The organism is Clostridium sp. cel8 (genome assembly GCF_014050525.1).
Lineage (GTDB): Bacteria > Bacillota > Clostridia > Clostridiales > Clostridiaceae > Clostridium_B.
In genome coordinates this window covers 57,672-139,215 of the sequence record NZ_JACGAG010000007.1, presented here as the reverse complement: position 1 = coordinate 139,215, position 81,544 = coordinate 57,672, and the positions used below count along the sequence as shown (strand labels likewise).

Below are 81,544 nucleotides of genomic sequence, written 5' to 3'. Positions count from 1 at the left end.
TTTTTAACTTTTATTTTTCAATCTATAATATTTCCTTTTTCTTGTATTTAATTTTTTAATTATGCTCATATCTATTTAAAATATCTTCAAATAATATAATATTTCTACTTTTATGTTTGTTTTAATCGCTAATTTAATGCTTATTATATTAACAATCATAGGATTTGTCAATATAATCATAGGATTTGTCAATATATTATTATCAATTAGATAATTTAAATCTATATATAATAAATGATTATCAATATAATTTAATTTTATTTTTATCCATTATTGTGTAAAAATATATGTATGATACTATATTCATAAAATTATATAAATTGTTACAAATAGTTAATTAATATGACACTAAAGCGTAACAAAAACCATATATACTTATAAGTGTCCTAAGGAAATAGACTTAGAGAAATTAAAAATAATGTGTTTACATATACATGAAAAGAGTAATGGTAATTACCAAACTGGTGTCTGTGGTTGCAGGGCACAATAAATTTAAGTGCAACCGCCATAAGACAGTATAAAAATTGATCCCCCTATAAACTACAAAAAAGCAGGCATTTGTCATTTAGAATGCCTGTTTTTTTATAATTATTATAGAAAGATAGTTTAATTGACTACATTTATTATTCATTAACTATTGCAAAAGCACGTACTGGAAAACCTGGAGCATCTTTAGCTTTGGGAACCACACAGAAAATTATTGCACCTACTGGTGGGACCTTATCTAAATTTGCCATTACTTCTATTTGATATTTATCTTGATGTAATATATAGTTTTCGCCTTTAAATCCATATTTAGTTTGGCTTATTGGAGCATCTGTATCAAATGGTTCATGACCGCTTGCTGCTATTTTACGCGTTTCATATAAAAATTCTAATGTTTCATATGCCCATCCTGGATAATGCAAATTTCCTTCGCTATCAGCATTTGAACATTTTTTTTGATCAGGCCAGTTTTTACTCCAATCAGTTCTCATTGCAACAAAAGAACCTTCAGGAATGGTACCATATTTAGATTCAAACTTAAACAAATCCTCAAGTGTAAGTTCATAATCAGGATTTTTTTTAAAATTATCTGAACAATCGATAACTACAAGAGGTAAAACCATTTCTTTAAGTTCTATATCTTCAATAAGTCTTTTTCCCTTTGCAAAATGCCCTGGGGCATCCATATGTGTTCCGTATTGACCTGGGAAAGTATACTGATTAACAAATATACCGTCATTTTCAATTGTAAAAAGAGTTTCAATTTTTTCGGGTTTAAATCCAGACCATTTTGGAGTATCTGAACCAAAAGCATGTGTTAAGTCAACCCATGTACATTTCTTTAAATCAGCCAATGTTTTCCATAAATCTAAATTTGGTATCATTTTTATCTTCTCCTTTAAATTTTATTAGCATTTTGAGAATTATGCAAATGCTAAATCTTTATTTTAATATATATTAATTTATTAAAAAAATCAAGAATATTTTAATAAATATTTAGTATATTCTTGATAAAATTTTATTTTTGTTAGAATATGTACATGTATCATAAAATACAATTGTTATTTTGAAAATTTTTGTATCCATTTAGTAAGTGTAAAAACTTATAATTAGAGTGAAATAAATTGTAAAAATTAATTAAAACATATGAAACATTGTCTATATATAATTACTGTGTTAAAATTAATTTAAAATCAAATAATATAAGTACAGGGGAGCTACTATAGGATAGCTGAGATAAAGACCCGTTTAAGTCTTTGACCCTTATACCTGATCTGGATAATGCCAGCGTAGGGAAGTTAAGTACATTAACGCATTTATGCATGTATTTTTGCACGAATCCTTGCCTGGGTTCGTGTTTTTTAATTTTTTGTAATATAAATAAATTTATAATCTTAAGGGGTGAATATAATATGCAAACTAAGAAGTTAACCATGTCAGCATTACTTATTGCAATAGGTGTTGTAGCAGGAAATATTATTTATATTCCTGTAGGAGTGTCTAAGTGTTTTCCCATTCAACATCTAATCAATGTACTTTCAGCTGTTATTTTAGGACCAACATATGCAGTTTTAAATGCATTTGTTATTTCTTTAATTAGAAATATATTGGGAACAGGTTCTCTTTTAGCATTTCCAGGAAGCATGATAGGAGCGTTTCTTGCCGGTATTATGTTTAAGAAAACTAGAAGTAAACTCTATGCAGTTGTTGGAGAAATATTTGGAACAGGAATTTTAGGAGGAATAGTTGCGTATCCAATAGCAAAATTTATAATGGGAAAAGAAGTAGCAGTATTTTTCTTTGTGATTCCTTTTTTAATAAGTACTGTTGGAGGAAGTATCATCGCTTATGCTGTACTTACTGTGTTTGAAAAGACAAAAATACTAAGTAAATATACTCAAATTTAAGGAGGAGATATTATGAAAAATGTTTTAACAATAGCAGGATCAGATACTTGTGGAGGTGCAGGAATTCAAGCGGATTTAAAGACATTTTCTGCTCATGGAGTCTATGGAATGTCAGTTATTACAGCAGTTACAGTGCAAAATACTCAAGCTGTTTATGATGTTCAAGATATTAATAAAGATATTGTTTCGGGACAAATTAAAGCTATTTATGAAGATATAGATGTAGAAGCAGTAAAAATAGGTATGGTGTCACAAATAGATACAATAAAGGCTATAAGAGAAGGATTGGAAAAGTATAATGCTAAAAATATTGTACTTGACCCTGTTATGATATCTAAAAGTGGATATAATCTTTTAAATCCAAAATCAAAAGAAACTTTAATTAGAGAATTAATTCCAATTGCTGATGTAGTTACTCCAAATATTCATGAGGCAAGAGCAATATCTGGAATAGATATTCATGGAATAGAGGATATGGAAAAGGCTGCAAGAGAAATATTTAACATGGGACCTAAAAATGTTTTAGTTAAAGGTGGACATCTTCAAGAGGAAGCAATTGATGTTTTATTTGATGGAAAAGAAATAAAATTATTTAAAGGGTCTAGAATACATACGAAAAATACCCATGGTACAGGTTGTACACTATCTTCAGCTATTGCTTCTAATATTGCACTTGGATATTCCATAGAGGAATCTGTAAAAAGGGCAAAAGAATATATAAATATTGCAATTGAACATTCATTAGATATAGGAAAAGGTGTAGGACCTACAAATCACTTTTATAAGCTTTATAAAAAGGCGGGTATGATAAATGAGTGATAACAAAAACAACTTAACTGGATTTAATTTTATGCTTCTTTGGTTTGGGGCAGCTATGTCTATAGCAGAGATAATGACAGGAGGACTTTTAGCTCCTATGGGATTTAAAAATGGAGTTATAGTTATATTAATAGGACATGCTGTAGGCGTTACTATACTGATTTTAGGAGGAATAATTGGAACTTGCGAAAAAATTCCTGCTATAATGTCTACAAGAATATCATTTGGACTATACGGTTCTTATATTTTTTCTGTTTTAAATATACTTCAGCTTGTAGGATGGACAGCTATAATGATTATATCTGGTGGACGGTCATTAAATTTAATAAGCAAAACAATATGGGGTTTTGACAATATAGCACTATGGAGTCTTGTTATAGGAGCACTAATATGTATATGGATTGCACTTGGAGTTAATGGACTAAAAAAGCTTAATATTGTAGCAGTTTTACTATTATTTGCATTAACTATTGTTTTAAGTGTTGTTGTATTTAAAAATGGAAGTTTATTTACTAAACAGGTTGTAGGAGATATGAGTTTTGGTGGAGCATTTGAACTGAACATCATAATGCCACTGTCTTGGTTGCCACTTATTGCTGATTACACAAGATTTGCAAAAAGCAAAAGAGGAGCAGTTACAGGAAGCTTGCTTGGATATTTTATAGGAAGTTCATGGATGTATATTATTGGATTGGGAGCAGCTATTTTATTTAACAATACTGATGTTGGATCTATAATGATTGCGGCTAATCTAGGGATTACAGCATTACTAATAGTTGCTCTATCTACAGTTACAACTACTTTTTTAGATGCCTATTCTGCAGGTATAACATTTTTAAATGTATTTCCTAGAATTAAAGAAAAGTGGGCAGCAATGGCTATGGCAGTTGTAGGAATTGTATTAGCACTTATAATGCCAATAGAGCAGTATGAAAATTTTTTATATGCAATAGGTTCTGTGTTTGCTCCACTATTTGCAATTTTATTTACTGATTATTTTATTGTAAAAAAACAAAAAAATATACAAGAAGATGTGCTTTTAAATTTTGGTGCAGTTATTGTATGGATTTTTGGAATTGTACTTTACTATAAAATTATTAACATTGATTTTATACTAGGAAGTACAGTTCCAGTTATGGTTATAACTAGTTTTGTATATTGTGTATTGTGGAAATGGATTTCGAAATGGAAGTATATGAAAAGATAATAAAAGTTTTTTAAGAATATTTTAATGCATAACCTACTTTTACGCCTAAATATGACATAAAAGTAGGTTAATAATTTTTATTATTTTATTTTTGAGTTTTCGTCATAAAATATTCAATCTATTATTTTGACTTGTCATTGATACGGAGTAGCTGTTTGATGAAGTAGCAAAATCATACTTACCTTTTCTAAATTTTCAATTGGATATTTAGAATTAGATGATTTAATTTCTTATGTAACAATCATTAAAATTACGAAAGCTGTTGAAAGAGCCATACTTGCTGGAAATCTTTTTATGCTAAAGAATATAAAAGCTAATTTCTACCATGTCTATGTCTATGACAAATACATGTATTACATTTGTCTGTATTTTGGACGTCACTGCAAAGTTTATAGTTTCCACCTTGTATTTTTAAAGTTTTACCATTTATTAAGCTATCGGCTAATTTCTTTCGTGCAGTATCATATAGTCTTTGTATTGTTGAACGTGCAACTCCCATTAATTTAGAACTCTGCTGTTGATTTAGACCCTCAAAATCCATAAGCCGTATAGTTTCATATTCCTCTACACTCATTATTATACATTCTGTTTCATGTGAATTATATATAGGACCATATTCTTTAATTTGAGGTAATGTACAAACTTTTTTGAATTTTCTTGGCCTTGGCATTTAAATTATCCTCCTAGAATTAATTATATATATAATATTACAAGTGAATGGTAAAAATCAAATATCATTGAAAAAATAGCTGGGACTGTTGTATTTAGTACAGTAGTCCCAGTTATGATTTAGATGAAGTAAAGTTTCAAATTAAAATTTCCAGGTTTAATGAAATTATATGAGTTGTATTGAATTTATTTATTATATTATAAATTTTTTAATTTGTTGTTGATAATATTAAGTTTGTTTTCAAGAATTTCTTTTTCTTTAGAAAGTAAATCTTTTTCATTAGTAGTTTTAAATGTGTTACAAAATCCTAGTCCTCGTCCTCTTCCTCTTCTAGGTCCCATTCCAATTGGACCTGTACCATCTCTTCTTGGCATAAAATCATCTCCTTTTTTATTTTGGGTATATGATATATACTCTTTAAATATTATTATACTTAATTTTAGGCATATGTCAATAACTTTTCATACATGTATTTGAATTTAAAAGTATGTATAAATTAAGTTTTAGTATTTTAAATCTATGTGTTATAATTAAAAATAATTTTTAAAGTAAAAAATAGGTGTATTATATATTAAAAAGGAGGTATATGATGAAAAACAATAAGAAAAAATATAGTTTTAGAAATGATTATAGTGAAGGTGCCCATCCTAATATTATAAAAGCCTTAACTGAAACTAACTTAATTCAGCAAGAAGGTTATGGAGAAGATGAATACTGCATTCAGGCAGCAGATATTATTCGAAAAAAAATACATAATGAAAATGCTGACGTACATTTTGTAGTAGGTGGGACACAAGCTAATCTAATTGTAATATCATCAATACTAAGACCTTATGAATCAGTTATAGGAGCGGAAACAAGCCATATAAACACACATGAAACTGGAGCAATTGAAGCTACAGGACATAAGGTATGCATTGCTAATTCTAAGGACGGTAAACTAACACCTGAAGATATAAAATTGGTATTAGACCAGCATGAAGATGAACATATGGTTAAACCGAAAATGGTTTATATTTCAAATTCCACTGAAATAGGTACAATCTACAAAAAGAATGAACTAAAAGCTCTACATGATTTCTGCAAGCAAAATGGATTGATACTGTATTTAGATGGTGCTAGAATTGGATCTGCTTTGTGTTCATGTGAAAATGATTTAACATTAGAGGATTTAGGAAAACTTGTAGATGTATTTTATATTGGCGGTACAAAGAATGGAGCACTTATAGGTGAAGCAATAGTTATAAATAATGATGAATTGAAAGAAAATTTTAGATTTTGCTTAAAACAAAGAGGGGCGCTCCTTGCTAAAGGTAGGATATTAGGTATACAATTTAAGGAATTGTTTAAAGATGATTTACTATTTAAACTAGCAAAGCATGCTAATTTAATGGCAGATAAATTAAGTAAATCAATAGAAAATTTAGGATATGATTTTTTGGTAAAATCTTCTACAAATCAAATATTTCCAATAATGCCTAATGAACTTATTGATAAGTTAAGTGAGAAATATTTGTTTTATAAATGGTGTAGTATTGATGAGAATTCATCAGCAATAAGATTGGTAACTTCTTGGGCAACAAAGGAAGATGTAATAGATGAATTTATAGAAGAACTTTCTCGCAATAAATAGACAATCACAATAATTTTAAGTCTTTAGAGTGAAAATATGCTCTAAAGGCTTATTTTATTTGTGTACATATTTTAGATTATATCAATACACAATAAGTAGTACAATTAGCTTATAAGTTATTAAACAATTCATGGGAAGAGGTGATTTGGTGGAGGTAATATTAAGAGGAAAAAATGTAAGTAAGATTTATAAAATGGGAGAAGTTCAAGTTCATGCTTTAGATAAACTTGATTTTGAAATATACAAAGGTGAGTTTGTAGTAGTGTTAGGACCAAGTGGTTCAGGAAAGAGCACATTTTTAAATATGATTGGTGGAATGGATACTATAACATCTGGACAGCTTTATTATAAAGATAAACTTTTGAGTAAAATGAATGAAAAGGAGCTAACAAAATATAGAAGAGAGGCTATAGGATTTGTTTTCCAATTTTACAATCTCATGCCCAATTTAACTGCAGAAGAGAATATTAAGCTAGCTACTCAGATATCAAAAGATCCTATTTGTGTTAAAGAGGTACTAAAAGATGTAGAACTACTAGATAGAGCAGACTATTTTCCATCACAAATGTCTGGAGGTCAGCAGCAAAGAGTAGCTATAGCAAGGGCGCTAGCAAAAAATCCAGAAGTTCTTCTATGTGATGAACCTACAGGAGCTTTAGATGGGAAAACTGGTATAATTGTACTTAAAATTTTGAAAAATTTTAATGAAAAATATAAAAAAACAGTGATTATAATTACCCATAACTCTGATATAGCTAATATTGCTGATAGGGTTTTCTATATTAAAGATGGAAAAATAATTAATATAAAAGTAAATAAAAATCCTCTTTCACCTGAGGAGGTAAATTGGTAATGCTATTTTTAAAGATGATTAGGGATATAAAAAGAAATATTGTTTCTTATATGGCTTGTATAATTGTAGTCGCAACAGGACTTTTAATTTTTACATGTATGTCTTTAGTAAGTGATAACTTAAATTCTGCTAGAGATAGGTTTTATGAAAATGCTAACTTTGCAGATGGATTTATATCAGTAAAAGGTATACCCTATTCTAAAATAGACAATTTAGAAAAAATAAAAGGAATTAATCAAATAGAGGGCAGAGTTACAAAAGATGTAAGAGTGTATTCAGAAGATAACAATGAAAGTAAATACTTAAGATTGATTTCAATAGATTTAGATAAAGAAAATCATCTTAATAAGCCCGTCTTAATCAGTGGAAATTATTTAAAAGACAATGTTAACAATATATTAGTAGATGACAACTTTTTTAAAGCCAATAATTTAAAAATTGGTGATAAAATAAGTCTTATAATAGATGGAAAAAAGGTAGATCTTAATATAAGCGGTACAGAAATGAGCCCAGATTTTGTATATGCAATGAAAAGTGGCCAAGATTTGTTCCCAGATCCAGAAAATTTTGGAATAGCATATGTTCCATATAGCTATATAAAACCCTATTTAAAGGAGAAGACCTTAGTAAATGATTTAAGTTTTAATTTAGATAAAAATGTTAAATATAAAGATGTTTCAGAGAATCTTAAATCAAGCCTTACTCCATATTCTTTAAATTCAATATATGAAAGAAAAGATCAACCTAGTAATTTAATGTTATCTCAAGAACTTAAAGGACTTGAAGGTATGGCAAAATCTTTGCCAATAATGTTTCTTGGAATTGCAGCTTTTATTCTCTACATTATGCTAAAGAGAACTATTGAATTACAAAGAGGACAAATAGGAATACTTAAATCCTTTGGATACACTAGTAGAGAAATTTTATATCACTACATAAGTTATGCTGTTTTTGTTGGATTAATAGGTGGAATTCTAGGTGGAATTTCTGGAATAGCTCTAGCTAGTCCTATGACAGAAATGTATAAGCAATATTTTAGCATTCCAAATATAACTAGTTCATTTTCGATTTATTACACTATTCTTGGAGTTGTAATATCATTGGCAGTAAGTATTGCAGCAGGGTTTCAAGGAAGTAAAAGGGTGTTAAAGCTTCAGCCAGCAGAAGCAATGAGGCCAGATGTACCTAAAACAGCAGGTAAAACTAAAATAGAAAAGGTGAAATTTATTTGGAATAGTCTTAATAGTCAAGGTAAAATGGCCGTGAGGAATATATTTAGAAACAAAGGTAGAAGTTTTTTTACTTTAGTGGGAACTATGTTTGCATTTAGTTTAATGTGTACTTTTTTTAATTCTTTAAATATGTTTGATGTGATGTTTAATGAACAATATGAAAAGGTTCAACTCTATGATTGCAAAATAAGTTTCCAACAATTAGTAAATTCTGAAAACATGGTAAATGAAATAGTTCATAGAAAAGAAGTTAAAGCGGCAGAACCAATGCTTGAGGTAGCAGTTAATCTTAAAAATAGTTGGCGTGAAAAAAATGTACCAATTATAGGATTAACATCTGAAAGCAAGCTCTACAATATTTTAGATAAAAATGGTAGTGTAGTAAAATTGCCTGACTCTGGATTAGTACTGTCTAAAAGAGCTGCACAGGTTTTAGATGCAAAAGTTGGTACAGTTTTAGAGGTGGAAAGTTCATTATGGGATGATGAAAAAAAGAAAATTTATGTATCTAAAATAGTACCTCAATACTTAGGCATGAATGCATTTATGAGTCAAAAGCAACTTTCTAGACTAATAGGAAATAATAATTATGCTAGATCTTTAATACTGAAAATTAGCCCTAGTGATATTGAAAGTTTTAAAGAGTATTGTAATAAATCTCCTATTATAACGGCAATAGAGGTAAAGGCAGATTCAATAAAAAAAATAAACGATATGCTTAAAACATCAATTCTTGTAATATGGAGCCTATTAGTGTTTTCTGTAATTATAGGATTCATAATAATATATACATCAAGTGATATATCTTTTTCGGAAAGGGAAAGAGAACTAGCATCTTTGAGGGTAATGGGATTTTCAGAAAAAGAAGTGTTAGAAGTTTTATCAACAGAACAATTTTTTATAAGTGTGTTTTCAATAATAATAGGTATACCAGTAGTAAAACTTATGATGGGTGTAGTTGTTAGCTCAATGAATAGTGATTTATATAGTATACCGTCTATGATAGGTTATAAATCAATATTAGCAGGAATTATTGGAACATGGGCAGCACTGCTTCTTGCAAAGAGTGCATTAAAATTAAAAATAAAGAAATTGGATTTAGTCAATGTATTGAAAGAAAGAGAATAAGAGGAGGAAAGCAATTTGAAAAAGAGAATAAAAGTTATATTTTTTAGTGTTATTATTTTATGCATAATAGGAGCAGCTTTTTATAATTACTATAGAGGAATAGATGTAAGCATTTATAAAGTGAAAAATCGTACATATACTAAATCCTTTAAAGAAGAGGGGAAAGTTGTAGCGGATGAAAAAAGTAGTATTTATAGTCTTATAAATGCTCAAGTCCTATCTTTAAATGTAAAGGAAGGGCAGAAAGTTAAAAAAGGAGAATTAATATTAAAAGCAGATACTAAAGATTTGGATTATAAAATACAGGAGTTGAAATATAAAATTGAAAGTTTGGAAAATCAAAAACTTCAAGCAAATACTCCACCCTATGATGCACAAATAGAGGCATATAATTTGCAAATAGAAAATCTGCAAAACAAATTAGATGTTCAAAGTAAAGATTTTCAAAGGATAAAAGCGCTATATGATAAAGGATTTGTAAGTGAAAGTGAATATGAAAAAGCAAAGGAAAATGTACAAAATTTACAAAATATGATAGAACAGCAGAAAAATAATATACAACTTATACAAGAACAAAGCGAACCTTCAAAAGGAACAAATGAGTATTATGATGCAATGGAACAATCTTTAAAAACACAAATTGATTCACTAAACTATGAGAAAAGTAAGGCTAATGTATACTCAACTATGGATGGAGTAATAAAAAATTTACCTGTAAAAGTTGGAATGGTTCTATCTCCAGGAACTTTAATTATGGATATATTTAATGATAAAAATTATAAAGTAGAAACTTATGTGCTTACACAAGATATTAATGACATAAAAATTAATTCAAGTGTTGATTGTATATTAAAAACAAGAGATAAAGATTTATCTTTTAAAGGTATAGTATCTGATATAGCTCCAGCAGCAGTACAAAAAGTTTCTCCCCTAGGATTAGAGGAACAGAGAATAAAGGTTACAATAAAACCAGATTTCAAAAATGTAACAGTAAGACCAGGTTATGATATGGATGTAAAATTTACTACATATAAAAAGGATAATTGCATTTTTATATTGAAATCAGCAGTGTTTTCTTATAAAGACGGTAAAGCTGTGTGGGTAGTGAGAAATTCTAAGGCTCATATACAGCAAGTTAAAACAGGAGTTGAAGACAATCAATATATAGTTATTGAGGATGGTTTAAAAGAAGGAGATGTTGTAATAACAGATACTGATGTTAAAGGTTTGAAGGAAGGAAAAAGAGTGCATTACTAATTTAGCTAGTGAAAGTAAAGCTAGTTTAATATATAATTTTATATTGTAACTACAGATAATATAAAAAATTGGAATAGGAGATTGAGGGATAGAAAATGATAGGTGTAATTGTTAATACTATAGCTGTTATAATAGGCAGTACTATTGGAATTCTTTTTAATAGAGGAATTTCTAAAAGAATTATTGATGAAGTCATGGTTGGAATAGGTTTGTGTACTGTATACATTGGAATATCAGGAACATTAAAAGGTGAAAATACATTAATACTTATAATTTCAATTGTTATAGGAATTATTATAGGTACATGGCTTAATATTGAAAAAAGAATAAATAATTTAGGTAAGTTTATTGAAAAGCGATTTAAAAATAAGGGTGAGAGTCATGTTTCAGTTGCAGAAGGGTTTGTTACAGGAAGTCTTTTATTCTGTGTAGGGGCAATGACAATTGTAGGTTCATTAAATGCAGGACTTACTGGAGATAACACTATGCTCTTTACAAAATCAGTGCTTGATTTTATATCATCTACAATACTATCTATAAGTCTTGGAATTGGTGTGTTGTTTTCAGCATCTTTTGTCCTAATATTTCAAGGAGGAATAGTTTTATTAGCAGGATTTTTGCAGCCAATTTTAACTGATTCAGTTATTTCAGAAATTACTTGTACAGGCTCTCTTATAATCATAGCACTTGGATTAAATATAATTGGTGTTACAAAAATTAAAGTGGCAAATTATTTACCTTCAATTATAATAACTCCGATTTTGTGTTGGATATTAACACTATTTTAGAAGGAGGAATAGAAATAATTATAAATAATCTAAATATTATTTGCTTTATGTAATATTATGTGTTATACTTAGCAAGTAACTTAAATGAATCGTAATTAATTTAAACGCGAATATATTTCAAATATGTACTTATGATTATAATATGTATGTAATATCGAAATTTTATTTGGTTAGTTTATTACAAAGAGTTTAAGAAATAAAATTTTGGAGGTACTATTATATGACTGGTACAGTTAAATGGTTTAATGGAGAAAAAGGATATGGATTTATTACAGGAGATGACGGAAAAGATATTTTCGCACATTTTTCACAAATAAATTCAGATGGTTATAAGACACTTGATGAAGGACAGAAAGTTTCTTATGATGAAGGCGAAGGACAAAAAGGACCACAAGCACAAAATATTACTGTTCTTTAATTAACAGGGTGAATATTTCATCCCTTAGGCAATATTGCCTAAGGGATTTTTTATGTATAGTATTTTAATTCATATTCGGTTTTCTATAAATTAAAAAGTGAAAAATTATAGCTAAAGCTTCAAAAATAAGTCCAAGAGTACATACTCCTTGCCATCTAAAATGCTGCCAGCAAAGTGTACCTAAAAATGATCCTGTAGATCCCCCTGCAAAATAGGAAAACATAAATACTGTATTATTACGACTTCTAGCTTCATCACCTAAAGAGTGTACTTGTGCTTGGTCTGATATTTGACTACCTTGAGTTCCTAAATCAAGGAAAATAGCACCAATTATTAGTCCGAATATGTGATTACCAAATATAGCAAGACATATATAAGCAAAAGTTGAACACAGTATAGTTATTCCAAGTGTAAATCTGGGGCTTTTTTTGTCTGCAACTTTTCCAACTAAAGGAGCAGCAAGTGCACCAGATATTCCAAATAGACCAAATAGGCCAGCTTCTTTTGTACCCATATTATAAATTGGTGTTTCAAGCATAAATATAAGTGAAGTCCAAAATATACTAAATGATCCAAACATGAGGAAACCATTTATAGCTTGATTCACGAAGAGGCATTTGAGTTTTTATGAGGCCTGGAATTGATTTTAAAAGTTTTATATATGAAGTATTGCTTACAGGCTTGTCCTTTGGAAAAGCTTTCAAAACAAATATAAATAGCATTATACTGAATCCAGATGCAAAAATATATACTACTCGCCAATTGAAAATTGATCCTATAATACCACTGAATACACGTGAAACTAAAATTCCTATAAGGAGTCCACTCATAACATCACCTATAACTTTACCTCGTTTTTCCTCAGGTGAAAGATGCGCAGCATATGGAACAATAACTTGAGGTACTATAGTTGTAAGACCTACTATAAACATAGATATAAGCATAAAAAAGTAATTTTGTGAAAATGCAGTAGCAATTAATGATAGAAATATTAATATCAACAGCTTTAATATAAGTGATCGTCTTTCGCATATATCACCTAATGGTACTATAAAGAGAAGGCCGAGAGCATATCCTATCTGAGTAACAGTGGCAGCTATTCCTGCTGAACTTTCAGATACAGAAAAAGTAGTTACAATTTGAGATTCTAGAGGTTGGATGTAATATAAATTGGCAACAGAAACACCACATATAATGGCCATGAGTAATATAAAAGATTTAGTTAATACAAATTTCTTTTTTTCCATAGAATCGGACAATTAATATATCCCCTTTCAAAATTATAGTGAAATTTATAATGTTATGTATAACATTATAATATATAAATTTAGGAAGATTGTCTATAAAATAACGTTTTCAAGTAAAATCATAAAATTCATTTTTTATTTATTCATAAATTAAACAATTAATTAATATAACTGTAACTTAGATGTAATACATAACTACTAAAATAACACATATAAAATAAAACATAATAGTCCTCAATAGTTGAGTATCTGGTGACACAGATGCTCTATTTTTTTATATAATATTACATAAAAAAACTAGGGACAGATCCCTAGCATAATAATTAATGGAAGTATAAGAACTAACATTAATATGATATGTAAAATTGAAATTATTATACTATGAAATTAAATTATAAAATTAAACTACTTTTATTGACTTTGATATGAGTATATGATATTCTAATAGAAATTAAACATAACCTTTAAATGAGTCCAGAGAGGCTTAGAAGGTGTAATTTATGGCTATGTCAATAATAATTATTTAAATAGTGTAATTATACCTTCAGTTATGAAGGTATTTTTTATACCTTTAAATTTAGCACCGAGAGGCTAAAAAGGAGGAATGTCAAATGTTAAAAGGAAAGCATCTCATAGATATACGAGATTTTTCAAAAGAAGAATTGAAACAAATTTTTGATTTAGCAGAAAATATAATTTCCAATCCTGAGGATTTTGAACATCTCTGTGATAGAAAGATATTGGCAACATTGTTTTATGAGCCAAGTACAAGAACAAGACTTAGCTTTGAAACAGCTATGTTAAGACTTGGAGGAAAGGTTATAGGATTTTCACAGGCAAGTTCAAGCTCAGTATCAAAAGGAGAGAGTGTAGCTGATACTATAAGAATAATAAGCGGTTATGCAGATATAGTTGCTATGAGGCATCCAAAAGAAGGAGCGCCAAAAGTTGCATCTATGAACTCTTCAATACCAGTGATAAATGCAGGTGATGGTGGACACCAACACCCAACTCAAACTTTAACAGATCTTCTCACAATTAGGTCAATAAAAAAATCATTGTCAAATCTGAATATAGGCTGTTGCGGAGATTTAAAATTCGGAAGAACCGTACATTCATTTATAAAAGCCATGTCTATGTATGAAAATAATAGTTTTACCTTAATATCCCCACAAGAATTAAAAATACCTGATTACTTAAAAAGAGAGATGGACAAAAACGGTATAAAATATATAGAAACAAAAAAATTGGAAGATGTTATTGATTCTCTAGATATACTCTATATGACTAGAGTTCAAAAGGAGAGATTTTTCAATGAAGAAGAGTATATAAGACTTAAAGATAGTTATATACTAGATAAATCAAAAATGGATATTGCATCTAAAAATATGATAGTTTTGCATCCACTTCCAAGAGTAAACGAAATTGCCTACGAAGTAGATGATGATCCACGAGCATGTTACTTTAAACAGGCAAGGTATGGGGTATATGCTAGGCAGGCTCTTATATTAAAACTTTTAGGAATGTAGGGAAAGGGGTAGAGTATATGCTTGAAATCACTAGTATAAAAAATGGAATTGTAATAGATCATATAAAATCCGGTTACGGAATAAAAATATTTAACTATCTAAAACTAAATAATGTAGATTACTCAGTAGCACTTATAATGAATGCACAGAGTAAAAAACTGGGTAAAAAGGACATAATAAAAATAGAGAATAAACTTCAGCTTGATTTTACAGTACTTGGATTCATAGATCCAAATATAACAATTAATATTATAAAAGATGAAGTTATAGAGAAAAAATTAAAACTTAAACTGCCAAAGAAAATAAAGAATGTAATTAAGTGCAAAAATCCTAGGTGCATAACCTCTGTAGAAGAAAATATACCACAGGAGTTTTATCTTGCAGATGAAGAAATTGGAGAATATAGATGTGCTTATTGTGATGAAACTTATAACGGTTTTATGAGCTAACAATTCAAGTAAGGGAGCGAGTTGTAATATGATAATAGATAAATTGTATGAAAGTGTAGAAAAAAAAGGTCATGTATGTGTTGGACTGGACACTTCAGTGGAGTATATGCCAGAGGATTTTGTAAGGTCAAATGAAAATATATGTGATTGTATATTTGAATACAATAGGAATATAGTAGATAGCACATTTGATGTAGCAGCTTGTTTCAAAGTACAAATTGCCTATTATGAGGGATTAGGCATTCAAGGACTAGAAGCTTATGCAAAAACATTGAAATATATAAGAGAAAAGGATTGTATAGCTATTGCAGATGTTAAAAGAGGAGACATTAAAAAGACTGCCCAGATGTATGCAAAGGCTCATTTTGAGGGAGATTTTGAAAGTGATTTTGTAACATTAAATCCTTATATGGGATTGGATACAATAGAAACTTTTTTACCATATATTGCAGAGAAAAACAAAGGTGCTTTTGTATTAATAAGGACATCTAATTCTGGAGCAAAAGATATTCAGTATCTTGATACATTGGAAAATAAAAAAGTATATGAGGTATTAGGGGAAAAAATAAATAGTATTGGTAAAAAGTATCTTGGAAAATGTGGATATAGTTCTATTGGAGGAGTAATGGGATGTACTCATAGGGAAGATGGGGAGAAGTTGAGATGTAACCTTGACAGTACATTTTTTCTGATACCTGGATATGGAGCACAAGGAGGAGGAGCTTCCGACGTAGCTATATATCTGAAGGATAAAAATGGAGGAGTAGTAAACTCCTCTAGAAATATTCTCATGGCATATAAAAAATATGATAAAGGGTATAAGAAATATGGAGAATGTGCAAGATTAGAAGTGTTGAAAATGAGAGATGAAATATACAGTGAAATAAATAAAATCTAATAGATTATACATTTAATTTTAGAAATGGAGGAGATAGAATTGGATGATAAACTAAAGTATATTACATGTAAAGTCTACAATAACACAAAAATTCAAGAGGGAATATACAAAATTGAATTTCTTGGAAAATTTTCTGGAAATCCAGGACAATTTTATATGCTTAGGGCATGGGAAACGGAACCAGTTCTATCAAGACCTATAAGTATAAATTATATTGACGAAAATAAAATTTCTTTTTTGTATCAAGTTGTAGGACGAGGGACTAATATATTGAGTAAACTTGAAAAAGGTGATTCTGTAAAGTTAATGGGACCTTTGGGAAATGGATTTAATATTGATACTACAAGTAAAAAAATTGCCATAGTATCAGGAGGAATAGGAATTGCACCTATGTTATATCTTGCAAAAACAATAGATGAAAGGTCATATAGAAAACATATAAAACTTGATTTATATGCAGGGTTTAAGAAAGATACCTATATATTAGATGAATTTGAAGATATTGTAGACAATATATACTACACTGTTGAAACTGGAGAAACTGGTGTAAAAGGATATGTAACTGATATATTCAAGCCTGAAAGCTACGATGAGGTACTGTGCTGTGGACCTGAAAAAATGATGGTTAAGGTTGTAAAGATGTGTAGAGAAAAATCTATACCCGTTTATGTTTCAATGGAAAGCCGTATGGCCTGTGGTATAGGAGCTTGTCTAGTTTGCACTTGTAAGACAAAGAATGGTAACAAGAGAACATGCTGTGATGGACCTGTATTTCCAGGGAAAGAATTGATTTTATAAATCTATAGTTCTTTAAAAATGTTTTAAAAAGGAGAATATCTATGGATATTTGTGGAGTTAAATTTAAAAATCCTATAATTGCAGCTTCAGGAACATTTGGTTTTGGTGAAGAGTACAATAGGTTGTTTGATGTATCAAAACTTGGAGGAATATGTTCTAAAGGGCTTACCTTAAATGAAAAATTAGGAAATGATGGAATTAGAATTTTTGAAACTGCATCTGGAATTTTAAACAGTGTAGGACTTCAGAATCCGGGAGTAGAGCATTTTTTGAAATTTGAACTTCCTATAATGAAAAAATTTGATACTGTAATCATTGCAAATCTTGGAGGAAGTACATTAGAGGATTATATTGAAGGAGTAGAACTTCTTAACAACTCAGATGTGGACATAATAGAGCTCAATATATCATGTCCAAATGTAAAATGTGGTGGGATGGCTTTTGGAATAAAATCTGATGTTGCTTACAAAGTTGTGAAAAGTGTTAGAAAGCACTGCATAAAGCCTCTTATAGTAAAATTGTCTCCTAATGCAGAAGACATTGTAGATATGGCCATAAAGTGCAGAGATGCAGGAGCTGATGCCTTGTCACTTGTAAATACTTTTAAAGCAATGGCCATTGATATAGAAAACAAAAAGCCTATTTTTGAAAATGTAACTGCTGGGCTTTCAGGACCTGCAATAAAACCTATTGCCTTAAGAATGGTATATGAAGTATCCAAGGCAGTAGACATTCCAATTATAGGTATAGGGGGAATATCTACATGGAGGGATGCAGTTGAATTTATAATGGCAGGTGCAAGTTTGATACAAGTAGGTAGCGCAAATTTTATAAATCCACTTGCATGCATTGATATATTAGATGGATTAAAAGATTATATGAAACGTGAGAATATAGAAAGTTTAGATCAAATATGTGGAATAATTTAAAAATAGGAAAGGATGATTGTATATAATATGAATAAAGATGAGATGGTTATAAATAATTTAAAACAAGTAGGAGCATTACTAAATGGGCATTTTTTATTGTCATCTGGTAAGCACAGTGATAAATACTGTCAGTGTGCCAAACTTCTCCAATACCCTGATAAAGCTAGTGAAGTTTTAAGTGTTGTTGCAGATAAAATTAAAGACTTAGACTTTGACTTAATTGTTGGACCTGCAATGGGAGGCATAATAGTATCTTACGAGCTTGCTAGACAAACTGGAAAGCCTGGTATATTTGCAGAAAGACAAAATGGTAAGATGACAATAAGAAGAGGATTTGAAATAAAAAAAGGACAAAAGATTTTGATATCAGAAGATGTTATAACTACAGGAAAGTCATCTCTTGAGGTTTGTGAAGTTGTAAAAAAATTAGGAGGAGATATAATAGGTCTATGTTCTATAGTTGATAGAAGGTCGGATGATATAGATATACCTTATCCTGTATACAGCGCAGTAAAGCTTAATATAAATACATATGATGCGGAAAATTGTCCTATGTGTAAAAAGAATTTACCTTATGAAAAACCAGGAAGTAGAATGTTTAAAAAATAAATACAATATTGGTTTAACTTAATATTTTCAGGTATTTTTAAAATGCCTGAAAATATTTTTTGCTTTTATGTAAATTTATAAAATGTTAGTATTATTTCTTGTTCTTTTGAGTTATAATAAAAAATGAGTTGCGTATTATAAGTTGATTTCAATTATTATATTTGTCTATAAAAAGTAAGAGAAGGGAGGTACTGCTGTTATATAAAGACAGCGGAAATACAGTGAGAAAAAAACCAAGTATTTTTAGTAAGGATTATGAAAAACAGATGAGAAAAAGAAGAATAAGAATATTTTTAGTATCTGTATTTTGTTTAGCATTTATAATTTTAATTTCTATTTATTTAACTGGAATGTTTAAGACGGCATTAAATGATGTGGGAAAGGAAAAGAAAGACTTGGCTTCACAAACTCAAAAAACTAGTAAAAAATCAAGTACTGCATCTGTTAAGAATAACTCAGTTAATGATGAAGATGAAAGTTTACAGTACACAGTTGAATTAAGTGATGGTAAAAGTGTAAATTTAGTATATGAAAATAAAGATAATAATAAGATATTTAAAGATGTTATACCTAAAGATGCTAATGTAGCCTATAGTATAAGTCCTTCAGGGAAAAATGCTCTTATATTTGATAGTAAAATTCAAAGTATACTTTTATTTGATACAAATGGGAACAAAGAGGATATAACTAATCCGGAATATGTATCAAGTTCAGGTACAGTTATATCTAAAGATAATCAATTGTCATCAAATCCAAATTATATTTGGTGTTCTTCTCCAAAATTTATAGACGATGATAATATTGCATATATAAGTCAATTACCTTGGCTTAACAAAAGTTCTAAATATATCTGGATTGAAAATATTCAAAATAAGAGTCATATTATGGTTCAATCTATAGAAGGACAAAATATAGAATTTGGGGATATTACTGATAAGGGACTTACAGTTAATGTAGACTCAAATACAATATATTTAAAAAGTACAGGTGAAGTTAGCCAATAAAGTTAATTTATTGGCTTTTTAGCTGCAGAAAATTATTATTATAAAGAAAAAAAGTAGATAAGAGAAAATATAGATTATAAAAAATATCTTGTAAATTTAAGGAAATAGAGTATAATGGAATAGATATAATTTAAGTCTATAATGAAAATTATAATATCGACTATAAAATTTGTGTTTTTTGGTATATAATTATAATAAGTAAAATTTTAGATACTAGTGATAAATTAAGTGACTTTCTATTAATTTTATTTATAAATATATATAATTATATGTTATAATGTCATAGTTAATATAAGTGCATAGTGTAATTAGGAGGAAGTAATAATGAACGTTAAGATGGAGAAAGTTGAAAATAATGTAGTTAAATTGGAAATAACAGTTGAATCAAAGAAATTTGACGAAGCAATTAAGAAGGCATTTAAGAAAAATGCTAAGAAGTTCAACATACCAGGATTTAGAAAAGGTAAAGCACCTATGAATATAATAAAGAAATATTATGGAGAAGGTGTATTTTATGAGGATGCTATAAATTTTTGCTGTAATGAAACATATCCTGAAGCATTGAAGGAAAAGGATGTAAAAGCAGTAGATTATCCTAAAATTGACATAGTTGATATTGGAGAGAATAAAGACTTTATATATACGGCTACAGTTACAGTAGTTCCTGAAGTTGAACTTGGAGAATATAAGGGAATTGAAGTAAAGAAGAATACATATAAAGTAGAAGATAAAGAAATAGAAGAGGAATTAAAATTAAGACAGCAAAAGAATGCAAGAATAGAAACAAAAGAAGATGGTGCTATTGAAAAGGGAGATATAGCAATAATAGATTTTAAAGGATATATAGATGATAAACCTTTTGCTGGTGGAGAAGGAACTGATTACCAACTTGAAATAGGATCAGGTACATTTATAGATAATTTTGAGGATCAACTTATAGGTTTAAAAGTTAATGATTCAAAAGATGTAACTGTAACTTTTCCAGAAGAATATGGTTCAGAAGAGTTAAATGGTAAAGAAGCAGTATTTAAGGTTAAAGTTAAAGGTATAAAGACAAAGGAACTGCCTGAATTAGATGATGAATTTGCAAAGGAAATTTCTGAATTTGATACATTAGATGAAGTTAGGGCAGATATAAGAAAAAAGAAGGAAAAAGAGAATGAATTAAAATCAAAAAGAGAGTATGAAGAGGCAGTAATAGATGCTGTTAGTGCAAATGCAAAAGTTGATATTCCAAATGTAATGATAGAAAAAGAAGTTGATAATATGCTTAGGGATCTTGAAATGAGATTAAAATATCAGGGATTAGATCTTGAGTCATATTATAAATACACAAATAATACAGAACAAAAAGTTAGAGAATATATGAGAGAAACTGCAGAAAAAAGAGTTAAAAATGACCTTGTAATTGAAAAAATAGCTAAAGTAGAAAATATTAAAGCTACCGATGAAGAATTACTTGAAAAGGCAAATGAAATGGCTAAGCAATATGGAAATAAAGATCCTGAGAAAATGGCTAAAATTATTCTTGAAAGTCAAAGAGCATATTTAGAAACTGATGTAGTTAGTGAAAAAGTTGTAAAAATGCTTGTTGACAATAGTAAAGCAATAGCATAATATGATGTGTAATAATAATTAATTGGTAGATATTTTATGGCAATTAATTTTAAACAAATTATAGTTAAATTAAAAAACTGATGTATAATAACTATTAAGAATGGTTATATAAAGGAGGAGAGTTTTATGAGTTTAGTACCAGTAGTTGTTGAACAGACAAATAGAGGAGAGAGATCCTATGATATTTATTCTAGACTTTTAAAGGATAGAATTGTTATGTTAAGTGAAGAGGTAAATGACGCTTCAGCTAGTCTTATAGTAGCACAGTTGTTATTTTTGGAAGCAGATGATCCTGATAAAGATATATCATTATACATAAATAGTCCAGGAGGTTCAATAACCTCTGGTATGGCGATTTATGATACTATGCAATATATAAAACCTGATGTATCTACTATATGCATTGGTATGGCAGCTTCTATGGGATCATTTTTACTTGCAGCAGGTGCAAAAGGTAAGAGATTTGCTCTTCCAAATGCAGAAATAATGATACATCAACCTTTAGGTGGATTCCAAGGGCAAGCAACTGATATTGGAATCCATGCAAAGAGAATACTTGAAATAAAGAAAAAATTAAATACTATATACAGTGAGAGAACTGGTCAGCCTCTTGAAAAGATTCAACAGGATACAGAAAGAGATAATTTTATGACAGCAGAAGAGGCTAAAAATTATGGATTAATAGATGAGGTTATTACAAAAAGAAAGTAACCTTTAGTGAGGTGTAGATATGGCCAAAAATGATGATAAGAAACAACTTAAGTGTTCATTTTGTGGTAAAACACAGGATCAAGTAAGAAGATTAATAGCAGGGCCAGGTGTATATATTTGTGATGAGTGTATAGAACTTTGCTCTGAAATAATAAGTGATGAATTTGAAGATGATATTCAAACTGATATGACATCACTGCCTAAACCTGCAGAAATTAAAAACTATCTTGATCAATATGTAATTGGTCAAGATGAAGCTAAAAAGTCATTATCAGTAGCAGTTTATAATCATTATAAGAGAATAAATGCAAATAACAAAACTGATGATGTAGAACTTCAAAAGAGTAATATATTACTTTTAGGACCTACAGGTTCTGGTAAAACTCTTTTAGCACAGACTCTAGCTAAGTTTTTAAATGTTCCATTTGCAATTGCAGATGCTACTACATTGACTGAAGCTGGATATGTTGGAGAAGATGTTGAGAATATACTATTAAAACTTATACAAAATGCTGATTATGATATAGAGAGAGCTGAACATGGTATAGTCTATATAGATGAAATAGATAAGATAGCAAGAAAGTCTGAAAATCCATCTATTACAAGAGATGTATCAGGAGAAGGAGTTCAACAGGCGCTTTTAAAGATATTGGAAGGAACTGTTGCTTCAGTACCTCCACAAGGTGGAAGAAAACATCCTCATCAAGAGTTTATACAGATAAATACTACTAATATATTATTTATATGTGGTGGAGCTTTTGATGGAATAGACAATATTATAGAACACAGAACAAGAATTAGTACTTTGGGATTTGGTGCTGAAATACAATCCAAAAAGGAAAAAGACATTGGAAAACTTCTTAAAGAGATAATGCCAGGAGATCTTTTGAAATTTGGTCTTATACCTGAGTTTGTAGGAAGAATTCCTATTGTAGTTACTTTGGAAGCTTTGGATCAAAATGCACTTAATAGGATACTTGTGGAACCTAAAAATGCACTTGTTAAACAGTATAAAAAGCTGTTTGAAATGGATAATGTTGAATTAGAGTTCAAAGACGATGCTATTAGGGAAATTGCAGATGAAGCTTTAAGGAGAAATACTGGAGCTAGAGGACTTAGAGCTATTATAGAGGAAACAATGAGAGATATAATGTTTGAAATACCATCTAGAGAAGAGATTGCTAAAGTTATAATAGATAAGGACACTATAAAAACTAAGAAGCCTGAACTTATAACTGTTGAAAATGGGAAAAGATCTCCTATGAAGGTTAAAAAATCAAGATCAAGAAAAGGTCCAGAAACTGCTTAGTAATGTGTAAATTTCATTAGTATTTAAGAGAGTACTGAAATTCAGTACTCTCTTTTAACTATTCATATGTATAAAAGTGAATAATTGAAAAAACTATATTTTATAGTTATAATATACTAGTCTAGTGTATTAAATTTTAGTTGAGGTAAATTTTTTAAAGTGAGGAGAGAAACATGGACAAAAATTTAAAAGATATTCCTCTAATTCCGTTAAGGGGTATGACTGTGTTTCCATACATGGTTGTACATTTTGATGTAGGGAGAGAAAAATCAAAACTTGCATTGGAAGATGCTATGATAAATGGACAGAAAATATTTTTATCATCTCAAAAGGAATATGGAGTTGAGAATCCACATAAAGAAGATATATATAACATAGGAACTATCTGCAATATAAAGCAGATACTTAAGTTGCCTAATGATGTAATTAGAATACTTGTAGAAGGTGAATCTAGAGGCATATTAAGAGAATATATAGGAGAAGAACCTTTTTTTAAAGTTGCAGTTGAGCCAATTGAAGATAAATTTGAAATTAATAGCGATTTTAAAGCATTAGTAAGGCTTGTAGTAAAAAAGTTTAATAAATATATAAACTTATCTGAAAATGGTATATCTGAATCAATTATTGGTATGGATGATTTGGACAATCCAGGAAGAGTAGCAGATATAATAAGTGCATACTTGGTATTAGAAGAAGATAAAAAACATGAACTTTTAGAAACCCAAAATGTTCAAGATAGACTAGATAAAATACTTGGTATACTTACTGAAGAAATAGAAATACTTGAGGCTGAAAATAGAATTGAACTTAAGCTAAAAAGTGATATAGATAAGTCACGAAAAGATTACTATTTGAGAAAACAGCTTAAAGCTATAAAGAAGGAACTTGGAGAAGAGGATGGGTTAGAGAAAGATATAGAAGAATACAAAGCTAAAATATCAAAGAAGAAACTCCCAAAAGAAGTAAGAAAAAAAGCATTAAAGGAGATAAATAGATTAGAAACTTCTGGAGAGTATTCGTCTGAAAATGGTATGATAAAAAATTATTTAGATTGGATAATTGATTTACCATGGAATGATAAAACTGAGGATAACTTGGATATAAAATCTGTTAGAAATGTTTTAGAAAATAATCATTATGGTTTAAAAGATGTAAAAGATAGGATAATAGAATACTTATCTGTTAAAAAGATGAATAACTCATTAAAAGGACCTATTTTATGTCTTGTAGGGCCTCCAGGTGTAGGAAAGACTTCAATTGCAAAGGCAATTGCAAAGGCAATTAATAGAAATTTCGTAAGGATGTCTTTAGGTGGAATTAAAGATGAAGCAGATATAAGGGGACATAGAAGAACATATATAGGAGCTATTCCTGGAAGAATAATATACGGAATCAAGGAGGCAAAATCAAATAATCCTGTATTTTTATTAGATGAAATTGATAAAATAGGAGCTGATTTTAGAGGAAATCCTGCAGATGCACTTTTAGAAGTGCTAGATAGTGAACAAAACAATACATTTAGAGATCATTATCTTGAATTGGATTTTGATTTATCAAATGTTCTCTTTATAACTACTGCAAATACAATAGATACAATACCACGTCCTCTTATGGACAGAATGGAAGTAATACAGGTTTCAGGCTATACAAGTGAGGAAAAATTTCATATAGGCAAAAAATACATAATACCAAAACAACTAGAGGAAAATGGAGTAAAGGACAATAGCATTAAATTTTCGGATCCTGCAATATATACAGTTATAAATAACTACACAAGAGAATCCGGAGTAAGAGATATGGAAAGAAAAATAGCTTCTATAATAAGAAAGGCAGTTACAGAAATTGTAGAGGTAGGAAAGAAAAAGGTATTTGTAAATACTACAAAAGTAAAATCATACTTGGGTTCCGATATGTTTAATTATGATAAGATAAATAAAGATGATAGAGTAGGTGTTGTAATGGGCATGGCATGGACGGCTTATGGTGGAGATACTCTGCCAGTAGAGGCAGTTATAATGCCTGGAAAAGGTAGACTTCAGCTTACAGGTAATCTTGGAGATGTAATGAAGGAGTCGGCTAAAGCTGGTTATAGTTATATAAGAGCTAATTATAAAAAATTTACAGGTATAAAAGAAGATTTTTATAAAAACTATGATATCCATATACATGTACCAGAAGGAGCTATTCCAAAGGATGGACCCTCAGCAGGTGTGACTATGGTTACTGCTATGATTTCTGCACTTACTAATAAAAAAGTAAAACACAATGTAGCTATGACAGGTGAAGTAACATTGACAGGTAGAGTTCTTCCTATTGGGGGACTAAAAGAAAAAAGTCTTGCTGCCTATAGAGCTGGTATAGATACAATAATAATTCCAAAAGATAATAAAAAAGATTTAGTCAAAATACCTAATAGTATTAAAAATAAAATAAATTATATAGTTGTAGACAAAGTAGATACTGTAATTGAAAATGCATTAGTTGATAAATTATAAATATTAAATAAAAATTAGACATATTATAATAGAGAACAGGAGGTGATGATACATTTGGAGATAAAACAAGCTGAGTTTGTAATATCTGCTGTAACAAGAAAACAGTATCCACATGATAATTTCAATGAAATAGCTTTTGTAGGACGTTCTAATGCAGGAAAGTCATCTTTAATAAATACTTTGGTAAATAGAAGGAAATTAGCTAAAACTAGTAGTACCCCTGGAAAGACCAGGTTAGTTAATTTCTTTATGATAAATAAAAGTTTTTATTTTGTAGATTTGCCTGGATACGGATATGCTAAAGTTTCAAAATCTGAAAAAAACAGTTGGGGCAAAGTTATAGAAAATTATCTTATTGGAAGAAAACAGTTAAAAGCAATAGTACTACTAGTAGATTCTAGGCATAAGCCTACATTTGATGATATTACAATGTACAAGTGGATAAAATATTATGGGTACAAACTTATAGTAGTTGCAACTAAATCGGATAAGATATCTAAGAATCAATTAAATAAAAACCTGAAAGTCATAAAGGAAACATTAAATTTAAAAGATGAAGATAAACTTGTTGCCTTTTCTTCTTTAAATAAAAGTGGTAGAATTGAACTCTTAGATGAGATTGAGAGTGTAATGGAGGCGGATAAAATTGATTAAGCTTAATTTAATCAAAGATATTCTTACATTTTTAATAGTATATATGCCGCCTATTTTACTATACGGAATGTATTGGATTAGGAAAAATAGAAATAGAGTAGTTTTAGCTATTATAAGTGTATTATATGTAGTTGCTAGTATTTATACTCAAAATCTCATCCCATTTATATTTGTACTTTTGAATATAGTGCATATTAGAAATACAGAAGATTTTTATATTTTTGATATAAAGAGATTTAGATTTTTAAAGGGATTAAAGCTAATAGCTATATCTTATTTGGGAATTATCATTATATCAATAATAGAAACCATAGTTGCTTCAAATTTTAATTTCACTTTGAATCAGCAGGAAATTGTTACTCGTATGTCTGATATGTCACTTAAGAGTTTTATGTTGATGATACCTGTAGTTTCAATATTTGCACCTGTATTTGAGGAATTTGTATTTAGGTGGCTATTCTTCAAAAAAATATTTGCAAATAGGGTAGGCATATATTCTGGAGCGGTTTTAAGCAGTTTAATATTTGCCTTTATGCATTTTAGTTTAACAGCTTTTTTTATAATATTTTGGATAGGAATATATAATTGTTATTTGATACATAACAAAGGATATTGGTATTCAGTATTTAATCATTGTGTGTTTAATTCTGTAAGTATGATGTCATTATTTTTACAGAATTTTATAATAAAGTGAGAGCACTGTTTTATAAAACAGTACTCTTATTTTATTATTTTTTTGAATTGGAATTCATAAAATCATTTAAAAATTTAGCTGCATCTGGAGAATTTTGAAGTTCTTTGATTTTTGCAAGCACTTGATTTTGCAGGTCACTTCTATTTTCCAAATTCTCAAGCCTATTTTCTAAAGCCGCCAGTTGAGATTTTATATTGGATTCATTAAAATTATTTCCACCTATATTTCTTGTTATATCTCCTGTATTCATGTTGTTTAATAAAGAACTTATTTTATCATTTGACATCATGCCGCCCATGCCTCCGCCTCCGAATGCAGACATTAGAGATAGTAATTGTGGTAAATCTATATTACCTAACAGATTACCCAGATTGAATCCGTTGTTAACAGGTCTATTGTTATTTCTATGGTGGTGTTTTGACATAAATCATCCCTCCTTTAAGATGTTTTACTTCTTATCAGTATGTGTCCTAATTTTTTAATATATATTGATACTATATAGTATTCATAAAATTAATATTTGACACATATATGTAAGCATAAATTAAAACAATGAAAATTAAGGTAAAATATAAAATTATTTAAGTTATATGAATAAATTTAACCTAATTGGATAGTATAATAATTGTAATCGGAGATACATTCTCCTACACATCAAGTAATTTTATATGTTATTTGATGTAATAACCCCCCATCCCCCTTGGGACCGTAAAAGCGGTCCCTTTTATATTTTAATTAATACATAGATATAATTTTAAATTTATTAGAATCAGTTTCATTTTTGTTAGATACTAAAATTAAATTAATAGTATAGTTTTTAATAATTGAACTATCTGAGTTTGATACTCCTTTAAAATTTAGAACCCAAGACAGTTCAGAGGTGTTGCCTTTTCTATCAGATTTTTTTTCTACAAACATTCCGTCTTGAAATACATAAGTATTATTTTCATTTGCAAGTTTGTCTATTAGATACATATCATCATTTGACAAGTTAGAGGAAAAAATTTTATTTGGAATGTAAGGCTTACTTGAAGGAAGCTTTTCAATAAAATTTATAAAAGAGCATATTGTGTCTTTTCCCATGAATGTTTTATTCTCTTCTAAATTATAATTTTTTAATTTATTGTTTAAAAATATGTAATTTGTAAGCATCATATTTTCTCCTTGAAATCGTCCTGTAATTATTTTTGGAGTTCTGTTATTGGTGCAGTCTATAAATCCAAGTATATTGTTTGAACTAGAAAATATATTTTTGAACTTGTAACCATCAAAGACAAAAAATCTTTGAAGAGAGTTTTTGCCAAGGGATCCCTGAATGAAAATTTCAGGAATCCTATCTCTAGATACATCCATTATATTTATTCTAAGTGGCCAGTAAGGATAATAGTTACTTATCAAGTTTCCATTATCGTTATTAATAAAGTCATATACTTTATCTTTTATTTTTACTTTAATTAAATATTTATTATCAGTTTGTTTTACATATAATTTATCATATATACCATCTCCATTGAAATCAGCTGTTAGAGTTTTATCCTCTAGTATATTGCTAAAAGTTGAGGAAGTTATGTAGAAAAAGTTTCTGTATATTAAAAATAATGTAATTAGGATAAAAATCATGAATAGAATTATATAATACAGGTGTTTTTTCTTTATAAATATTACTTTTAATTTCATAGTTTCACCCCCAAGTAAATTTATATGAATTTAATTATATATTTAATTAATATGCACAAAATAAATTTATATGAGATAATATAAAAATTGATTTTTATTTATAAATAAAAAGGAGGGAACATGTATGAATAGTAAAAAAATAAGACTGCTTTTTTTAATAGTATTTCTTTCCTTTAATTTAAGTGGATGTTTTAGCTCTAATGAAAATGAAGATGACAGAAAGATCAATTTATATATAGGAGTAAAAGATAAAGAATCCCTTAATACAATAAAAATCCTTACTGATTTCTATGAAAAAAATAATCCTAAAGTTAAAATCAATATAAATAATTCTATCCTAGGAAGTAAAATAGAAAACAATATTGGGGATAAAAATGATATATTGTTTGTTAGTAGAAATGATATGCTTGATTTGGCTAGTAAAGGTATATTAGATGATATGAAAGATTTCTACAAGGAAAATGACATAGCAACAAGATATTATTCAATATTAAAGGTTTGTGGAAGATTTAATGATAGGTACTATGGAATTCCACTTATGCCATATAGTCTAGAGTTTTTATATAATAAAAAATATTTTGATGAAAGAAATATTAAAGTCCCAGATAATTTAGATGAATTTGAAGTATTTTTGAAAAATTTTAATTCAAGTTCAAAATCAGTGCCTATGGTTTTGAATGAAAATATGGATATAAACAATGCAATTTTTTCTATAGTGGCAAATAACAATATAATTGATATAGATAGAATGCAAGATGTATTTAATCACATAAATTCTTTATTTAAATCCGGTTATATAGATAAGAATACATTTGAGCTTGGCAATGAAGTATCTATAGATAAATTTAATAGTGGAGATATACCTATAATTTTATTACCATCTTATTATGCAGGAAATTTGGATGATGAAAACATAGGATCAATAAGTGAGAAAGTGTCTAATATGAAAGTACCAATTATATCCGATGTAGTTGTCTGTGTACCTACAAATGCAGAAAATAGTGAGGAAATAGATAAATTTATGAAATTTGCATTTGGAGATAAGATGCAAGAGGAGTTTTTAAAAAGAGGTTATATTACAAATAATAAGAAAGTTAACGATAAAAATAAGGGAATAAAAAGGATTATAGCTTCACATATTGAAGATAGTGTAGAATGCAATACAGCTATTATAGATAGTATTTCAAGTAGTGTTAGAGAAGATATATCAGCTAAAATAGATGATATATTTTCAGGTGAATATACAGGCAAAGAGTGGAATAGTATAGTTGAAAAAGAGCAGCAATGAGCTGCTCGAGAGATTTTATTGCTCAGCTTGAGCTTTTTTACAATTAGAACAAATTCCATAAAAGTAAATTTGATTGCTTAAAACGGTATAATCAACTTTGTCTTTGATTTTTTCATTTAAATCAGAAAAAGATATTCCGTTTACATCATCTACTCGACCACATGATAGACATTGTATATGTGGATGAGGAGCAGTTTTGCCATCATATCTAAAATTACCTTCACCTACATTTATTTCTTGCACTAGGTTAACTTTTACTAATGTTTTAAGAGCTTTGTAAACAGTTGCTAAGCTCATAGTAGGATAGTCATCAAGAAGAGCTTTATATATTGTTTCTGCAGAAGGATGCTCTGTAGTAGATTTTAGATATCTATATACAGCTATACGCTGTGGAGTCAATTTCAATTTTTTCTCTTTAAAAATAGTGGCTAAATTATTCATATACACCATCCTTTCTATACATTATAGTTATCTATTTGACATTAAGTTATTAGTTGATTAATTATACTTTATAATAAAAACTATTAGATGTCAAAAGTAATTTTATAGTATTTATTTTAAAATAGTACTTTTATTATAATATTATGCATAAATATGATAAATTTTTTTAAATGAATAACTTGATTTTTAATACTGTTGTGTTAAAATATATATGTGAATAAATTAACAAATGTATTCGTTTCTCATTCATTCTAAGGGCAGAAAGCTGCTCTTATTTTTTATAAAAATTTATTTTAACTTAAATTGGTATTTTATTGATTTAGAGGTGTTTATATGAATATATATTTAGTGCGACATGGTGAAACTGAAGCAAATTTTAGTGGAATTTACTATGGAAAGAATGAGTATGATTTAACAAAGAGAGGGATAGAACAGTCTAAAAAATTGTCTATATTATTAAAAAAAATAAATTTTGATAAAATATATATAAGTGAAAAGAAGAGGACTTTAAAAACTGCTAATGAAATTTTTCAGAATAAATATAAATCTCAGGAATTTATAGTAGATAGCAGAATAAATGAAATGGATTTAGGAGAATTTGAAGGAAAAAATTATAAAGATATAGAAAAATTATATCCAATACATTGGGAAAAGTGGTGTAGTGATTGGAAAAATGTATCGCCACCAGGAGGAGAAAGCTATGTTCAGTTTTATACAAGGGTAAAGAGCTTTATGCAAGATATATTGAAGATGAAAGCTGAAAATATACTTATTATAACCCACTCTGGAGTTATAAGATCTATATACTGCTGGGTCTTAAATGACAATATTGATCTTTTCTGGAAGTTTGCATCTCACAATGGAGATCTTTCAATTATAAAATATGAGTATAATAATTTGTATATTGATAGTATAATATGTTTAGATGGTATTAATGTAATAAATTAGATTTATAATTTTGATATGCCATAGTATTATTGAGATCTTGGAAGTTGGTGAGTATGGTGACGAAAATAATTAATAATTTTTTGCTTATGATGCAATTTTTAACTAGAATAAACATAAACAAAAATTTGGAATGTAGAAAAGAAAATTTTAGATGGGGTTCAATATTTATGCCTTTAATAGGCCTTATAATAGGTGGACTTCAATGGGGATTGTACAAGTTACTAATATATTTTTTACCTGTAAATGTTTCTGTTATTTTTTCTATTTTGCTTGGAATTATATTAACTGGAGCTATGCATATAGATGGACTTGGAGATATGTGTGATGGATTTTTTGCATTTAAAGGTAATGACAGGATAATAGAAATAATGAAAGATAGTAGAGTGGGAACGTATTCATGTATAGCTATAGTTATGGACATACTTTTAAAATATAGTTTACTTTGTTATATAGTTCCTAAGTTTTCATTAGCTATAGTAGTTTCACAGGTAATATCAAGATTTTCTACTTTGTTTATTATCGCATCTGGAAATACAGCTAAAAGCACAGGTACAGGAAATTTGTTTATAGATAGTGTAGAAATAAGTCAATTTTTAGTTGGAGCTGTAATTACATTTGTAGTACTTTTTTTTGTAACATCAATTGATCCTATAGATTCTGTTATTCTAATGCTTATAGCAATCGTTATATCATTTGGTTTTAATATGTATTGTAAAAGTAAAATTGGAGGATTAACTGGAGATCTACTTGGAGCTAACAATGAAATTATGGAAATAGCTATGCTTGCTTTTATGTATATATTTCTAATTAAGTAAGATAGAATATTCATTTGCTATTTATAAAAGGAGGATTATATGGGAAAAATAACTTTGGTAACAGGTGGAAGCAGAAGTGGTAAAAGTAGCTTTGCTGAAAAGATGCTATCTAAATATGATGACGTCCTATATGTAGCAACTGCAATACCTACAGACAAGGATATGGAAGAGCGAATAAAAATACATAAACAGCGTAGAAATTCAAAGTGGGAAACTTATGAAGGGTACAGAAAAATTGGAGATGTAATTAAAAATAAAAATCATAAATATGTGTTACTAGAATGTATAGGAACTCTTATAACAGATATATTATTTGAAGGTGAAAAGGATTTTGACAAAATTACTAAAAATGAAATAAATGCCTTAGAAGAAAATGTATTAAATGAAATTAAGAACATAATTTTATCTGCTCATGATTGCGGTATAAATTTAGTTATTATTACAAATGAAGTTGGAATGAGTGTAGTTCCCGAATATAGACTTGGAAGAATATTTTCAGATATACTTGGAAGAGTAAATCAGTTCATAGCGGATAATAGTGATGAAGTATACATTTCATTTTGTGGTATTCCACTAAAATTAAAATAAGATTAAGAGGATAGATATATGAAAAGGAAAATGTTACATAAAGTTATGGGATTAATTTTAATTCTATTTGTACTTCCCCTTTATGGATGTACAAATAGTAGTAAAAAAGATCCTATTTCAAAAACTAAATACATGCTAGGAACAATATGTACTATAAATGTATATGATGAGAAAGATGAAACTGCAGTTGATAAGGCTTTTGAGAGAATAAAGAAGATTGAAGATAAGATGAGCGTAAATAAATCAGGCACTGAATTAGATAAAGTAGCAGAAAATGCAGGAAAAAAATATGTTAAAGTATCTGATGATACATTTTATGTTCTCAAGAAGGGAAAGTACTATTCAGAGCAGTCAAAGGGAGTTTTCGATATAACTATAGGGCCTTTGGTGAAGTTATGGGGAATTGGTACAGACAATGCAAAATTACCTAGTAGTCAGGAAATTGAAAGTAAAAAGGAACTTGTAAATTATAAAGATTTATTACTTGATGAGAAAAATAAAAAAGTTATGCTTGCAAAAGAAGGTATGTCACTTGACCTTGGAGGAATAGCAAAAGGCTATGCAGCAGATGAGGCAACTAGGATACTCAGAGAAAATGGTGTAGAACATGCTATAGTAAATTTAGGTGGAAATGTAGTTGTATTAAATAACAATGTAGACGGAAATCCATGGAGGATAGGAGTGCAAGATCCTTTTGAAAGTAGAGGAGATGCCGTTGGTGTTTTAAATGAAACAAATAAAACAGTAGTTACATCTGGAATATATGAAAGATATTTTAAAAAGAATGGTAAAATATATCATCACATATTAGATCCATTTACAGGGTATCCTATGGATAACAATCTGGCAAGTGTTACTTTAATAACTAGTGTTTCAATAAATGCAGATGCAATGACAAAGAATATATTTCATTTAGGCGTTGAAAAAGGCCTTGAATATGTAAAAAATATAGATAACTTGCAAGCTGTATTTATAACTAAGGATAAAAAGATATATATAACTTCAGGATTAAAAGGAAATTTTAAAGTAATAGATTCTGAATATAAGCTAATGAATTAGCATTTTGATTATAATTAAAAAATATATCTATTTATACTTGATGTAAAATGAATTTAGTATTATTATAATTATATCTATAAGGTGTAGTTTTATAAGTTAGACTTAACCTTATAAATACAAATATTATAGGAAATGAGGTTGCATATTATGGCTAAAAAGGTCACTAAAGATATGACTATAAGAGAAGTTTTACAAATTAATGAGGCGTATGCTGAAACTCTTATGAGCTTTGGAATGGGATGTATAGGATGTCCTGCATCATTGGGAGAGAGCATAGAAGAAGCTGCTACTGTACACGGTATAAATGTAGATGAATTAGTCGAAGCTTTGAATGCTGAAACTGTTGAAGAATAATAAATTAAAAGTAAAAATAAGTAGGCTGCACTGCAGTCTATTTATTTTTATTATCAGTACAATTTAAGTTCTTCTTAAAATTACAGTTTTTACAATCGTTATTGCAAGATTCTATATGGATCATAGTTTCTGTATTTGTAAGAGATGAAGATATTCTGTTTTCTATACTGTCACATATATCATGAGCATCTTTTACATGCATGTCATTGGGAAATACTAAGTGAAGATCTATACATTTCATATTTCCAGATTTTCTAGTTCTCAATCTATGAAATTCACAAAAGACAGAACTGTATTCTGATAGTATGTTTTTAATAGTGTTTATCTCATCATCAGATAATTTCACATCTACAAGTGGATTGAAGGCTGATTTTAACAAATTGAAGGCTTCTCTCAAAATAAATATTGAAACAGCAATGGCTATAAGGGGATCAAGTACTTCTAATTTAGTTATCCAAATTAAAAGGAGCCCTATTCCAACTCCAAGGGAAGTATAAACATCTGTTCTAAGATGTAAAGCATCTGCCTTTAGAGCTATTGAATCCTCTTTATTTGAAACTTTATATAGTATTCTAGATATAAAGAAGTTTATAAAAGATGATATAAACATTACAATAAAACCTATTGCAGATGGATTTGATTCTCCAGGATATCTTAGTTTTTTTATAGATTCAAATATTATCAATAAGGAAGCAAAAAAAATTAATATACCTTCAAGTACACCAGATACATCTTCAAATTTACCATGTCCATATGGATGTTCTTTATCTGCAGGTTTAGATGATATTTTTACAGAAAAAAAAGATATAAAAGAAGCTGTCAAATCTATAGTAGAGTGAATTGCCTCAGATATTATACTCACTGATCCTGTAATAACCCCAACAATTACTTTCATCACTATTAAACTGCTGTTTGATAATATGGAAAGACTTGCTGTTTTTACCTTGATATTCATAATAACATCCCCTATACAAATCATATCTTTATCAAATGATAAAAAATAATTATTATTATAATAGCCTATTAATTAGTATACGTCAATAAAAATTAAATGTGAAATTAGTATCAATTGAAAATCAAATGTATTAATCTATAACTTATTTATTTTAAAATCCTATGTATGATAAATCTACATATTTCAAATAATAAATATTGAATGAAATATGTACCTATGTACAATGAGGAGTGATTTATTATGACAAGTAAAATGAAGACTATGGATGGAAATACAGCAGCAGCTTATGCATCCTACGCATTTACTGAAGTTGCTGCTATATATCCAATCACGCCGTCTTCTCCTATGGCTGAGGCTGTAGATGAATGGGCATCTCAAGGCAAAAAAAATATATTTGGAGATACAGTGAAAATTAGTGAGATGCAGTCAGAAGCAGGAGCCTCTGGAGCAGTCCATGGATCTCTTGCAGCAGGAGCCCTAACTACTACATATACTGCATCACAAGGGCTTCTTCTCATGATTCCAAATATGTATAAAATAGCAGGAGAACATCTTCCAGGGGTATTTCATGTAAGTGCTAGAGCACTTGCTACACATGCACTTTCAATATTTGGAGATCATCAAGATGTAATGGCATGTAGACAGACTGGTTTTGCACTTTTAGCTTCATCAAATGTTCAGGAAGCTATGGATATGGGATTTGTGGCACATCTAAGTGCTATAAAGTCAAGAGTTCCATTTCTCCATTTTTTTGATGGATTTAGAACTTCTCATGAATATCAAAAAATAAATGTAATTGATTATGAAGATGTGAAAAATCTTGTAGATTATAATGCAATAGAGGAATTTAGAAAAAGGGGGCTAAATCCAGAGCATCCAACTGCTAGGGGAACTGCTCAAAATCCAGACATATATTTTCAAGGGAGAGAAGTTTCAAATAGATTTTACGATAAGGTACTAGATATTGTAAATGAGTATATGAAAGAGATAAACAAAATAACAGGAAAGAACTACAAACCATTTGAATATCATGGTGCAAAAGATGCGGAAAATATAATAATTGCAATGGGTTCTGTATGTGATACTATAGAGGAAACAGTTGACTATCTAATTGAAAAGGGCGAAAAAGTTGGCTGTGTTAAGGTGCATCTCTATAGACCGTTTTGTGCTAAATATTTCTTAGATGTTATTCCACATACAGTTAAAAATATATCTGTTCTCGATAGAACTAAGGAACCTGGATCAATTGGTGAACCACTCTATCTTGATGTATCAAAAGCTTTTTATGAATGTGAACATAGACCTGAAGTATTTGGAGGAAGATATGGCTTAGGTTCAAAGGATGTTACTCCTTCCAATATAATTTCTGTATTTGATAATATGAAATCAAATAATCCAAAGAAGCGATTTACTATAGGTATAATAGATGATGTTACAAATATGTCTTTGAAAGAAGGTCCTCAAGTGGAGACATCTCCAGAAGGAACTATAAGCTGTAAATTCTGGGGACTTGGTTCAGATGGAACTGTTGGAGCAAATAAGTCAGCTGTAAAAATAATTGGTGATAATACTGATCTATATGCTCAGGCATACTTTTCCTATGACAGTAAGAAGTCAGGAGGAACTACAATATCTCATTTAAGATTTGGCAAAAAGCCTATAAAGTCACCTTATCTAGTTCACAATGCAGATTATGTAGCATGTCATAATAGGTCATTTATATACAATTATGACATATTGAAAGGTCTTAAAAAGGGAGGTACTTTTGTATTAAATTGTAGATGGACAGAGGATCAACTGAATGATGAATTGCCAAATTATATGAAAAAGTATATTGCAGAGAATGATATTAATTTTTATATTATAGATGCCATAAAAATAGCTTCCAGTATAGGACTTGGAGGAAGAATAAATATGATAATGCAAGCTGTATTTTTTAAACTTGCAAATATAATTCCTATAGATGAAGCAGTTAAATATTTGAAAGATTCAATAGAAAAGACCTATGGAAGAAAAGGCGAAAAGATAGTACAGATGAATAAAGAGGCTGTAGATAAAGGACTTCAAGAAGTTGAAAAGGTAACTATTTGTGATAAGTGGAAGGCTATAAGTGAAAATATAGATTCTGATGATATACAGATAGATGAAGATGAGCCTGATTTTATAAAAAATATTCAAAGACCAATGTCTAAAAATGAAGGTGACAATTTACCTGTAAGTACATTTTTAAATATGGAAGATGGAACTTATCCTGTTGGAACTACTGCTTATGAAAAAAGAGGAATAGCTGTAATGGTTCCTGAATGGCAGATGGATAAGTGCATACAATGTAATCAGTGCTCATATGTTTGCCCACACGCTACAATAAGGCCATTCCTTTTAAATGAAGATGAATTAAAAAATGCACCAGATGAATTTGAAAGTAAGAAAGCCCTTGGAAAAGGATTTGAAAATTTAAACTTTACAATAAAGGTATCTCCTATGGATTGTACTGGTTGCGGTAACTGTGCAGATATATGTCCTGCTCCGGGAAAGGCACTTGTTATGAAACCATTTGAAACCCAAGTTGATAGGGGAGTTAAGAATTGGAATTATGCCATGACTATATCTGAGAAAAAAGATATTATGAGTAGAAATACATTAAAAGGAAGTCAGTTTGTTACTCCTCTTTTAGAGTTCAATGGTGCATGTCCTGGATGTGGTGAAACTCCATATATAAAACTTCTCACACAACTATTTGGAGAGAGAATGATGATTGCAAATGCAACTGGATGTTCATCAATTTGGGGAGCTAGTGCGCCAGCTATTGCATATACTAAAAATAGTGAAGGTAAGGGACCTTCTTGGGGAAATTCACTATTTGAAGACAATGCAGAGTATGGATATGGAATGTTTTTAGCAGTAAGGTATATGAGAGATAGAATAAGAAAACTCATGTTAACTTATATTGAAAATTCAAAGGAAAATAGTAGAGAGAGTGATATAATAAAATCATTTAATGAGTGGATAAACACTATGGAAGATGGAAGCCTTTCAAAAATATCATCAGAAAAAGTTGTTAAATCTATTATGGCTTGCAAAGATTATTCTAAAGATTACATCCTTAATGAAATATTATCTAAAAAAGATTTTCTCGTTAAAAAATCCCAATGGATTGTTGGAGGAGATGGATGGGCATATGATATTGGATTTGGAGGAGTAGACCATGTGCTTGCATCTGGAGATGATGTAAATCTATTTGTAATGGATACAGAAGTGTACTCAAATACTGGAGGTCAATCATCTAAAGCAACACAGACGGGAGCAGTAGCAAAGTTTGCAGCATCTGGTAAGCATATAAAGAAAAAAGATCTTGGTCTTATGGCTATGAGTTATGGATATGTGTATGTAGCGCAGATTTCACTTGGAGCAAATATGAATCATGCTATAAAGGCAATACGTGAAGCTGAAAATTACAGAGGACCATCACTTATAATAGCCTATGCACCATGTATAAGTCATGGTATAAAAACTGGAATGGGAACTAGTATAGCTCAGGAGAAAAAAGCAGTGGAAGCTGGATATTGGCATCTTTACAGATTTGATCCAACATTGAAACTTCAAGGCAAAAACCCATTTGTTTTGGATTCACAAGAACCTAAGACTTCCTTTAAGGAATATATACAAGGAGAGATAAGGTATTCTTCACTTAGAAAGGTATTGCCAAATAAAGCAGATGAATTATTTGATCAAGCAGAGAAAAATGCTAAGGATAGATATAATATATACAAAAAGTTGTCCCAAATGAATTATAATGAGTAGTATGTAGCAAAAATAAATGGAAGATTGTAAGATTGGATTTAATCTTACAATCTTCCATTATTAAATATAATAGAAATCTATTTCTCGTTTTCATCTACCCAGCTTTTTGAATCATATATTTCAGATATATCAGGTATTGATACATTTGACACAGGTTTTGTTTTTTTTATATTTGTCCATGGAGCAGTTTCATGACTTTCAATAGGTATCTTTCTATTGGATCTTTTATTTCTTAACATTTATATCACCTCTATTAAATATTATTTTACGAAAATATTTAATATATAAGTGACAATTTTTTGAAATATATATAATATAATTTATAGGATTCAAAAATTAGCCGCCAAGAGTTACATCTTGTTTGGTATACCACTCTAAGGCATTATATAAATGAGATGGATTAAAATCAGGCCAATAATCATCTACTATGTAGAAATCAGAATAAACTGATTGTACAGGAAGAAATCCGCTAAGACGTCTTCTACCTCCCCATCTTATTATAAGATCAATTCTGCTTATATCATGTGATTTTAAACTTGATGAAATTGAATTTCTGCTCTTACCATTTGCATTAGCTATATTTCTTAAATCCCAGTCCCATCCGTAATTTACAAGAAAATTGACTTTCATTCCACCTTTTCCTATATCTTTTCTTTTAGTATATGGTAGAAGTTCTTGTGGGAAAACATGTGAATCTTTATTTCCTATAACTAAAAGAGAGGCATCTTCATCTGAAAGCATTTCAACTGCTTTTATACAAGCTGCAGTAAAAGCTTTTCTCTGTACTTGGGGTCTTTTTACATTATCGGTTGTAAAACCGTAATAAGTTAATTCTTCAACACCTAATTTTTGGCAAATATTAAATACTTCCCTACCTGGGGCTAATCCGTATTCATATCCCATTTCCTTACTCATTCCATTTTTTACTGCCCAGCGTCTGTTACCATCTGGGATTATTCCTATATGTCTTGGAATTTTCATAAGATAGTTTCCCCCTTAATATACTAATGATTATTGCTAAATTATTTCCTGAAATGAGCAATAATATACTAAGTATATGATTTTATATTTAAGTTTAAATAAATTATTTTTTCTTACAATTATTATTGTAGTTTGTTAAGAAATTAATTTCAATAGATGATATCTATTATTTATTAATGATAATTTCTTTACCCTCTTTACGCCTTTTTGCAAATTCAGCAGTAGCAGTAAAAAGTACATCTGTAGATGAGTTTAGGCCTGTTTCACAAGAATCTTGTAAAACACCAATTATAAATCCAACACCAACAACTTTCATGGCAATATCATTTGGTATCCCAAACAAGCTACATGCTATAGGAATTAAAAGAAGTGAACCACCAGCAACTCCGGATGCACCACAGGCTGAAACGGCGGACAATATACTTAGTATAAGTGCAGTACCAATATCTACGTTTATTCCAAGAGTATGAACTTCTGCAAGAGTTAAAACAGAAATAGTAACAGCGGCACCAGCCATATTTATTGTTGCACCTAATGGAATAGATATTGAATATGTATTCTTATCTAAACCGAGTCTTTCACACAAACCTAAATTTACAGGAATATTTGCAGCTGAACTTCTAGTAAAGAATGCTGTAATACCGCTTTCTTTTAGACATTTAAGTACAAGGGGATATGGATTCATATGAATATTCATAAATACTATAATAGGATTTACAACAAAAGCTATTAAGGCCATACAGCCAATTAATACTACCAACAATTTTCCGTAGCTAATTAATGAACTAAGTCCATTTGTATAAATAGAGTTAAATACAAGACCCATTATTCCAAATGGAGCAAAATTTATAATCCACTGTACTATTAGTGATGTTGCGTCAGATAGATTGGCTATTAGGGCTTTTGTAGAATCAGGTGCATTTTTTAAAGCTACCCCAAATAAAATTGACCAAGTTAGTATACCTATATAATTGGCATTAACAAGAGCATTTACAGGGTTATCAACTATATTCATCAATAGATTTTTTAGAACTTCTACAACGCCACCTGGGGCAGAAACGTTCTCAGCGCCTTTTGTCAGTGTTAATGTAACAGGGAATATAAAACTTACTACAACGGCAACAAGACCAGCCAAAAACGTACCCAAAAGGTAAAGAATGATAATAGACTTCATGTTGGTTTGATGGCCACTTTTATGCTGAGAAATAGCCGACATAATTAAGAAAAATACCAATATAGGTGCTATTGCTTTTAATGCACCTACGAACAAGGAACCTAAAATTGAAATAGGTTGTGCTTGATTAGGAATTGTTACAGCTAGAATTATACCGATAGCTAAACCAGCTAATATTCTTTTTACTAGACTTATATTAGTCCACTTTTTTAATAGTTCTTTCATAGAATTTCCTCCTAAAAAATTATATAATGTTTAATTATATAATTTTATCATGAAATTTATGTAATGTGAAATTATATATGCCTTAAAAGATTATAATTATAAAAAAAGTAAGGTAGAAATAAGGACTGTAGATAAATTTTTTATCTACAGTCCAATTTTACTTAATGAAGGAATTTCTTTTTTACTTTGTTTTCTATAACTTCTACAAATTTGTACATAATGTATGCAAGTATAGATAATATAATTATACTTACCATTACCATGTCAAGCTGAGATATCTGACCACCGTATATTATAAGGAAACCAAGTCCTTTTTTTGCAACAAGAAATTCACCCATAATTACTCCAACCCAAGATAGACCTACATTTATCTTCAATGTTGATATTAAAGTAGGGATTGAAGCTGGAATTACAAGATGCATTAAAATTTGCAATTTCGATGCACCAAAAGTTTTCAAAAGTCTAATCTTATCCTTATCTACTTCTCTAAATCCATTTAATATATTTAATATAGTTACTACTATACATATAAGAACTGCAACCATTATTATGGCGGACATTCCATTTCCTACCCAAAAAATTATTATTGGTGCAAGAGCGATTTTAGGAAGTGCATTAAGCACAACAATATAAGGATCCAGTACTTCAGATACAAAATCAGATAGCCATAGAAGTATTCCAATAAGAGCTCCTAGAAATGTACTTAAAAGAAATCCTAATACAGTTTCAAGACAAGTTATTCCTATATGGGTAAAAAGATTTCCTTCTAAATATAATTTAACTAGAGTTTTCCACATTCTTGAAGGTGTACTAGTTAAAAATGGATCTATCCATTTTAAATCACCAGCTATTTCCCACAATGCAAAAAAGCACACTAAAATTAATATTCTAAATGTAAAAATTTTTTTCTTTCTACTAGTTATATTTTTTATATACAGTTCATGTTCCTTTAAAATATCTATCATACTAATTCAACTCCTTCCAGATTTCATTGAAGTATATTCTAAATTTAGGATCTTCTCTGGATTTAAGTGGAGAGTTGTATGATTTATCAAAGGTTATATTGAATATTTTTTTTATTTTAGCAGGCCTTTTAGATAGGACTAAAACTCTATTAGACATAGAAATTGCCTCTGCAATATCATGAGTTACCATTATTACTGTTTTATTTTCTCTTTTTAGGATTTTAAATATTTCATCACTTATGTTTAGTCTAGTTTGATAGTCAAGTGCTGAAAATGGTTCATCTAAAAGTAATACTTCTGGATTTAAAGCTAAAGTTCTTATAAGAGCAACTTTTTGCCTCATACCTCCAGACAGCTCTTCTGGGTAGTAGTTTATAAAATCCATAAGTCCGTAATTTTCAAGTAGAGAATTTATTTTATCTTTATATAAATCAATAGATTTATGTTGTATTTTTAATCCTAATGTTATGTTATTCCATATATTTGTCCATTCAAACAATTGATCTCTCTGAAACATATATCCCATTTTATTAGATATTGAAGTAGATTTTTTGTTATCTATATATATTTCTCCATAAGAGGGTTTTACAAGTCCTGCGATTATATTTAAAAGTGTAGTTTTGCCACAACCTGATGGTCCTACAATACTTAAAAATTCACCGTTTTCTACAGAAAAGGAAATGTCCTTTAAAGCTTCTGTAGAGCTTTTTAGAGAATGGTAATTCATATATATATTTTTTGCTGTTAATTTACTCAAAATATCATCTCCTTGTAAAGAGTAGGCACTTTTTACTATTTAAATTTGACTGCAACTTTCTACTATTATGATTTATTATATGAGCATTTACAAAGTATTGTTCCTTGATAAAAAATCTATTCTCTTTTAAGGTTATTTTTCTAATTTGATATTAATATAATTTATTTAACATAAATTAAGATTGTCCTATTGATGATACTATTATAGTAGTAAGTATAATAATTATACTTACTACTATAATAGTACTAAATACTAATAATACTTGTACTTGTAATTTTAATATCTTAAGTTTATAATTTAATTATTTAAAAGTTAGAATACTTCTAATTAATAAGCTCCTAGTGTATCTGCTTTAACAGTTGTAAATTTTAACATATGTGTAATGTTTGTTTGAATTGATAGATAGGATACATATGTTATAATATATTTGACAATAGATAGCTTCAACTAGAAAATCATTGGATAAATTAATTGAAGCTATTTATATAATGCAATAATACAAATTTAAAACTATTATTTATAAAAGGTGATTGTTTATGAAAAATTTACTTCATGTAGGCCTTGATGTAGGATCAACTACTGTAAAGATAGTTGTATCAGATATTAAGGACAAAATTATCTACAATAAGTATCAAAGACATTTTTCTGATATTAAAAGTACTATAGCTAAAGTTATCAGAGATGCATATGAAAAGGTAAAAGATGCTGATATTACTGTAATGGTTACAGGATCAGGTGGATTATCTGTATCTAAGTGGCTTAAAGTACATTTTATTCAAGAAGTAGTTGCATGTACTAATACTATAGAAAGATTCATACCACAAACTGATGTAGCTATAGAACTTGGTGGAGAAGATGCAAAAATAACCTTTTTCCAAGATGGCATAGATCAGAGGATGAATGGTACATGTGCTGGAGGAACTGGAGCTTTTATAGATCAAATGGCATCACTTCTTCAGACAGATGCAATGGGCTTAAATGAACTTGCTAAAAACTATAAGGTAATATATCCAATAGCAGCAAGATGCGGTGTTTTTGCAAAAACCGATGTGCAACCTCTTTTAAATGAAGGCGCAGCAAAAGAGGATATAGCCGTATCAATATTTCAGTCTGTAGTAAATCAGACAATTAGTGGACTTGCTTGTGGAAAAACTATAAAGGGTAATGTAGCATTTTTGGGAGGACCACTATATTTTTTATCTGAACTTAGAAAGAGATTTATAGAAACTCTTGGGTTAACTCCAGATCAAGTTATATTTCCAGAAAATTCGCAGCTCTTCGTTGCACAAGGAGCAGCACTTTCTTCTAAAAAAGAGAAGGTTATCAAGTTTAGTACTTTAGTAGATAGACTTTCCAATATGGATGATAGTCAAGATGATAAAGTGCAAATTTTAAGACCACTTTTTAAAGATGAAAATGAGTTAAATGAATTTAAAAAGAGACATTCAGGTCATAAAGTTGAAAGAGAAAATTTAGAAGAATATAAAGGAGATTGTTTCCTTGGAATAGATGCAGGATCAACTACAACAAAAGCTGTACTTATAAGTGATGATGGAAAACTTCTCTATTCTTTTTATGGAAGTAATAATGGAGATCCATTAAAGTCATCTATAAGAATATTGAAAGATATATATAGTAAGCTTCCAAAGAATGTTAAAATTGTGAATTCTGCAGTTACAGGATATGGAGAAGGACTTATAAAATCTGCACTTTCTGTAGATATTGGTGAAGTAGAAACTGTATCTCATTATGAAGCTGCTGAGTTTTTTCAGCCTGGAGTTGATTTTATACTAGATATTGGTGGACAAGATATGAAATGTCTTAAGGTAAAAGATGGAGTAATCGATAGCATAATGCTAAATGAGTCATGTTCTTCTGGATGTGGTTCATTTATAGAAACTTTTGCAAATTCACTAAATATGAAGGTAGAAGATTTTGCAAAAACTGCTGAAACATCAAAAGAACCAGTTGATCTTGGGTCAAGATGTACTGTGTTTATGAATTCAAAAGTTAAACAAGCACAAAAAGAAGGAATGTCTGTTGGAGATATATCAGCAGGACTTTCATATTCTGTTATAAAAAATGCACTTCTAAAGGTAATAAAAATAAGGAATCCGAAAGATCTTGGAAATAAGATAATAGTCCAAGGAGGAACTTTCTACAATGATGCTGTACTTAGGGCTTTTGAATTAATATCTGGAAGACAGGTAATAAGACCTGATATAGCTGGACTTATGGGTGCCTTTGGAGCTGCTTTAATTGCTAAAAAAAGATATGATAAATCTAGAGAGAGTACTCTTTTAAAAGAAGATCAGCTTGAGAATTTCAATGTAGAGGTTACGAGAAGAAGATGTGGAAAATGTGCAAATAACTGTCTTCTTACAATAAATAAATTTTCTGACGGAAATAAATTTATTTCAGGAAATAGATGTGAAAGAGGACTTGGAATAGAAAAATCAAAAAATGATGTGCCAAATTTATTTGATTATAAATACAAGAGAATATTTAATTATATTCCATTAAAAAAAGAAGAAGCTTTTAGAGGACAAGTTGGTATTCCACGCGTATTGAATTTATACGAGAATTATCCATTTTGGTTTACATTTTTTACTAAGCTTCATTTTAGAGTTGAAATTTCACCACGTTCTACAAAGAAAGTGTATTCCCTTGGAATAGAAACTATACCTTCTGAATCAGTATGTTATCCAGCAAAAATTGTACACGGGCATATAATGAGTTTAGTAAAAAGGGGAATTAAATTTATATTTTATCCTTGTATTCCATATGAACAAAAAGAACAGAAAGAAGCTAATAACAACTATAACTGCCCTATAGTTACTTCTTATCCTGAAGTAATAAAAAATAATATGGATGTACTTAAAGAAAAAAATATAATATTTAAAAATCCATTTTTGCCTTTAGATAATAAAAATGCACTTATAGAAGACCTAACTAAAGAATTAAAAGAGTTTAAAATAGAAAAAAGCGAAATAAAAGCAGCTGTAGAAGCTGCATATGAGGAAGCTCATAAAGTAAAACAGGATATAAGAAAAAAAGGTGAAGAAGTAGTTGAATATCTAAATAAGACTGGTAAAACAGGAATAGTACTTGCAGGTAGACCTTATCATATAGACCCAGAAATGCATCACGGAATTCCAGATGTAATAACTTCTTATGGAATGGCTGTTTTAACAGAAGATTCTGTAGCACACCTTGGAGTAGTTGAAAGACCTCTTAGAGTAGTAGATCAATGGGTATATCATTCTAGGTTATATGCAGCTGCAAGCTTTGTGGCAACTAATGAGAATCTTGAACTTATTCAATTGAATTCATTTGGATGTGGATTAGATGCAGTTACAACGGATCAGACTCAGGAAATATTAAATAGATATGGTAAGATATATACATCTCTTAAAATAGATGAGATAAGTAATCTTGGAGCTGTAAAAATAAGAATACGTTCTTTAAAAGCTGCACTTGAGGAAAGAAAAAAGATTGGATTTAAACCTCACAGTTTATATGAAAATAGAAAGAGGATAATTTTTACAAAAGAAATGAGAAAAAGGCATACGATACTTTGTCCTCAAATGGCACCTATACACTTCCAGTTTATTCAAGAGGCTTTCAATGTATCAGGTTATAAGCTGGAGATACTTCCATCTGTTGATAAAAAGGCAGTAGATGAAGGACTTAAATATGTAAACAACGATGCATGTTATCCATCTATAATAGTTGTTGGACAAATAATAGAGGCATTAAAATCTGGAAAGTATGATTTAAACAATACGTCAGTTCTCATATCACAAACAGGTGGAGGGTGTAGAGCTACAAACTATATAGCATTTTTGAGAAAAGCATTAAAAGAAGCAGGAATGGAACAAATACCAGTTGTGTCAATAAATATGGTTGGTATGGAGAAAAATCCTGGATTTAAAATATCTCCATCACTTCTAAATAAAGGATTGATGGGACTTATATATGGTGATCTTTTAATGAGAGTTCTCTACAAGGTAAGGCCTTATGAAAAAGTACCAGGGTCTGCAAATAAGTTATATGAAAAATGGGTTAAAAAAGGCAAGGAAAATGTTAGAAATGGAAGTCACTCTGAATTCAAGAAAAACATCTACAATATAGTAGAGGATTTTGACAATTTTGATATAGTTGATATAAAGAAACCAAAGGTTGGAGTAGTTGGAGAAATACTTGTTAAATTCCATCCTACAGCAAATAATGAGATTGTAAAAATACTTGAAAGTGAAGGTGCAGAAGCGGTAGTACCTGATTTGGCTGATTTCCTTTTATATACTGCCTATGGTGCTAAATTTAAACATGAACATCTTGGAAAGAGCCTAATAAGTGAAATTTTAAATGGAGCTGGTATAAAGATAATTGAATACTTTAGAAAACACATGAAAGCTGCACTTGCAAGTAGCAAGAGATTTTCACCACCATCTAGCATAGAAGATCTTGCAAGAGCTGCATCTAATATACTATCTCTTGGAAATGCAACTGGTGAAGGATGGTTTTTAACAGCTGAGATGATAGAGCTTATAGAAAGTGGAACAAAGAATATAGTTTGTATGCAGCCATTTGCTTGTCTTCCTAATCATGTTACAGGTAAAGGTATGATAAAGGCACTTAAGAAAAAGTATCCAGGAACTAATATAGCTGCTATAGATTATGATCCAGGTGCAAGCGAGGTTAATCAGTTAAATAGATTGAAACTTATGCTTTCTGTTGCATTTAAGTCTTTAAATGAAGAAAATGCAGTAGAAGAAGAGAGAAAAGAATTTATAGGTAAGCCTATATTTGCAGATAGTTTGGATAAATAGTGTGAAATGTGGCACTACAAGTAACTACTTGTAGTGTCTTTTTATATAAAATAAAATAAAAAAACTGACACAAGATATGTATTATTTCATAATATAAATTGATATAAAAATTGTGTTAGGGGATATATATATGAAGAAACGTAAGTTTAGCTTAGTGGCTCTTTTGTTTAGTTTAGTTTTTTTAACCACTATTTTTTCGGGCTGTGGTAGCACTAAAAATACTAGTTCGCTGAAAAAAATAAAATTAAATGAAGTTGCAAGATCTGTATTCTATGCACCTATGTACGTTGCTATAAATCAAGGAATGTTTAAAGAGCAAGGACTATCTATAGACCTTACTACAGGTCAAGGAGCAGACAAGACAATGCAGACTGTGCTTAGTAAAAATGCAGATATAGGTTTTTGTGGACCAGAACAGATAATATACATTTACAATCAAAAAAGAGAAGATTACCCTGTTCTATTTGCACAGATGACTACAACAGATGGATCTTTTTTAGTAAGTAGAGAAAAATCTGACAAGTTCAACTGGAGTGACGTAAAAGGTAAGACCATAATAGGAGGAAGACCTGGAGGTGTTCCTGAAATGGCCTTAGAATATGCACTTAAGAAAAATAATATTAAACCTCAAAAGGATGTAAATATTATAACTAATATCGCATACACAGCTACATCAGGAGCATTTAAAGCAGGAACAGGGGATTATGTGGCACTGTTTGAACCTTCTGCAAGTATGCTTCAAAATGATAACAATGGATATGTAGTTGCATCTGTTGGAAAGTCAGTAGGAAGCCTTCCATACACTTGTTATTTTGCAACTAAATCATATATAGCTGAAAATCCTGATGTTATAAAGAAATTTACAAAAGCTATTTATGAAGGACAAATTTGGGTTAAAAATCATACAGACAAAGAAGTTGCAACTAAGATAAAATCATTTTTCCCAGGTACAGATCTTAGCATATTAGAAACTGTTGTAAAAAATTACAGAGATATAGGTGCTTATGCAGCTAATCCAGAAATTAAAGAAGAAAATTTGAATAGACTTATGGATATAATTCAATCTTATAAGCCAAGTCTTATACCTAGTAGACCTCCATTTGACAAGATAGTGGATAATTCTTTTGCAGAAGAAGTTATTAAAACTCCTTGACAGTTTCTAATTTAAAGTTATAATTATATTGTATAAAATGAAATTACTATAACAATGGTGAAAAAGAGGAGTAGGAATATAAGAGTATAAAGAGAGGAAAATCTATTAGTTGAGAGGTTTTCTATATGATTTATTCTGAAAGTAGCTTTGGAATTTCTTTACTGAAAAAAAGTAGGTAAAGACGGCCTGTAGTCGTTAATAATTAAGAGTCTATATTTATGTATAGAAAAAAAGGTGGTAACGCGGGTCTTCGTCCTTTAGGGGTGGAGGCTCTTTTGTTTTTATAATTTATTTTAAAATAATTCACATTTTACAGAAAATAAAGTATTTATAATAAGATTAATAATTTAACATAGGAGGGATTTTTATGTCAGATAAAAAAGAGATATCAACTACATATAATCCAAAGGAATTTGAAGAAAGAATTTATGATAAGTGGCAGAAAGAGGGGTACTTTACACCAAAGCCAGATGAAAATAAGAAGCCATATACTATAGTTATACCACCACCAAATATAACAGGGAAGCTTCATCTAGGTCATGCACTGGATGATACTATTCAAGATATTCTTATAAGAACAAGAAGAATGCAAGGATATAGCACATTGTGGCTTCCAGGGGAAGATCATGCAAGTATAGCCACAGAAGTAAAAGTTGAAAAGGAACTTTTAAAAGATGGCATAAAAAAAGATGAAATAGGCAGAGAAGGATTCTTGAAAAAAACCTGGGATTGGGCAGAAGAATATAGAGGAAGAATTTCAAATCAAATAAAAAAATTAGGAAGTTCAGTAGACTTTACAAGAGAAAGATTTACTATGGATGCTGGACTAAATAAGGCAGTTAGAAAATTTTTCGTTAAATTATATGAAGATGGACTTATATATCAGGGAAATAGGATAATAAATTGGTGTCCTGAGTGCCAAACTGCACTATCTGATGCAGAAATAGAATATGAAGAACAGAAAGGATATTTTTGGCACATAAAATACCCTATAATAGGTACTGATAGATATCTTGAGATAGCAACTACAAGGCCTGAAACAATGTTTGGTGATACTGCAATAGCAGTTAATCCTAAAGATGAAAGATATAAAGATCTAGTTGGCAAAAAAGCACTGTTGCCAATAATAAATAGGGAAATTCCTATAGTTTCAGATGATTATGTTGATATGGAATTTGGAACAGGTGCAGTTAAAATAACACCAGCGCATGATCCTAATGACTATCAAGTAGGTAAGAGGCATAATCTTCCTGAAATTATAGTGATGAATGAAGATGGAACTATAAAACTTCCAGGCACAAAATATGATGGATTGGATAGATATGAAGCTAGAAAACTTGTTGTAGAGGACTTAAAACAGCAGGGATTTTTAGTTAAGATAAAGGAACATGTTCATAATGTAGGATGTCATGATAGATGTGGAACTACTGTTGAACCTATGCTTTCAAAACAGTGGTTTGTAAAGATGGAGTCACTTGCAAAACCTGCACTAGATGCCGTTAAAAATGGAAAGATAGAATTTGTACCTAAAAGATTTGAAAAAGTATATTTTAATTGGCTGGAAAATATTCATGATTGGTGTATATCAAGACAGCTATGGTGGGGACATAGAATTCCTGTATGGTATTGTAAAGACTGCGGAGAGATGATTGTATCTGTAGATGAACCAAAGAAATGTACAAAATGCGGTTCCGAAAATCTTGAACAGGATAAAGATGTTTTAGATACTTGGTTTAGTTCAGCACTTTGGCCATTTTCAACTCTTGGCTGGCCAGAAAATACAGAGGATTTGAAATATTTCTATCCTACAAACACTTTAGTTACAGGATATGATATCATATTCTTCTGGGTTGCAAGAATGGTTTTTGCAGGTCTTTACTGTATGGGTGACATACCTTTTAAACATGTACTTATACATGGTATAGTAAGGGATTCACAGGGAAGAAAGATGTCAAAGTCACTTGGAAATGGAGTAGATCCTATAGATGTAATAAGCCAGTATGGTGCAGATGCTCTTAGATTTACACTTATTACAGGTAATGCGCCTGGAAATGATATAAGATACTATCCTGAAAGAGTGGAAGCTTCGAGAAACTTTGCAAATAAAATATGGAATGCTTCAAGATTTGTCCTTATGAACATGGATGAAGACTTGATGAAAAAATATAGTAACTCTAAAAATTATACAGAAGCGGATAGATGGATACTTTCAAAATTGAATACACTTGTAAAAGAAGTTACAGATAATATAGATAAATTTGAACTTGGAATAGCATCACAAAAGATATATGACTTTATATGGGGAGAACTATGTGATTGGTATATAGAACTTGTAAAACCTGTAATGTATGGTGAAGATGAAGAGGCTAAAGGAGTTGCCTACAATGTACTTAATAAAGTATTAACTGTAAGCTTGCAACTTTTGCATCCTATAATGCCATTTATAACTGAGGAAATATATACTCATCTTTACAATAGAGAATACGAGTCTATTGCTATATCAAAGTGGCCTGAATATGATCCTTCACTTGAGGACAAAAAAGCTGAAGAAGATATGTATTATGTTATAGAGGCAATTAAGGCTATAAGAAATGTAAGGACAGACATGAATGTTCCTGCTTCAAGAAAAGCAAAGGTTATGCTTTATGTAAATGAAAAAGATGCAATAGAAGCTTTTAAAAATGGAGAGAATTATTTCAAAAAATTGGCTTCAGCAAGTGAAGTTGAGTTCTTAAATGATAAAAAGGAAGCACCAGAGAATGCAGTATCTAAAGTTACAAAGAGTGCTGAAATATTCATGCCATTGTTCGATTTAATAGATAAGGATAAGGAAATAGAAAGACTTAATAAGGAAAAAGATAAGCTTATAAATGAAATAAATAGAGTAGAGAAAAAGCTTAAAAATGAAAAATTTGTATCTAAAGCACCTAAAAAAGTTGTAGATGCTGAAAGAGAAAAAGGCAAAAAATATAAAGAAATGTATAAAAATGTTCTTGAAAGAATAGAAAGCTTAAATTAAGCAGGATGAAAAATTATGAATTATGAAGAAGCATTAAATTATATAGAGAGTACAGCTAAATTTGGAATTAATCTTGGACTTGAAAGAGTTCAAAAGATACTTGAAATTTTGGGAAATCCACAAAGAAAGATAAAGTCAATACACATAGCTGGCACCAATGGCAAAGGTTCTACTGCTGCAATGATTGCAGAGATGCTAAAAGAAAATGGATATAAGGTTGGGCTGTACACTTCTCCACATCTTGAAGTATTTGAGGAGAGAATACAGATAAATGGAGAAAAAATATCTAGAGATGATTTAGCACTTTCTGTAACAGAGGTTTCAAAAGCTGTGGAAAGAGTAATAGAACTTGGATATGAAAATCCTACTGAATTTGAAATAGAAACCTGTGCTATGTTCTATTATTTTCATATGATGAAAGTGGATTTTGCAGTAATAGAAGTTGGACTTGGAGGAAGACTTGATGCTACAAATGTAATGGAGCCCTTTTCTCCTGAATACGGTGGAGGAGTAATTTTAAGTGTGATAATGTCAATAAGCTTGGATCATATGAATATACTTGGAGATACTTTAGGTAAAATTGCATATGAAAAGGCTGGAATAGTAAAAGATAAAGTACCAGTTGTGCTATATCCACAAAAGCATGAGGCAGAAAAGGTAATAGAAGATATATGTAACACTTTTCATTCACCTATTATAAAAATTAAAAGGGACTCAGTTAAACTTTTAGATAAAAATAAATTGGATAGAAATAGTGATAGATATGTGCAAAATATTAAAATATCTCTAAGAGATAAAATATATAATATAAGGTTATCTCTTCTTGGAAAGCATCAGATGTTAAATTGTGCCTCAGCTATTGCCTCGCTGCTTCAAATTAAAGAATCTGGATTTCATGTTGACATGGAAAAATCAATTGAGGCATTGTCACATGTAAAGTGGATAGGAAGGCTTGAAGTATTAAAAAGAAACCCACTTACTATAATAGATGGAGCTCACAATATAGAAGGAATAAATACACTTAAAGAGAATATAGAAACTTACTTTAAATATAAAAATATTATTTTGATATTGGGTATACTTGAAGATAAGCAAGTTTATAAAATGGTAGAGATAATAGCACCTATTGCAAAAAGAGTTATATGTGTTACTCCAAATAGTGATAGAGGAGAAGACTTTTTAAAGCTCAATGAAATTGTATCTAAGTACAATAAAAATTCAGAAGCTATTCTAAGTTATAATGATGCATATAAAAAAGCCCTTTTATATGCAGATAAAGATGATATTATATTGATATCTGGATCTCTTTATATGATAGGAGATATGAGAAAAATTATTAAACAATAATATATTTTGCTGCTAACTTTTTAAAGTTAGCAGCTTTTGTCGTCGACCTCCAGTAGTGCAAAAAACCCGGGAGGTCGACAAATGATAAAATTAAGTAATTACAGGGGCTTATGAATTTCATTAATATATTGTTAACATATTGATATTTTTATAAGTCCTGCTATAATGGTACTTGGATGGGTTTTTAGACTACCTATAAGGAATTGAAACATTTTATAGCTTTTAGGCTTGCTGTATTCACTGCCTGTTTTTAGACTACCTATAAGGAATTGAAACGTTTTAGATGGCGTTCCACCTTTAAAAATAAATAAGTTTTTAGACTACCTATAAGGAATTGAAACATATTAGCATATTCTGACCGCCTTTGCCTAAATCCGTTTTTAGACTACCTATAAGGAATTGAAACTGTAATATTATTTCCTTGTGCTTGTCGAAAGTTTCTCGTTTTTAGACTACCTATAAGGAATTGAAACCTGGTTCAGTTACTTCCATAGGTGCTTTTGTATATAGGTTTTTAGACTACCTATAAGGAATTGAAACTTGATGGGGCGGATGGCAAAAGCATTACTTCAACAGGTTTTTAGACTACCTATAAGGAATTGAAACGAAGATGGTTCTATAGTGGACCCTGGAACTGCTGGAGTTTTTAGACTACCTATAAGGAATTGAAACGATAATATTGCAAAAATCATTTTAGATTCATTGAATGTTTTTAGACTACCTATAAGGAATTGAAACTTACTTGCTTCAATACCAGCTTCATTTAGTACATCGTCGTTTTTAGACTACCTATAAGGAATTGAAACAAGGTGAAGATAATGAGAATAATGAAGAATAAGCCAAGTTTTTAGACTACCTATAAGGAATTGAAACAGATATTCATAGATGAGTTTAATACATCAAAGCAGCGTTTTTAGACTACCTATAAGGAATTGAAACTTCAATGCTGCACTATCAGACAAATCTATATATTTATCAGTTTTTAGACTACCTATAAGGAATTGAAACTGTGTCATTTATTTTCCCTCCTTCCATTTCTTTTCAAGTTTTTAGACTACCTATAAGGAATTGAAACTTGGCCATACCAACTTTAGCTTGTTCTAATGTAATAGGGTTTTTAGACTACCTATAAGGAATTGAAACTTTCCCAATTCTGCTGCCCTATCTTCCATAGGACCAGTTTTTAGACTACCTATAAGGAATTGAAACCCGTATAATACTTTGTAATAGTCAAAATTTTTCTCGGTTTTTAGACTACCTATAAGGAATTGAAACCTATTTTCTTCTCCATAATTGTAAAGTCCTCATAATAGTTTTTAGACTACCTATAAGGAATTGAAACGGAACTATGACGTTTAAATTTTTTGCTATTTGTATAGTGTTTTTAGACTACCTATAAGGAATTGAAACATAGTTGCTACGGAGGATTCGAACTAAGCGAAATAGTTTTTAGACTACCTATAAGGAATTGAAACCACAAGACGACAGGGAAGTAAATATAACGTATGAAAAGTTTTTAGACTACCTATAAGGAATTGAAACTTTAAAGGCGGAAAATATGTAGGATATGCAAAAGGGTTTTTAGACTACCTATAAGGAATTGAAACTTCATTGGTGCAAAAATACTTCGCCATATATAAATGTTTTTAGACTACCTATAAGGAATTGAAACCCCAATTTTTCAAACTCTTCAAACTTCTTAACAAAGTGTTTTTAGTCTACCTATGAGGAATTGAAACAAACAATATTATCTTATAAGTGGTAAAATTTTATATATAAAAGTTAAAAAAATAAAAAAATGTAAAAATACTGTTAATATGGAACCAAAATTGTTATAATTAATATTAAGAAGTGAAACAGTTGTTATGATAAAAAAGGGGAATTGTATATGTATATAAATGGAGTATATCTGTGGTATTATAACATTTGCAAGAGAGAACTGTGGCTTATGTCAAGAAAAATTGTACCTGATCAGCAGGATGAAAATATAGACATAGGTAGGTTTATACATAAAAAAACTTATAAAAGAAAGACAAAGGAAATAAGTTTTGGAAACGTTAAGTTTGATGTAATATTTAAATCGAAAAATAAGATGGTCATAGGTGAAACTAAAAAATCCTCTAGATATAGAATTGCGTCTAAATGGCAGCTTATGTTTTATCTGCGTACACTAAAAGAAGCTGGAATAACTGCAACTGGGCAACTTTTGTATCCTGAAGAGAGAAAACGTGAAGACGTTGTATTAGATAATGATTCAGAAAGTGAATTGAATAGAATGATTAATGATATAGAAAATATACTCTCATTTGAAAATCCGCCTAAAGTGAAAAAAATACCTTATTGCAAGAATTGTGCTTATAGGGAATATTGTTTTGCCTAAGTTGATATATTGGAGGAATTAAATTGAAAAAAGATATTTATATATTTAATGATGGGGAATTGAAGAGGAAAGATAATACTTTATATTTTGAAAGTCATAATAAAAAGAAATATATACCTGTAGAAGAAATAAATAATATATGGATATTTGGAGAGGTTACGGTAAATAAGAAATTTTTAGATTTTGCATCTCAAAAAGAAATATGTGTGCATTTTTTTAATTATTATGGATATTATACTGGAACATTTTATCCTAGAGAACATTATAATTCTGGATATGTAATACTTAAACAGTGTGAGTTCTACTTAGATTTTCAAAAAAGAATTAATCTTGCAAAGAAAATAATAGAAACAGCTGTATCAAATATACTAGTAGTGTTAAAATATTATAAAAGTAGGGGGATTGATTTAGAAATTGAAATTCAGGATATCTCAGTTAAATTAAAATCTATGGAAAGTACAGAAACTATAGAAGAACTCATGGCAGTTGAGGGAAATATAAGACAGGAATATTATACATGCTTCAATAAGATAATTAAAAATGATGAATTTAAATTTACTTATAGAAATAAAAGGCCACCTAAAGATAATATAAACGCACTCATAAGTTTTGGCAATTCGGTTATGTATTCCACAGTACTTGGAGAAATCTATCAAACACATCTTGATCCAAGAATAGGATATTTACATTCCACAAATATGAGAAGATTTTCCCTTAATTTAGATGTAGCAGAAATATTTAAGCCTATATTAGTAGACAGATGTATTTTCTTACTTTTAAACAGAAAGGTAATTACTAAAAAAGATTTTCAAGATGATTTTAATGGTATACTTCTGTCTGATGAAGGAAAGAAAAAATTTTTACAAGAATATAATAATAAACTTTATACTACTATAAAATATCCTTCATTGAATAAAGTTGTCAGTTATAAAAGACTTATTAGAATGGAACTTTATAAAATTCAAAAACACATTACCGAAGATGAAAAATACTGTGGATTTATAGCGAGGTGGTAAAATGTTTGTTATTTTGGTTTATGATTTTGGAGAAAAGAGAGTTGGAAAGGCACTAAAATTATGCAGAAAATATTTAACGTGGGTCCAAAATTCAGTATTTGAAGGGGAAATTAGTGGAGCAAATTTGAAAAAGTTAAAAATAGAAATGGATAAACTTATGGATAAAAGTGAAGATTCCGTTATAATATATAGATTCAACAGTGTCAGATATTCAAAAAGAGAAGAAATGGGAGTTATTAAGAATTCACAGGACTTGTTTATATAAAATTGTAAATTGGAGTTGATTATATATGAGACTTAATATAACTTTGGAGTTTGATGGAAATTTAAATTTGCCTATACAATATAATAATATAATGCAAGCAGTTATATTGAATTGGCTTGGTGATGAGAACTATCAAAAGTTTATACATGATGTTGGATTTAAATTTAAAAATAGAAAGTATAAGTTATTTACATTTTCAAAAATCTTTGGAAAATTTAAGATCAATAGAGAAAATAAAACTATAGATTTTTTCGATAATGCTAATTTTACTATTTCATCTTTGGAGGATAAATTTTTAAATTATCTTGCAGCAAATGTAATAGGAAAGGATAATTTCAAATTTGGAAATAATATAGTAAATATAAAATCTATACAAAGTATTTATAATAAGATTTCTAATAAGGAAAAAGTATATACTAGATCGCCTATAGTAGTATATAGCACTTTTAAGAATTATCTAGGAAATAAGACCTATTATTATAGTCCTTTAGAGCGTGAATTTAGCGAACTCATAAGAAAAAATTTAATACATAAGTATGAAGCATATTATGGACAATCTCCTAAAGATGATGAATTTTCTATACAAGCTATAAATCAGTCAAAACTTAAACAAAGAGTTGTATTATATAAAGGCTACATAATAAAAGGATGGGATGGGGAGTTTTTGATTCAGGGTTCAAAAGAGCTTATGAATATAGCATATAATGCAGGAATTGGTTCAAAAAATTCTCAAGGATTTGGATGTATAGAGATAAAATAGAATAAAAAGCAGGAATTTGAAAAAATATATAGAATTATTGTATATAGTTAATATTTATTATGAAAGAAGGTGATATAGTGCAGGAAGGTATAATGCAGATAGGAAGTGCAGTACTTTCTGGTGGGGATATACTTATGAGTTTAGTTCAAGAATTAAATGATACTAGAAAAAACAAGAAATTACATGTGCTTAAATTTAATTTTAATACTGAATCTAATGAATTGGATATTGATGTTACAGAAGAAATGGGAAAAAATACTGCGTTTAAATATCTATTTATAGGTAAATCTGGTGGTCCTGCATCACCACAATGGTTTTCATCTAGTACTACTGCAAATTATTTTCTCACAGAAACATTTTTTAACTTAAAAAATAAGGATTTTGGAGAAGATTTAAACTTCAAAATAAATAAAATATTTGAAAATTTTTATGTAGATTTAGGAGATCAAGTTAAAGATAAATATAGATATGCTTTAGATCTTAGAAAGTTCAACATATGTGATGAAAGTGTAGAGAAAATATATGAAGATTTAAAGAATGAAGGACTTGAGGATAAAAAAATTACGGATAGACTAGGAAAAATACTTGAGAAATATATAAAAGAAAAATATGATTTGAAATTTAATGAAATAGGGTTGTTCACTGTACTAATTGATAACGTTCCTTTAAGTGATTATGAAGAATATAGAGAACAAGTAAAATTTGAAAAATTAAAGACAAAATCTAAAAAATCTAAAAAAACTAATAATAATGTACAAAAATACTGTTCTATGTGTGGTAGTACTAAAAATTTAACAGATGATATGACACCAATTCAGATAAAATTCTATACTACAAATCAAATTATATTTAGTAGCAATTTAAATAGAAAAAATTATTATAAAAATATGATATTATGCCAGAGTTGCTTGAATAAGTTAATAGCTGGTGAATCATATGTAAAAAATAATTTAAGTACTAATCTTTCAGGATTCAAAGTATATTTAATACCCCATTTTGTTTATGGAAAACCACTTGAAAAGGAAGAGCTTGATTACATATCTGAAAATGTAAAAAATTCTTTTAATACTGTAAAAAATTTTGATAGTATAAAAGATCTTAAAGAAAAAGCTCAATATTCTCTTGATATTAAAGATTATAAAACTTTTTATCTCTTGAATTTAATATTTTATAAAAGTGCTCAGGCTTCAACTAAGGTTCAGAAGTTAATAAAAGATGTAGATCCTTCTATTTTTGGAGAAATAAATTTTAACTCAAATAAGGTTTTTAATATTGCAAAAGGTTTATTCGGTGATAGATGGAAAACTCGATTAGGACTTGAAAATATATATTATCTTGTTCCTATAAAAATTGTAAAGGGAGAACCAAAGCAATACAGAAATTTACTTTCAATATATGATGCTATATTTACACATAGAAATATACAAAAGAATATGATAGTAAATAATCTTATAAAATCAGTTCAGATAATATATTTTGGGAAAGAAGGATTTAATGTAAATCCAAAAAACAATTCTATACATAGGACTGTTTTAAATGGGAATTTGTTTATTAAGTTTATGAAATTTATGGGATGTATTAAGGAGGAAAAAGCTATGAATGTAGAAAGCTTGAAACTGAAAGATGATATTAAAGAATATATTAAAAAAATGGAGTATGATGAAGAGGAAACAGCTATGTTTTTGCTTGGATATCTTATAGGTGAGATTGGAAATGCCCAATATAAAAGACTTCACAAAAGTGACCAAAAATCTGAAAATGATTCAGATGTAAAAAAGCCTATATTAAATAAACTCAATTACAGTGGAATAGATAAAAGCAAAATAATAAGACTTACTACAGAAGTTTTTGGAAAGTTAGATCAGGAAAAAATAAGGCAATACAATGAAGTGATTTTTAGTGAATATAAAAGACTTATAGATTCCAATATTAAAACCTGGAAAATGAATAAGCAGGAAAATTTATTTTATATACTTTCAGGTTATAGTTATGATACAACAAAGGCAATGTTAAATAATAAAAAGAAAGAGGTAGTTTAAATGAATAATAGTGAAATATTATATCTTTATGATGCTAAACTTTCAAATCCAAATGGTGATCCGGATGAAGAAAATAGACCAAGAATGGACTATGAAAGAGAAATAAATTTAGTATCAGATATTAGACTTAAAAGGTATGTGAGAAATTATTTAATGGATAATGGATATAAGGATAATGTATTTGTGAGAAAACTAGAAGATAAATCAGTAACTCCTGAAAAAATAATAGGAATTTTGAAAAATAATGATGTTGATACTATACTTGATGAACTTATAGATGTTAGATTATTTGGTGCAACTATTCCTATAAAGAAAGATAACAAAACTTTTATAGGACCTGTACAGTTTAACTGGGGATATTCTCTTAATAAAGTGGAACTTATGGAAGCAAGTATAACGTCACACTTTTCATCAGGAGAGAGAAATAGCCAGGGAACAATAGGAAAAGATTATAGAGTTAAGTATTCTTTTATAGCATTTTCAGGAGTTATATCAGGAAAAAGAGCAGAAAAGACAAGACTTAGAGAAGAAGATGTAGCTTTACTTGATGAAGCTATGAGATACGCAATACCTGAACTTGCAACTAGGAGTAAAATAGGTCAGTATCCAAGGCTTTACATGAGAGTTGAATATAAGGACAGTAAAACTGTACTTGGAGATTTTAGAGATTATGTAAAATTAATTAGTGAAAATGAGAGTATAAGAGGAATAAATGAATGTTATTTAGATGTAGAAGAACTTATAAGATTTTTAAATAATCATAAGAATAAGATATTAAAGATTCATTATTTTAAAGATGAAAATCTTAGAATAGTAAAGGGAAAAATACCAGTAGAATTTCAGGAGGCATTTAGTGATTTCACTTTAGAAGAGGTTAAATAGGAGGTAGAAATGGATATATTAATATTTGATTTAAAGGGCAAGTTTGCCCATTTTAGAAAATTTTATACGAATTCTTCTTCTTTAACCTACTCTGTTCCACCAAGAACTACAATAGAGGGAATAATAGGAGCTATACTTGGTATGGAAAGGGATAGTTATTATGAGGTAATGTCTAAAGATGCAGTTAAAATTGCACTTAGAAAGATGTCTAAAACATATAAAATAATGCAGACTGTAAATTATATTAAAGTTACTAGTGAAAAATATTTAATAGATCCTAAAGAACACACGCAGATTCCCTTTGAGATAGTAACTTCAGATGAAATGATTATTTATAGAGTGTATGTTAGTTCGGATAATAAAGAAATTATGAATAAACTTGAATATAGTATAAAGAATAAAAGCTTTGAGTATACTCCATATTTAGGTGCAGCTCCTTTTAATTGTAGTATTAATTTTGTAGGAAAAGCTTCTGGAGAATATACTGAAAAGGAAAATTTTCAGGAGATAAGTTCCCTTATAAATTCAGATTATATATGTAATGGTGGAATTGACTTAAATAAAAAAAATTTATTTTTAGTAAAAGAAAAAATGCCTTCAGATTTTCTAAAAGATAGGATAATATATGAAGTCAATTCCTATATATTTGATGAAAATTGCCAGAGTATAAATGTTAAACTTAATTGTAAAAGTGTAAATATAAAATATAATGAAGTAAATGAAAATATAGTTTTCATGTAATGGAGGCATTTTATGGAATTTTATTCGCATAATAGTCCGTTGAAAAAGATGGTAACTCACTTAACTGAAGTAAAGTTAATTAGTGAAAATATGGTTCCACCTGAACTAAATAAAGTAAATGAAATTATAAGTATAACCCATGACTTTGGAAAGTATACTACATATTTTCAAAATTATCTTTTAAAAAATGATCAAACATGTGGCGAACTTAAAAATCATGCTTTTATATCAGCTATTCTTGCAGCATATATTTGCTTGAATGTTTTTGGGGATAAGAGTAATTATCCACTTATTGCATATAATTGTGTTGTTCACCATCATGGAAGTTTAAAGAATCCAGAAATAAATTTACCTTCTCAAATAAGATGTATAGATGAATATGATGATAGTCCTTATTTTATTCAAAAAGTAAAAGAGGCACAAAAACAATTAGAAAACATTAAAAAGAATAAAAATAGTATAATTGAAGATTATGAAAAATTAAATTATGGAAAGTATGTAAGAAGTTTTTTGGAAAAAGATTCTTTTGATGATGTATTATTAAGTATTAGAAAAATTGATTTTAAATTAGATATGAAAAATAAAAGTGAGGATATATATTTTGTGCACCAAATGTTATATTCTGCACTTATATCAGCGGATAAACTTAGTGCATCAAATACAAAACTACCGGATATAAAGTTTGCAAGTTATGAGAGTTTAGATGAAGCAAGAATTGATAAATGTTCAGATATAACTAAAGATATAAATAAAATAAGAAGATCTATATTTTCTGAAGTAAATAAAAATATAGAGAAAATGTATAATAAAAGTGATATATTTTCTATAACTGCCCCTACTGGAACAGGTAAAACCTATACTGGATTTTTTGCCGCTTTGAAGCTTAATCAATTATTAGGTGAAAATAGAAAAATAATTTATTCTCTGCCATTTACATCTATAATAGAACAGAATTATAAAGTCATTTATGAATTATTCAAAAAAGTAGATGGTTTTAAGGATGAAGACAGTACATATATAATAAAACATCACAATCTGTCAAATGTAGATTATAATTCAAGGGATAATAATTATGATCTAGATCAAGCTGAAATTCTAATTGAAAATTGGAACAGTGGAATTGTTATAACAACTTTTGTACAATTATTTCAGACACTTATTGGTACTAGAAATAAGATGTTAAAAAAATTTGATTCTATAAGAAATTCCATAATTATTTTAGATGAAATTCAGGCTCTTGATATTAAATATTATAAATTAATAGATAATATTTTAAGGTGGAGTTGTAAATATCTAAATTGTAAAATTATATTTATGACAGCTACAAAACCTGTAATTCTAAAAGATGCAATAGAATTGCTTGAAAATAATAGAAAGTACTTTAATTATTTCAATAGAACAAGATTAATTATTGATATGAAACCTAAAACAATTGAACAGTTTTTAGAAGAATTTAATGATAAAATTGAAGATAAATCCTATCTTATAGTTTGTAATACAATTTCTCAATCTTTAAAGATATACAATAAATTGAAGCTATTGAATAGAGAAGTTATTTATTTGTCTACTAATTTATTGCCTGTGCATAGAAGAAATATAATTAAAAGAGTAAGGGATAAGCTTAAATCAGGTGAAAAATTAATACTTGTATCCACTCAGGTAGTAGAGGCAGGTGTAGACTTGGATTTTGATACTGTAATAAGAGATATAGGTCCACTTGATTCTATAATTCAGTGTGCTGGAAGAGGAAATAGAAATTTTGAGAAAGATTTGTGTAATGTTTATGTTAATCTAATGGTAAATGAAAATAATAACTCTTTTGGTTCTATGGTTTATGGAAAAACCTTGATTAATATAACTAAAGATATTTTTCGTGGTTCAGAGTTTATATATGAAAATAGTTATTTTGAATTGATACAAAAATATTTTGAAAGGGTAGATAGCAATGTGGAAAATGAGGATGCTTCAAATGGCTTTTTAAAATCTATAAAAAAGTTGCATTTTGGCGGTAAAGGCTATGAATACGATATTGATAAATTTTCCTTAATTAAGGACAATCCAAATTATGTAGATGTATTTTTTAGGATAGATGATGAAGCTGAAAAAACCTATAAAAAGTTTTTGAAAATGATAAAAGAGAATAATATGAAGAAAAAGAGAAAAATTTATCTTGAAATAAAAAATAAAATAAGAGATTACACCTTATCACTTCCTATAAAAATAATTAGAGATAAATTTGAAGGAAAGTTTATTATGAATGTACCTATTGAAGTTTGTGATTTTTATTATGATAAATATACTGGTTATAAAAGAGATGAAAATGATACTTTCATGGTGTTTTAAGATATTATAAAAAAGCCCTCCACTTCATCATTATAAGTAGAGGGCTTAAGTATGCTGTAATTTTAAGAAATCTGTTTGTCTTCAGTTGAGTCTGAATCTTGCTTAGAATCTTTTTCTACCTTCTCCATTTTTGATATTGATACTTCATAAGCAGTCTTTTTTATTGTTTCAACATCGGATATTTTCTTTTGATATTCTCTGCTTTGAAGTCTTCCCCAAATTTTTATATTATCCCCAACTTTCAAGGTTTTGCAAAATCTTGAATTCCTTCCCCAGGCTATAGTTGGTATGTAGTCTGATTTATTATAAGCTCTATTTACAGCAAGTAGCATATCGGATATTTCTCTTCCAAATGGAGTAGTTCTGTAAACTGGATCTTTACATATAAAGCCATCAAGAAAAATCTGATTTGGATTTTTACTTTTTTCAGTGCATAAGCTAATATTTCTAGTAAAGACAGTTAGAATAAGTCTATTGGCTCCATCTACAAATTTATTATATGACCTCAATTGTCCTTCAATAATTACTTGAGTTCCTATTTTTATATCTATATCATTTATCAATCTTTCTGAAATAGTTACAAATAGTGTATCCTTTGTTTCACTTAATCTAGGAACTTCAATATAAAAGTTATAAAAACCTTCTCCATACATTTGATGACTAAACATAAGTTCAGAGATAACTTCCCCCTCTAGATAAATCTTGTTGTTAAACATAAGATTCTCCATTTAAACCCCTCTTTCCATTAGTTTTGAATTAATTCATCTTACATATAATTATTCATTTATAATACAAAATATACATATATAAGCATATTTTAGTTTTTTATTTTATGATAACATATTCTGTATAATTATAATACATATATCAGCATTATTTGGATGAATTTCCAATTTGGTTTCCCAAATTATCTATAGTGTAGTTGCTTTTATATATTAAGTTTCCAACTGTAACAAATTTATAGCCTTGACTTTTGAGCTTCTCAATTATTTTTGGCAAATTTTCAGGAGTGTATCTTGCACTTGTATGAAATAGCAATATGGAGCCAGGTTTTGTGTTCTTAATTACACGGTCATATTCTATATCGGCACCTTTTTCCATCCAATCTGCACTGTCTGCATCCCATTGTATACAATAGTATCCAGCATCTTTTACTGTGTCTATTACAAAGTTATTATAAGCGCCTTCGGGACACCTAAATAATTTGGTGCCTTTTCCTGTTATCTGTCTTATTCTAGCATCATTTATATTTATATCTTCTAGAATTTTGCCTTTTGTAAGCATAGTCATATTTGGGTGTCTATTTGAATGATTACCTATTTCATGACCACTTTTAGATAGTTGTTTTAGCATATCTGGATATTTTTTTATCCAGTCCCCAACTACAAAGAAAGTTGCTTTTATATTGTATTTGTCTAGTATTTTTAGTATTTCCTCTGTGTGTTCTTCTTCTCCAAGACTTACGTCGAAAGTTATAGCTACCTTTTTTTCCTTTGTATTTACATGATATATAGGTAATTTTCTATTGGAATTTAAAAATACACCTGTAGAATTATAATTAGTATACAGGGAAAAGATGGCACCGATAAAGATGAACATACAAGTTAAAGATATTTTTAACAGTACTTTTTTTTTCAATAATCTACCTCCAAAATTGTTCCTATAATTTTATATAGTATTTTACTTCATTAAATATTACACTAAATAGAAATTATATAAACATTAAAGTAGAAAATGAAATTACATCTTTATTTATTTTGGTAATTTTATGTTATAATTATTAATAAAGTTATTAAAATTAAATTTTAATGGGGTGGATGTTAATGTCTGAAAATACTTTAGAATTAGCAGAAAACAAACTTCTTTTATTATATATTTTAAAAAAAATAAGAATTCCAGTATCAAATAATAAGATTACGCAAATAGTACTTGAAAATAATTTAATAAATTATTTTGTACTGCAGCAATATATAGATGAGCTTTTAACTTCTAAATTTATTGCATATATCAATCCTAAAGTAAATCATAATATAGGCATTACTAAAAGCGGTATACAAGTTTTAAAATTATTTCAATCTATGATTTCCCAGGAAAAAATAGATACAATAGACAAGTACTTAAAAAAGCAATTAAAAAGTATAAAGGAAAATATCTCGATTAATGCAGATTATATATGTCAAAATAAGAATACCTTTATTGCTGATTTAAGTGCTACAAGAGATGATACTATTCTAATAAATATAAAGTTAGCTGTGGAGTCGGATAAAGAAGCCAAAAAGTTATGCGAAAAATGGAGAAATAGTCATTCTGATATATACTACAATATTATTCAAATGCTTTTAGAAAATTAAGTTACCTTATTATCATACCAGTAGGTTCATTCCCTATAGGTATGAATTCTTTTTTATTATTTTCAATGTTAAATTTTATAAGAATGTTATTATAATTGTCCCCAATATACAAATGTCTATCATATTTTAATATTCCTGCAGGCATTCCTCCTACAATTATATTTTTACATTCTTTATAGTTGTTTATATCTACTATACTCACGGTTCCATCACCAAAATTTGATGTAAAACAATACCTACTGTTGCAGTATATATCTAAAGGAGAGTTGCCTACAACTATTCTGTTTATGATTTTGTAATTTTTAAGTGAAAGTACAGATATACTTCCTCTGGATTCTGAACCTAGGTTGCTTTCACATACTATTATATGTTCACCATCTACTGTAAAGATTGCTTTTGTAGGATAAGAACCTACTTTTATGTTTTTTATATTTGAAGTATCATCGCAGTCTATAAGAGTAACTGAGTTACTTTGCATATTGCTAACTAAAAGTATCCTTCTTTTTAAATTAAGACATATGCTGTGGGGAAGATTACCACAAGGTATCTGCTCTAGTATTTTTTTATATTTAAGATCAAATACTATTAAGCTATTTGAATCGCTGCATATTATATATGCTTTATTATCTAAGGTGACTATATCATTACAATGAGCACCTATATAGTAACTTTCTTCTTCAGTGTCAGTTTTTATATCTATTATTGATATACTGTTTGCATAATTATTTGCCGTTATGATTTTATCATTTCTATTGCAAATTCCATGGGGTCCTATTTTGTAGGAAAAGTCCCTTGCTTTGAGATAGATTTTGTTTTTTAGCTTGAAGTCAATTAAATCGACTTTTGCTACAAAGTCAGAAGAAGTACTGCATATATATAAGCTGTTCATATCTTCACCCCCTACAACTATAATATGAATATCTGTTGAAAAGTTTAATGATAAAGTAAATTTATTTTATGCATGTATTGTCTAATTGTTTTAGATTATATATAATGAAGTTTATAATTGATAGTATAAAATATTAAAAGGTAAGGTGATAAGTATGTATAGTTATAATCCTAAAGGAGTATGTTCAAGACAGATAAAATTTGATGTAATAGACAATAAAATTAAAAATGTGAGTTTTGTAGGAGGATGTGACGGAAATTTACAGGGAATTTCAAGACTTGTAGATGGAATGGATGTAAAAGATGCTGTGGAAAGACTTAAGGGAATTTCCTGTGGAAGAAAGGGAACATCATGTCCTGATCAATTTGCAAAAGCAATAAGCAGTTTAGTTTTAAAGAACAATATGTGTAATGCAGAAAAATAATATTTAATTCATTTATAGGAGGATATGTTGTGGAGAATTTAATATCTAATAATGTGAAGAATATCAAAATATCTGGCATAAGAAAATTTTTTAATAAAGTTCAGAAATATCCAAATGCTGTGTCATTAACTATTGGGCAACCTGATTTTAATGTACCTAATGGTATAAAATCAGCTATGATAAAAGCTATATCAGATAATAAAACTGGCTATACATCAAATGCAGGCATAGTTGAACTTAGACGTGAAATATCAAATTATTTGAGATCACTAAAGATAAATTATAATCCAGATGAAATTTGTATTACAATAGGTGGAAGCGAAGGACTTATGGATGCCTTTTGTGCAATTATAAATAGTGGAGATAAGGTTCTTATACCTACTCCTGCATATCCTGCCTATGAAAGTTGCGTAAACATAATTGGAGGAGAAGCTATAAACTACAAATTAAAAGATGATTTTTCCATTGATTTTGAAGATTTAGAGAATAAAATTGAAAAAGAAAAGCCCAAAATACTTGTTTTATCATATCCTTGCAATCCTACAGGTGCTATACTTTCTGAAAAAGACAATGTAAAATTGCATAAATTAATTGAAAAAAATCATATTATTACAATAAGTGACGAAATGTATGCATCTCTTTGTTTTTATGGAGATTATTATTCTGTAGCACAATTTCAAGATATAAAAGATAAAGTTATAGTAGTTGGCGGATTTTCAAAAATGTTTTCTATGACAGGACTTAGAATAGGATATGTATGTGCAGATAAGAAGTTTACAGATCAAATAATGAAAGTACATCAGTACAATGTGTCATGTGCACCATCTATAGTGCAGTGGGGTGCTCTATATGGTCTTAAAAATTGTATGAAAGATGTAGAGTATATGAAAAATAAGTTTATTGAGAGAAGAGATTATCTATACAGTAGATTGAAAAATATGGGGTTAGACGTAAATCTTCCTATGGGAGCTTTCTATATGTTTCCCTCTATAAAAAAATTTGGTATTTCAAGTGAAGAATTTTGTGAAAGACTTCTTGATGAAGCAGGAGTGGCTATTGTGCCAGGGTCTGCTTTTGGATATGGTGGAGAAGGATATATAAGAATATCCTATGCCTCAAGTATAGACAAGCTTAAATTAGCAGCAGATAGAATGGAAAAGTGGATATCAAAGCTCTAAAAGGCAATTTTCAAAAGAAAATTGCCTTTTAAAATTTAGTTGTTATTTGAAATTACATCATCCATAGAATACATTCCAGCTTCTTTTTTATACATGAATTCACATGCCTTTAAAGCACCTACAGCAAATACCTCTCTTGATATTGCAGTATGCTTTATTTCTATAGTTTCACCTTGACCTGCAAATATTATAGAATGTTCACCTACTATGCTGCCACCTCTTATAGAGTGGATACCTATCTCGTTTTTACTTCTCTTTTTAATTCCATTACGACCATTTACAAACTCAATGTCATCGTCTATTGATTCTTTTATTGAATCTGCAAGCATTAGAGCAGTTCCACTTGGTGAGTCAACTTTTTGATTGTGGTGTGCTTCTACTACTTCAATGTCGAAATTTTTATAGAGGTATGATGATATATTTTTTAAAATTCCATTTATAACATTTATACCTATAGACATATTTGCCGAGCGAAATAGAGGAATTTCATGGGATGCAGCTTCAATTTCCTTTATTTGATCGTCACTGTATCCAGTAGTGCAAAGTACTAGTCCTAATTTCTTCTCTTTAGCATATTTAATAAGAGAACTTAGTGAATCTGGTCTTGAAAAATCTAGTATTACATCTGAAGGTATATCACAATCCTCTATGGAAGAAAATACAGGATAGTCATTAGGAGAAACTTTTCTATCTACACCGGCAACTATAGTTACATCTGTGCTATCTTTTGCTAGATTTGATATTACTTTTCCCATTTTTCCGTTACATCCATTTAATATGATTTTAATCATTTAGTACACCTCTTAATAATCCATAGTTTTTTAGTTCTGATTTAAGAATTTCAAGATTCTCAGGAGACATTTTGCAAAGTGGAAGTCTTAAATTTCCTACATTTTTTCCAACAAGATTTAATGCAGTTTTTATAGGAATAGGATTTGTTTCTATAAAAAGTGATTTTATTAGAGGAAATAGATCAAGTTGAAGCTTTAAAGCAGTTTCTATATCCCCATCAAAGAATGACTGGCACATTCGTTGCATATCAGAAGGAACTATATTTGCAGCTACTGAAATTACTCCTAAACCACCTAAAGCTAGAATTGGAACAGTTTGATCATCATTTCCTGAATAAATGTCAATTTTATCTCTGCAAAGTGATTTCATATATGCAATTTGGCTTATATTACCGCTTGCTTCTTTTATAGCAACTATATTCTCAAATTCACAGAGCTTTTGTAATGTTTTTGGAAGTACATTTAAACCTGTCCTACCCGGAACGTTGTAAACAATTATAGGAGTGTTTACACTGTCATTTATTGCTTTAAAATGCTCTATAAGGCCTTTTTGGGTTGTCTTATTGTAGTATGGAGTTATTACAAGTAAACCATCAACTCCTGCACTTTCTGCCCATTTGCTCATATAGATTGCATCAGCAGTACAATTGCTACCTGTACCTGCAATTACAGGTATTCTTTTATTTACTGTATCTACAGTGAATTTTATTGTCTTTTTACGTTCTTCTACTGTCATAGTTGAAGCTTCACCGGAAGTACCACAGACTATTATAGCTTGTGTACCTGATTTTATATGCCATTCTAAAAGCTCTTCTAATTTATTGAAATCTACAGAATCATCCTCCTTGAAGGGTGTTACAATGGCAACACCTGATCCTTTAAATAAACTCATAAAAACACCTCATTTTAAATTTATATAAATTATAATAAAAATAAATATTGCTATTTGTTCTTTATAATACATTCAGCAATTTCTACTGCATTTGAAGCAGCACCTTTTCTTATGTTGTCAGCTACTACCCACATATTTAATCCATTTTCAATACTGAAATCACGTCTTATTCTACCTATGAATACTTCATCGTGACCTTCTGCATCTATAGGCATTGGATATACTAGATTTTTAGGATCATCTTTTAAAATAAGTCCTTCAGTATTTTTGAAAAGTTCAAATACATCATCTAATTTAAATTCACTTTGAAGTTCTACATTTATACTTTCACTATGACCATAAAAAACTGGAACTCTTGCTGTTGTAGCGGTTATTTTTAAGCTGTCATCATGAAGGATCTTTCTAGTTTCGTTAATCATTTTCATCTCTTCTTTTGTATAACCATTATCTAGGAATACATCTATATGAGGAAGTATATTTCCTGCTATAGGATATGGAAATTTTTTTGGAGGTTCATTTTTGTATCCATTAGCTAAATCATTATATCCACCTAATCCTGCACCTGAAACAGCTTGGTAAGTTGAATATACTATTCTCTTTATTCCATATTTATCTTGTAGAGCTTTAAGTGGAAGCATGGCTTGTATAGTAGAACAATTAGGATTTGCAATTATGCCTTTGTTCCAAGATATATCCTCTGGATTTACTTCTGGAACTACAAGAGGAATGTCTTTGTCCATTCTCCAACAGCTGCTATTATCAATTACAGTTGCTCCATAATTTGCAAATATAGGGGCATATTCTTTACTTACAGAGGCACCAGCAGAAAAAAGAGCTATTTCTATTTTTTTATTTTTTATATTATCCTCTTTTAATTCTTCTACTGTGAAATCTTTTCCTTTAAACTTGAGTACCTTACCAGCGGATTTAGAAGAAGCAAATAGATATAGGTTATCTATTGGAAAATCTCTCTCTTCCAGTACTTTTAGAAATGTTCTTCCTACCATTCCAGTACATCCAACTACTGCAACATTGTATTTCATTTAATAATCACTCCTTAGTATTGTTTATCTGTAATGTTTATGCTGTTATTGAAAATTTAATAATTTTTATACTATTACATAAATATGCCAATAAATAAAATAAGCTAATAATTATTTTGTTTACAATATTATATTTTAAATATGTTTCACATTCAATACTACAAGTATAATTATACTAACTATTTTACAGTAAAATTTTGAAATTTCATAAGCGAAATAGGTAGTAATTTAAAAAATAAAGTTATTTATTTTATATTTGTAGTAGTTATGATAAAATATATTAAAATCAACGGTGAATTGATATTTATATAAAATTTAAGCATAACAGATTATAAAATAAAGTTAATTTTAGAATATTACTTGAAGTATAAATCTCACTTTTCAGGAAAAAATAATTTATATGAAATGGGGAGGATTGAATATGTCAAAAACACCGTTGAAAAAAATAATAAAAGCTAAATTAAAATCAAATAAAAAATTAACAGAGGCTGAAAAGTTGAGAGAAAAATTAAAATATGAAATAGCAGAGGAACTTGGACTAGGAGAAAAAGTAAGTAAATATGGTTGGAGTGGATTAACTGCTGAGGAAACTGGAAGAATTGGAGGAATGATGACAAAGAGAAAAAAAGAACTTAATATACCTAAAAATGAAGTTATAATAGAAAATGAAAAAAGACAAAAAAATTAACTTATTTTGTGGAAGGTAAGAACATGGAATGCTATAATAATTTTGCATATATATATGATTATTTAATAAATAGAGATGTAGACTATAAAAGATGGGCTCATAAAATTATTGAAATTTATAAAAAATATAACAATACAAATTCCAGTTATTTAGATATTGGATGTGGTACTGGAAATCTTACAGAGAACATAGCACCAAATTTTGAAGATGTATGGTGTGTTGATTTATCTAGTGATATGCTTTCAGAGGCAGAAATAAAGTTTAGAAATAAAAATATTAAAGCAAAACTTATAAATCAAAATATGGTAGATTTGAATTTGAATAGACAATTTGATTTAGTAACTTGCTGCTTAGATTGTATAAATTATATTCTTGATGAAAAGAGTTTAGTAAAATATTTTAAGGCTGTTTTCAATCATTTGAAACAGGAAGGTATATTTGTATTTGATATAAATTCTTACTATAAGCTCACAGAAATACTTGGTGAGAATTTGTATGACTATGATGATGAAAAAGTTACTTATATATGGGATAATAAGTTGGAAAATGAAATTGTAGATATGTACCTTATATTTTTTATAAAAGAAGGAAACATATATAAGAGATTTGATGAGCATCATAGAGAAAGAGCTTATAAAAGCAGTTATATAGAGGAAATCCTCTTAAAATGTGGATTTACTATATTGGAAAAATTAGATAATTATGAAGATAAACCTCCAGAAGGAGATTCCAAAAGAATAGTTTATGTATTGAAAAAAGGAGATAGCTAGAATGAAAGATAAATTAGTACGAGCTGTAGCTTATAATGGAAATATTAGAATAATTTCAGCTACTACTACAGAACTTGTTGATAAAGCCATAAAAATACATGGATGTTTACCTACTGCATCTGCTGCACTTGGAAGAATGCTAACAGCAGGAAGTCTTATGGGAACAATGCTTAAGTCAGAAAGTGATAGTCTGACTATAAAAATAGCTGGCGGTGGACCTGCAAAAAGTGTAATTGTAGTTGCTTATCCTAATGGAAATGTAAAAGGCTATATAGGAAATCCTAAAGTAGATCTACCTCCAAATGATAAGGGAAAATTAGATGTAGGTGGAGCAATAGGAAGAGAAGGTAATTTAACTGTAATAAGAGATATGGGACTTAAAGAACCTTATATGGGACAGGTACCTATAGTTACAGGTGAAATAGGAGATGATTTAGCTTATTATTTTGCTATATCAGAGCAGACACCTTCTGTTGTAGCTTTAGGTGTGTTAGTAGATGTAAATTTGAGCATAAAAGCTGCAGGTGGATTTATAATTCAAGTGATGCCTGGCAGTGAAGAAGGTGTGGCTGATATAATAGAAGATAAAATGAAAAATGTATCTTCTGTAACAGATATGATAGTTAAAGGAATGGATGCAGAAGATATTATAAAAAATATATTTGGCGATGTAGATGTCAATATACTAGATAAATTAACACCAAAATTTAGTTGTAATTGTTCAAAAGAGAGAGTTGAGAGGGCACTTATAAGTATAGGTAAAAAAGATCTTCAAGAGATATATGATGATGGAAAGACAGAAGAGTTAAAATGTAATTTTTGTGGCAAAAGTTATGAGTTTACTCATGAACAAATTGGAGAACTACTAAAAAATATTTAAAAAAGTTAAGATAATGTATTGACAATATGTATATTACCTTATATAATATTAATTGTTGTTGCGACAACAACATGGGCAAGTGAGTTAGGGCGCATAGCTCAGCTGGGAGAGCATCTGCCTTACAAGCAGGGGGTCACAGGTTCGAGCCCTGTTGTGCCCACCATATTATATGAGATAAGGCCCAGTGGCTCAGTTGGTTTAGAGTGCCGGCCTGTCACGCCGGAGGTCGAGGGTTCAAACCCCTTCTGGGTCGCCAAAAGTGGCCAGATAGCTCAGTCGGTAGAGCAGAGGACTGAAAATCCTCGTGTCCCTGGTTCGATTCCTGGTCTGGCCACCAATTACTGATGCGGGAGTGGCTCAGTGGTAGAGCGTCACCTTGCCAAGGTGAACGTCGCGGGTTCGAATCCCGTCTTCCGCTCCAAGTTAAAGTAAAATTAAAAATTTTATTAGCATATATGGCGCTATAGCCAAGTGGTAAGGCAGAGGTCTGCAAAACCTTTATCTCCAGTTCAAATCTGGATGGCGCCTCCAAGGATAAAACCTTGAAAGTTAATTCTTTCAAGGTTTTTTGTGCGTGTTTTTATTTTTCAGAGAAAGTAAGTGCTAAAGTTATATTAGTAGATGTCTTAATTTGTTGAAAATTTAGAATTATATTAAGCAGTTGGATAAATTTAATACAATCATTGCGAAAAATATTTAACTATTTTATAATTTATGTATAATTACAGAAAAGAGGTAATAATTATGTTAACAAAAAATGCACAAGAATTTAAAGAGTTTTAAAAACTAAAGGTATGAATTTCGATTTTGTAGAAACTGATGAAGGGGATATTTTACTAGAAAATTGTTATGACAATAATTTTGGGAATGCTCCAAGTTATGGATGAAGAGTATCCTGGATTAATGAGGGTTATGTGGTCTTAAAAATATATAATAAAAAAGTTAAACTATAAAAGTAGCTTAGCTTTTTTTTATTATCCTGAATATAGAGTTTAAAGATGCAGAATTAGTATACATAATATTAAGAATGTTAGACGTTGAAGAATTACATGTAAAAGAGGAAGATAATGAAAATTTAGAAAATAAAATTATTCCTAATTATGATGAATATACTGTTGATAATAGAGTAGAACATTCATTGTATGAAAATTTCACACATATAAGACTATTTGGATTTAAAATTAATAATAATAGGTTGATTGAAGGGAGGACTTGGCAGGAAATACTTATAAAAACTTCGGAATTTCTTTTTAATAAAGATAGCAAAAAATTTATTTCTTTTGAGAATAATAAAAATATGAATGGCAAGAAAAATAAATATTTTTCAAGTAAGCCAGAAGGTATAAGGAAACCAGAATTAGTAGCAAATAGCATTTATATTGAAACTAATATGAGTGGTAATTCTGTTAGAAATTTAATTATAAAGATGCTTAAACAATATGGTATTAAAGTAAGTGATTATAAAGTCTATTTTAGGGCTGATTATTCTAGAATAAACAGGGAATAAATTTATGTAGATAATACAAACTGGAGATTAGTGTGTGAAGATTGAATGGAGTGATAAAATAAATATAACTAAAGAACAATGGAAAGAAATATTTTTAAATGAAAATATAGTAAAAGATTTCAATAGGGATTTAATTTTAAGTAAGTATAAATCTATTTTGAAATAAAATTACCTACTTTAACTTTTCATGAACATAGATAGAAAAAGGTTTATATTAGTACTTTATTAGGATATAATATAAGAAAAAATTATAGAGGTAGGTTTTATTATGAAAATATTGGTTACAGGATTTGATCCATTTGGAAATGAAAAAATTAATCCTGCATTTGAGACTATTAATAGATTAAATGATTTAATAGATGGTGCCCAAATAATAAAATTACAAGTTCCAACAGTATTTAACAAATCCATAAAAGTTGTAACAGAAAAAATTGCTGAAGAAAAGCCAGACGTTGTTTTATGTCTAGGACAGGCATCTGGCAGATACACAGTTACAGTTGAAAGAGTTGCCATCAATATAGATGATGCTAGAATTCCAGATAATGAAAATAATCAGCCAGTTGATTCATTAATTGATCCAGATGGTGAACCAGCGTATTTCTCTACAATTCCAATAAAGAAAATTGTAAATGACATGAAAATGAATAAGATTCCTGTTGAAGTATCAAATACTGCAGGTACATTTGTATGCAATCATTTGCTGTATGGAGTTTTAAGTTATATTTATAAAAATAAACTAAATACAAAAGCGGGTTTTATTCATATTCCATTGTTGCCAGAACAAGTTGTAGACAAGCCTAATACTCCTTCAATGGATTTGAATATGATTGTAAATGCAATTAACATTGCTATAAAAACAATTGTTAAGGAGTATAGATGAAGAACAGAAATTGCGAGATTCAGTGGGACCATTATCAATATTGCTTAAGCTTTTAGCATCCCTTGAAGCTAAAATGTAATTACTTTGTAGACCATGATTCTAATAAGTGGTGTAATCTAATCAAAATCACTTAATTGTAAGTAAAATAGGTGCAATATAGTAGTATATACTGTATTGCACCTATCTTGAGAAATATTATAAATTATTTTTAATAAAATATTTATTTACCAAAGTTTGGATCATCTAAAATATCCTGATACATTTTAATGTATTTTTCAGGTCTAAAATCTGGCGAACCAACTGATTCATTATTCTTGTATAAAAATCTTGTAGCTAAGCTCAAATCAATTGTTTCAGTATACATTTTTTCTTGATCTGCTCCTTTTTCATTGAATGGCAAACCTGTATAATAGTGTACTTGCCATATTTCTTTTGCTGGGCCCATTATGCTACTTCCACCCCAAAAATAATTATTTAAATCTAAACCACTTAAATTTGCTGAAGCAATATAAATTCCGTTTGTTATGCAATTAGCTTCTAAATTTGTTCTTGCAAGGCTTGGACCATGACAATGTGCATATGCAGTACTATTTATGTATAATCTAGCACCTTTAGCTGTGTAATAACGTGTCATCTCAGGAAAACAATATGAATCATAGCAAATTGCTACACCAATAGGTCCCCATGGCGTGTCTAAAAGTACTGGTTTGTCTCCTCTAACAGCCCAATTTGGTTCAGGTGCTGGAAGATGCATTTTTCTATAAGATCCATATAATCCTTGTGGTGTAAATATTGCAAGTGAATTGTATATTTTATTTGCATCATTTTTATCTCTTTCAGGCATTCCTACAATAACATACATTCCGAATTTTTTAGCTAAACTTTCAATTTTATTTGTTGAATCTCCGGGAATAGTTTCTGCAAGCTTAGTTTGCATTTTTTCAGCTTTTGGAGTTGATTCCACATCATCATAACCTGTCAAACTCATTTCTGGGAAAACAATCATGTCAGAACCTTTTTTTGCTGCTGCTTCAATGTAACCTTGAATTCTATTTAAATTTACTTCTTTATTACCCCATAAAGCATTGAAATTTACAACTGACAATGTAATTATATCCTTATACATAAATATCCCTCCTAAAATAATATGTTATTGTTTAATATTACCTTCAATGCTTTATTTTATCAATGCGAGAAAATACGCATATTTTTTTATAAAAGGTTATTTGATAAAATTATATATATATAGCTTTTTTATTGTTAAATCATTAAACTATATTTATAAATTTAATAATATTAATATAAATAAACGCTTTTTTTATGAATTTTAAACTTCCTTACCTGAAACAAATACTTTTTTAATATTAATATCATCATCAAATAAAATTAAATCTGCATCATAACCTTCATTGATTAACCCCTTGTGATCGTCAACTTTGCAGTGCTTAGCACCATTATATGTAGCCATTTTTACAACTTCATTTAAAGGAAGATTGCAATTTTTATATACATTGTATACAGCTTTATCAAGAGTGAGAACTGAACCTGCTAAGGAACCACTCTTAAGTCTTGCAGCAGAGTTATTTACTATAACATCTTGCCCTCCTAATGAATACTCACCATCAGGCATACAGCAGGCCATCATAGCATCTGTTATTAGTAGACATTTGTCTGTACCTTTTTGTTTGTAAGCAATTCTTAGAGCGGGATAAGAAATATGAATACCATCTGAAATAGTTTCAGTTGTTATATTACTATCAAATATAGAACCAACAACACCAGGAGCTCTATGATTTAGCGGAGTCATTGCATTGTAAAGATGAGTTGAGTGAGAAATGCCAGATTTAATTCCTTCCATTGATTGTTTATAAGTTGCTTTAGTGTGACCTATTGAACAAACAATACCTTTTTCTGATAGATATTTAATAAGTTCTTTAGCTCCATTGACTTCAGGTGCTAATGTTATTGAAATAACAGCATCTTCGCAGTCACCTACCATTTTCTTATAATTAGAAATAGATGGAGGTAAAATATACTTTGGATTTTGAGCACCAATTGCCTCTGAATTTATAAAGGGGCCTTCTAAGTGAGCTCCCAAAACATTAGCACCTTCAGTTCCACTTTGCTTTAATTTTTTGATTGCCTTCATAGATTTATATATAGCTTTAGTTGAAACTGTCATAGTAGTAGGAACAAATGAAGTTGTTCCATGTTTAACTATTGTTTTAGCAATGTTATTAATTGCCTCATCAGTACCATCCATAGTATCAAATCCTCCTGCACCGTGGATGTGAACATCAATAAAACCTGGTGATAAATAAAGACCATGAGCATCTACCACATTATCAGTATTACATTCATTAGGATTAATTTTTTTGATTTTTCCATTTTCCACAAGTATGGATCCGTTTTCTATTTTATTTAAATAAATAATATTACAATTTTTAATTAACATTAATATTACCTCCATAAGAGTATTTATATTTTTAAAGGTCCTAAATTGGATATTACCAGTTACTATATTTAATTATAAAGTAGTTTTTGCATTTTTTGCAAGTATATTTATAATTCTTATTGGTAAATCTGTTATAAACTTTATTATAATCATTATTTATAAGAAAAAAGCTAGAAACTATATTGACATGATAAGCGTAAAGAATTAAACTAAAAATGTGGTAGTTACCATTTGCAAAGGAGTATAAACTAGATGAATAAAATTGATAAAAACTCTAAAACTCCATTATATATACAATTAATGGATATTCTTATTAATAAAATAGAAAACTATATGAAAGAAAATGATCAGTTAGATTCTGAAAGAGAAATTTGCCAAAAATATTCAGTTAGTAGAACAACAGTTAGGCAGGCGCTAGATGAACTTGAAAAAGAGAGATACATATATAAAGTTCATGGAAAAGGAAATTTTGTATCATCAAGAAGAATGGAACAAAAGTTATTAAAAGTATATTCTTTTACAGATGAAATGAAAAAACTTGGGAAAAATCCAACATCAGATTTATTAGGCTTTGAAATAGCTATTGAAAGCAAAGAAATATTAAAAAAGTTAAATATTAAAGAAGATGAACTTGTATACAAGATATCAAGAATAAGACTAGCTGATGATATTCCTATGTTATATGAGGTTACTTATTTACCATATAAAAGGTTCAAAGGACTGACAAGAGAAATGCTAATGCAAAAATCACTATATGAAATTTTCAAAGATGATTTTAATATTAACATAATTTCAGCAGAAGAATCGATTGAAGGAATTTTAATAAATAAATTGGAAAGTGCATATTTAAATGTACCGGAAGGGCAAGCAGGATTAAAAGTTGAAAGAATAACCTACTCATATAAACAAGTGATTGAGTATACTAAAACTATTGCAAGAGGTGACAAATTTAAATATAGAGTTAGTTTAAAAAATCAATAAATGTAGTATTAGTATATTACAAGTGGTAATTACCTGTATTGAATTAATATGAGAAAGTTGGCTTTATATATCAATAAATAGAAGGGAGAATGTTTACACAATGAAATTACTAATAGCTAAAGATTATGAAGAGATGAGCGAAATTGCTGCAGAAATATTAAAAAAGACTGTAAATGAAAAGCCAGATGCTGTTTTAGGCCTTGCAACTGGAAGCACTCCAGTAGGAATGTATAAGAAGCTTATAGAAATGAATAAAAATAAAGAAATAGATTTTTCAAATGTAAAAACAGTAAATCTTGATGAGTATGTTGGACTTGACCCTGAAGATCAGCATAGTTACAGATATTTTATGAATGAAAATTTGTTTAATCATATAAATATAGATAAATCAAATACATTTTTCCCAAATGGTATGGCAGAAAATCTTGAAGATGAAGCTAAAAATTATGACAATAAAATAGAACAATTATGTGGAATTGATATACAAGTTCTTGGAATAGGGAGTAATGGTCATATAGGATTTAACGAACCTGATGATTTTTTAATAAAAAATACTCATGTAACAAATCTTACGGAAAGTACAAGACAGGCAAATTCTAGATTTTTTAATTCCATAGAGGACGTTCCTAAAAAAGCTTTGACAATGGGAATAGGTCAGATAATGAAAGCTAAAAAAATACTCCTTCTAGTAAAAGGTGAAAATAAAATAAAAGCTGTAAATGAATTGCTAAATGGAAATATTACAACTAAGAATCCTTCTACATTATTACAGCTTCATAATAATGTAACTGTAATAATTGATAGAAAAATGGCAGATAAGATTAATGCTAACATTGAAATGTAAATCATAAATATTGTGAATTGTGCATTAAACAGTGCATTGTGAACTGTGAATTGTGCATTAAACTAAGAGGGTGTTATTATAGAAATTAAAAGAGAATTTAAGAAAATAGGAACACATGACGGAAAATTTCATGCAGATGAGGTTATGGCAACAGCTATATTAAATGAGATTTTTGATACTGAACTTATTAGGACTAGAAACAAGGATATATTAGATAAGTTAGATATAGTTTATGATGTTAATGGTGGAGAACTTGATCACCATGGAATTGATAAAAGATTGAGAGATGATGGAATACCATTTTCATCTTGTGGTCTTGTGTGGGATAAGTATGGCAGGGATTTATTAAAATTTAAGTATAAGGATTTAAGTGATGAAGATATAGAAGATGTATTTAATTATATTGATAGGAGTTTAATTGAAGGAATAGATGCATTGGATAATGGTATATGGATAGGTAAAGGCGAAATACCATTAATGAATATATCAACTATACTATCTAGCTTTAATCCTCTATGGTATGAAGAGGGCATGGAAGATGATAGATTTAATGAATCAGTTAAGTTTGCAACATCTATTCTAAATAATAAGATAAATTTTAAGATATCTGTATTTAAAGCAAAAGAAAAGGTAATAAAAGCTTATGAAACTAGGAAAATTCCTGAAGTTATAATACTTGAAACATATTGCCCATACATAGAGGCACTTAAAGAAGTTGATAAGAATAGTGATATTTTGTTTGTAATATTTAAGACTAAGAACAACTACATTATTCAGACTGTAAGAGGGGAAGATGGTGAAGATATAAAAAAGCTTCCTAAAGCT

At 29.1% G+C, this 81,544-nt stretch carries 73 protein-coding genes, 5 tRNA genes, 1 pseudogene, 1 CRISPR repeat array, 1 riboswitch and 1 other annotated feature (1 of these 82 running past the window's edge); of the genes and pseudogenes, 58 read left to right on the top strand and 21 right to left on the bottom strand.

The genetic code is table 11. The features are described 5' to 3' along the window. Window positions 1-623: 623 nt before the first annotated feature. Window positions 624-1,370 (bottom strand): cyclase family protein, encoded by a 747-nt coding sequence (locus tag H2684_RS08145; RefSeq protein WP_182088907.1) that lies wholly within the window; start codon window positions 1,368-1,370, stop codon window positions 624-626. 316 nt (window positions 1,371-1,686) lie between these two features. Continuing rightward, window positions 1,687-1,800: riboswitch (TPP riboswitch) on the top strand. A 98-nt stretch (window positions 1,801-1,898) separates the two neighbouring features. Between H2684_RS08145 and thiW the strand changes: the two genes are divergently transcribed. The 3 genes from thiW to cytX are packed head-to-tail and all read left to right on the top strand — an operon-like array spanning window position 1,899 to window position 4,419. Further along, window positions 1,899-2,393 carry an energy coupling factor transporter S component ThiW gene (gene thiW / locus H2684_RS08140; protein WP_182088906.1) on the top strand — a complete coding sequence of 165 codons (495 nt, stop codon included), beginning with the start codon at window positions 1,899-1,901 and terminating at the stop codon, window positions 2,391-2,393. 12 nt (window positions 2,394-2,405) lie between these two features. Then, entirely contained in the window at window positions 2,406-3,212 is an 807-nt protein-coding gene (gene thiD / locus H2684_RS08135; protein WP_182088905.1) for a bifunctional hydroxymethylpyrimidine kinase/phosphomethylpyrimidine kinase, read from the top strand. Further along, complete coding sequence (gene cytX / locus H2684_RS08130) at window positions 3,205-4,419, top strand: putative hydroxymethylpyrimidine transporter CytX (protein ID WP_182088904.1); 1,215 nt, start codon at window positions 3,205-3,207, stop codon at window positions 4,417-4,419. The genes thiD and cytX overlap by 8 nt, the downstream gene beginning before the upstream one ends. Window positions 4,420-4,732: 313 nt before the next feature. On the opposite strand, the gene H2684_RS08125 is transcribed toward cytX, so the two are convergent. Next, window positions 4,733-5,089: a DUF134 domain-containing protein gene (locus H2684_RS08125; protein WP_182088903.1), complete on the bottom strand. Its 357-nt coding sequence runs from the start codon at window positions 5,087-5,089 to the stop codon at window positions 4,733-4,735. A gap of 197 nt (window positions 5,090-5,286) precedes the next feature. Beyond that, on the bottom strand, window positions 5,287-5,463 hold the full coding sequence (locus tag H2684_RS08120; protein ID WP_182088902.1) for a DUF5320 domain-containing protein: 177 nt from the start codon (window positions 5,461-5,463) through the stop codon (window positions 5,287-5,289). Window positions 5,464-5,678: 215 nt separating this feature from the next. On the opposite strand from H2684_RS08120, the gene H2684_RS08115 reads away from it, so the two are divergent. The 6 genes from H2684_RS08115 to H2684_RS08090 all read left to right on the top strand — a co-directional run bounded on the left by H2684_RS08115 (window position 5,679) and on the right by H2684_RS08090 (window position 12,398). Continuing rightward, the gene (locus H2684_RS08115; RefSeq protein WP_182088901.1) at window positions 5,679-6,722 is read left to right on the top strand and encodes a low specificity L-threonine aldolase; all 1,044 of its coding nucleotides are present in this window, start codon (window positions 5,679-5,681) and stop codon (window positions 6,720-6,722) included. A 148-nt stretch (window positions 6,723-6,870) separates the two neighbouring features. Next, window positions 6,871-7,575, top strand: coding sequence for an ABC transporter ATP-binding protein (locus H2684_RS08110; protein ID WP_347707537.1), 705 nt, complete (start codon window positions 6,871-6,873; stop codon window positions 7,573-7,575). Beyond that, window positions 7,575-9,935, top strand: a complete 2,361-nt coding sequence (locus H2684_RS08105; protein WP_182088899.1) for an FtsX-like permease family protein — start codon at window positions 7,575-7,577, stop codon at window positions 9,933-9,935. Before H2684_RS08110 ends, H2684_RS08105 begins: the two co-directional genes overlap by 1 nt. A gap of 15 nt (window positions 9,936-9,950) precedes the next feature. Next, window positions 9,951-11,192 (top strand): HlyD family efflux transporter periplasmic adaptor subunit, encoded by a 1,242-nt coding sequence (locus H2684_RS08100; protein ID WP_182088898.1) that lies wholly within the window; start codon window positions 9,951-9,953, stop codon window positions 11,190-11,192. A 95-nt stretch (window positions 11,193-11,287) separates the two neighbouring features. Next, on the top strand, window positions 11,288-11,980 hold the full coding sequence (locus tag H2684_RS08095; protein WP_182088897.1) for a DUF554 domain-containing protein: 693 nt from the start codon (window positions 11,288-11,290) through the stop codon (window positions 11,978-11,980). 220 nt (window positions 11,981-12,200) lie between these two features. Then, window positions 12,201-12,398, top strand: a complete 198-nt coding sequence (locus H2684_RS08090) for a cold-shock protein (RefSeq protein WP_182088896.1) — start codon at window positions 12,201-12,203, stop codon at window positions 12,396-12,398. 64 nt (window positions 12,399-12,462) lie between these two features. On the opposite strand, the pseudogene H2684_RS08085 reads toward H2684_RS08090, so the two are convergent. Then, window positions 12,463-13,645 (bottom strand): annotated as a pseudogene (locus tag H2684_RS08085) (MFS transporter). A 611-nt stretch (window positions 13,646-14,256) separates the two neighbouring features. Between H2684_RS08085 and pyrB the strand changes: the two are divergent. From pyrB to H2684_RS08020, 13 genes are all read left to right on the top strand, one after another. After that, window positions 14,257-15,174 carry an aspartate carbamoyltransferase gene (gene pyrB / locus H2684_RS08080; RefSeq protein WP_182088895.1) on the top strand — a complete coding sequence of 306 codons (918 nt, stop codon included), beginning with the start codon at window positions 14,257-14,259 and terminating at the stop codon, window positions 15,172-15,174. Window positions 15,175-15,191: 17 nt separating this feature from the next. Continuing rightward, window positions 15,192-15,623: an aspartate carbamoyltransferase regulatory subunit gene (locus H2684_RS08075; protein WP_182088894.1), complete on the top strand. Its 432-nt coding sequence runs from the start codon at window positions 15,192-15,194 to the stop codon at window positions 15,621-15,623. A 28-nt stretch (window positions 15,624-15,651) separates the two neighbouring features. Continuing rightward, entirely contained in the window at window positions 15,652-16,521 is an 870-nt protein-coding gene (pyrF, locus tag H2684_RS08070) for an orotidine-5'-phosphate decarboxylase (RefSeq protein WP_182088893.1), read from the top strand. A 24-nt stretch (window positions 16,522-16,545) separates the two neighbouring features. Next, window positions 16,546-17,319 (top strand): dihydroorotate dehydrogenase electron transfer subunit, encoded by a 774-nt coding sequence (locus tag H2684_RS08065; RefSeq protein WP_182088892.1) that lies wholly within the window; start codon window positions 16,546-16,548, stop codon window positions 17,317-17,319. A gap of 41 nt (window positions 17,320-17,360) precedes the next feature. Then, complete coding sequence (locus H2684_RS08060; protein ID WP_182088891.1) at window positions 17,361-18,248, top strand: dihydroorotate dehydrogenase; 888 nt, start codon at window positions 17,361-17,363, stop codon at window positions 18,246-18,248. A gap of 27 nt (window positions 18,249-18,275) precedes the next feature. Continuing rightward, window positions 18,276-18,857 (top strand): orotate phosphoribosyltransferase, encoded by a 582-nt coding sequence (gene pyrE, locus H2684_RS08055; RefSeq protein ID WP_182088890.1) that lies wholly within the window; start codon window positions 18,276-18,278, stop codon window positions 18,855-18,857. 221 nt (window positions 18,858-19,078) lie between these two features. Beyond that, the gene (locus H2684_RS08050; RefSeq protein WP_182088889.1) at window positions 19,079-19,861 is read left to right on the top strand and encodes a hypothetical protein; all 783 of its coding nucleotides are present in this window, start codon (window positions 19,079-19,081) and stop codon (window positions 19,859-19,861) included. A gap of 324 nt (window positions 19,862-20,185) precedes the next feature. Beyond that, complete coding sequence (gene tig / locus H2684_RS08045; protein ID WP_182088888.1) at window positions 20,186-21,478, top strand: trigger factor; 1,293 nt, start codon at window positions 20,186-20,188, stop codon at window positions 21,476-21,478. 126 nt (window positions 21,479-21,604) lie between these two features. After that, on the top strand, window positions 21,605-22,189 hold the full coding sequence (clpP, locus tag H2684_RS08040) for an ATP-dependent Clp endopeptidase proteolytic subunit ClpP (RefSeq protein WP_182088887.1): 585 nt from the start codon (window positions 21,605-21,607) through the stop codon (window positions 22,187-22,189). A 19-nt stretch (window positions 22,190-22,208) separates the two neighbouring features. Next, window positions 22,209-23,498, top strand: coding sequence for an ATP-dependent Clp protease ATP-binding subunit ClpX (clpX, locus tag H2684_RS08035; RefSeq protein ID WP_182088886.1), 1,290 nt, complete (start codon window positions 22,209-22,211; stop codon window positions 23,496-23,498). Between the two features lie 173 nt (window positions 23,499-23,671). After that, complete coding sequence (lon, locus tag H2684_RS08030) at window positions 23,672-25,993, top strand: endopeptidase La (protein ID WP_182088885.1); 2,322 nt, start codon at window positions 23,672-23,674, stop codon at window positions 25,991-25,993. 54 nt (window positions 25,994-26,047) lie between these two features. Next, window positions 26,048-26,647, top strand: coding sequence for a ribosome biogenesis GTP-binding protein YihA/YsxC (yihA, locus tag H2684_RS08025; RefSeq protein ID WP_182088884.1), 600 nt, complete (start codon window positions 26,048-26,050; stop codon window positions 26,645-26,647). Continuing rightward, complete coding sequence (locus tag H2684_RS08020) at window positions 26,640-27,341, top strand: CPBP family intramembrane glutamic endopeptidase (RefSeq protein ID WP_182088883.1); 702 nt, start codon at window positions 26,640-26,642, stop codon at window positions 27,339-27,341. The genes yihA and H2684_RS08020 overlap by 8 nt, the downstream gene beginning before the upstream one ends. A 34-nt stretch (window positions 27,342-27,375) precedes the next feature. On the opposite strand, the gene H2684_RS08015 is transcribed toward H2684_RS08020, so the two are convergent. Both H2684_RS08015 and H2684_RS08010 read right to left on the bottom strand, forming a co-directional pair. Next, window positions 27,376-27,765: a hypothetical protein gene (locus H2684_RS08015; protein ID WP_182088882.1), complete on the bottom strand. Its 390-nt coding sequence runs from the start codon at window positions 27,763-27,765 to the stop codon at window positions 27,376-27,378. Between the two features lie 311 nt (window positions 27,766-28,076). Further along, complete coding sequence (locus tag H2684_RS08010; RefSeq protein WP_182088881.1) at window positions 28,077-29,018, bottom strand: VCBS repeat-containing protein; 942 nt, start codon at window positions 29,016-29,018, stop codon at window positions 28,077-28,079. 124 nt (window positions 29,019-29,142) lie between these two features. Here H2684_RS08010 and H2684_RS08005 point away from each other — a divergent pair, with 124 nt between their 5' ends. After that, on the top strand, window positions 29,143-30,306 hold the full coding sequence (locus H2684_RS08005; protein ID WP_182088880.1) for an ABC transporter substrate-binding protein: 1,164 nt from the start codon (window positions 29,143-29,145) through the stop codon (window positions 30,304-30,306). 15 nt (window positions 30,307-30,321) lie between these two features. Here H2684_RS08005 and H2684_RS08000 read toward each other — a convergent pair whose 3' ends face one another. Next, complete coding sequence (locus tag H2684_RS08000; RefSeq protein ID WP_182088879.1) at window positions 30,322-30,747, bottom strand: Fur family transcriptional regulator; 426 nt, start codon at window positions 30,745-30,747, stop codon at window positions 30,322-30,324. Window positions 30,748-31,080: 333 nt separating this feature from the next. Here H2684_RS08000 and cobC point away from each other — a divergent pair, with 333 nt between their 5' ends. From cobC to H2684_RS07975, 5 genes are all read left to right on the top strand, one after another. Further along, window positions 31,081-31,695, top strand: a complete 615-nt coding sequence (gene cobC, locus H2684_RS07995; protein WP_182088878.1) for an alpha-ribazole phosphatase — start codon at window positions 31,081-31,083, stop codon at window positions 31,693-31,695. 56 nt (window positions 31,696-31,751) lie between these two features. Then, entirely contained in the window at window positions 31,752-32,510 is a 759-nt protein-coding gene (cobS, locus tag H2684_RS07990) for an adenosylcobinamide-GDP ribazoletransferase (RefSeq protein ID WP_182088877.1), read from the top strand. Window positions 32,511-32,549: 39 nt separating this feature from the next. Next, the gene (gene cobU, locus H2684_RS07985) at window positions 32,550-33,098 is read left to right on the top strand and encodes a bifunctional adenosylcobinamide kinase/adenosylcobinamide-phosphate guanylyltransferase (RefSeq protein WP_182088876.1); all 549 of its coding nucleotides are present in this window, start codon (window positions 32,550-32,552) and stop codon (window positions 33,096-33,098) included. An 18-nt stretch (window positions 33,099-33,116) separates the two neighbouring features. Next, window positions 33,117-34,157, top strand: coding sequence for an FAD:protein FMN transferase (locus H2684_RS07980; RefSeq protein ID WP_182088875.1), 1,041 nt, complete (start codon window positions 33,117-33,119; stop codon window positions 34,155-34,157). A 147-nt stretch (window positions 34,158-34,304) separates the two neighbouring features. Continuing rightward, window positions 34,305-34,511, top strand: coding sequence for a DUF1858 domain-containing protein (locus tag H2684_RS07975; protein WP_182088874.1), 207 nt, complete (start codon window positions 34,305-34,307; stop codon window positions 34,509-34,511). A gap of 37 nt (window positions 34,512-34,548) precedes the next feature. Here H2684_RS07975 and H2684_RS07970 read toward each other — a convergent pair whose 3' ends face one another. Then, on the bottom strand, window positions 34,549-35,466 hold the full coding sequence (locus tag H2684_RS07970) for a cation diffusion facilitator family transporter (RefSeq protein WP_182088873.1): 918 nt from the start codon (window positions 35,464-35,466) through the stop codon (window positions 34,549-34,551). Window positions 35,467-35,706: 240 nt separating this feature from the next. On the opposite strand from H2684_RS07970, the gene nifJ reads away from it, so the two are divergent. Beyond that, on the top strand, window positions 35,707-39,267 hold the full coding sequence (gene nifJ / locus H2684_RS07965) for a pyruvate:ferredoxin (flavodoxin) oxidoreductase (RefSeq protein ID WP_182088872.1): 3,561 nt from the start codon (window positions 35,707-35,709) through the stop codon (window positions 39,265-39,267). Window positions 39,268-39,344: 77 nt separating this feature from the next. Here nifJ and H2684_RS07960 read toward each other — a convergent pair whose 3' ends face one another. The 5 genes from H2684_RS07960 to H2684_RS07940 form a co-directional block, all read right to left on the bottom strand. Beyond that, window positions 39,345-39,506: a DUF3787 domain-containing protein gene (locus H2684_RS07960; RefSeq protein ID WP_182088871.1), complete on the bottom strand. Its 162-nt coding sequence runs from the start codon at window positions 39,504-39,506 to the stop codon at window positions 39,345-39,347. A 97-nt stretch (window positions 39,507-39,603) separates the two neighbouring features. Continuing rightward, window positions 39,604-40,248, bottom strand: a complete 645-nt coding sequence (gene uppS / locus H2684_RS07955; RefSeq protein WP_182088870.1) for a polyprenyl diphosphate synthase — start codon at window positions 40,246-40,248, stop codon at window positions 39,604-39,606. 166 nt (window positions 40,249-40,414) lie between these two features. Then, window positions 40,415-41,647, bottom strand: coding sequence for a serine/threonine transporter SstT (gene sstT / locus H2684_RS07950; RefSeq protein ID WP_182088869.1), 1,233 nt, complete (start codon window positions 41,645-41,647; stop codon window positions 40,415-40,417). 161 nt (window positions 41,648-41,808) lie between these two features. Further along, window positions 41,809-42,612, bottom strand: coding sequence for an ABC transporter permease (locus tag H2684_RS07945; RefSeq protein ID WP_182088868.1), 804 nt, complete (start codon window positions 42,610-42,612; stop codon window positions 41,809-41,811). A 1-nt stretch (window position 42,613) separates the two neighbouring features. Further along, window positions 42,614-43,369, bottom strand: a complete 756-nt coding sequence (locus tag H2684_RS07940) for an ABC transporter ATP-binding protein (protein ID WP_182088867.1) — start codon at window positions 43,367-43,369, stop codon at window positions 42,614-42,616. 536 nt (window positions 43,370-43,905) lie between these two features. Between H2684_RS07940 and H2684_RS07935 the strand changes: the two genes are divergently transcribed. From H2684_RS07935 to cas3, 12 genes are all read left to right on the top strand, one after another. Further along, window positions 43,906-48,201, top strand: coding sequence for a 2-hydroxyacyl-CoA dehydratase (locus tag H2684_RS07935; protein WP_182088866.1), 4,296 nt, complete (start codon window positions 43,906-43,908; stop codon window positions 48,199-48,201). A gap of 130 nt (window positions 48,202-48,331) precedes the next feature. Next, entirely contained in the window at window positions 48,332-49,354 is a 1,023-nt protein-coding gene (locus tag H2684_RS07930; protein WP_182088865.1) for an ABC transporter substrate-binding protein, read from the top strand. A gap of 48 nt (window positions 49,355-49,402) precedes the next feature. Then, window positions 49,403-49,615 (top strand) — a binding site (T-box leader). A 106-nt stretch (window positions 49,616-49,721) separates the two neighbouring features. Then, complete coding sequence (locus tag H2684_RS07925; RefSeq protein WP_182088864.1) at window positions 49,722-52,373, top strand: valine--tRNA ligase; 2,652 nt, start codon at window positions 49,722-49,724, stop codon at window positions 52,371-52,373. Window positions 52,374-52,388: 15 nt separating this feature from the next. Continuing rightward, window positions 52,389-53,720: a folylpolyglutamate synthase/dihydrofolate synthase family protein gene (locus H2684_RS07920; RefSeq protein WP_182088863.1), complete on the top strand. Its 1,332-nt coding sequence runs from the start codon at window positions 52,389-52,391 to the stop codon at window positions 53,718-53,720. 180 nt (window positions 53,721-53,900) lie between these two features. Beyond that, window positions 53,901-55,459: a CRISPR direct-repeat array (repeat unit 30 nt; unit sequence GTTTTTAGACTACCTATAAGGAATTGAAAC). A 149-nt stretch (window positions 55,460-55,608) separates the two neighbouring features. After that, complete coding sequence (gene cas4, locus H2684_RS07915; protein WP_182088862.1) at window positions 55,609-56,100, top strand: CRISPR-associated protein Cas4; 492 nt, start codon at window positions 55,609-55,611, stop codon at window positions 56,098-56,100. 23 nt (window positions 56,101-56,123) lie between these two features. Continuing rightward, a complete protein-coding gene (gene cas1b / locus H2684_RS07910) occupies window positions 56,124-57,116 on the top strand; it encodes a type I-B CRISPR-associated endonuclease Cas1b (protein ID WP_182088861.1) in 993 nt (330 codons plus the stop codon). Window position 57,117: 1 nt separating this feature from the next. Next, window positions 57,118-57,381, top strand: coding sequence for a CRISPR-associated endonuclease Cas2 (cas2, locus tag H2684_RS07905; protein WP_182088860.1), 264 nt, complete (start codon window positions 57,118-57,120; stop codon window positions 57,379-57,381). A 25-nt stretch (window positions 57,382-57,406) separates the two neighbouring features. Next, a complete protein-coding gene (cas6, locus tag H2684_RS07900; protein ID WP_182088859.1) occupies window positions 57,407-58,141 on the top strand; it encodes a CRISPR-associated endoribonuclease Cas6 in 735 nt (244 codons plus the stop codon). Window positions 58,142-58,200: 59 nt separating this feature from the next. After that, window positions 58,201-60,180 (top strand): type I-B CRISPR-associated protein Cas8b/Csh1, encoded by a 1,980-nt coding sequence (gene cas8b, locus H2684_RS07895; RefSeq protein ID WP_182088858.1) that lies wholly within the window; start codon window positions 58,201-58,203, stop codon window positions 60,178-60,180. Further along, the gene (gene cas7b, locus H2684_RS07890; RefSeq protein WP_182088857.1) at window positions 60,181-61,062 is read left to right on the top strand and encodes a type I-B CRISPR-associated protein Cas7/Csh2; all 882 of its coding nucleotides are present in this window, start codon (window positions 60,181-60,183) and stop codon (window positions 61,060-61,062) included. It begins immediately after the preceding gene. Between the two features lie 9 nt (window positions 61,063-61,071). Beyond that, the gene (gene cas5b / locus H2684_RS07885) at window positions 61,072-61,803 is read left to right on the top strand and encodes a type I-B CRISPR-associated protein Cas5b (RefSeq protein ID WP_182088856.1); all 732 of its coding nucleotides are present in this window, start codon (window positions 61,072-61,074) and stop codon (window positions 61,801-61,803) included. A gap of 12 nt (window positions 61,804-61,815) precedes the next feature. Continuing rightward, complete coding sequence (gene cas3 / locus H2684_RS07880) at window positions 61,816-64,146, top strand: CRISPR-associated helicase Cas3' (RefSeq protein WP_182088855.1); 2,331 nt, start codon at window positions 61,816-61,818, stop codon at window positions 64,144-64,146. A 62-nt stretch (window positions 64,147-64,208) separates the two neighbouring features. Here cas3 and H2684_RS07875 read toward each other — a convergent pair whose 3' ends face one another. Together H2684_RS07875 and pdaB are read right to left on the bottom strand one after the other, a co-directional pair. Then, the gene (locus H2684_RS07875; RefSeq protein WP_182088854.1) at window positions 64,209-64,874 is read right to left on the bottom strand and encodes a single-stranded DNA-binding protein; all 666 of its coding nucleotides are present in this window, start codon (window positions 64,872-64,874) and stop codon (window positions 64,209-64,211) included. Between the two features lie 145 nt (window positions 64,875-65,019). Continuing rightward, window positions 65,020-65,745 (bottom strand): polysaccharide deacetylase family sporulation protein PdaB, encoded by a 726-nt coding sequence (pdaB, locus tag H2684_RS07870; RefSeq protein WP_182088911.1) that lies wholly within the window; start codon window positions 65,743-65,745, stop codon window positions 65,020-65,022. 224 nt (window positions 65,746-65,969) lie between these two features. Here pdaB and H2684_RS07865 point away from each other — a divergent pair, with 224 nt between their 5' ends. After that, window positions 65,970-66,497: a DUF4364 family protein gene (locus H2684_RS07865; protein ID WP_182088853.1), complete on the top strand. Its 528-nt coding sequence runs from the start codon at window positions 65,970-65,972 to the stop codon at window positions 66,495-66,497. 1 nt (window position 66,498) lies between these two features. On the opposite strand, the gene H2684_RS07860 is transcribed toward H2684_RS07865, so the two are convergent. Then, complete coding sequence (locus tag H2684_RS07860) at window positions 66,499-67,386, bottom strand: YncE family protein (RefSeq protein ID WP_182088852.1); 888 nt, start codon at window positions 67,384-67,386, stop codon at window positions 66,499-66,501. A 154-nt stretch (window positions 67,387-67,540) separates the two neighbouring features. Between H2684_RS07860 and H2684_RS07855 the strand changes: the two genes are divergently transcribed. Together H2684_RS07855 and H2684_RS07850 are read left to right on the top strand one after the other, a co-directional pair. After that, on the top strand, window positions 67,541-67,810 hold the full coding sequence (locus tag H2684_RS07855; RefSeq protein WP_182088851.1) for a TIGR03905 family TSCPD domain-containing protein: 270 nt from the start codon (window positions 67,541-67,543) through the stop codon (window positions 67,808-67,810). Between the two features lie 29 nt (window positions 67,811-67,839). Continuing rightward, window positions 67,840-68,988, top strand: a complete 1,149-nt coding sequence (locus H2684_RS07850; RefSeq protein WP_182088850.1) for an aminotransferase class I/II-fold pyridoxal phosphate-dependent enzyme — start codon at window positions 67,840-67,842, stop codon at window positions 68,986-68,988. Between the two features lie 35 nt (window positions 68,989-69,023). Here H2684_RS07850 and dapB read toward each other — a convergent pair whose 3' ends face one another. Genes dapB through H2684_RS07835 form a run of 3 tightly spaced genes read right to left on the bottom strand, consistent with a single transcriptional unit; the run spans window position 69,024 to window position 71,714 of the window. Further along, complete coding sequence (gene dapB / locus H2684_RS07845) at window positions 69,024-69,779, bottom strand: 4-hydroxy-tetrahydrodipicolinate reductase (RefSeq protein WP_182088849.1); 756 nt, start codon at window positions 69,777-69,779, stop codon at window positions 69,024-69,026. Then, complete coding sequence (gene dapA, locus H2684_RS07840) at window positions 69,772-70,671, bottom strand: 4-hydroxy-tetrahydrodipicolinate synthase (protein WP_182088848.1); 900 nt, start codon at window positions 70,669-70,671, stop codon at window positions 69,772-69,774. Before dapA ends, dapB begins: the two co-directional genes overlap by 8 nt. A 50-nt stretch (window positions 70,672-70,721) precedes the next feature. Then, window positions 70,722-71,714 (bottom strand): aspartate-semialdehyde dehydrogenase, encoded by a 993-nt coding sequence (locus tag H2684_RS07835; protein WP_182088847.1) that lies wholly within the window; start codon window positions 71,712-71,714, stop codon window positions 70,722-70,724. A 421-nt stretch (window positions 71,715-72,135) separates the two neighbouring features. On the opposite strand from H2684_RS07835, the gene H2684_RS07830 reads away from it, so the two are divergent. From H2684_RS07830 to pcp, 11 genes are all read left to right on the top strand, one after another. Then, window positions 72,136-72,402 carry a small, acid-soluble spore protein, alpha/beta type gene (locus H2684_RS07830; protein ID WP_182088846.1) on the top strand — a complete coding sequence of 89 codons (267 nt, stop codon included), beginning with the start codon at window positions 72,136-72,138 and terminating at the stop codon, window positions 72,400-72,402. A 23-nt stretch (window positions 72,403-72,425) separates the two neighbouring features. Further along, complete coding sequence (locus tag H2684_RS07825; protein ID WP_182088845.1) at window positions 72,426-73,172, top strand: class I SAM-dependent methyltransferase; 747 nt, start codon at window positions 72,426-72,428, stop codon at window positions 73,170-73,172. 1 nt (window position 73,173) lies between these two features. Then, window positions 73,174-74,052: an Hsp33 family molecular chaperone HslO gene (hslO, locus tag H2684_RS07820; RefSeq protein WP_182088844.1), complete on the top strand. Its 879-nt coding sequence runs from the start codon at window positions 73,174-73,176 to the stop codon at window positions 74,050-74,052. A gap of 87 nt (window positions 74,053-74,139) precedes the next feature. Further along, a tRNA-Val gene (locus H2684_RS07815) sits at window positions 74,140-74,215 on the top strand. A gap of 15 nt (window positions 74,216-74,230) precedes the next feature. After that, window positions 74,231-74,308 (top strand) — tRNA-Asp (locus H2684_RS07810). A 5-nt stretch (window positions 74,309-74,313) separates the two neighbouring features. Then, window positions 74,314-74,389 (top strand) — tRNA-Phe (locus tag H2684_RS07805). 9 nt (window positions 74,390-74,398) lie between these two features. After that, window positions 74,399-74,473, top strand: a tRNA-Gly gene (locus tag H2684_RS07800). Between the two features lie 36 nt (window positions 74,474-74,509). Then, window positions 74,510-74,583, top strand: a tRNA-Cys gene (locus H2684_RS07795). Between the two features lie 496 nt (window positions 74,584-75,079). After that, entirely contained in the window at window positions 75,080-75,559 is a 480-nt protein-coding gene (locus tag H2684_RS07790; RefSeq protein WP_182088843.1) for a hypothetical protein, read from the top strand. A gap of 34 nt (window positions 75,560-75,593) precedes the next feature. Continuing rightward, window positions 75,594-75,725, top strand: coding sequence for a hypothetical protein (locus H2684_RS12415; RefSeq protein WP_279286875.1), 132 nt, complete (start codon window positions 75,594-75,596; stop codon window positions 75,723-75,725). A gap of 102 nt (window positions 75,726-75,827) precedes the next feature. Continuing rightward, a complete protein-coding gene (pcp, locus tag H2684_RS07785) occupies window positions 75,828-76,439 on the top strand; it encodes a pyroglutamyl-peptidase I (RefSeq protein WP_182088842.1) in 612 nt (203 codons plus the stop codon). 220 nt (window positions 76,440-76,659) lie between these two features. On the opposite strand, the gene H2684_RS07780 is transcribed toward pcp, so the two are convergent. Next, on the bottom strand, window positions 76,660-77,565 hold the full coding sequence (locus H2684_RS07780; RefSeq protein ID WP_182088841.1) for a carbon-nitrogen hydrolase family protein: 906 nt from the start codon (window positions 77,563-77,565) through the stop codon (window positions 76,660-76,662). A 201-nt stretch (window positions 77,566-77,766) separates the two neighbouring features. Then, complete coding sequence (gene nagA, locus H2684_RS07775; RefSeq protein ID WP_182088840.1) at window positions 77,767-78,894, bottom strand: N-acetylglucosamine-6-phosphate deacetylase; 1,128 nt, start codon at window positions 78,892-78,894, stop codon at window positions 77,767-77,769. Between the two features lie 252 nt (window positions 78,895-79,146). On the opposite strand from nagA, the gene H2684_RS07770 reads away from it, so the two are divergent. From H2684_RS07770 to H2684_RS07760, 3 genes are all read left to right on the top strand, one after another. After that, window positions 79,147-79,875: a GntR family transcriptional regulator gene (locus tag H2684_RS07770; RefSeq protein ID WP_182088839.1), complete on the top strand. Its 729-nt coding sequence runs from the start codon at window positions 79,147-79,149 to the stop codon at window positions 79,873-79,875. A gap of 100 nt (window positions 79,876-79,975) precedes the next feature. Beyond that, window positions 79,976-80,719: a glucosamine-6-phosphate deaminase gene (gene nagB / locus H2684_RS07765; RefSeq protein ID WP_182088838.1), complete on the top strand. Its 744-nt coding sequence runs from the start codon at window positions 79,976-79,978 to the stop codon at window positions 80,717-80,719. Window positions 80,720-80,794: 75 nt separating this feature from the next. Then, window positions 80,795-81,544: the 5' portion of an MYG1 family protein gene (locus tag H2684_RS07760; protein WP_347707536.1), read on the top strand. The gene runs 210 nt beyond the window's last position; only the first 750 of its 960 coding nucleotides appear in the window; it begins with the start codon at window positions 80,795-80,797; its stop codon lies off the right edge, out of view.

Coding starts and splice junctions, on each gene's coding strand:
- H2684_RS07970 (WP_182088873.1), bottom strand. CDS start 35,466: ATGAATATCAAGGTAAAAACAGCAAGTCTTTCCATATTATCAAACAGC.
- nagB (WP_182088838.1), top strand. CDS start 79,976: ATGAAATTACTAATAGCTAAAGATTATGAAGAGATGAGCGAAATTGCT.
- H2684_RS08060 (WP_182088891.1), top strand. CDS start 17,361: ATGGATATTTGTGGAGTTAAATTTAAAAATCCTATAATTGCAGCTTCA.
- H2684_RS07945 (WP_182088868.1), bottom strand. CDS start 42,612: ATGATAGATATTTTAAAGGAACATGAACTGTATATAAAAAATATAACT.
- clpX (WP_182088886.1), top strand. CDS start 22,209: ATGGCCAAAAATGATGATAAGAAACAACTTAAGTGTTCATTTTGTGGT.
- H2684_RS08090 (WP_182088896.1), top strand. CDS start 12,201: ATGACTGGTACAGTTAAATGGTTTAATGGAGAAAAAGGATATGGATTT.
- cas5b (WP_182088856.1), top strand. CDS start 61,072: ATGGATATATTAATATTTGATTTAAAGGGCAAGTTTGCCCATTTTAGA.
- dapB (WP_182088849.1), bottom strand. CDS start 69,779: ATGATTAAAATCATATTAAATGGATGTAACGGAAAAATGGGAAAAGTA.
- H2684_RS08000 (WP_182088879.1), bottom strand. CDS start 30,747: ATGAATAATTTAGCCACTATTTTTAAAGAGAAAAAATTGAAATTGACT.
- pyrB (WP_182088895.1), top strand. CDS start 14,257: ATGTTAAAAGGAAAGCATCTCATAGATATACGAGATTTTTCAAAAGAA.
- cas8b (WP_182088858.1), top strand. CDS start 58,201: ATGAAAGAAGGTGATATAGTGCAGGAAGGTATAATGCAGATAGGAAGT.
- cytX (WP_182088904.1), top strand. CDS start 3,205: ATGAGTGATAACAAAAACAACTTAACTGGATTTAATTTTATGCTTCTT.
- cobC (WP_182088878.1), top strand. CDS start 31,081: ATGAATATATATTTAGTGCGACATGGTGAAACTGAAGCAAATTTTAGT.
- cas3 (WP_182088855.1), top strand. CDS start 61,816: ATGGAATTTTATTCGCATAATAGTCCGTTGAAAAAGATGGTAACTCAC.
- H2684_RS08010 (WP_182088881.1), bottom strand. CDS start 29,018: ATGAAATTAAAAGTAATATTTATAAAGAAAAAACACCTGTATTATATA.
- H2684_RS07875 (WP_182088854.1), bottom strand. CDS start 64,874: ATGGAGAATCTTATGTTTAACAACAAGATTTATCTAGAGGGGGAAGTT.
- cas7b (WP_182088857.1), top strand. CDS start 60,181: ATGAATAATAGTGAAATATTATATCTTTATGATGCTAAACTTTCAAAT.
- H2684_RS08125 (WP_182088903.1), bottom strand. CDS start 5,089: ATGCCAAGGCCAAGAAAATTCAAAAAAGTTTGTACATTACCTCAAATT.
- H2684_RS07935 (WP_182088866.1), top strand. CDS start 43,906: ATGAAAAATTTACTTCATGTAGGCCTTGATGTAGGATCAACTACTGTA.
- nagA (WP_182088840.1), bottom strand. CDS start 78,894: ATGTTAATTAAAAATTGTAATATTATTTATTTAAATAAAATAGAAAAC.
- cobU (WP_182088876.1), top strand. CDS start 32,550: ATGGGAAAAATAACTTTGGTAACAGGTGGAAGCAGAAGTGGTAAAAGT.
- H2684_RS08120 (WP_182088902.1), bottom strand. CDS start 5,463: ATGCCAAGAAGAGATGGTACAGGTCCAATTGGAATGGGACCTAGAAGA.
- H2684_RS07925 (WP_182088864.1), top strand. CDS start 49,722: ATGTCAGATAAAAAAGAGATATCAACTACATATAATCCAAAGGAATTT.
- H2684_RS07825 (WP_182088845.1), top strand. CDS start 72,426: ATGGAATGCTATAATAATTTTGCATATATATATGATTATTTAATAAAT.
- H2684_RS07780 (WP_182088841.1), bottom strand. CDS start 77,565: ATGTATAAGGATATAATTACATTGTCAGTTGTAAATTTCAATGCTTTA.
- H2684_RS07920 (WP_182088863.1), top strand. CDS start 52,389: ATGAATTATGAAGAAGCATTAAATTATATAGAGAGTACAGCTAAATTT.
- hslO (WP_182088844.1), top strand. CDS start 73,174: ATGAAAGATAAATTAGTACGAGCTGTAGCTTATAATGGAAATATTAGA.
- H2684_RS08115 (WP_182088901.1), top strand. CDS start 5,679: ATGAAAAACAATAAGAAAAAATATAGTTTTAGAAATGATTATAGTGAA.
- uppS (WP_182088870.1), bottom strand. CDS start 40,248: ATGAAAATTCCAAGACATATAGGAATAATCCCAGATGGTAACAGACGC.
- pyrE (WP_182088890.1), top strand. CDS start 18,276: ATGAATAAAGATGAGATGGTTATAAATAATTTAAAACAAGTAGGAGCA.
- H2684_RS08145 (WP_182088907.1), bottom strand. CDS start 1,370: ATGATACCAAATTTAGATTTATGGAAAACATTGGCTGATTTAAAGAAA.
- H2684_RS08015 (WP_182088882.1), bottom strand. CDS start 27,765: ATGTCAAAACACCACCATAGAAATAACAATAGACCTGTTAACAACGGA.
- lon (WP_182088885.1), top strand. CDS start 23,672: ATGGACAAAAATTTAAAAGATATTCCTCTAATTCCGTTAAGGGGTATG.
- H2684_RS08005 (WP_182088880.1), top strand. CDS start 29,143: ATGAATAGTAAAAAAATAAGACTGCTTTTTTTAATAGTATTTCTTTCC.
- H2684_RS08105 (WP_182088899.1), top strand. CDS start 7,575: ATGCTATTTTTAAAGATGATTAGGGATATAAAAAGAAATATTGTTTCT.
- sstT (WP_182088869.1), bottom strand. CDS start 41,647: ATGAAAGAACTATTAAAAAAGTGGACTAATATAAGTCTAGTAAAAAGA.
- pyrF (WP_182088893.1), top strand. CDS start 15,652: ATGATAATAGATAAATTGTATGAAAGTGTAGAAAAAAAAGGTCATGTA.
- H2684_RS08065 (WP_182088892.1), top strand. CDS start 16,546: ATGGAGGAGATAGAATTGGATGATAAACTAAAGTATATTACATGTAAA.
- pcp (WP_182088842.1), top strand. CDS start 75,828: ATGAAAATATTGGTTACAGGATTTGATCCATTTGGAAATGAAAAAATT.
- thiD (WP_182088905.1), top strand. CDS start 2,406: ATGAAAAATGTTTTAACAATAGCAGGATCAGATACTTGTGGAGGTGCA.
- H2684_RS07975 (WP_182088874.1), top strand. CDS start 34,305: ATGGCTAAAAAGGTCACTAAAGATATGACTATAAGAGAAGTTTTACAA.
- H2684_RS07855 (WP_182088851.1), top strand. CDS start 67,541: ATGTATAGTTATAATCCTAAAGGAGTATGTTCAAGACAGATAAAATTT.
- thiW (WP_182088906.1), top strand. CDS start 1,899: ATGCAAACTAAGAAGTTAACCATGTCAGCATTACTTATTGCAATAGGT.
- pdaB (WP_182088911.1), bottom strand. CDS start 65,745: ATGTTCATCTTTATCGGTGCCATCTTTTCCCTGTATACTAATTATAAT.
- H2684_RS08075 (WP_182088894.1), top strand. CDS start 15,192: ATGCTTGAAATCACTAGTATAAAAAATGGAATTGTAATAGATCATATA.
- nifJ (WP_182088872.1), top strand. CDS start 35,707: ATGACAAGTAAAATGAAGACTATGGATGGAAATACAGCAGCAGCTTAT.
- clpP (WP_182088887.1), top strand. CDS start 21,605: ATGAGTTTAGTACCAGTAGTTGTTGAACAGACAAATAGAGGAGAGAGA.
- H2684_RS07930 (WP_182088865.1), top strand. CDS start 48,332: ATGAAGAAACGTAAGTTTAGCTTAGTGGCTCTTTTGTTTAGTTTAGTT.
- cas2 (WP_182088860.1), top strand. CDS start 57,118: ATGTTTGTTATTTTGGTTTATGATTTTGGAGAAAAGAGAGTTGGAAAG.
- H2684_RS07790 (WP_182088843.1), top strand. CDS start 75,080: ATGTTAGACGTTGAAGAATTACATGTAAAAGAGGAAGATAATGAAAAT.
- H2684_RS07860 (WP_182088852.1), bottom strand. CDS start 67,386: ATGAACAGCTTATATATATGCAGTACTTCTTCTGACTTTGTAGCAAAA.
- H2684_RS07770 (WP_182088839.1), top strand. CDS start 79,147: ATGAATAAAATTGATAAAAACTCTAAAACTCCATTATATATACAATTA.
- cas6 (WP_182088859.1), top strand. CDS start 57,407: ATGAGACTTAATATAACTTTGGAGTTTGATGGAAATTTAAATTTGCCT.
- cas4 (WP_182088862.1), top strand. CDS start 55,609: ATGTATATAAATGGAGTATATCTGTGGTATTATAACATTTGCAAGAGA.
- H2684_RS07865 (WP_182088853.1), top strand. CDS start 65,970: ATGTCTGAAAATACTTTAGAATTAGCAGAAAACAAACTTCTTTTATTA.
- H2684_RS08095 (WP_182088897.1), top strand. CDS start 11,288: ATGATAGGTGTAATTGTTAATACTATAGCTGTTATAATAGGCAGTACT.
- H2684_RS07960 (WP_182088871.1), bottom strand. CDS start 39,506: ATGTTAAGAAATAAAAGATCCAATAGAAAGATACCTATTGAAAGTCAT.
- tig (WP_182088888.1), top strand. CDS start 20,186: ATGAACGTTAAGATGGAGAAAGTTGAAAATAATGTAGTTAAATTGGAA.
- H2684_RS07980 (WP_182088875.1), top strand. CDS start 33,117: ATGAAAAGGAAAATGTTACATAAAGTTATGGGATTAATTTTAATTCTA.
- H2684_RS07835 (WP_182088847.1), bottom strand. CDS start 71,714: ATGAAATACAATGTTGCAGTAGTTGGATGTACTGGAATGGTAGGAAGA.
- dapA (WP_182088848.1), bottom strand. CDS start 70,671: ATGAGTTTATTTAAAGGATCAGGTGTTGCCATTGTAACACCCTTCAAG.
- H2684_RS07830 (WP_182088846.1), top strand. CDS start 72,136: ATGTCAAAAACACCGTTGAAAAAAATAATAAAAGCTAAATTAAAATCA.